The organism is Shewanella vesiculosa, from assembly GCF_009994065.1.
Taxonomy (GTDB): domain Bacteria; phylum Pseudomonadota; class Gammaproteobacteria; order Enterobacterales; family Shewanellaceae; genus Shewanella; species Shewanella vesiculosa.
Window position 1 is genome coordinate 115,344 of sequence record NZ_JAACSD010000008.1, and the last position, 98,699, is coordinate 214,042.

Below are 98,699 nucleotides of genomic sequence, written 5' to 3' on the forward strand. Positions count from 1 at the left end.
AATGAAAACCAGCCATGAAGCTTAAACCAAAATCGATTACTACGTTTTGCCATCTGTTTTCCAAATTTGTTCGCTGTCGTTATATACATGAATATCCCGCACATGCTAATACGATTGATAACCAATCTCAATAAATATTGAGTGATAATTATTATCAATTGTAAATTTTGGGTTAATCCTCGCATTTTTATCAATCTGACCTTAATTATATTTGCTAATGATAATCGTTAGCAATAACATTAGCATCTAATAAGCGCTATGGTTGGCCGTTAATATTATTCATCGTTTGAAAAAGATACAGGTAAAGCAAAACATGAAACCGAAACACATATTTGCACTTTCATCATTAGTTTTGGCGATGGGCTTTGTAGTACAGCCCTTCGCCCTAGCAGCCGAACAACAACAAAATGCTGACAACAATGATCAAAACATTGAAAAAATCCAAATCTTAGGTGTACGTTATAAACGCGTTAGCCAAGGTGCAACAGGCTTAACCATGGAGATTAATGAGACACCTCAATCAATCAGTGTGGTCACCAACGATCAAATAACTAATTTTGGCGCTAATAATCTTAACGACGTACTTCGTCTTGCTACTGGTATTAATGTTGAAGAATGGGAAACCAACCGCACACAATATACTTCTCGTGGTTTTGAAATTAAAAGTACCCAAATTGATGGCGTTGGATTGCCAAATGACTGGGGGATAGTCACTGGTGCAATGGAAGCTTATGGTTATGAAAAAATTGAAGTTATTCGTGGCGCTAACGGCCTACTAACCGGGATAGGTAATTCTGCTGGTACCATTAATTATGTGCGTAAACGCCCGACGAATGAAAATGAAGGTGAAGTAGGCATCTCATACGGTTCAGATGACTTTAAGCGCGTACAGGCTGATTACTCTGCCCTATTAACAGAAAGCGGTAGTTGGGCTGGTAGAGTTGTTGCGGTAGTAGAAGACAAAGGGTCATACCTAGATGGCCTAGAAAATGACCGTGGTTATCTTTACGCTGTCGTTGATGGTCAGCTAACAGATAACTCAACCTTAACGTTAGGGTTTTCTTACCAAGATGCCAACACAGACGGTAATACCTGGGGTGGATTAGTATTTAACTATACTGACGGTACCCAAGCTGAGTGGGATACTAGTGCGACTACGAGTCAAGACTGGACCATGTGGGACACCATTAATACAACCGCATTTGTTGAGTATACTTACATACTGCCTAACGATTGGGATCTTAAAGTTGCCTATAATCATCAAGGATTAGAAGATGAAAGTAAGCTATTTTATGCCTCTGGCACCATTGATAAAGAAACTGGTTTAGGATTAATGGGGTCGCCAGGTCGCTATGACACTGAATTTTCAGCCGATATATTAGATATCACCACAATTGGTCATTACGGCTTATTTGGTCAAGATCACGAACTGACCTTAGGCTTAAGCGGTTCAAAAAGTAAAAAATACATGTACCAACATCCATTTGATTATACTGCCACTCCGGCATATGGGCCCACGCCGGCCTTCCCGTACGATCTCGATGCTATTCCTGAGCCAGAATGGGCCGATAAAATCGAGTACTCTGACATAGATGTTAGCTTACTACGCGCTTATGGTTCGACTAAGTTCAATATCAATGACAGCCTATTTGTCGTTGCTGGTTTTAATGCGATTAAATATACCCGCGAAGGTATTAATAGCGGTGTTGATATTGACAACGATGAGAGTGAATTAAGCCCTTATGCAGGCGTGGTTTACAGCATCACAGAGGATATAAATACCTATTTCAGTTATTCAGATATTTACCAACCACAAGAGCAATATGATTACGATGGGTATTTTTTAGACCCAACTAAAGGCGTCAATTACGAACTGGGGCTAAAAACCCTGTGGCTTGATAATGATTTAATGGCTACCTTTGCACTATTTAGTGCTGAGCAAAATAACCTCGCTAGCTACGCCGGCCTGAATGCTAACGGAAACTATTTTTATAAAGGTGTAAACGTCGAATCGAAAGGATTTGAAGTTGAAGTAACGGGACGCATCACAGACAACCTCAATGCAGTATTCGCTTATACGCTGCTTGATATAGAAAATGACAACGGCGCTGAAGCAAATGAGTGGGCAGCCCGAAACGTTGTTAACTTTTCGATGGATTATACCATGCCACAATTGCCAGAAGTAAGCGTTGGATTAGGCGGCAGATGGCAATCAGAAACCAAAAACGTTGACTCTAATGTAGAGCAAGATGCCTATTTAGTGGTTAATGCTTTTGCAAGTTGGAACATTTCTGACGATCTAAACCTAAGAGCGAACATTAATAATCTCACCGATGAAAAGTACATTACTAGCTTGGCGACAATTGGCTATTACGGCGCACCTGTGAATGGTTCGGTGAACTTAACTTATCGCTTCTAAGTGGCATGAATACGCTACCGCGCAGCGACTGAATTTATGCCATCAATTTAAGTATTTGCGTTTAATGCGTTGGTTACCACATCGATATAATTGGTGCGGTAACCACGCTAACAGACAGTATATTGATTGATAAAAAACCTCTTTTTATAAACATAAAAAGAGGTTTTTACTTTTACAGCTGATACATGAAATTATTTTCAGGCCCAACACAAAGATAGCGTTGAGCTCGTCGTCTACAACTATATCGCCTTATTGACGATTCAATCTGCCGCTGGTTTTGGCGCTTATAAAAGAGTGATAATCGAAACAGGTATAGCCAAAACTTATAAATACCCTCACATCGTCAAGCGAGTAAATATGCCGCTGTTTATTATTTCGTTGAGCTTATTTAAGCTACTTAGCTTCGAAAATAAACCTAATTAGCTAAAATAGTATTAACTCTTACTTGCGCTGTATGGCTAAGGGTCTTTATCATAAGCATTACTTATTTAGGGCGAATCCAATCCAATCTAGCCCATTCTTTTTTGGTCTTTCAGGAGCAAACATGCCAAAGATTAATCTGCTGCTATTGTGCGGCGGTGGCGGTGCAGAACACGATATTTCATTAATGTCAGCACGTTTTTTTGAGTCATCACTGGCAAAGTCAGATAAATTTTCGGTACTTAAGCTAGTACTCGATAAACACGGTCATTATCACACTGAAGACGGAAAATTATGCGACCTGACTAATCGGCGTGAGATTCGTTTTGAGGATAACAATACGCCAGCATGGCCCGTTGATTATGTGATCCCGTGTATTCATGGTTTCCCGGGCGAAACCGGTGATATTCAATCTTACTTTAACTTAATTCAACTGCCCTACTTTGGCTGTGAGTCTGAAGCCTCAAGTAATTGTTTTAACAAAATCACCGCTAAAATGTGGTTTTCAGCTTTAGGTGTGCCAAACACGCCTTACATCTTTTTGCATCAACTAGATGATGATGCAATCAAGCAAACTGAAACAGCATTTGATCATTGGGGATCCGTTTTCGTTAAAGCTGCTTCACAAGGATCGTCTGTGGGTTGCTATAAGGTTGATGTGAAAGCCAATATCGCTAACGTACTTAAAGACGCATTCAGTTATGCCCCTTATGTGGTCGTTGAGCAAACTATCCATGCGCGTGAATTAGAAGTCGCCGTATACCAGTATCAAGGTGAAGTAGTTGCGACCTTACCGGGCGAGATTATTTGTGACAGCAATACCTTTTATTCATTTGATGAAAAGTACGCTAAAAATAGTAAGGCCCGAACCGACGTGGTTGCAGAGAACCTCAGCCCTGAGATCAGTCAACTGATCCGTGATTACGCAATAAAAGCCTTTAAAGGGATGAAATTACGTCACTTGTCGCGTATCGATTTCTTTTTAACTGATGATAATCAAATCCTTTTGAATGAAATCAATACCTTCCCTGGGTTAACGCCTATTTCAATGTTCCCGAAGATGTTGCAAAACCATGGCCATGATTTCACTGAATATTTAATTGATGTGATTGGGCAACAGCTTGATTTAACGTAAACAACTTTAGTTCGAAATGCATAAAACAAAAGGCCAGCAAATTTGCTGGCCTTTTCTATACGCTTACAATCTTAACCCGTTTAGAACCCTTCTACACCCGCCATATCAGGTAATTGATGTGCAATCCCTTTATGACAATCGATACAGGTTTTTTCGCCGCTAGCCAGAGACGTTGAATGCATTTGTGATGCACGCTTAGACTGACGAGTGAAATCCATATAATCAAAATTATGGCAGTTACGGCACTCTAATGAATCGTTAGCTTTAAGGCGTTGCCATTCATGTTCCGCCAGCTCTCGACGCTTTCCTTCAAACTTTTCTCGCGTGCTAATAGTACCGAATACTTTACCCCACACTTCTTTAGACGCTTGCATTTTACGGGCAATTTTGTCGGTCCAGTTATGTGGCACATGGCAATCCGGACAGGTTGCACGCACACCACTTCGGTTAGTGAAGTGAATGGTGGTTTGCAGCTCCTGATAAACGTTGTTTTCCATTTCATGGCAACCGATACAGAATTGCTCGCGGTTAGTCAGCTCTAAAGCGGTGTTAAATCCGCCCCAGAAGATCACTCCTGCGATAAATCCACCAATGGTTAAGAAGCCAAGACTGTAATGGACACTCGGACGACGCAGCACTTTCCACACCAGTTTTAGTTGCTCAAATAATTTTGCAAACATAGTCGCTCCTAGTGCTTAACTGCGGCTTTCGCCTTCATTAAGTGGTCTATATCGACAAAGTCATTTTCAACCAACAACTTGGCATCTAACTGCGGTGCATGACACTGAGTACAGAAATAACGACGGGGTGATAAATCAGCCAAGAAATTATTGTCACGGTCCATATAGTGAGTCACGCTCACCATTGGCGCCTGTGAATGACCGGTACTGGTTCGCGCATGACACTGGATACACTTGTTCACTTTAAGATCGATTTGATAACCATCAATCTTGTGCGGGATCACCGGTGGCTGCATAGGATAATTACGAACCTGCTTAACATCGGTATTGATCACCGCTTGCATTGCAGGCGGTGTCGGTTCGATATTAATTGGCGCTAAACGTAATGTGTCGATTTTGTCTTCAGGTATGCTGGTAGCCATTACACTGACAGAGAAACCTAATAACGCGATAATCGATAATAATTTACCTGTTTTCATGGTCTGTCTCCTTAAGCCTTAACAATCTTTACTGCACATTTCTTATAGTCAGTTTGTTTTGACAAAGGATCTGTCGCATCTAACGTCACTTTATTAATGAGCTGACTGGCATCAAACCAAGGCACAAACACTAAGCCCACAGGCGGCTTATTACGTCCACGGGTTTCAACACGGGTTTTAATTTCACCACGGCGAGACACAACTCTAATCTCATCACCACGGCGTAAACCGCGCTTTTTAGCATCTTCAGGGTGCATAAAACACACTGCATCAGGAAAAGCTTTATAAAGTTCAGGTACACGTTGGGTCATAGAACCAGAGTGCCAATGCTCAAGCACACGCCCTGTTGATAACCAAATATCAAACTCTTCATCTGGAGACTCTGCCGCAGGCTCGTAAGGCAAGGCGAAGATAACCGCGCGACCATCTGGCTTACCATAAAACTCATAGTCGGTACCGGCTTTAACGTAGGGATCTGATCCTTCACGGAAACGCCATTTGGTTTCTTTGCCATTCACCACAGGCCAACGTAAGCCGTGTTCTTTGTGGTACACATCAAAGTCAGCTAAATCATGACCATGACCGCGACCAAAGGTGGCATATTCTTCAAATAAACCTTTTTGAATATAAAAACCAAAATGCTTAGCTTCATCATTTAAGTATTTTGGATCAGCATCTGCCAATGGAAATTTATCGACATTGCCATTGAGATAAAGCACTTCATATAAGGTTTTACCTTTAAACGAAGGGTTAGCAGCTAACACTTCTGCAGGCCACACTTCGTCAGTGGTGAAACGCTTAGAGAATTCCATCAACTGCCATAAATCAGACTGTGACTCGCCGGGCGCTTTGACCATTTGATGCCAAAATTGAGTCCGACGTTCAGCATTACCATAAGCACCTTCTTTTTCGACCCACATTGCTGTTGGTAAAATCAAATCGGCGGCTTGAGTCGTCACGGTTGGGTAAGCATCAGACACTACGATAAAGTTTTCTGGATTACGATAGCCCGGTAAACCCTCTTCGTTAATATTGGCACCAGCTTGGATATTGTTGTTCACTTGAACCCAGTAGCAATTTAAATCGCCATCTTTTAAGCGACGGTTTTGCTCTACTGCATGGTAGCCAGGTTTAGGGGGAATAATACCACTGGGAATGTGCCAAATCTCTTCGGCGCGCTTTCTGTGCTCAGGGTTAGTCACCACCATGTCAGCTGGTAAACGATGTGAGAATGTGCCCACTTCACGAGCTGTACCACAAGCAGACGGTTGACCCGTTAATGAGAATGGACTGTTACCTGGAGTAGAAATTTTACCGACCAACAAGTGAATGTTATAAATCAGGTTGTTACACCACACACCACGAGTATGTTGATTAAAGCCCATGGTCCAGAATGACGTTACTTTACGATCAGGATCAGCATACAGCTCAGCTAATTCAATAAGCTTATGTTCTGGTACACCAGACAACTTACTCACAGATTCAACATCATAATCAGCCACAAATTTAGCAAATTCGTCAAAATCAATCGGTGTAGAATCACCCGCTGTGGCGACGTTTTTGGCTTTCATTTCCAGTGGATGCGTTGGCCGTAAACCATAGCCAATATCCGTTGTACCCTTGCGGAAATTAACATGCTTTTTGATAAAATCTTTATTCACTTTGCCATTTTGGATGATGTAATTGGCAATAAAGTTAAGCATCGCCAAATCGGTTTGTGGCGTGAATACAATTGGCAAATCAGCCAGGTCAAATGAACGATGTTCAAAGGTCGACAACACGGCAACTTTAACGTGTGGCGCACTTAAACGACGGTCGGTTATACGAGTCCACAAAATGGGGTGCATTTCTGCCATGTTTGAGCCCCAAAGCACAAACGCGTCAGCCGCTTCCATGTCGTCATAACAGCCCATTGGCTCATCAATACCGAAGGTACGCATAAAGCCACCTACCGCAGATGCCATACAATGACGCGCATTAGGGTCGATGTTATTTGAACCAAAGCCAGCTTTCATTAACTTAACCGCGGCATATCCTTCCCAGACGGTCCACTGACCAGAACCAAACATTCCCACCGCAGTTGGGCCTTTGGCTTTTATGGTAGCTTTCCAACGCTCCGCCATAGTGTCGAAGGCTTTTTCCCACGTAATAGGAGTGAATTCGCCATGCTTGTCATATTTACCATCAGTCATACGCAACATAGGCGTTTGCAGACGATCACGACCATACATAATTTTAGAAAGAAAATAGCCTTTAATGCAGTTTAAGCCGCGGTTAACTTCACTGTTGGCATCGCCATGTGTGGCAACAACTTTACCCTCACGGGTGGCAACCATCACAGAACAACCGGTACCGCAAAAACGACAAGGTGCTTTGTTCCATTCTAATTTGGTTTGTTCTGAGCTAGTGATCAGGTTGCTTGCACTGGTCGGTAGTGCTAATCCTGCAACACTTGCCGCTGCGATAGCGGCATTGGCTTTCATAAAATCGCGTCTATTCATGTTCATACTTCACCTTCTTCAAGCTCTTCACTTTGGTGATACACCATGGTGGCCGTCAACACACCGGGAATGGCATTAATGGTTGAGATATCATCCATCAACGATCGTTGGCTCGGACCTTCTACGACAACCACTAACTTAACGTCATTATTAGCTGACAATTCAGCATTCTTGATGGCCATAATTTTTTGTCTTACGTCAGCCATTTTATCGGGGTGTACTTGGACAATTAGGCTGGTTACGTGAAGTTCATTACTCATACATCGCTCTCGCATTGTTGATTATTTTTAGGATTAGCCTGCGCCTGGAGGCCCAGTTAAAATTTGGCTAAACCAGATAGTAAAACCTAGTGCGCTAACCAGTAATACAGATAAAATTGGGGCTAGAAAGACAGTTAAAAAGATAAAAATCTTTAACTCTAAACCTTTTTTACTTTTGATTTGATTACTCATGGGTCCTCCAAGAGTGGGGATATAAGCAATAATTCATCATTGCTTTATTGCTTGTTTATTCGGTCCATGGGGAATGTTAGCGTTAATGCAGCAGCGAACTATATACTCACAAATTGGTAAACACGGATTAACATGATCTAAATCAACATTTTAAATAGCTAAAACGCGTGAACTGAGTGATTAAGCATAAAAAAGTAGTCAATAAATGCGGGCTCGATCATGGTTGAGGCAGTCATTTCGACTATTGCATCCTATTACTCATATATGAAATAGTGCAAATAATGACCTCGCCCACGCTGAAGATGGGTAGACTGAGCCGAGTTTATAGACAAAAAAAACCGACAGCCAAATGGCTGTCGGTTTTTGTAACACACGAAGAGATTAGCTTAAGCGATAACGCAATACTTTTAATGATTTCTGTTCATCGATATCGGCAAAAATATGCGGATTAGCAATTCTTTCAATATAGGTAAGCTGTGGCGCCGTATTTGCCACTTGTTGCATCAAAAAATCACACCCTAGTTCTGGCGCATTTAAGCACAATAACACTTCGCCTTGAGGCGCCAGTAAGTCTGGCAGGCGTTTGAGTAGACGCTCATAATCTTTAGTGGCAACAAAACTGCCGCGTTGATTACTTGGAGGATCGGCCACAATCAAATCATAGGGTCCAAGCTTAGTTAATTTACCCCAAGACTTAAAAATATCGTGGCCTAAATAACGCGCCCCTGCAGGTAAGTCATTTAACACATGGTTTTGCTTACCTATGCTTAATGCACCTTTACTCATGTCCATGTTGACAACTTCATCTGCACCGCCTTGCAAAGCAACCACAGAAAAGCCGCAGGTATAGGCAAATAAATTAAGCACCTTTTTATGTTTTGCATGCTGTTTCACCCAGGCTCGACCATTGGCCATATCTAAAAATAAGCCGTGGTTTTGACCGCGTAATAAATGCACTAAGAAACGCGCACCGTTTTCAGTCACTATATGCTGCTCTGGTACTTCACCATGCAATAACTCACTCAATGTTTGGCCACCATGACGGTATTGGTAGACTAAATTAAGTGTTTCAGTTGGTCGTTGTTGCTGCCAAAGTGCCACTATGGCAGCAACTAATTCATCGAGTTGCTCACTTTCGAGCATCTTAAAACTGGTAAGCAATAATACCGGCTTGTACCAATCTAAACACAGGTGTTCATCGCCCGCGAATAACCCACCACGACCGTGAAATAAACGGCAAACATCATCGCCGAATGTCAAATTTGGAACCGCTTGTAAAAAACCTTTCATACACTCTCTTAACTCAATAAACTAAATACAATCAATAGGGTTATGCATCTTTCGTTGATGCCTTGGCAGCATTCTCCACGTCATGGTCATTTGCAACGTCATCAGTGACATCACTATCGGCATGATGGTTATCAGCGTCACTCGATACGGTTGCTGTTTCAGTTGCAGTTGCAGTTGCAGTTTCAACATTACGGCTTGATTCACTGGGCAATTCATCGACATTATCTGACAATAAAGTCGCTAGCCAACTGCCAGACTGGCTCGATTCAAGACCAATTTTAACAATCATGGTTAAGGGAACCGACAACAACATGCCGACAGAGCCAAGCAGCCAACCCCAAAAAATCAATGATAAAAAAACCACTAAGGTAGACAAGCCTAAACCACGGCCCATAAAACGCGGTTCAACCATATTACCCATCACCATATTGGTACCCACATACAATAAACCAGTAATACCTGCAGCCCCTGGGCCCATTTGGATAAAAGCCAATAACACAGCAGGAATAGCGGCAATAATAGAACCAATATTAGGAATATAATTAAACAGAAAAGCAATGACTGCCCATAACAAAGCATAATCAACGCCAATGATAGTCAAACCGATACCAACAACCACTGCTGTCGCTAAACTGACAAGGGTTTTAATCACCATATATTGATTAACCGACTGCAAAAATTTGTCGATTTGCTGTAAACGCTTATCTGGAGCATCGAGGGCTAAATGAAACTTTCTAGGCATTGATTGCGCTTCAAATAACATGAATACGATAGTCAAAATAATCAGGAATAAATTAGCCATCACATTACCAACACCAGACAACATATTTGTGGTCATGGATAACGCCATGCCAGGATCAAAGTAGTCGAGCACCTTTTGCTTTGAAATCTGAATATTAAAGTCTTTGAGTTTTTCAAGGATCCAGGCGAATTGTTCAATCAATTGCTCACGGTACTTGGGCATTTCCTTTGAAAACTCAGTCACTGAACTGCCCACTAAACTGGCCAGCCATAACCCCATTAACACTATAAAGCCCATTAATAAGATGATAGATAGCCATTTAGGAATATGATAACGCGTCATCAACACTATCGCAGGATTACAAATTACCGCTAAAAATGCGGATAATACAAAAGGTACGACTATCGGACTGGCCGTTTTTATCCCCGCTAAAATAATCACCACACAAGCCATTACCACAAAACTGCGCACAGCCATTGGAGATTGTTGTATTCCTTTCATAGGCCGAAAAATCCTTATTATTGCTTATTAAAATGATTCTATATGCTAAGCTGAACTCAGTAACATATTGCAAACTAAGTTAAAATTTGTTGTCGATTCGTATATCAGTTGATGGCAATATTGGCACATCACCACTTTCAGGGATCCACTGACATTATATGAAACCAGAAACCGCTATTATACGCATTAAAAACTTACGTTTACGTACTTATATCGGCATTAAAGATGACGAAATCAATAACCAACAAGATGTCATCATTAACGTAGTAATTCATTATTGTGCCGATAAAGCCCGAAATAGTCACAGTGTCGAAGATGCATTGAATTATCGCACTATCACCAAAAAAATTATTGCTTTAATTGAAAATAATCGCTTTTCATTACTGGAAAACTTAACCAACCAAACCCTAGCCATTGCCAGTGAACATGACTGGGTTGAATTTGCCAGCGTCGAAATCGATAAACCCCATGCACTGCGTTTTGCAGACTCAGTGTCGATGGAGTTATGCTATCAAAAGCCCCAGTAACCACCATGGTATGCGCACAATGTGATCACATTTTAAGTTTACCATCGTATATTGCAATATAGAGTAAAGGGGAGTTTAGATGAAAATATTAATCACTGGCGCAACAGGGTTTGTTGGCAAACAGTTAGTCAAATCACTGAGTGACCACCAGCTAGTAATATTGACGAGAAATATTAATAACAGCAAAAACATTCTTGGCAGCCATCATCAGTACTGGCAAACGCTGGCAGACAAATCAGACCTTAACGATATAGATGCTGTGATTAATCTTGCTGGCGAACCGATAGTCAATAAACGTTGGAGCAATAAGCAAAAGAAACTTATCTGTGACAGTCGTTGGGATATCACCACGGCGTTAACTCAGCTTATCCGCAAAAGTACCACCCCACCGCATACTTTTATTAGCGCTTCAGCTGTAGGGTATTATGGCAGACAGGGTGATACCCCTGTGGATGAAACCAGCGGATTTCATGCTGAATTTAGTCATGATATTTGTCAAGAGTGGGAAAACCTTGCGCTTCAAGCTCAATCGCAACAGACCCGAGTATGCATCACCCGCATTGGGATTGTGCTCGGTAAAAATGGCGGCGCATTGGCGAAAATGTTACCGCCCTTTAAGCTCGGTTTAGGCGGCCCAATAGGCAATGGCGAACAAGGTATGAGCTGGATCCACATTGATGATTTAATCAAACTATTTAGCTACTTACTCAATAATTCGAACTCACAAGGCATTTATAACGCAACGGCACCTCAGCCTGTGAGTAATGCCGTATTTGCTAAAGCGCTAGGTAGCGCACTAAGCCGTCCTGCCAAAATAACTACGCCACCATTAGCGCTAAGACTAGCCATGGGTGAAATGTCAGAGTTGCTCACTACAGGCCAATTTGTATTACCTAAACGAGCTTTGGCGGCAGGATTTGAGTTTCAATACACTGACATCAACAGCGCATTACAACAGGTGGTCAATTCAGCAAACTAGGGCCCCGTCCCTAAACTAGCTGTTTAATTTTATCGATAATTGGCCCATAGCGTCGAGCAAGTGGTCGATGCTGTTTATAAATAATGAATAATGGCTCTGCAACCACCACATTATCGCCATGCTCATTGGCAAACGATGCAATACGGATATCTTGTGCTTGAGTAAAATGGTCGACCGCAAATTGTGGTAGCACAGCAAATGCCAGTCCTTTAGCCACAGGTACCAGAATTTGGTTTAATTGGTTAACATAACTGCGGATAGGCACCTGCAATGCTAGAGCCTGTTTTTCACTGAAGTACTGACAGGCTATTTGCGACCAATAATGCATAGCATCAGGATGACTCACCATGCCAAGCGCCATGAGTTGTTCAAATGTAACAGAGTGATGAGGGTATGACTGAGGCAACACTAAGCACAATGATTGTGCGGCTAATGGGGTTACCACCAGCTCATCCATATTAATCGATTGGGTAATGATGCCCACATCAATAGTATTGGCCATAACACTATCAATAATACGTTTATTGGGCGCCGCTTCCAGATAGATTTGTAGTTGATTATATGGCAACTGATAGTCAATAAGGTGAGGATATAGTAGCAAGGCCATTGAACCTGAGCAGGCAATACGACACTCACCAATATGCTCATCATCAACCGCTAATTGTGATAATACTTGCTGTTGTTGTTGCTGCCAAACTAACGCTCGTTGATGTAAAATAATCCCCGCTGCCGTCAGTTCAAAGCTTTTACCTATTCGAATGAGTAAATCAACACCGACCTGCTGTTCAAGCTTTTTAATATGCTGACTGACACCCGGTTGCGTCATAAAAAGCTGTTCTGCTGTGTGAGTAAAATGCCCTATTTCAACCAGTTTAATAAATGTCGTTAACCATTGTTGATTTAACATGCTAAGCCTCTATTGCATCAGATACTAGATCGCAGCCATCTATGTACACTCTCATTAATGGCGATCAAGCAAGACACTAGCATAGCCATTTTTAGGCTGACGATCACACAGTAAATAATATAAATTTATCGTTATACTAATTTTTGATAAATTGAAAATCATCGCAGTGATATCTGAGGTGCTAGCTTATCTCCACAAACGGGGAGAATAACTGCAATTTAGGCTAACAAGGAATATGGAAACCAGCAGAACCACATTTGGCTTATGTCAATCAAACTGGTTATTGTTTGCTAGTTTGGCGCAGTCCCGTATTACAGACTTAATCAATAACGAGCCGTTTGCAGATTATTGAACTGCGGTAACGAACGATCTGCTCATGGTTATCACACCCACTTACATTTTCTAATTAAGCATTAAATGATTTAACTTCTGCATCGGTTAGATACCGCCACTGCCCGACTTCCACATCGGCGTTGACAGCACCAATGCTTTCACGATGAAGTGAGAGTACTTTATTACCGATTGCGGCAAACATGCGCTTAACTTGATGAAATTTGCCTTCAGTTAATGTCAGCAAGACTTCTTTGGCTGTGATGATTTGCAATACCGCCGGTAATGTAAGCCCTTGCTCACCATCAAGAGCAATGCCTTGTAAAAAACGTTCTGCTGCATCATCAACCAGCGGTTTGGCTAACTTAACCCGGTAGACTTTATGACACTCGCCTGAAGGAGAGGTAATCGCAAAAGTCCAACGACCATCATCGGTAATTAGAACTAACCCAGTAGTATCGGCATCTAAGCGCCCGGCAATATGGAGTTCAGATAACCGTTCAACATCCAATAATGAAAAAATCGACGGATAGACACCATCAACATTTGAACAAAGCATATTGGTGGGTTTATTGATTAACAGATAACGAAACGCTCGAGCAGTAAGGTTTTGACCCTTTAAGGTAATTTGATTATTTTCATGCACCTGAACAGCTTCATTCCTAACAGCCACACCATTTACGCACACCTCACCATTATGGATATGTTGGATAGCATCACACTTTAATAACTCAGTACTTTTACAAACAAATCGATCAAGACGCATAAATAACCTTAACTTGGGATAATCATTTTCTATTGGCTACTCAAGCGGATATTATGCCACAGACATAAATTGCTATTACTATTGGTATTGGTGTTGGTGTTGGTGTTGGTGTTGGTGTTAGGGGAAATAGCCAACACATTACTAAAGCAATAAAGAGCAAAGATATGTAACACCGACACTTAACGCAAACCCCACCAACATCATTGCAATAAAAAACCATTTGTGAGAAAAATTGCTTCCTTTAAATACCAGATACGATTTACTGATGCTGTTACCGAGTAAAATTAACAACAATAATTTTATTAAATCAATACCCTGCGGATTCATCGACCATTCGGTCATCACAGAGACTAGAATGGCATGAGCTTCAAAAAATGATACTAGCAAAGTACTGATCCCTCGAGATAGACCAAGTTCACTGCCGATAAAATTCATGCCATAAACAAGTGCGAGGATAAAAATAGATAGCTTAGCGACATTTTTCCAGCTTATTGGATGATCAATTAATAGCTCAATATCAACTGTAGATTGTCTTGATTGGTTGCTTAAAAAAAGCAAATTGGATGGGATCTGCACATATGTAATCACCGTAATAAAAAACATTAACTGTGTGACAAAGGGTATGTAAAAAATAAAGGATAATTGGTCGGCCAAAAAAAAGATAATAAATAGGCATTCCAGTAACATAGAGCATAAGGCAAACAGCAATGTCAGTAACAAGTCACGCTCACTTGTTGATGCAAATTTTTTATCATTTAGTATTTGTATAAAAACTGCCGTGCTGGAAATAAATCCCCCCAGAAAACCCTGTAACTGGAATCGGCGACGTTTTGCTAGCAAGTGAAAACTAAAAAAGCTGAATAACTCAAGACAGGCAACTAAAGGAACAATTTTTAAAAGAGGAACGTAGGCTGCCACCACGAACAAAGCCACCAGCATGGTCATGTCAAACCATATATGTTTGTCTTTAAAATGATATGAGAGTGGCGTCTTATGTTCCATCGACAATATTTTCCCCCAACAACGATTTATCAAGGTGGACTAAATCATACATGATTCAGAACTTACACTGTTTAATCACCAAATTAACCACTGTACTCCAAGAAATCGACACGGAACATTATTTAATATAACTGAATTATACTGTAAGCCAACTTAAATCGCCGCCTCCCGTACTCGTATTGATAAAACCTTATCTTAATTTATAGTATCAATGACTTGAGATTGAGTTGATAAAAATTTTTACACTCCAGTTGGTCAAGGCGCATCATATACTCACGCTAAATAAACATCACTCACTTATACTCGAGTTAACCATTAGGGTTAGTCAACTTAGGCCAATACTTTAACAAATTGATTAATCCTTAGCACAAATCATTCAAACACTAATCTAAACTCAGTTAACTAACGTACTGAAGTGCAAACCCAATAACATTATGATACTCAATGCTATCACCACAAGACACTTCAAGGATCATTGAAATGGCATGGGAAGACCGCACGCCATTTGAAGCCATTGAGCACCTTTATGGCTTAACCGAATCAAATGTGATTAAACTCATGCGCTCATCACTCAAACCCAATAGCTTTAAGTCGTGGAGAGCCCGTGTTAGTGGCCGTAAAACCAAACATCTTAAACTGCGCCCAGAAGGAATTGATAGAGCCTATTGCTCAACGCAATATAAAATGCCTCAAAAGTAATCACATCAGTGATTAACTAAGGTAAAAAAGCAGCATAAAAAAGGGAGATGACGATGCATCTCCCTTAAGATTTATAAGTACTTTAGCCCTCTTTTAACATGTCACTGCACGACTTATTAAGTAACTGACGACAACGCCATACCCCAAGAATCGCCACAATGATTGCTCCAGCAATTGGCGTTATCCCCCACCAAGGCCAATGCATATAAACGACCAACTCAAACACTTGGGTTTTAAGCATGTACAAAGCAAACTCAGCAACAATGACTGCCAATAAACCTGCGATGGCCCCAAGTAAAGCAAATTCAAATCCAGTAGCCGCTCTTAATAACCAACCTGATGCACCAAACGTTCGTAATACCGCCAATTCTCGCTGCCGAGTCGCCATACCTGCTTCAGTCTGGGCTATCAGTACTAAAGCACTGGCCAGTAACACTAGAACCAACACTAATGACAAGGATAATGACACTTGATCGATAATTTGTCGTAACTGTTCAACCATAGCGCCAACATCAATAATCGATACCGTCGGGAATTGTTGGATCAATTGCAGCACCACTTGATTCGCGCTCAGTAGGCTGCCGTCCGCGGCTAATTGCGCATCATTAAGATGAAAGCTCGCCATCGAGGTATAAGCAAATGGCGCCAATGCTTCTGGGGTAAAAATCATGAAAAAATTAGGCTGTAGAGTTTCCCATTGAACCTGCCTTATGCTGGTAACCTTAACCGAGAAGGCTTGATTATCTATGCTATAGGTTAGCTTATCGCCCAACACTATACCTAAGCGATCAGCAACACCAGATTCAACCGACACATCATTGCTAGCCTGATTAAACTCACCTTCAAGGAGCTTATTATTAGGTGGTAAGGTCTCTCGATACGTTAAGTTTAGTTCACGAGAAATACCTACTCGCCCTTCAACACCGTCCTCAGACTGCTTACCTGAAATCAACTCTTCATCATTAATGTGCGTCAAACGCCCACGAACCACAGGATAAATGTCAGTCGCATTAATATGATTAAGCGTCAAAAAGTCATTCAATGGTTTAGCATCTTCAGGCGCGATATTGACTAAAAAGTAGTTAGGGGCATTTTCAGGTAACTGCTTTTGCCATTCATTGAGTAAATCTTGGCGCAAAGCCAAAATCGTTAACAGTAATACTAACGCACTGCTAAAACCGACTAATTGCACCGCATTTTGGCGCGCACGTCGGCGAAGACCAGCCAAAGCTAATTGGAAAGGATTGGTGGTTTTCATGCCGATACCATGACCAAAACGGATCATCACAAATCCAAGCACGCTTAATAACAAACCTAATAGTAGTACTGCAAGCACCACTGTCATGGTCAAGGCTAAACTTCTAGAATATAAATAGCCTAACAAAGCCATGGCAGCCAAACTTAATAGCAGATGTAACCACATCCCCAGTTGCAAGCCTTCTAATTGACGCTGCAATACTCTTAAGGGGGGAATGGCTAACAAGCGCATTAATGGATAAGCCGAAAACATAAATGCACTAATCAAACCCGTGCTAACGCCCAGTAATACAGGGCGTAAGTATGGTGGTGAATAAGCGGCGATTTCTTTAGGCAGAAATGCCGTTATACCAAGATCAAGTAATACTCCGCCCAGCAGACCCAGTGCAATACCCAGTAATGTCACCAAAGACAGATGCAGTCCGAATAATACTCTAATTTGCTTACCCGAGGCGCCAAAGGTTTTGAGCATGGCAACAACATCATAATGGCGTTGGCAATAACGCTGCGCCGCAATACCAATCGCCGCACACGCAAGGGCTATACCGAGTAAACTGGCAAGCAGCAGGAATCGCTCAGCACGTTGCACCGCCGAAGCGATCGGAGAATCTCCCGACTGCACGTCTACCCATCTTTGGCTGTTATTGAGTAAAGGTTTAGCTTGCTGCTCAAATACGGTTAATTGATCAGCATTTCCGGTAAATTGGTATAAATAGGTCACCCTACTGCCAGGCTGAATAATACCTGTCGCCGCCACGTCATCTAGGCGGATCAGTAACACTGGCGAAGATGCAAACGGATTAAAACCAGCATCAGGTAAACGCTTAATCTCTTCGGTTAGTGATAGCTCACTATTGCCTAACTCAATGCTTTGCGGGAAACCAAGTAAACCACCTAGACGACTCTCAAACCATGCTTGACCTGTCTTTGGCATCGCCTGAGTGACACCACTACTGAGTTCGATATCGCCTTTTAATGGGTAACCATCACCTACAGCTTTGACCGTCACTAACTGAAATTTATCTCCGGAATATACCATCGAATTAAATTGCATATTGGTGACATGGGCGAGACCAAGCTTATCCGCTATGGTCAGCACTTGTGGGTCAAGCTCAACTGGCGAGTCAATAATACGGTCGGCAGCAATAAAGTTGGCCGCTTCACCGTTAATAGCAACTTGTAAACGCTCACTGACTCGCGCAAGCCCAGTTACTGATAACACTGCTAAGGTAATCGCCAATACAATAAGAATTAATTGCCCTTGAGCGAGTTCACGTTTAAACAAGCGCCACGCAATTTGCCATTCCATTAATTAACCTCCGCAGTAAACTCAGAGTGTTGTTGACTCGAGAGATTGACTACATTGGGTTCTGATAAGTGACCATTTTCCATCACTAACTGCCGGCCACAGCGCTTCGCAAGATGCAAATCATGAGTCACCAAGACCAGCGTGGTGTCACTTTCTTGGTTTAAAGCAAACAGCATATCGGCAATTTTGTCACCGTTTACACTGTCCAAGTTGCCTGTGGGTTCATCTGCAAACAATACTTTAGGCTCGCAAATAAAGGCTCTAGCAATGGCAACGCGTTGCTGCTCGCCACCAGATAATTGTTTAGGTAAGTGATTTAATCGATGAGATAAACCAACACGCTCGAGCATGGATTGAGCTTTTTGTTTGGCATCTTTAACACCAGAAAGCTCTGCTGGTAACATGACATTTTCTAAAGCCGTTAACGTGTCAACCAACATAAATGACTGAAAGATAAAACTGACTTTTTTCTTACGCAATGCGGCTTTTTGTTCTTCATTCAACCCAGATAGTGCTACACCATCTAACACAATTTCACCAGAGCTAGGAGTATCTAATGCAGCAAGCAAACCTAGCAGTGTCGACTTGCCTGAACCTGATGGTCCCAAAATGGCGATACTGTCTCCTTGCTTGACTTCTATATTAATGCCGTTGAGGATAGTCAACTCTCCCACTTGGGTCACGACAGTTTTATTGAGGTTAGTTACAGTAATGGCACTGATATTTCGATCGATATTATTAGACATACAATCCTTCTTCTATTCGTCACTTAAACGCGTGCTTAGTAGTGTGTTTTTACTGATAGTAATGAGTGTACCAACCTATGCTGCCACGATTTTGATATTGGGTGATAGCTTAAGTGCAGGCTATGGCATGTCAGAAGAGCAAGGATGGGTGCAATTACTCCGCAACGAACTGCCACAGCATCAAATTATAAATGGCTCTGTTAGTGGTGAGACCACGGCGGGAGGATTACGAAGACTCCCGGGTTTACTGACCTCAAGCCAACCTGACTTAGTTGTCATTGAGCTAGGCGGTAACGATGGATTGCGGGGTTTTCCGCCCAGCAAACTGAAATCAAATCTTACACAAATTATTACCTTATCACAGCAACATGGCGCCAATGTTTTATTAACCGAGATAATGGTACCACCTAACTACGGCCCTAGGTACGCCAAATCTTTTACTCAGATTTACCACCAATTGGCCGATGAATATAGCATTAAGCTAATACCCTTTTTCATGCAAGATATTGCGCCAGACAAATCTCTAATGCAACGTGATGGCATTCATCCAAATGAGCAGGCGCAAGCTACTATTACGCAATGGATGTTACCTTGGATCACCCAAGTATTATCCGAGTAAACACTTAAAATTAAATGAGTTTTGCTTAATATGTTAAAAAAAAATTAATATAGTGATCAAAAGTCATTTTAATTTAAGCATCTGTGTTTAAAATGGACACAGCAAGCAGATTAAATCACAATCAATAAATAACGATAAACTTTAGACAACAACAAAGGCAATAAGGAAATAATATGTCCGTCAGTCGTCAAAAAAAAGTATACTTGCCAACAGCAACACGTAAAAATCAATACATTACCATTGGTTTTCCATTAACCGATGAATACCTCAATACGTATGCTGACTTAGAAACTTGTTATGATGAGTTTAGTAAACTTGTCTATCAACTCGCCGAAAAACAAGAATTATATAACGTCCACGTTGTCACCACAGACAAACTGCCTATGGTTCGTTTCCATAGCGAAGCTTACTGCTTAAGTTCAAACGAACAATTACGTTTCTTTTATAATCCAGCCCACCATGAAGCTAACCGAATCCACAGCACACCTGGGTTTCGAGCACGCAAATTACGTATTGTGTTCCTAGCCACAGGCGATGATTTACGCAGTAATTCAGCGAGTTTCCACAGTAAAGTTCAGCATTTTATTTCTGAACTTGCGCCATTATTGCCCGTTAAGAATGTGCCGATTAAAATTCGTGACCATCAACATATTTCTTATGACTTTTTTGCCAAAGCCAAAGGCTTAAAAGAAACTTATGGGTATAAATTACGAGCGGTTGATAGTCGCTACCAACGTCGTCACTGTGAACTGCCTGAAAACGTCAGTACTCTAAACTACGTCACCATCAATATCCCAGTTGATCGCAGGATAAAAAAACAATTACTGGCTAATGATAATGTCGACTTTGGCAGTATTTATCAAAATGTTTATGACAAGTTTGTCCAAGCTACGCAAAGTAAACAATTAAGCCGTGTCGCTATGGTTGCTAATGGTAAGTTACCATTGGTTCGTAATAGTAAATATGAGCAACTTACTAGCACTGATGAATTCCAAATGATTGGTTTTGACCCAAATGTCCAATCACCAGCACCTATCGGTCACTGGGACAGCAATAAACTAGTCGATGTATTTCGTTTTGTTATTGTCGCTGGCAAGAGTGATGAAACAGATGAAGGCTATGGTCGCTTTATGAACCAAGTTGAAGATGCGTTACGAATATTTACGCAAGAATTTGATATCGACAAAGAACACGTTGATGTCATCTTACGCTTCCACCAGCATATTAGTTATAAAGCACAATAATCTGAATCATTCAGTTTGATGCTTAATATAAAAAACGACAGCAAAGGCTGTCGTTTTTTTATGATAAAACGTTTTACTTACCATAATCAGATTAAACCGATTGATTGCGCTCAATCAGTTTATTCATGACAGCATTAACTGATAACGAGGCACCATGGGCAATTTTATCAGCCAGTTTTTTCTTCATTTGATATCTAATTTTGATGACTTGATGAGTTTTTACAAAGTTTAGAATCACATCATCACTGGTAGACACTTCATCAATCAAGCCTAAATCGATTGCTTGTTGACCATACCAATGCTCTCCAGTGGCAACTTTGGCGATGTCCATACTTGGACGATAACGACCAACGAACGCCTTAAATAGCACGTGTGTCTCTTCTAACTCTTGTTGGAATTTAGCACGACCTTCATCTGTATTCTCACCAAATACCGTTAACGTTCGCTTAAAATCACCGGCAGTGTGTTGCTCATAGTCAATATCATGCTTTTTAAGTAAACGATTGAAGTTAGGCACCTGCGCTACAACCCCTATCGACCCAACAATAGCAAATGGTGCGGCATAGACTTTGTTAGCCACACACGCCATCATATAGCCACCGCTTGCTGCCACTTTATCAATACAAATCGACAAGGGGATATTGGCTTGGCGTAAACGGTCTAACTGACTTGATGCTAGGCCATAGCCATGAACCATACCGCCACCACTTTCAACATTTACCAGCACTTGATCATCTTTATCGGCAATAGTTAGAATAGCCGTCACCTCTTCACGTAATGAGGCTACCTCACTGGCATCAATACTGCCTTTAAAATCAATTACAAATACTTTCCCTTTGGTTAAATCTTGTTTCTCAGCGGCTTTCTCTTCTGCTTTTACTTGCTTTTCGTAGGCCTTAAATTGCTTTTTAGTCAGTAATTCTTCTTTCAACTCGTGTTTAAGTTGAATTAGCTCGTCTGAAATATCGGTCAGGCGTAATTCACCTTTATCAGCTTTATGCTTCATGCTGCTAGCGAGCACCAAGATCACCACGGCAGCTATCGCTAGCACTATTGTCACAGCTTTCGCTAAAAATAAGCCGTATTCATATAAAAATTCCAAATCTCGCTCCATACAAGGAAAACATTCTGGCGACATTTTAACAGTAATCACCAATAAATAGAGAATAAAAAACCCAGCAAATTGCTGGGTTTTAATTAAAAACGAACACTAATTAGTAAGTATTAGTTACAACTCTTAATAACATCGCTATTTGACACGACTATCGTTGCTTGTCCAGCACCTGCCGACTTAGCAAATCCAGCTACTTGAGATTGCATTTCAGCCGTTGCTGCAGCAGCCATACCGTCAGTGACACCTTCCACTTCACCAGGGCTCACAATAGAACTGTGATGACCTTTAGAGAAACGAACCGCACCTGAGCCTGGCATAGTTGAATCAACACAACCTAAACCAATTGCACTAATTAAAGGCTCAGTACCCGATAATGGGAAGCCTTCAACGCTGTTAGGCAATGTCTGGTCTGGTAAGTTTGTCGCATCGCCAGCAACTTCAATTAAGTGAACAGGTAAACCTGTTGCCGCTAACATTGCACCATGGTTTACAGGATCTGCAGAGTCCATCGCAGTTTGTACCGCTAATGCAAACGATGGAAGAAATCCAGCGTACACCGCTTGTACTAACGCAGCATATTCAGGAGTGCCTTCTTCGTAACCGGCAGTATTTGCCGAAGCTAATAGAGCAGCGAACGTGCTTGAAGCTGTGACATTATCAAATAATTGTGGACCAAAAGCAGCAGAGCCGGCAAATGCACCAGCCAAACCACCCGCAGGAGCCACTAACGATGCTGCGTTAATCGCATAAGCGTTAGGTAAAGTATCGCCCGTCATTGGGTTAACTAAACCTGTGCTGGCATAAGTAGCAAATGTTGTTCCTACAATGCCACCTAAGCTTAAGCCTTGCGCACTGATTTTAGACACATCAAACACTTGTGGTTGATTTGCCGCCGCTAATTGCTGCGCCATTCCGGTCAATAATAAGCGTAATGCTAAATGATCTAAGGTTGCCTGACGGAAGTTATCACGCACCGTTAATGTACTGGCAATGTTAACAAACACTAGCGGGTTACCATTTTCGAAAGCATCAGGAGTACCAATAACATTACCAAACGCAGGTGCTGTTGCTGAAATCTCATAGATACCATCTTTATCTAAATCAAACGAGCGAGCACCATGCAAAGGCATATCGATTGAAATAGTCGCTACACCAGCAGCTGCATAAGTTCCTGCATAAGCTAGCGCCATTTCTTTACCACCGCCTAAACCATGCATAGCAATTGTCACAGGCCAGCCATTGGTTGGTGCAACAAACGCATCACCTTGAAACGCTGCTAATTTAGCCGCGTTGGGTATGGTAATTTGCACTGGAATCGTTTCATAACCTTTGATAGCAGGGATTGGATTAAGACGAGTTAGGTGCTTAGTTTTATCAGCTGATGTGCCGTCGTCAAGCATCCATTGCTTACCAGCAAGTAATGCAGGATTAGCTAACGCAGCTTGTGGGTCAACACCTTGCTCAGACGCTTGAGCGAAGAAATTAGCTTGGCTTAATGTTCCCGCCTGAAGTGACAACAATACTGAAACTGGACTATCACCTTGAGCAAACCAGCGACCGTTTGGTGCAGTTGGCTTACCATCAACAACAGGAATCACACAGCTGGCAGAAGAACAGTCACCATAGAATGGCACTTTAATTTTTGCCGTATACACGTCGGCAATATTGGCTAGCGTGTAAGCTAAACCACTAGCTTCCGTTAAACCAACAGCCTGAGCAACCGTGTAACCTGCTGGTGTTGGCGCTTGGACAAATGAAGGTGTATAGGCAGGATTAGATGCCATTAATAACTTAGTGGTTTCATATACGTTAGCAACTGACTGAGTGGTAAATAAGCCAGAGTAAATAATATTGTCTGGATCAACACCATGGGCTGCTGCAGCCCCTTTTTCGTAGCTATTAACTAAACCTTGTAATTGTAACTGCGCTGCAGTTTCTAGCGGCTTAGTTTCAATATCTAATTTTAATAAGTTATACGTCGTCGATGCAGCAATACTTCGACCCAATGAGTCGTGGATTAAATCAGTTGCAACATATAAATAAGATTGGATCGGCTTAAGCGGCTTAAGTGGCACGATAACAACGTTGTTACCTGAGGCTTTAGTCACAAAATCAACACCAAATGTTAATTCTTCACCCACTTTACAAGCTGAAACTGAGGCCTGTGAAGTACACTCAGGATCGGTAGATAATGAACCGCCCACTGTGGCTTCAAAAACGCGCACCGCGCCTGGCTGGAATACTGAGTCAGCATCAATCGTTAATGCATTACCTTGAAGGTCTTTTGCTAACTCCATTGTTATTGATATTGGTGAGCTAGTTGACCATCCATCTAATGCACCCAGTGCAGTTTGAGGATTGGTATAATCGACACCGGTTTCACCCGGAATTGTCAACGTGCCATCCGTGGTGCCACTAAACAATAAATCGTTCGGTAAAGGTAGCTTGCCATTAGCAGGATCGAATTGAACGTGTGATAAAGGCACCAAAGGTTCAACATTATCTTTTGCTTCGTTAAAAGTATCACCACCACATGCCGTTAAGCCAAGAGCAGATGCAATTGCAACACCCAAAATGAGTCTTTTCATCTTTTTTTCCCCAAATCTTGTTTTAATAATTTTGTTTTCCCCAAGAATTGGTCACAATAGTCCTATCATGCGACCAAATAAGGACTTATGTTAGTCCTCAACTATTCTCAAGTTAACGTAAAATTATTGAGTTAGCTACAAGTTTGTTACATGCAAATGACCTATTCATACACAATTATCAATCATTTGTTTCAAACGGTCGTTTATTTTTTATCCGGTACTAGATTTGACGGGCGATTGCGCGTAGAGGAAATAATTAATCATGTTGGAATATCAAGCGACAAAAGATTTACTGAATAACAAAACAATCTTGGTTACTGGTGCTGGAGACGGTATTGGCCGTGCAGCATCAATCGAGTTCGCGAAACACGGCGCAACCGTTATCTTACTGGGTAAAACGGTCAAAAAACTTGAAAATGTATACGATGAAATAGTGAATGCTGGATATCCCAAACCAGCTATTGTGCCCTTAGATATGAAAGGTGCGACTGAACAGAATTATATTGATATGGCAGACACCATTGCTGAACAGTTTGGTTGTTTAGATGGCTTATTGCATAATGCGTCACAATTGGGGGCATTAGGGCCATTTGAGCATATTGATTTAACCTCTCTTGAAACCATTTTAAAAGTGAATGTCACCGCTCAAGCCATCATGACCAAATCGTTATTGCCGATTATGCGCAAAAGTGAACATGCCTCAATTATCTTTACCTCAAGCAGTGTGGGTCGTAAAGGGCGTGCTTATTGGGGACCTTATGCTTTTTCTAAATTTGCTACCGAAGGCATGATGCAAGTTTTAGCCGATGAATGTGATAACACTTCCGTAAGAGCCAATAGTATCAACCCAGGTGCGACTCGCACTGAAATGCGCGCAAAAGCTTATCCTGGTGAAGATCCACAGACATTGAAAACAGCACAAGAAATCATGCCTACGTATTTATTTTTGATGGGTAATGAATCTATTGGTACAAATGGCCAAGCATTCAACGCTCAATAATCAGCTGACATAAGGCTAGATTTTAGTTTTTACTGAGATGACTTTAGCTTTGCATAAAAAAACGGAAGCCATTGCTTCCGTTTTTAGTGTGAATGAGCATCTAGCCTAGAAGCTCATATTCTCGGCATTCTGGCTAACTAACTTATCACCAATACCAGTAACCAAAGTGAGCTGTTGCACATCGGTGAATTTACCGTTTTTGGTTCGATAATCCACAATCGCTTGTGCTTTGGCTTGCCCAATACCTTTAAGCGCTTGTAATTCTTCTGCGCTGGCTTTATTAATATTGATCTTTCGCATTTTGGTTGATGTTGCCTCAACCGTTTTAGTCACTTTTTTTGTGGGTTCGGCCATCGTCTTAGCCGTTTCTGCTGCATAGGTATGGCTACTGAGCAAACAGCAGGCCCCTAAAAACACTGCTGTTAAAGTCAATGATTTCATTCGATTCTCCTTTCTTTCCTTGATTTGCTGGTATGTTGTCCTTCTCCATTACCAAGCTCGAAAGATCCGCAACGCTTTACCGTTTACGGATCGGAGGCTAAATGTAGTCAATAAAATCGAATTGTTCAAAAAAAATACATATTTTTTTATTCACTCTTGTCGACTGTTTGAGTTTGTTTCGATTTACTTTTAGACATCATTGACAACGTAAACTGCTTTAATTCGCCCAGTAAATGCTGATGTACATGTGATAATTTAGGCTTATTGTGTTTATTAAAGGCAATGGGACGACACAAGGTCATCGCTTGATAACCTAGCCGTGCGGTAAGTAAACCACCACCAAGCCCTTGTGCAATTCGGGCAGATAACTTACCAGTCATTTCTACTGATAATAATTGGGTTCCTAAATCGGTAATCACCTCGGTACTGCCAGCATAAATAATATTAGTCACAATGCTACGGATCAGTTTTATACGGCTCCAGTACCCCAATTCCACCGCATAAATTGCAGCAACTTCATTAATCATTTTTTGATTTCGCCACAAAATAATAGCCATATCCAAAGCAGCTAATGGACTTGCGGCTAATAGTAATGCCGATTCAGCAGCAAAGCGGTTAACACGTTTTTTGGCCAGTAAATCACGTTCGGACAACACAATATCTTCAAATAATAATACAATCTCAGCATCATTATGTTCATGGCTACAGGCTTGTAAATATTGTTGTTTAGCCTGGTTATTAGGATATTTTGCCAATATTGGTGCCAAAAATGATTTGGCCTCGCCCATTTGCATACTTAGTGACAATCGTTCAGCTTTAGCTTGATGATCACTGACCTTTTTAAGATTAACTAATTTGCGCCATTCTTTGAGGGTAATCACACATGCCCACAAACTCACAATAGCCAGCACTGTGGCATAAAAACCAAATAACCATGGACTTTGCTGCAAAGAATCAATTAAGCCCATCACGGTTTGCACTACCACCAATAGCACCAAAGCAAATACTGACAGTTTGGCCAGTAGCGACCAACGCTTTGATTTTGGAGGTTGAATGCTTTCTTCCATTGATGCTGGTAATTCTGTTAGTGATTGCTCACAAATAAAATCAACTTCTTCAAACGATTTAGTTGGCTTAATCGTTTGTTCAGCAGAATGAGTTTCATCTGCCACAATAAGGTCTGACTCGGTAAATAATTGCGATTTCTTTATCGGCGAATTGCGTGTAGGTTCATTCATAACTAATGCTCACATTTATTCTCAAAATAAAAACTATTAAGATAATTTATCGCCTAATAGAAACTCCAACAGGTGGTCGAGACGAATGTGTTCGAATTGCGGATTATTATCATGCATATGGCTCAAGTTGGGCGGTAGAAAAGCACTAAAGCTAAAGCCTTGTTGTTGCCAAAACTGAGCATCGGGTAATGATGTAGGTACATCTCCTGGGTATACAGTGACTTGCTTACCATCAAGCCCAGTGCCTTTTACCACTTCTTGTTGACCCCCCGCTATATTAACCATCCCGTGCTGAGTGGCTTTAATGGCACTTATCGCCATGGTTTCAACTTCACTGCCTTCAAAGTTGGCATAATGCTGGCTTTGTTGCAGCATGGCGGTTAACAAACTAAGCACATGACTTTGCTGATCACGGGTCACTCGGTCTACTTGGCTGGCAGCAAATAACACTTTATCTATCCGTGGTGAAAATAAACGTTTAATTAAGCCCGATTGGCCAAACTGAAAACTTTCCATAATGCTGTTTAACGCACGCCCCATGTCATTAAATTGTGCCTGACCATGATTAAGTGCGTTTAAACAGTCAACCAATACTAGTTGACGATCAAATCGAGAAAAGTAGTCGCGGTAAAAAGGCTTAACCACTTGTGATACGTACTGATCATAACGGCGTTTAAGAACGTGGTAGTTTGAGTCACTTGAGCTTGCTGATAATTCTGTGTGCTCAATAGGACTTAAACTAAGCAAGGGAAAGAATGTCAATAATGGAGTATTTTCATACTCTCCTGGTAATAACATGCGCCCAGGCTGCGCGTGGTAAAAGCCCTGTTGTCGTACCAAATCAACCAATAAGATTTGATACAAATCGGCAATGTGTTTAAGTTGCTGCTCGTCAGCTAATTGACTTAAGTCTAACTGTTCTACAGCCTGATTAAATGCACTGAATAAAGGTGAGTGGCGTAAACATGACACATTAATTTGTTGTGATAAGCACCATTGGCTGAAATCTTGTTTAAGCATAGGTAAATCAAGTAACCACTCACCGGGATAATCAACAATATCAACATACAAGGTTGCTGTATCGGTCAATTTGGCTAACAAACCTTGTTGTGGCTGGTACTTAATCGCTAAACGTAATTCAGTAATATTTTTGGTCGAAGCAGGCCAATAAGGAGGTGATGAGCTTAATGCATTCATTGCGCCTTGATAATCAAAACTGGCAATGTCTAAATCAGGTTGCATAGCCCGATTAACGGCAATTAACCGACCTTCACGTGCGACTTGCCACAAGGGTAGCGGATTGTGCTTAGCACTTTTACCGGCATGCAATAACTGATTGACTAAACCACTGATAAAAGCTGTTTTGCCTGCTCCTGATAACCCAGTAACGGCTAATCTGACATGACGATCTGTACTGCGATGAACCAAAGATTGCGCGGTTTGAGTGACACGAAACAAAGAACGGTCTAAAAATCTCATGATGGCTGATGGCCCCCCTAAAGAACAAGGGCGGATAACCGCCCATTAGAAGAATTAAAGACTATTGATTTGGCGTTTAAGATCGAAATTGTCTGATGTGACATGTTCCTCGAGTCGTCTTAATCGGACTTCTAATCCATTAAATTGACGATTAACATCAAACAATGCTTGCTTTGCAGGCTCACCTGCTTGCCAAACTTTCTTTTTAATTTCAATATCTTTGTACTGTTCTTTGTGTTCTAGGTCTTGTGGTTTAATATCTAATATCATCCATAGTGCGATATAAATAACCAACACGACCCCTGTCCCACCCAGTAACAATATCGACACAGCAATCACTCTTACTAGCCATGTCTCAAAGTTAAAGTAATCAGCAAGACCTGAACACACCCCAGCCACTTTACCACTTTTTGGGTTGCGGTATAGGGTACGACCATTAGCTGAGCTCATGTTTTGCTCTCCATTCTGGTGATTCAGTATCTAAAATCGCTTCTAATGTTTCGATGCGACCGCTCATTTTTTCTGCTTTAGCGATTAGACCATTAAGCTGATTGAATTCTTCCTCGGTGAGCCCCTGGCTCACTTGTCGCTTACTGCGATAATGAAGAACCAACCAGATAGGTGCCACAACCACCATAAAGATGATAATTGGTGCAATAAGAAGATCCATATCCATAACTCACCTCTGAATAAATTTACGCTTTCGATTTAGGTTGTGCTTTTGCACTCATTTTTGCTTTCAATGCTGCTAATTCATCATTGACAGAATCTTCTGCCTCTAATGCTGCAAACTCGTCAGCAAGGACGTTCTTTTTACCTAAATCATATGATTCTACTTGTGCTTCAAGTCCTTCAACTCGACGCTCGTATTGTTCAAACTTCATCATGGCATCATCAATTTTGCTTGAATCAAGCTGCTTCTTTACTTCAAGACGTGAAGTAGCAGTTTGCTTACGCATAATGATGGTTTTTTGACGAGCTCGAGCATCGTTCAGTTTTTCTTGAAGTTGGGCTATTTCGTCTTTTAAACGGGCAACATGTTCTTCAACAACTTGTAGCTCGTTTTCAAGACTGGTTAATAAACCAACCGTTTTTTGTTTCTCACCTAAGGCTGCTTTTGCTAAGTCTTCACGATCTTTGGATAGTGCTAACTCAGCTTTATTTTGCCAATCTTGGACCTGCTCTTGAACGCGAGCAATTCGGCGAAGTAATTCTTTTTTCTCAGCTAATACTTTTGCAGAGGTTGAACGAACTTCAACAAGTGTGTCTTCCATTTCTTGAATGATAAGACGGACCATTTTTTCTGGATCTTCTGCTTTATCAAGTATTGCGCTAATATTTGAATTAACGATATCGGCGAAGCGAGAGAAAATTCCCATAATGTGTTCCTCAAAGTTAACATGGATGTCGCAATAGGTATTACACATTACGTGCCAACATTTCCAAATACAATAATATCAAGCATTTAAACAAAAAATTAACTTTTTCTTTCATTTATCACTTAAGCCATTTATCATGATTTTCACTAATTATTAGTCGAATTCACCAACAATTTTGCGAGTAAGCTAACTGTGAGCAAACAATTCCAGCAAGATAATCTCATCGGCCAATCTAATGCTTTGCTTGAAGTATTAGAACATGTGTCTAAAGTTGCGCCATTATCAAAGCCTATACTCATCATTGGTGAGCGCGGTACTGGCAAAGAATTGATTGCTGAACGATTACACTATTTATCGCCTCGTTGGGATCAAAACTTTATCAAATTGAACTGTTCTTCACTGAGTGAAAATTTACTAGAAAGTGAGCTGTTTGGCCATGAGTCTGGTGCATTTACTGGTGCAAAAGGACGACATGAAGGCCGTTTTGAGCGCGCTGACGGTGGCACACTGTTTTTAGATGAGTTAGCCAACACATCTGGATTAATCCAAGAAAAATTATTACGTGTTATCGAATATGGTGAATTTGAACGCGTCGGTGGCAGTAAAACGGTTCAATCTGATGTTCGGCTTATTTGTGCCGCCAATGAAGATTTACCCACCTTGGCTGACAATGGTGAGTTTAGAGCAGATTTACTCGATCGTTTAGCCTTTGATGTGATTACCTTGCCCCCATTAAGGCATAGAACCGAAGACATTATGCCGTTGGCAGAACATTTTGCGATTAGTATGGCAAGACAACTATCACTAGAGTATTTTGGTGGATTTAGTCCACTCGCGATAGAACAATTAATGATGCACCGCTGGCCTGGAAATATCCGCGAATTGAAAAACGTTGTTGAGCGAAGTGTGTATCGTGAAGGGGCTGATGGCCAAGAAATTGATCATATTATATTAGACCCGTTTGCATCGCCCTATCGTCCGGTTAATCGAATCAAAACCCGCGAGCGTCAATCGGCGCCAGTTGAACATGTTGCAGACATCATCACAGAACACCAAGCGCCAAGTACTGAAACAGATGCATCAGTGTTGCTCAATAGCATCGAATTTCCAATAGATTTTAAAGAATATACTGAAAAAAGCGAAATAGAATTATTACAACGCGCGTTAGCTGAAGGCCAGTATAATCAGAAAAAAACCGCAGATTTACTAGGTTTAAGCTATCATCAACTGCGCGGAATTTTGAAAAAGTACAACTTACTCGACAAGAGCTGATTCTAGGTGGGACATGCGCATTGCCCCAATGCAATGAACACTGTTAAAATGTACCTTCAAAATCGAAAAAATATGATCACACTATGCCTGTTATTGTAAAACGCTGGTATCAGCTGATGTCTTTATGCCTCGCCAGCATCATGTTGACTGCGTGCGGACAGGCTCAATTGCCTTCTGGCTTGGTATATTGCAGCGAAGGTAATCCAGAAAGCTTTAATCCTCAGCTTGTGACATCAGGAACCACTATTGATGCCACTTCTCACCAAATTTACAGCCGTTTAGTTAACTACAGCCAAGAAAAAGCCGTTATCACACCCGGTTTGGCGACATCATGGCAGGTGTCTGACGATGGCTTAAGTTATCAATTTACCTTGCGTGAACATGTGAGTTTTCATAAAACACGCCATTTTAGTCCCAGCAGAGACTTTAATGCAGATGATGTATTGTTTTCATTTAACCGTATTATCGATCCGCTCCACCCCTACCATTTAGTCAGTAGAACTGGTTATCCATTTTTTCAAAGCATTGGATTTGCAGAGTTAATCGACAATATTGAAAAAGTAAATGACTACCAAGTTATCTTTCATTTAGTGCGTAAAGATGCATCTTTTTTATCTAATCTCGCTACTGATTTTGCCGTTGTGTTATCGGCTGAATATGGCTATCAGCTTTTAGTCCAGGGCACCCCTGAAGATATTGATTATTATGCGGTCGGCACGGGTCCTTTTCAGCTAAGCCAATATGTGAAAAACGAATATATTCGTTATAAAAAGAATCCTGTTTATTGGGGCCCCACGGTTGAGATCGATCAATTAGTGTTTGATATCACTCCCAGAAGCACCGCACGTATTGCCAAATTAATTACCGGTGATTGCAGTGTGTCAGCACTACCCAAAGCCGGCGAGTTAGCCGTGCTTGATCAACATAAAGATATTATTGTTGATGCCAAACCTGGACTAAACGTCGCATTTTGGGCCTTCAATACTCAAAAACCTCCGTTGGATGATGTGCGAGTAAGACGAGCCCTTGCACATGCTATTGATAAAAAGAACATTCTAGACGTTGTGTACAATGATACCGCAGTAGAAGCGACTGGGGTGTTACCACCAGCATCTTGGGCTTACAGTAAAAATTTATCGCCCAATGAATATAATCCTGAAAAAGCCAAAGAATTACTTAAACAAGCAGGCGTGTCTAATCTATCGATTAATGTGTGGGCCATGCCTGTAGCGCGAATTTATAACCCGAGTGCACTGAAGACAGCTGAGCTCATCCAAGCAGATTTAGCCCGAGTTGGGGTAAAGCTGAATATCATTAGCTATGATTGGAGTGTGTTCACACAGAAGCTAGCCAGTTCCAATTATGATTCGGTTCTCATTGGTTGGAATGCCGATAATAGTGACCCTGATAATTTTTTCACTCCGCTACTGAGCTGTGCGGCGTTAGCATCAAACAATAATCGCTCTCGCTGGTGCCAAAAAGACTTCGAACATCTATTAACTCAAGCTCAGAGCGTGTCGACCCAACCTGAACGTAAAGCGTTTTATCAATCAGCGGAAGCCATTATTAGCGATCAAGTTCCAATGGTCACGCTCGCTCATGCTAAAAAAGTGGTGTTAAAAAAGAACAATATCACTACCATGCAAATTAGGCCTTATGGCGGTATATCTTTTGCTAAAACAACCCAAATAATAGAGGGAAGCGAATAAATGTGGCGATACCTTTTTAGTCGCATAACCCTGTTTATGGCTACATCATTGATAATGATAGCCGTATTATTTATGGCATCGGGGCAGTTTCCTGTAAGTAAAGCGTATTCACTTTCGGGCATCCAATATCCAACGATTGAACAACAACAGCAAATTCAAAAGGATTACCAATTACAAGATAACCAACTACTGCAATTTACCGCTTACTTGCGCCAACGCTTATCAGGTAACTTTGGTATTTCTAGTAACTCACAGCAAGAAGTATTAGAAGAGTTAGAAGCGGTATTGCCAGCCTCTTTTGAATTATCGTTATTTTCTGGTTTTATTGCGGTGTTCTTTGGTGTTCCTATCGGCATACTCGCCGCGTTAAGCACTAATAAAGCACTGCAGAATAGTATTTTAGCTGTTACTTTAACCGGCTATTCTATCCCAGTGTTCTGGCTTGGCTTAAGCTTATCCATGTGGTTTGGGGTCAATCTTGGCTGGTTGCCTATTTCAGGACAGATTAATTTACTGTACGAAATAGAACCCGTCACAGGGTTTATGTTGATAGACACCTTATTATCCGAGTCGACATATCGGATACCTGCATTTCATGATGCATTGCTGCACTTAATATTACCGGCAGTAACCTTAGCAGTATTGCCTTTTACCTTGGTCGTGAGGATCACTCGACAAGCCATTTTAAATGTGATGAATCAAACCTATATTCGCGCCGCTGAAGCACGAGGCTTACACACGGCTAAAATTCTGTTTCGTCATGTATTGCCCAACGCTTTAATTCCGGTAATAAAAAGTATTGGCTTAATGTTAGGCTCATTTGCCAGTTATGGCATTGTAGTTGAAGTGATATTTTCATGGCCAGGAGTCGGCAGTTGGCTAGTATCGGGCATTTATCAACGCGATTATACTGTGATTCAAGCGGGTATTTTATCTGTCTCATTATTAATTATTTTCTTAAGCATTTTAATTGATTTACTGCATACAGCAATCAATCCAATGAGCAGAAAGGAATTGTATGCCTCGAATTAAGATATACCAAGAAGACCATATAGCCTCTCCTATGTGGCGGATGTGGCAAACATTTTCGGCAAATCCTTTTGCCGTAATAGGTTTGTGGGCAGTGATTTTTTTATTAATACTCACCATTTTCGCGCCACTGCTTGCGCCATATTCACCCGAAATGCAGGACCAGCAAGTACTGCTGTTGCCGCCATCTTGGGATCCTGCCGGATCTGTAGAACACTTTCTCGGCACCGACGATCTAGGACGTGATATTTTTAGTCGTATTTTACACGGCGTACAATTAACCTTTGGCATGTCATTAATTATTGTTGCCGCGTCGCTATTTATTGGCTTTATTATCGGTTCGCTTTCAGGAATGATGCGCGGAATTAAATCGAGTATTTTAAGTCATTTATTTGATGCATTGCTGTCTATCCCTTCGTTGCTCATGGCTATTTTAGTGGTTGCCGTAATGGGACCTGGGCTTAATAACGTGTTTTGGGGCGTTGGAATTGCCATGGTTCCGCAGTTTGTACGCGCGATCCATCTCGCTGTGCATGAAGAACTACAAAAAGAATATGTTACTGCCGCCAAATTAGATGGTGCAAATTCATTGCAAATTTTTTGGTATGTCATTATGCCAAATGTGTGGGATGTAGTAATTATTCAGGTCACAATGGCCATATCAGCAGCAATATTAGATATCGCAGCATTGGGTTTTTTAAACCTTGGAGTTCAAGCACCGAGTCCAGAATGGGGGGCTATGGTCGCACAAGGGCTGGATAATTTGTTACTCGCCCCATGGACGGTTACTATACCGGGTGTCGCAATCTTGTTTACCGTATTATCGGTCAACTTAGTTGGCGATGGTTTACGTTCTGCGCTTGCACCGATAAGAAATTAACCTATGCCTTTACTTGATATTCGTAATCTCACCATTGAATTAGATACCCCTGAGGGCACAGTAAAAGTGCTTGAAAAAGTCAGTTTGACCATCAATCCCGGAGAGATCCATGGGCTGGTAGGTGAATCAGGCTCGGGACGCAGTTTATTAGCCAAAGCAATATTAGGCGTGCTCGGTCCTAATTGGCATATTATTGCCGATCGAATGATGTGGGATGGAAAAAATCTATTGGAAATGAGCGCCAAACAAAGACGTAACCTAATGGGTAGCGAAATGGCAATGATTTTCCAAGATCCGTCAGGCAGTTTGGACCCAGTTAAAACCATAGGTAGTCAATTAATCGAAGCTATGGTGCCCAACAAAAACATTCCTTTTTGGCGCCGTGGACATGATACCTATTTAAATGCCCAGAAATGGCTTCACAAAGTTGGCATAAAGAAGCCCAGAATGCTGATGAAATGTTATCCATGGGAATTGTCCGAAGGTGAATGTCAAAAAGTGATGATTGCGATGGCGGTAGCGAATCATCCTAAATTATTGATTGCCGATGAGCCGACCAACTCCATGGAGGTCAATACCCAAGCGCAAATTTTTAGATTGTTATCGCAACTCAACCAACTGCAAAATGTGTCGATTTTATTAGTAAGTCATGAACTTGAAACCATGGTGCATTGGTGTGATAACTTAACGATTTTGTACAGTGGTCAGGTGATGGAATCTGGACCTGTGAGCGAAATGGTCGCAATGCCCTATCACCCTTATACTCGGGCATTATTAAAAAACCTGCCTGACCACACTGAAAAAATGCGTCACAAGGCAACCTTACCCACATTACAAGGCTCGTCACCGTCTTTACAACATTTACCAGCCGGTTGTCGACTTGGTCCTCGCTGTCCAGAAGCGCAGAGAAAATGTGTAAAACAGCCTAATCTTGAACATATAAAAGACCGCTATTTCGCCTGCCATTTCCCTTATCAAAGTGAGCAAGAAGATGACGACGCCATTGCTTAAAGTTACCGACTTAAGTAAACAATACTTAACTGGTTACAAGCATTTTAAACCTCAATACTATCAGGCATTATCTCCAGTTTCATTTGAACTGGGTCGTGGTGAAACCTTAGCGATTGTAGGGACTGTTGGTTCAGGTAAAAGTACCCTAGCCAGAATTCTCGTGGGCGCAGAACAACGCAGTGGCGGCGAAATATTTTTTGAAGGTGAAGCCTTAGGTTCACGTAATTTAAAACAACGCTGTCGTTTGATCCGGATGATTTTCCAGGACCCAACGACCTCGCTAAACCCACGTTTATCGATTGGCAACTTGCTTAAAGAACCCTTACGGTTTAATACTCAGCTAAACTCACAAGAGCGTAAAACCTTGGTGATTGAAACCTTAAGAAAAGTGGGCTTATTACCAGAACACGCAGAGTTTTATCCACACATGATTTCAGAAGGGCAAAAACAGCGAGTCGCCGTTGCGCGGGCCTTAATGCTTAACCCTAAAATTATTATTGCAGATGAAGCACTAACAGCTTTAGATTTATCGGTTAGATCTCAAATTATTAATCTGCTATTAAAGCTGCAAAAAGAGATGGGGTTATCGTATATTTTTGTCTCGCATAATCTCAATATTATCCGACATGTGAGCGATAAAATCATGGTGTTGCAAAATGGTCATATGGTTGAAAAAACAACCACAGAAGCCTTATTTACTTCACCACAGCATGAATATACTCAGCGACTCATTCAAGAACAAAGTCAATTTATGCAAAAACGCTAAACTGCTCCAACCACTATGGTTTAGAGGCCGTTTTTGTAAAAATTAGTGCCATTTGGCCGTCGAACTATTTATCCTAGAGCCAATGTTAAAGGAAGAAGCTTAAATATGATTATTAAACCTAAAATTCGTGGCTTTATTTGTACCACAACTCATCCTGTTGGCTGTGAAGCTAACGTTAAAGAACAAATCGAACTCATTAAAGCCAAAGGCAAAATTGCTAATGGCCCTAAAAAAGTATTGGTTGTCGGCTCTTCAAGTGGCTATGGCCTTGCATCTCGTATCACGTCAGCATTTGGAAGCGACGCTGCAACCATCGGCGTATTTTTCGAAAAACCCAGCTCTGAAACTAAACCTGGTACAGCAGGTTGGTACAACACAGCGGCATTTGATAAGTTTGCTAAAGCAGAAGGCTTATATTCAAAAAGTATCAACTGCGATGCATTCAGCCATGAAGCGAAACAAAAAGTCATTGAATTGATCAAGCAAGATTTAGGTCAAATCGACATGGTGGTGTACTCGTTAGCCTCACCGGTTCGTAAAATGCCAGACACAGGTGAAGTTATCCGTTCATCACTGAAACCCATTGGCCAAACTTATACTGCCACGGCTGTTGATACCAACAAAAACACCATTATTGACACTTCTGTAGAGCCTGCAACTGAGCAAGAAATTACTGATACCGTCACGGTAATGGGCGGCCAAGATTGGGAATTATGGATGAGTGCGCTAAGCGACGCTGGCGTATTAGCTGACAACTGTAAGACAGTTGCATATAGCTACATTGGTACTGAATTAACTTGGCCTATTTATTGGCATGGCGCCTTAGGTAAAGCCAAAATGGATTTAGACCGTGCAGCCCACGCCCTTGACAGCAAATTATCTGCTACTGGCGGCTCAGCTAACGTTGCAGTGCTAAAAAGTGTCGTGACACAAGCAAGCTCAGCCATTCCAGTCATGCCTCTTTATATTTCTATGGTGTTTAAAAAGATGCGTCAAGAAGGCTTACATGAGGGCTGTATTGAGCAAATACAGCGTTTGTTTAGTGAGCGCCTGTATCGTGTTGATGGCCAAGCACCCGCAGTGGATAGTGAAAACCGTTTACGCCTTGATGACTGGGAACTTCGTGAAGAAATCCAGCAGCATTGTCGTGATTTATGGCCACAAGTCACTACTGAGAACTTGAGCGAATTAACAGACTACAATGAATACAAAGAAGAGTTTTTAAAACTGTTCGGTTTTGGTATTGATGGTATCGATTATGATGCAGAAGTCGATCCTAATGTTAGCTTTGATGTAATTGAATTATAAATAATATCGCTCTTAGCTAGTGTGAACAAAAAAGCCATAATGCCGTGCATTATGGCTTTTTTATTGTCTTAATCTTCAGCGATCACGCTGAGAATTAACACATGTTAGCATTGTGTCACTCACGCTGCATGTTGGATATATTCGCTGCAACACAAACTTAAACTATGGGTAAAAAGATAAGCAGTTGCGGTGAACCCGCTAACGATTTGGCTTGTTGCTCTTCGGTCATCTTGTCAGCAATCACATCTCGCTGCACAAACAATGGAAAATTCCTTAAGCTGACATCGTTCAAATTAAGCCAATTGCGATACAGGTAGTCTATTGCAGCACCTAAGCCACTATCATTGACCGCTTGCTCGCCACTTAAACGGATCATGGCACATCGTCCCTGTGGGATCGATTTAAGTTTAATCTGGCTCGATTCTAACGCCACTGGCTCTAAGCTTGTCAGTGTCTCGTTAGCTAACGAGACACCAATATCAATTCGATATTGCGCTTTAGCAGCTGACTCAGAGGTTGAATAAAACAGATTAAAGGTTTGACTGCCCATAGGAGATAAACCGTGCTGGCGACGCCATTCAATAAATCGCGCAATGGTTTGAGGTAATAACGAGGGATCACCATGATGTTCCATCACAGCTAATGTTTGCGCAGCAAACGATACAATCTCAACTGAATAAGATTGCTCATCTTGCTGATTAACTTCCGTTTGAAACGATTTTAGCGGTTGTTGCTTAGCAAAAAAATTGCCCCAATCAGGCGCTTGTTGGAACGATTCAGGGCTTTGACCAATACTGCGAGTGAACGATTCGATAAAGTGTTGTTGGTTACGATAAGCCAGTTTTGCCGCTATAGTGGCAAAAGGTACCTGCTTACCAAAACCTAATAAATGGGCGGCCTCTAAGCTTTTAAGCAGTTCGACATAAGCTTCAATTGATATGTGGTACAGCGCATAAAATAACGCTTCAAAGTGGCTTTGGGGAAGCTGGGCAATATTGGCCAACATGTTGAAGTCAACTGGCTCATTTAAGTGTTGATCTAAATAGGCAAGTGCCCGCTCAAATGCTTGATCTAGTCTGTGGCTCATGCCCTCTCCTTTTGAAGTAAATTATCGCAGCCTAATATTTATCATAACGAAAAAAATGTAAATTAACCTGTGGTTTCTGCGCGTCTAATCAGCGCATTTTGGGGTTAAAAAGGTGACGATGTAAACTAGTCGACTAATTGAATATCCAAACCCTCTAGCAAACTCAGTGCCTCAAATCGACTGAATATGGCTTGCTTAACGGTATTAGCCGTAATATCAATTTGATAATTCGACGCATCAGTAAAATTGGCGCCAGTTAAATTAGTATGACTAAATTGACTTAGATTAAGATCGGTTAACCGCAAATCGGCTTTAGTTAAATTAGCCTCTCTAAAGTCGACATCATGGGCACGACAATCAACAAGTGTAAGCTCGGGTAAATTAAGTGAGTAAAAATTACTGCCGTCGAGCAAACATCGTTCAAACTGAATCGTAGTTTGGGTCATAAATTGTGGCCAATGGGCTTTAGTCCAATCAATACCTATAGCTTTACAGTCGCGAAAAATAACGGCATCAAACTCAGTATCAATCACAGACAACACACTCAAGTTACACTGACTAAAAGTACAATCGATAAATTGGCAATGATAGAAATCGCTCTGGTTAAAATCACATTGCATGAAGTAACAGCGCTCAAACGTAATGTTGTTGAACTGTAAATCCACTCCTTTAAGGGACTCGAATGAATCATCATTATAGTGCGATAAGGCAAACAATTTACTCGTTTGTTCTCTAGTTACCTTGCTCATGGTTGATATCCCCTTATAAACAAAAAGACCTAGACGTGAGCCTAGGTCTTTAATATTTCATTGACTACAAAACGTAATTAGTCTGCTACAGGATACTCAATTTGAGCATCTGCCTTAAGTGAGGCAACTACAGCACGGTAATCAGCTTCGCTGTATTGAGGTGCAATACGCTGTTTAAGCGACTTAATCAGATTGTCATTAATGCCTTCGGCTTCATTGACCTTATCAACTACAATCACCGCATAACCAGTTGCTAACGCTGCGGTATCAATAGTGACACTATTCTCAGCAGGTGCAGCAATCTTAAAGGCTTTATTGGTGATAGCTTGATCGATATCCTGATTAAAACGACCTAACTTAGCTAACGTGGTTAATGATGCGCCCGTTAAGGTATCATTACCCGCTTTTAACTGAGCCATATACTCAGCAGCTTTATCACGAGCACCGTCATTGGCTTTATCTTGCTTCAAACGTTCAACAATACCCGATTTAACATCAGCAAAACTCATGATGCCAGCAGTCTGATGTTTTTTCATGCGCACAACCACAACATGGTTTGGCGCAAGCTCAATGACATCACTATTCAAACCGCTCGCTAATACTTGGTCAGAAAATGCTGCTTTGATGAACTCAGGGTTATTGAACTCAGCGGGTACATCATCACGAGAAAATAACGCCGTTGATTGCACTTTTGCATTAACTGCTTGGGCTGTTTCGGCTAAAGTATCCGGGATTTCGTAACTGGTATCAGCTAATTTGGTTTGTAAGCTATAAAACACATCAAGTGCTTTCTTTTCTTGAAGTTGAGCAACAATTTTCTCTTTAACATCTTCAAAAGCAGTAGCTTGACTTGCTTGAACATCTAATAGCTTGATGATGTGATAACCGAACTCACTTTTCACAATAGATGAAACTTGACCTTTTTGTAATCCAAAAAGCGCTTCATCAAATGCAGGATCCATCACACCTTGTTCAAACCAATCTAACTTACCGCCTTCTTGTGCGCTAAGGTTATCATCAGAATCCGTTTTAGCCACTTCGGCAAAATCTTCACCCGCGGTTAACTTAGCTTCAATTGCATCAGCTTTAGCTTTGTCGGCACTGTCATCATCTGTTGCGGCAACAAAAATATGCGCAGCAAGACGTTTTTCGGCTGTTTGATATTGTGCTTTGTTCTCGTCGTAATAAGTTTTCACTTCTTCGTCAGAGACGTCACTGTTTTTAGCCATGTCAGCAGCATTTAATTCAACATACTCTAGGCTAACTTTTTCAGGGCTCATGTATTGCGACACGTTAGCATCATAATAGCTTTGCGCTTCTTCATCAGACACAGAAACAGTTGATAAGAAAGGAGTTGAATCGACAACTAGATAACGTATATCACGAGTTTGACCTTGGACTTCAGCAAGTTGCTTAGCCTCACCGTCTAACACAAACTCACTGCCCACGAGTGCATTTAATAACTGACGACGGGTCATGTCGACGCGCATCATGTTTCTAAAACTTGTGGTTTGATAGCCTAACTGACGCAATACCGCTAGATAGCGCTCATTATCAAATTTACCGTCAGTTTGAAATGCAGGCTCTTCAATAATGGCTTTTTTAATTTGCTCATCAGATACACGCAAGCCTAGTTTATTGGCTGCTTGATCAATGAGTTTGTCAGCAATTAAACGATCCAGTACGTTTTGTTTAATGCCATTCATATAACTTTCGTCAGCGGCTAATGCTGTAAACATTTCACCGAGCTGTTGCTCTATACGAGAGCGTTCATTTTGAAAAGCCTGCTCTAGCTCGTTGGCACTAATTTCGTCACCATTAACAACAGCAGCAGGTACACCCGTGTTTGAGCCTAAATAACTGCTCACACCGGCAAAAGCAAAAGAAAGTATCACAAGTACTAGAATTGTTTTTGCAACAATCCCCTGTGATCCTTCACGAATTTTTTCTAACATCTGAATTCTCGCTTGTTGCGATTAATAAAATAAAAAGGCGCATCACCTTGTGGATGCGCCTTATTGTAAATTATATGGAGTTATCAGACGCTACCACGGGTATGACCCAATACTCCCAATATTGATTATGCAGAACATAACAATATTGCTTTTCGTAAAAAGCACCGCCTAAGCAGTGCTTGTATTACGAATGCCTTACAAAGGCAACGTTATTAACTATGAGTTAACCGCGTCTTTTAGCGCTTTGCCAGCTTTGAACGCAGGAATGTTCGCAGCAGCAATTTTAATTTCATTACCCGTTTGTGGGTTACGGCCAGTACGTTCAGCACGTTGACGTACTTCAAATGTACCAAAACCAACTAGAGAAATCTTATCGCCATCTTTAAGACCTTCCGTTACAGCAGCGATAAAAGAATCCAGTGCGCGGCCAGCAGCAGCTTTAGAAATATCAGCACCAGATGCGATTTTCTCGATTAGTTCAGATTTGTTCATGTCATCCCCTTGAATGTTATTGTCGCGCCGCAACCAAATCTATGTTTAGAGCGGTCTGCGGAGGCTTTATTTTATAAGCTTGATAACACACCAAACTTAGTACGAAAACCAAAAAATGAAATTGGATACAGCTCAACGTCAGATGCCCCAAGGGCTTGGTGCGTCTGACTCTCCACCAACCTAGGCTACCACAGGTCAGCGTTTTGTTAAGCCCCTTTTTTGATTTTTTTTATGCTCTATAGCAATTTTTTGACTAACAAGCTATTTTTTGACCACTTCGAAGCCTTCAACTGGTCGCTCAAGCGCCAATTTCAGGACTTCATCAATCCAACGTACTGGATGAATGGTTAAATCTGCAATCACATTCGCTGGAATTTCTTCCAAATCGCGTTCGTTTTCTTGAGGGATCAATACATGCTTGATTCCGCCACGATGTGCAGCCAATAACTTTTCTTTTAAACCACCAATTGGCAGAACTTCACCGCGAAGGGTTATTTCACCTGTCATGGCAACATCACTACGAACTGGATTGCCCGTTAAGCTCGACACTAACGCAGTACACATAGCCGCGCCTGCTGAAGGGCCATCTTTTGGTGTTGCCCCTTCAGGTACATGGACATGAATATCACGTTTTTCATAAAAGTCGTTATTAATACCCAAATTTTCCGCGCGGGCACGAACGACTGTCATCGCAGCTTGAATAGACTCTTTCATGACATCACCGAGTGAACCGGTATAGGTTAATTTACCTTTACCTGCTACAGATGTTGCTTCGATGGTTAATAAATCACCACCCACTTGAGTCCATGCAAGTCCGGTCACTTGGCCTATTTGGTTATTCGATTCAGCTTTACCAAAATCAAAACGTTGTACGCCAAGGAATGACTTTAAATTATCCTGGTTAACTTCAACCACTTTGACCGTTTTATCAAGCAGAATATGCTTAACTACTTTACGGCAAATTTTTGATAATTCACGCTCTAATGAACGCACACCCGCTTCACGAGTGTAATAACGAATAATCCCTAAAATAGCACTGTCATCGACAATGATTTCTTTTTCTTTAAGGCCATTACGTTCAATTTGCTTGGTCAGTAAATGCTTCTTCGCGATATTAAGCTTTTCATCTTCGGTATAACCCGATAAGCGAATCACTTCCATACGGTCAAGTAAAGGACCCGGTATATCCATAGAGTTTGACGTAGCCACAAACATTACATCAGATAAGTCGTAATCAACTTCAAGATAATGATCGTTAAACGTTGCGTTCTGCTCTGGATCAAGTACTTCTAACAAGGCTGACGATGGATCGCCACGCATGTCTGAACTCATTTTGTCGATTTCATCGAGCAAGAACAATGGGTTTTTAACGCCCACTTTGGCCATTTTTTGAATGACTTTACCTGGCATTGAACCTATGTACGTACGGCGATGACCACGAATTTCTGCTTCATCACGCACGCCACCTAGTGCAACACGGACATATTTACGTCCAGTGGCTTTAGCAATTGACTGCCCCAGTGAGGTTTTACCTACGCCCGGTGGTCCAACTAAACACAAGATAGGTCCTTTAAGCTGTTTAACACGACTTTGAACCGCTAAATACTCAAGAATACGTTCTTTAACTTTTTCAAGTCCGTGGTGATCGGTATCAAGTACTTCTTGTGCTTTGGCTAAGTCACGCTTAATTTTTGAGCGTTGTTTCCAAGGCACAGCTGTCATCCAGTCAACATAGCTGCGCACAACCGTGGCTTCAGCAGACATAGGCGACATCATTTTAAGCTTGTTTAATTCAGCAATGGCTTTTTCTTTCGCGTCGGTTGGCATACCAGCGTCTTCAATCTTACGCGCCAATACTTCAAATTCGTCGTGGCTTTCGTCAATATCGCCTAATTCTTTTTGAATGGCTTTCATTTGCTCATTCAAATAGTATTCGCGCTGACTTTTTTCCATCTGCTTTTTAACGCGGGTACGGATGCGTTTTTCAACTTGCAGCAAGTCAATTTCTGATTCCATCATCGCCATCAGATATTCAAGACGCTCACCGACATTGATCATCTCAAGCACGGATTGCTTATCTTCAAGCTTCAATGGCATATGTGCAGCCATGGTATCAGCTAAGCGAGCCGCTTCATCAATACCCGATAATGAGGTTAATACTTCAGGTGGGATCTTTTTATTTAGCTTGATGTAGCCTTCGAACTGGCCAATAGCACTGCGTACTAAGACTTCTTCTTCTTTATCACTTAACTGCTCAGACTCTAAGTATTCAGCCGTTGCAGCAAAAAACTCTTCTTCTTGAGTGTATTTCTTGATTTTGGCACGTTGGCCACCTTCAACTAATACTTTTACCGTGCCGTCAGGAAGTTTAAGAAGCTGTAAAATAGAGGCAACGGTACCAATATCAAAAATGTCGTCTTTGGTCGGTTCGTCAAGATCTGCATCTCGCTGAGCAACTAATAAAATTTGCTTGTCTTGTTCCATTGCCGATTCCAGGCAACGAATTGATTTTTCCCGTCCTACGAATAGCGGAATTACCATATGCGGGTAAACCACCACATCTCGCAGTGGTAATACGGGGAGTTCGATATGCGCTTCACGCTCTTTAGTCATGGCTCGATTCCGTTTAATGAAATAGACTTAATACTGATTATATTGGGGTGATGTTATCAGTTTCAATGGTCAATACGAAAAAAGGAGTCCAATGGACTCCTTATTTTTCAACTTACTAGTTATCAGTACAATTATTGCTCGCCTGAAGCGGCCAGAGTCTCTGTATTTTCGTAAATCAAAATTGGAGCTGATTCACCTTTAACAACGGATTCATCAACAACCGCTTTAATCACTCCCTGAGTCGATGGAATATCGTACATGGTATCAAGCAAAATGCTTTCTACAATTGAACGTAATCCACGTGCACCCGTTTTACGTGACATCGCTTTTTGAGCAATCGCTTGTAATGCATCATCACGGAACTCAAGTTCGACATTTTCCATCTCAAATAACGCGCTATATTGCTTGGTTAACGCATTTTTAGGCTCAGATAGAATTTGAACCAGTGCAGCTTCGTCTAACTCAGTTAGCGTAGCAACAACAGGTAAACGACCAATAAACTCAGGGATCAAACCAAATTTCACTAAATCACCAGGCTCTACTTGGCTTAGTATTTGTGAAATGGTGGCTTTATCCGCCTCGCCTTTTACTTCTGCACCAAAGCCAATCCCGGTTCCTGTGTGAGCTCGTTGTTCAATGACTTTTTCAAGTCCAGCGAACGCACCACCACAGATAAACAGAATTTTAGAGGTATCCACTTGCAAAAATTCTTGCTGTGGGTGCTTACGTCCGCCTTGTGGAGGAACAGAAGCTACCGTGCCTTCAATTAGCTTCAGTAGCGCCTGCTGAACACCTTCACCCGACACATCGCGAGTAATTGAAGGATTGTCAGATTTGCGACTGATTTTATCAATTTCATCGATATAGACGATACCGCGTTCAGCTTTTTCAACGTCGTAATCACACTTTTGCAGTAACTTTTGAATGATGTTTTCAACATCTTCGCCCACATAACCTGCTTCGGTTAGCGTGGTTGCATCTGCCATAGCAAAAGGAACATTGAGTGAGCGTGCCAGTGTTTCAGCTAATAATGTTTTACCACTACCAGTTGGACCTAATAGCAGGATATTACTTTTACCAAGCTCAACACCGTCTTTTATTGCGCCATTACGTAAACGCTTGTAATGATTGTATACCGCAACAGAAAGCACTTTTTTGGCTTGATCCTGACCGATTACATAGTCATCAAGATGTTTGCGTAGCTCATGCGGTGTCGGCAACTTGTCTTCATCACGCTTAGGTGAAATCTCTTTGATTTCTTCACGGATGATGTCATTACATAAATCAACACACTCATCACATACATAAACTGATGGGCCAGCAATCAGTTTTCTGACTTCATGCTGACTTTTTCCGCAAAAAGAGCAGTACAGCAATTTGCCGCTGTCACCGTTATTTTTGTTATCGCCCATTATTCTACCTCTGTTTCCAACTTAGGTTAACCCTAAGCGCTGCTTGTAGATACTTATCATAACCACATAGATGACTTAACGTCTTTCAGTACAGAATACCTGAAAGATTAGAGAAAATCAGCTATCGGTTTTAGCCGCGACTTGTTAGTAATGAATCGACAATACCATAATCAACAGCTTGAGTAGCACTCATGAAGTTATCACGGTCAGTATCGCGTTCAATGATTTCCAACGGTTGGCCAGTATGATCAGCCAACATTTGGTTTAATTTATTCTTGATGCCTAGGATTTCCTGAGCATGAATGGCGATATCTGATGCTTGACCTTGGAAGCCACCTAATGGCTGATGGATCATCACACGAGAGTTAGGTAAGCAATGACGTTTACCTTTAGCGCCGCCGGCAAGTAAGAATGCACCCATACTAGCAGCTTGCCCCATACACACTGTACTGACATTAGGCTTAATAAACTGCATGGTGTCGTAGATCGCCATACCCGCTGTAACTGAACCGCCAGGAGAGTTAATGTACAAATAAATATCTTTATCTGGGCTTTCTGACTCTAGGAATAATAACTGAGCAACAATAAGGTTAGCCATGTGTTCTTCTACTTGGCCAACTAAGAAGATGACTCGCTCTTTTAATAGACGAGAGTAAATATCATAAGAACGTTCACCTTTAGCTGTTTGTTCAACAACCATAGGTACAAGAGCATTGAGTACTGATTCTGGTGCTTTATGCATTATTCATTTCCCTAAAAATAAAAATGGCCCGCATGAGGAACCTCATACGAGCCATTATAAATGGCGAACCACTTGTTAAGTCAAGCTTAGCTTACGCTCGTCCAGTAGCCTTGTTCATAAATTCTTCAAAAGCAACGTCTTTAACGGTTACTTTTGCTGATTTTAACAATGCTTCAACAGCTTGCTCTTCAAGCGCTACGTTGCGCATGTTTTGCATGAGTTCTTTATTTGAGTTGTAGTATGAAACAACTTCAGATGGATCTTCATACGCTGAAGCCATAGATTCGATCAATGCATTAACACGATCATCTTCAGCTTTTAGCTCGTTAGTCTTAATCACTTCGCCTAATAGCAAACCGATTTTAACACGACGCTCTGCTTGCTCAGTGAAAAGTTCAGCCGGAAGTTCAGGCATATTTTCAGTTTGGCCACCAAAACGCTGCATTGCTTGTTGACGAAGTACATTCACTTCACCTTCAACAAGTGCTTTAGGGATAGAGATGTCATTTGCTGCTAATAAACCAGTAATAACTTGCTCTTTCACATTCGCTTTCAGCGCTTGCTCTAGTTCACGAGTCATGTTTTTACGGATTTCAGCTTTAAGTGCATCTAAGCCACCTTCAGCAATACCAAACAAAGAAGCAAACTCATCATTCACTTCAGGTAAGTTAGCTGCTTGAACTTCAGTTAAGGTAATAACGAACTTAGCCGCCTTACCTTTTAAGTTTTCAGCGTGGTAATCTTCAGGGAAAGTCACTTCGATTTCGAATTCATCACCCGTTTTATGACCAATGATACCGGTTTCAAAACCAGGGATCATACGATTGCTGCCTAATTGAAGTTCAAAATCATCAGCTTTTCCGCCTTCAAATTCTTCACCATCAATAGAACCAATAAAGTTCATTTTAACTTTGTCGTCAGCTGTAGCTTCACGTTCAACAGCAGCAAAAGTAGCATGTTGCTTACGTAACGTTTCAATCATTACATCAACGTCTGCATCATTAACTTCAGCTTTAGGCTGTTCAACTGCAATGCTATCTAAACCCGTTAAAACAACTTCTGGGTAGATTTCAAATGTTGCAACGAATTCGAAAGAATCACCTTCAGTTGAACCAGGAGTAAATACTGGTGCGCCTGCTGGGTTTAACTTCTCAGCTACAATAGCTTCTATAAAGTTGCGTTGCATCACTTCACCAGTGATGTCTTGACGAATGGCTTTACCATAACGCTTGTTGATTTCGCCGATAGGCACTTTACCTGGGCGGAAACCTGGAAGACGAGCACGCTTAGCTTCACGCAATACGTTGTCTTTAACCAATTTCTCGATTTGCTCAGCAGGTACAGAAATAGTTAGGCGACGCTCTAGGCCTTGAGTTGTTTCAACAGAAACTTGCATTTTTTTACCTCGAAATATGTCTAACGTTCTTTGAATGGTCGACAACTCAACCATTAGATATTCGTTTCTTGACTACGGGTTTAGCTCTGATACCCAGCACAGCGATAATATCGATGCTGAAGACGCTGTTGGTATAGGTAGCTTATTTTTGATATTTATCAAGACGCGACATTATAGCTACCGTTTTTAACAGAGTCGAGCCTGAAAAGGTCGATTTACGTGATAAAAGGGCTAACTGATGGTCAATTTTGATGTGTTTGCACGTTTAATGCGCGAAATGAGTTTTTATCAGATTGGATATGCATTGCAGTAAATCAACTATGGTAAACAAATACATTTTTCAGCAACACAATGAGTGTCTCGAAATACACGTTGATTTGAACAGAAAAAAATGGGGTGACTGATGGGGCTCGAACCCACGACAACCGGAATCACAATCCGGGACTCTACCAACTGAGCTACAATCACCATTGAAATGGTACGCCCGGCAGGATTCGAACCTGCGACCACCCGCTTAGAAGGCGGGTGCTCTATCCAACTGAGCTACGGGCGCATGGTTACAGCAATAAGCTGTTTCCTGTCTGGCTGAACAAGTTTACTTGTTCTATTATTCGCTAATAATAGCAAATAACATTTAATTTGGTCGGTGATAGAGGATTCGAACCTCTGACCCTCTCGTCCCAAACGAGATGCGCTACCGGGCTGCGCTAATCACCGAAATCTTACTTTGTTTTCGAAATGTTTATTACTGCTATACAGCAACCTTGTTGTCTCGAGAACGGAGCGCATCTTAACTAGTCACCTTGATATCGTCAACGATTTTTTTAACTCTGGATGCTATATGACGAATTTAGCAGCAAAAACCATGATTAGCATCATAGCGCGAATAGTTTATTCACTGTATTTTCATCGTCTAGCAAATGACACTCTTCATTGCGCCTGCTAGAATAACCGCCGTTCGACCATCGACTTCAACACCTGCGTCACTCAAAGGAAACTCTACAGCCATGACTGCTCAACTTATTGACGGTAAAGCCATTGCACAATCTATCCGCACCACACTAAAACAAAAAGTAGCACTTCGAAGACAAGCTGGATTCCGCGCGCCAGGTCTTGCGGTTATTTTAGTGGGCAGTGATGCCGCATCTCAAGTCTATGTCGGCAGTAAACGCAGAGCTTGTGAAGAAGTCGGTTTTGAATCTCAATCTTTTGACCTGGACACAAGTACAACCCAAGCTGAACTATTAGCGTTAATCGATGAGTGTAATGCTAATCCCAATATTGACGGAATTTTAGTACAACTTCCTTTACCTGATCATATTGATGATTCAAAAGTCATTGAACATATTCGTCCAGATAAAGATGTTGATGGTTTTCATCCATACAATGTTGGCCGTTTAGCTCAACGTATCCCGGTTCTGCGCTCTTGTACGCCGATGGGGATTATGACGTTAATCAAATCTACCGGTATTGATACTTACGGTTTGGATGCTACTGTTGTCGGAGCGTCGAACATTGTCGGCCGTCCAATGACACTGGAACTCTTATTAGCTGGTTGTACTACAACCACCTGTCATCGTTTTACCAAAAACTTAGAGCAAAAAGTGCGTCAAGCCGATTTATTGGTTGTTGCTGTGGGTAAGCCTGGTTTCATTCCTGGTGAGTGGATAAAACCTGGCGCTATTGTGATTGATGTCGGTATTAATCGCTTGGAAAACGGCAGTTTAGTCGGTGATGTGGAATTTAATATTGCCGCCGAAAAAGCCGCATTTATAACTCCGGTTCCTGGCGGCGTTGGTCCAATGACCATTGCGAGCTTATTAGAGAATACTCTTTATGCTTGCGAGCAGTATCATAGCTAGTCCAGCTGGCTGCGGATGAATAACAAAAAAGCCTGCTATTGCAGGCTTTTTTGTTTTATGGGCAAACTAAATTACTTTTTACGCCATGTCGTTCCGCTAGGGCCGTCTTCTAACACAACGCCTAACTCATTTAAGCGATCACGCGCGATATCGGCTGCAGGCCAATCTTTTTCAGTTCGGGCACGGTTACGCTCAACAATTAGTGCTTCAACTTCTGCCACTTCATCGTCACTGCCCTCACCCTTAAAGAAAGCCTCAGGCGTTTGGCTGATAAGACCAAGTACATCGGCTAATTGCTTCAAGCTGACACCTAATGCCGACGCAGCTGCCATATCGGTTATTTTAAGACGATTAATTTCACGGACCATATCAAATAAAACCGAATAGGCTTCAGGCGTATTAAAATCATCATCCATAGCAGATTTGAATTTGGCAACAAACGCTTCAGCAGGCGCAGCGTCGACAGTCAAATCTAAATCTTTAATGGCTGTGTATAAACGCTCTAATGCTGCACGTGCTTGCTTTAAATTATCTTCAGAATAATTTAACTGGCTACGGTAATGACCTGACAATAAGAAATAACGTACAGTTTCAGCGTCATAATGCTTAAGCACGTCACGAATAGTAAAAAAGTTGTCTAATGATTTAGACATCTTTTCACGGTCAACCATCACCATTCCGGTGTGCATCCAGTAATTCACATAAGGCGTGTCATGGGCACAGCAAGACTGCGCAATTTCATTTTCATGATGTGGAAACTGCAAATCAGATCCGCCACCATGAATATCAAAATGTAAACCTAAATGCTTACTGTTCATGGCAGAACATTCAATATGCCAACCCGGGCGACCAGGACCCCAAGGTGATTCCCATGTAGGCTCACCCGGTTTAGACATTTTCCATAGCACAAAATCCATAGGATTGCGTTTAGCATTATCAATTTCAACCCGAGCACCAGCTTGAAGTTGGTCAAGGTTTTGCCCAGAAAGCTGGCCATATTGAGGGAACGACGCAACACTAAATAATACATCACCATTACTGGCAACATAAGCATGGTCGCGATCAAGCAAACGCTGAACCATATCGATAATTTCTTCAATATGTAACGTAGCTCGCGGCTCAAAATCAGGTCGTTTCATGTTCAGCGCATCAAAATCTTGATGCATTTCGCCAATTAAACGCTCAGTAAGTGACTCACACGACTCATTATTTTCAGCAGCACGTTTGATAATTTTATCATCAACGTCAGTAATATTGCGCTGAAAGTTCACCTCATAACCTATGTAACGTAAATAACGTACTATCATGTCAAACGAAACAAAGGTACGCCCGTGACCAATATGACATAAATCGTAAATGGTCACGCCACAGACGTACATTCCGATTTTACCTGGATTTATTGGTTTAAATTCTTGTTTATCACGGCTAATACTATTGTAAATCTTCAACATCGATTGTTCTCTTTTACACTAATTTATAACGGTAAATGTTAATGCAGATTCTAACATGATGTCACCTGTTTTGAACACTGCACTTTAAGCGGCAGTTAAGATAAGTTAGAATCGCGCAAATTAATATTTTCAAGTGAGATAACATGATTACTTTACATACCAATATGGGCGATATTACTTTACAACTAAATGAAGAAAAGGCGCCTATTACTGCCGCTAACTTTATGCAGTATGTTGAAGATGGCTTTTTCGAAGGTACTATTTTTCACCGTGTTATTGACGGTTTTATGATCCAAGGTGGTGGTTTCACTGAAGACATGAGCCAAAAAAGTGTTAAAGCATCAATCAAAAACGAAGCTAGCAACGGTTTATCTAACCGCAAAGGCACTGTTGCAATGGCGCGAACCTCTGATCCTCATTCAGCAACTGCACAGTTTTTCATTAACGTCAAAGACAATACGTTCCTTGATTTTAAATCAGAAACCTCGCAAGGCTGGGGTTACTGTGTGTTTGGTGAAGTCGTTGAAGGGTTAGACATCATTGAGCAAATCAAAAATGTCCCAACAGGAAATAATGGTATGCATCAAGATGTACCATTAGAAGCTATTGTGATCAAAAGCGTTAGCGTTAAAGCGTAATTTTGAAAACAACAATCTTTGTGGGCGATTTGCACTTAAGTGCTGATCGTCCCGATATTACTCAAGCCTTCGTGTATTTTCTAAATCATGGTTTAGACGATGCTGAAGCGCTTTATATCATTGGCGATCTATTCGAAGTGTGGATGGGTGATGATATTGCTGAGTCATTTAGTGTTGCTATCGCTGATGCAATCAAAATGGTATCAAACACGCTACCTGTGTACTTTATTCATGGTAATCGTGACTTTATGGTAGGCAAACAATTTTGCCAACGAGCAGGCATGCAAGTATTACCTGAAGTGTATTGTATCGACTTGTACGGTGTGAATACTGTTATCTTGCATGGTGATAGCCTTTGCACACTTGATGTTGACTATCAGCGATTCAGACGCTTTAGAAGCTTTAGAGTCGTGCGCTGGTTATATGCTCGCTTACCTAAAAAGACACGCTTAAACATTGCTGCAAAAATTCGTCAAAAAAGTGTCCAAGGTAATCAACAAAAACACTACGAAATTATGGATGTTGAACCAAGCGCAGTGACTGCTCTGCTGGCGAGTACTGGCTGCCAACGCATGATCCATGGTCATACGCATCGTCCGGCGATTCATCAATTATCTGCAACGCATCAACGCGTAGTAGTGGGCGACTGGTATACTCAAGGTAGCGTCTTAAATGTGAATGAACATGGGTGCGAGTTAGTTACACTGCCCTTCTCAGACACCAAATAGGCTCACTTGTGATAATGATGACACATTATCTGTGAGCCTTAATGAGACGCGCTCAACCATTGAGCTATTGACTCGGTACACCACTGTGAAAACGAAATTCGCTGTCCTCAGCCAAAATCAATCTCTTCTCAATTTGTCGAAAGTAATCAATTCGTTCGCTGATATCAACGCCTGCTATATCTTGAGCAAGGGCTAAATAATCTTGAAAATGCCGAGCTTCAGAGCGTAGTAATGAGGTGTAAAACTTAGCCAGCTCATCATCTAAGTGTGGCGCAATTTTAGCAAATCGCTCACACGAACGCGCTTCAATAAACGCCCCAATAATTAATTTATCAATAATGGTCAGTGGCTCATGGGTTCGCACATGAATGATCAATTGCCTGGCATAACCCCCTGCGCGAATATTACTGTAATCAATACCTCGTGCCGTCATAATCTGTAGTACTTGTTCAAAATGATGGAACTCTTCTTTGATCAGGCGCACCATTTTACTCATGACATCAGCACTATAAGCTAAGTGCTCATTGGCGACTAATTCACTAGTGATATCATTCTTTTTACTATCGCGAGCCAAAAAGGCATGTGCGTCACGGTCTTGTTGGTAAACAAAATCCTCGTAGGGCTTTGCCCAAGCCTTTAATAGATGAGCGCTACTTTTATCAATCGCATATTTGCGGATCATTAAAATAGCTGTTTGCGCAGCTTTGAGCTCGCAGTTGCAATGGTCAATAAGCAATGGGATTAATTGCGACGGTTGTTTTGCTTTTTCAACCCAAAGGTCTGGGGTCTCACAACCTAAAAAGTCATGAATTGGCGCAAGTAATTGCTGCATAGAATGAATAACTCAGTCAAGAATCTACGCTCAGTTTACCTGTAGAGTGATCATTTCTGAAGCCAAAAACGTAATACTCCTTGACGAAAGTCTATTTATGTTCAATAAATAAGCTAAGCATCTAATTTAACGCTTTTATAACAGATGCAATCGATCACCTTAAATGATGATTCTAGTGTGGGATAGGGTCATAACTGAACAACATAGATATTGGCAACGATGGAATGAGTTTACTGCCAATACAAAATAGGTTGTTAAGTTGATGTGGACTGATTAAGGCGATGGATAAAAAGCTGTAGTCAGTTCGTCGTTGTTTGGCGAGCTAGGTCAAAAATGCTAAACAAGGATAACGATAATGGTATTGAATCACTTAATGGGGCTTTACACTCATCCGAAAAAAGAGTGGCAAACAATTGAAAAAAATCATGAAGCATTGAAAAGCAGCTTGAGTCATATATTGCTTATTGCGCTCATTCCTGCCGTTTGTGCTTATTTTGCAACGGCTCATATTGGGTGGCATCCAGGCGTCGGAGAACCACTATTTCTGACATCACAAAGCGCACTATTAATGTCAATTGCGATGTACTTTGGCTTAATTATTGGCGTTCTGGCTCTCGCCTACTTAGCTTTTTGGATGGGTAGAACATTTGATGCAGATCCAACCTATACTCAAGCGCTCGAATTGGCTTCCTATACTGCAACCCCCTTATTCATGGTCGGTCTTGCAGCACTCTATCCTGTATTATGGTTCATAATGGTCATTGGATTAATCGGATTATCCTATTCGGTGTATCTGCTCTATGCAGGAGTGCCCATCATTATGAATATACCTGAAGAAAAAGGTTTTATTTATGCCAGCTCAGTTGTTACAGCAGGCTTAGTATTGCTGGTTGCACTGATGGCAAGTAGTGTCATTTTATGGAGTATTGGTTTAGGCCCAATGATGCAATAATCATTTAGTTAAAAGATAACAAAAAGGCGCTTAAGGCGCCTTTTTTGTATCATTCATCACTCATTAAGCAAAGGTATCTCTTAACGGTACCGTTAAGTTAAATACTAAGTGATCAGCGCTGGAGTCTTTGCTGTCTGCGCAGAAATAGCCTTCTCGTTCAAACTGATAAGATTTCTCAGCAGGAGCATTGACTAAACTAGGTTCCACTAGGCCATTTAACACCACCAAAGACTGTGGATTAATGACCTCATCGACAGTTTCAAACGTCGCAGGATTTTCTTTGGTAAATAGACGATCATAGATACGAAACTCAGCTGGTTTCGCCGTTGCCGCGTCAACCCAATGAATCACGCCTTTAACTTTACGGCCATCGGCAGGGTTTTTACCTAAAGTATCTGCATCGTAACTACAATAAACGGTAGTGATATTGCCATCAGCATCTTTATCACAACGTTCAGCTTTGATGATGTAAGCATTACGTAGGCGGACTTCTTTACCGAGTACAAGACGTTTGAAATGCTTATTAGCCTCTTCTTTAAAATCTTCTACATCAATAAAAAGTTCTTTGCCAAAAAATAACTCACGAGTGCCCATAGCCTCATTATTAGGATGAGCAGGCGCCTTAATGGCCTCTGGTTGTGCATTAGGATAGTTTTCAATCACGATTTTAATCGGTCTTAAAACAGCCATTGCACGAGGGGCATGTTCGTTAAGCTCTTCACGGATACACGCATCTAGCATGCCTACTTCGACTAAGTTTTCTTGTTTAGTAACGCCTATACGCAAGCAAAACTCTCGAATTGATGCAGGAGTATAGCCACGACGACGAAGGCCAGCGATAGTTGGCATACGCGGATCATCCCAACCGTCGACTAAGTTACGGGTAACTAAATCGTTTAATTTACGTTTAGACATCAGAGTATATTCAAGATTTAAACGCGAAAACTCATATTGACGAGTACGGTTTGGTGCTTGAAAATCATCTAAATGATCCAGTACCCAGTCATATAAGCGGCGGTTATCTTGGAACTCTAACGTACAAATCGAATGGGTGATATTTTCGATCGCATCAGAAATACAATGGGTGAAGTCATACATTGGATAAATGCACCACTTATCACCTGTTTGATGATGGTGAGCAAAACGGATACGGTAAATAATAGGATCGCGCATGCACATAAATGGCGATGCCATGTCTATTTTTGCGCGCAGAGCACATTCACCTTCTTTGAATTCGCCTAGACGCATTTTTTCAAATAATGCGAGGTTCTCTTCAACACTAGTATCACGATAAGGGCTATTTTTACCCGGCTCTTTTAAGGTACCACGATGTTCTCTGGTTTGTTCCCCATTTAAGAAACAAACATAAGCGAGACCTTTGGTGATTAACTCAACGGCATACTGATGTAATTGGTCAAAATAATTTGATGAATAACGGATATCGCCAGACCATTCAAACCCTAACCAACGCACATCTTCCTGAATAGACTTAACATAGTTAATATCTTCTTTTTCAGGGTTAGTATCATCGAAACGTAAGTTACATTGACCTTGGTAATCTTTTGCGATACCAAAATTCAAGCAAATAGATTTAGCATGGCCAATATGTAAATACCCGTTTGGTTCCGGTGGAAAGCGTGTATGTACTTGGCTGTGCTTACCGCTTTTTAGGTCTTCGTCTATGATATTACGAATGAAGTTACTTGGACGTACTTCAGTGTCCATATGACTCATGGAATTCCTCTTGGCGCACAATGGCAATATGAATAAAAATAGATGATCCTACAGATCTTATGTAGTTACAACTCCTAGGCTTGAAAAAGTTAACCCGATAAAGCAAATAAACCCAGCTTTGCTGGGTTTATCGAGTAAATCAAAACGTTTTAGCTTAACTACTCAGTGATAATGCGTATTCCAGGAATAATTTGTTGAGCCTTTCTGCCCTTTTTGTTTAACCAAAAATAAAAACCAATCAAAGCCATAACGAAAAAGCCGATCCAACTGGCAGATTGCAGAGGATGCTGAGTAAAGGTAGCCCCTTGATATACAACTGTAGCTGAGCCGTAGGCTAATGAGAATGTCCAAATAGCAGCAAAACGCGCCCATTTGGTACCAAACTCATGCACCAAAGCTCCCATAGCCGCCACACACGGGGTATAAAGCAAAATAAATAACAAGTATGAGAACGCCGCTATCTGACTTTTAAAGCCCGTTTGCAGCGCACTGAAGGTCGTAGAGTCAACAGATAATGCGATGGCAGCTTCATCTAAATCACTAATACCCGCGATAGCAATCGATAATGGATCACCAGCCTCAATACCAAGTAAATTTGCAGGAATAGTGGCTAAACCTATTTTGACGCTATCCCAAATTGAAACCAGTTCAACTTGTTCGCCTTCATCATTGCTATATAAACTATTCAATGTACCGACGACAGCTTCTTTAGCAAAAATACCGGTGATAATACCTACAGTTGCCGCCCAGTTATCTTGCTCTATTCCCATAGGCCTAAACAATGGGGTAATTTGTTGACTGGCAACACTGAGCATAGATTCTTTACTATCTTCATGTCCAAAGGAGCCGTCAGTACCGATAGCATTGATAAAGTTAAGCAGTGTGACGACGATAATGATAGTTTTACCTGCGCCCATAATAAAGCTTTTAGTGCGTTTCGTGGTGCGAGAGAAAACCGCTTTAGATTTAGGCATTTCATAACTTGGCAATTCCATGACAACAGCGCTACTGGTTCCAGGCAAAACTGTTTTTCGTAATAATAACCCAGTACCAATCGCGGCAAAAATACCAATAATGTACAGTAAAAATACTAAATTTTGACCAGACTGCGGGAAAAATGCCGCGGCAAATAATGCATAAACCGGTAGCCGAGCACTGCAAGACATGAATGGCGCCATCATTCCAGTAACGATACGTTCACGCTCACTGCCTAAGGTTCTCGTTGCCATAATGGCAGGCACCGAGCAACCAAAACCAACAATCATAGGCACAAAAGCTTTACCCGGTAAACCAATGCGACGCATTAGACCATCAACAACAAAAGCTGCTCGAGCCATATAGCCTGAGCCTTCAAGTACCGAGAGAGCCAAAAATAGTGCCGCAACAACAGGAATAAAGGTCGCAACAGTTTGAATACCTTGGCCAACGCCGCCAGCCAAAATGGTTACAATCCAATCTGGCGAGCCTATTGACGACAACAAGGCACCAAAATGATCCACAAAAATAGCGCCAGCAGTAATATCAAAGAAATCAATAAATGCATTACCAACATTAATACTAAATAAAAACATTAGGTACATGATAAACAAGAAGATAGGGATACCCAGCAGTGGATGTAACACGACTTTATCAAGCCTATCGGTGACACTAACATGTGTGCCGGTACTTACTGATGCCTCAAACACCTGTTGAACAAAATCATAACGGGTGGTGGCGATCATAATATCGATGTCTTGACCGGCTTGTTCAACCCGTTGAGTACATTGTCTTACCGTGTCATGTAATTGGGTTTCACTGGAACCACAGTCATTACCATGGCTGTTAGCTAAAATAGCCAGTGCTTGTCCACGACTTAGCTCTGCAAGTCCTTGTGCATCATTTTGTATCTGTAAAGCAATAACACTTGCTTCTATATCAGCATGATACTGCAATAATAAAGATGCTGCGGTATTACCTTTTTTCAATAATGACAATAGTTCAGTTTGTAGATGCTTAACATCGGCTTGATTTCGAGAGCAAATTGCAATGACAGGACAACCGAGGCGGACCGACATGTCGTCAACATTAATGTTAATCCCCAGCTTTTTCGCTGCGTCAATTTTATTAATGACAACGATAATAGGAATGCCTAACTCACGTAATTGGGTAGTCAAATACAGATGACGCTCAACATTGGTTGCATCAACTAAGTTGATGATAGCGTCCACTTGTTGGTTTGAAAGATACGCTTGCGCAATTTGTTCATCGAGTGAACAATCACAACTATTTCCGGCTGGTAATAAATCATAAATACCGGGTAAATCGGTGAGAAAAATATCTATACCAGAGTCACTAAACTTCCCAGTCTTCTTTTCTACGGTAACACCGGACCAATTACCCACCTGCTGGCTAGCGCCAGTAAGGGCATTAAAAAGAGTCGATTTACCCGCGTTTGGATTGCCCACAGTGACACAATGAAATTGTTTAGTCATTTTTTAGAACTACCTCGATAATATCGGCTAAATCACAACGCATACATAGTTTACTGCCACGTAAATCTAACTCAACACCCGAGCCCATAGGGGCACGGCGAATAAAATGAAAACGAGTGTTGGGAGTAATGCCCATGGATAACAATTTACGTTTAACCGTTTGCGGTAAAGTTAATTGACCGATTTCAGAGATAATTGCCTGATCACCTGGCTTAAGTTCACTCAGCTTCATGTAACACTACCTTCAACAACATTAATAACGCTAAAAATTTTATCTGAACTGAACCAGTCAAACTCAAATCTAGATCAAAGTTTCACTTGTTAACGAGAATAGTTTTCAGTTGTATTACGTATTATGTGACAAATGCACGCTAGAATATAGTACCAAGAAGATTTAATTTTATTTAAAGACGCGATGAGTAAAAGCGTTACTCTCTTTGCGCTGTCAACAATCCCATGTAGCAATCATCTGACCATATTTGATCAATACAGTTATTATGTCTTAACGTTCCTTCAAGAATGAAACCGACTTTCTCAAGGACTCTACGTGAAGCGGTATTGTGTTGGTCACAAATACCGATGTATTTATGCATATTAAATTGCAAAGCTCCCCAGTCGGTTACGGCTCGCAAGCTTTCAGTAGCGAATCCAAAACCGTGCTTTTCTGGCGCAATAAGGTAACCCACCTCAGCTCTGTTTAATTGAGCATCATCACATCGAAAGCCAATAAGGCCGACAAACTCATTCGTGTCGATCTGCTCAATGACCAGAGATAACCATTCACCAGATTCAAATTGCCAAGCGGCTTTACGTTGCTCAAATTTAGCAACGATATCTGACTCAGATTCAATAAGGCGAATATATTGATTTATATCTTTATCGAGGTGCAAGCGAAGAAAGTTCGGCCAATCCTTCGTTTGTAAATTTCGTAATATCAACCGATCGCTAAAAAGATTTATGTCCATACACCCTCTATTTCTTATCAAGAAAAATGGCAGCCTAGGCTGCCATTTTTGATACTTAATTAATACACACTAGGCGCGACTAGTCACTTCAAGTAAATGATAACCAAATTGAGTTTTTACAGGTCCTTGAACAACATTTAACGGCGCACTGAACACTACTTCGTCAAATTCTTTGACCATCATGCCAGGACCGAAAGAACCTAAATCACCACCCTGTGCTCCAGACGGGCAAGAAGAGTTTGCCTTAGCAATCTCAGCAAAATCGGCGCCGGCTTCGATCTGTTGCTTAAGTGTTTCACATTGTTCCTGATTACTCACAAGTAAGTGTCTAGCTGTTGCTTGTACCATGATATGGCTCCTATAAATGTAATATCTACTAAAAAATAACACTAACATAATGACAAAATGATGACACCATTTAGTCACCAAACTTGTGCAACATTATTTGGTTGATTCAGATTCAATCCAATCAGCAATCTTGTTTTCCATCACCGCCATAGGTAAAGAACCTGACGTTAACAACTGGTCATGAAAAGCTTTAAGGTCAAACTTGTCGCCAAGCGCTTTTTCGGCATCAGCACGCAATCTTAAAATTGTCAGTTGCCCCACTTTGTATGATAAGGCTTGACCAGGAATTGCCATATAACGCTCTACTTCAGCAATGATATCGGACTCTGCCATTGGTGAGTTGTCCATCATGTATTGAATAGCTTGCTCACGACTCCAACCTTTGGCATGAAGACCTGTATCAACCACTAATCGCATAGCTCGAAGCATTTCATCTGATAACTTACCGAAATACTGATAAGGGTCGTTAAAGAGGCCCATTTCAACACCTAAATACTCTGAATACAGTGCCCAACCTTCTTCAAACGCAGTATAACCTTGGAAGCGTTGAAATTGCGGCACCTCGGTCAACTCTTGCTTAATTGAAATCTGAAAGTGGTGACCAGGTGAAGCTTCATGCAAAGAAAGGGTTGTCATTCCCCATTTCGGCTGCGCTTTTAAGTTATAAGTATTGATATAAAAGATCCCCGGACGAGAGCCATCCACAGCAGGAGATTCATATGATGCACCTGCTGCCGACTGTTCACGGAAACTTTCTACTGGTTTAACAATATAATCGGCCTTTGGCATCACATTAAAATACTGCGGTAACACCTGATTAATTCTATTTTTAATGGTCATATAACCATCAATTAAATCTTGTCTATCTGTAAAGAAATACTGAGGTTCTGAAGATAAAGAGGCAAAAAATGCCTTTAGATCACCGCTGAAACCAACTTGTACTCTAACTTTGTCCATTTCGGATAAAATACGCGCAACTTCAGATAATCCAATTTGATGTATCTCATCGACAGGCAAAGTGGTAGTTGTGTGACTATTGGCTAAATGCTGATACCAGTCTTTACCATTAGGTAATCCCCACCAACCATCAGAAGCACGGGAGTTTGGTAAATAATCATTCTTTACGTAATCACGCAACTGAGTTAAAGCAGGTAATAATTCGGCATTGATGAGTTGAGTATACTCAGTAGTAAGTTGTGATTTTTGTTCCGCAGTAAAATCATCTGGTAGCAAGTTTATCGGTGAATAAAATATACTACTCTGTGCATCCGTAACAAGTTGAGCATCTAACTGAGGAATGATGCGCTCCACAAGTACTCGTGGTAATACGACTTTGCTAGCGATGCCCTCGTCCATTCGTTGTTGGGCAAGCTTGGTCCAGTTAATAAATCCACGTAAACGAGCCAACCAATTTTGATAATCTTTTACCGTCTTAAATGGTTGAGCACTTTCACCACTTCCTAACTGAACCATAGTAAATACTGTGCTATAAAACTGGTTAATTGGTAAGAAATATTCAGGATAAGTTTCGCCAATAAGCTCCATATTTCGATCGTAGATAAACATGTCGTAACTGAGTTTAAGTGAAGCAGGAAGCTTATCAACATCAATAGTTTTGGCTTGACTGAAATATTGACTATTCAACTCATGACGAGCCTTTAAGTATTCATCAGTTAATGCACCACCAAATTGATCGTTATAATCATTTACGCCTACAAAAGTGGCATAAATTGGTTCAAGCTTAAGTTGATCATTAAAAAAATTATCTACCATAGCTAAATACTGCTCAGAGACAGATTGAGGCATAACGGCTGCGCTAGGCTCTGAAGTGGTTTTAGATACAGACGTAACCGTTGAATTGTCAGAACAACCTTGAGTAGCTAGGAGTAAGGACACAGTTAACGCCAACAATGTTTTATTCATTTTTATTATTCCTTAAACACAAATTAACTCACGCCTTGTTATCCTTAAAAGGTCAAAGGCTTAATATAAAGATGACGATGTATCACAGTACAGTTTTTAATCTAAACAACATTATTAACCTTGTACAATAATGTCATTGTAACTTTGGCTTGCTCGACAAGAAACTAAACTTCACTAAAAACACACAAACTAACAATTAATCGGTAGTGAATATGTACTGATATGCATTTACAACTATGATAACAGACCGCTAAACATCGGAATAAAAACCATTTCAAATACATAACCAATTGATTTAATATTTTTTAATAGCTAATAAAAAAGCCCCTAGAAGGGGCTTTTTTTGCGAGCTTAAATTAAAGCGCTACGTTGTGAATCCGAGCTTTTTCTTTGATGTAAGAAATATAGCTCTTAGCACTACGTTCGGTCTTCTTATCATTCGCGGCAAGCACCGCACGATTATAAGCAGACTTGTACTTTTTCAGGCTTAAGTATGCTAAAGCTAGCTCAAACTGAGCTTCACCCGGATTATCGATGCCTGCATCAAGTGCTTTTTTAAACACAGGAATAGCGTCATCGAACTTTTGATCTAAAGCAAGAATGCGACCTTGTTTTAAATACAAATCACCCTTATTACTAACGGCAGCGGCTTTTCCATAATAGAAAGCGGCTTCTTTTAGCTCTTTAGCATTATGATAAAAACCAGCAAGAGTTGATAAGCTCTTCTCGTTTTCAACAATAAGACCAGACTTTAAATGCTTTTCGAAAATGGTAGCAGCTTTGTAAGGCGAACCTTTTTGTGCTAACAACTGAGACAAACGGGTAATGTTACTGTCTGTCTCTAAAAAGCCATTCTTATAGGCTAAATCATATGTTGCAAGTGACTTATCATAATCTTCAGTCATTAAGTAAAACTGAGCTAACTGTACCCAGAGACGTTTATCGTCTTGGAACAAAGGCACCATAGTTTCTAATACTTTTACGGCTTCTTTGTATTTTTTCTGGTTAAAGTAAGCGGTTAACTTCATCTGATATAGGCCCTTGTCAGGCGATTCAGCTAAAGATAAACCTTTGTCAGATACTTGAAGAACTTTATTCCAATCTTTTAACTCAGTGTAGGCAATACCAATACGGCGATACATTTGCGAATCAGCCTTACAGGTAAAATCCATCCACTTGTAGTAGTAAGGAATAGCCTCTTTAAACATTTTTTCCTGGAGTAATAAATCAGCATACAAACGCATTGTTGCAGCATGATCGGTACCACCAAGAATATCAGCGTCAACAGCAGTCTTTAAATATTTGATTGCTGTCTTCATCTGGCCTTTTTCGGCATAGAAGTTACCTAACATACGATCGACATAAGCTTTATCGAAATCGTTTTTAGCATTAGCCTCAAGCAAAATTGAAATAGCTTGGTCTAAATTTCCTTCAGTGTATGCTTCAAAAGATTTTTGAACTTTTTTTGCAGCGCTTTCGCCAACAGCACGAGATTGACGTTTATCAATTTCACACTTTTCAGCAGCCACTACAGAGTTTGACAATAGTGCACTTCCACAGACTGAAAGTAATAACGCTGTAGCGATACTAGTAACTTTACGCATTATCTACCTCCCTTTCTCTAGTGTGAAGTCAAGCTGAACTGTCATACCGGTTTGTTTTAATGGCTTGCCATCAACGATCTTTGGCTTATATTTCCATTTCTTCAATGCGCGAATCGCTTCGCGATCGAATAAACGTTTAGGTTCAGCCTGGATGACAGAAACATCATCAACACCACCAAGTTCGTTAATCGTAAATGAAAGTTGAACATAACCTTCTTTACCATCACGAGCAGCAGCAATTGGATACTGTGGCTCAATACGAACGATAGGGGTAGCATCACCATCACGGGTCATCATATTGCCAAGTTTAAAACCTGTACTTGGTCCACCAGCTTCGATACCACCCATATTGAACGCCATATTAGTGTCAATATTAGTTGATGAATCTGGCGGAGTAGTATCCGGCTTCGGTGGCTGCTCCGGTGGTGGAGGTGGCTTAGGTGTAACCCTTGGTTTTTTCTGTGCCTTCGAATCCTGTTTATCCATCGTAATTTCAATAACAGGGGATTCCACTGAGTCGCCGTTGCGTTGTGCGCCACCGCCGACTAGGAAAGCCATGAAAGCAAACAGCCCAAAAGTCACTGCAGCACCAATGATTATTGATACGAGTGCTCTTAGCATATTACTCATTCCCCGCTGATACTGAAATTTTGTCAATACCGGCAGCTTTAACATTATCAAGCACTTTAACGACTAAACCATGTAAAGCGTCTTTGTCTGCTTGAATCAATACAGCTGCTTCTGGTGCTTCCGCTAACATACGCTCTACGTTTGCAGTTACACGCTCGATATCAACCTGACGGTTTTCCATCATAATGACGCCAGTTTTGCTGATGCCAATAAAGATGTTTGCCGATGGTTTAGACGTAGCCTGTGACGCTTTAGGCTTGTTGTAGTCTAAGCCTGATGGCTTAACAAACGATGTTGTTACAATGAAGAAGATCAGCATGATAAACACGATGTCTAGCATCGGGGTCATATCAATCTGCGCTTCCTCTTCCATACTGGAATGCTTCTTACGTGCCATGTTCAATCTCTCTCTAGTGGTGAGGCATGCTGTCTTTTAGCTTTTCTAAACTGATTCTCATTTTTGAGTCTAAACGAGTGCTAAAGAATACACCCGATAGAGCTGCAACCATTCCTGCCATAGTTGGCATAGTGGCCATAGAGATACCAGCGGCCATTAAACGAGCATTACTCGTCCCCTGAACTGCCATCACATCGAATACTGAAATCATACCGGTTACAGTACCTAATAAACCAATCATTGGACAAATGGCTACTAAGGTTTTGATTAACAGCATACGTGCATTCAAATCTTGCTTCGCTTGGGATAACCAAGCTTCACGGATACGGTGAGCATGCCAAGAAGTCGTTTCTTCTCTTGCTTCCCATGACGCGATAACGGCTTGATGTTGTTTTGGTGATATCCAGTTGAGATACCAGTAACGCTCAAGCATTAACACCCACATTAGGAATAGCACAGCTGCAACCAGCCAGAGGACATCGCCTCCGGAGGCCATGAAGCCCCTGACGGAATCCCATACGTCCATCAGGATTAGCATCATTAGTCAGCCCTCTTCTCAGCATGTTCTGCAATGATACCAGCACTTTGTTCTTCAAGAACTTGAACAATAGACTTGCTACGAGCCACTACGATTGCATGTAATAACATTAGAGGCAATGCAGCGATAAGACCTTGAACAGTCGTAATAAGCGCCATTGAAATACCACCAGCCATCAATTTAGGGTCACCAGTACCGAATAATTGAATTGATTGGAAGGTTGCGATCATACCGGTAACAGTACCCAATAGACCCATCATAGGAGCAATAGCTGCGATAACTTTGATGATAGAAATACGCGCTTCTAAAGCAGGTGTTTCTTTTAATATCGCTTCATCAAGTTTCAGCTCAAGTGTTTCAACATCAACATCTTTGTTTGATTGATACACTTTTAAGATGCGACCTAAAGCGTTATTACCAGGCTTCTCGATGTTCTTACGTTGGCTGTTAACTTTTCCGCCAATGATAGTAAGAGTCACTAGACGCTCAATAGCAATTAATGCACCCAATGCTAATAAAGCAAGAATGATATAACCAATAGTTCCACCGGCTTCTAAACGATCTTCTAAGCTAGCTTTGTTAGTGAAAATATTCAATAACACGCCACGAGCAGGATCGATATAGAAAGGAGCTACACCTGAAGTGGTGTCTTCCCATGTACCAACTGCGCTAACTTGGTAACCTTCTGGCTGTTGTGATAGCTGTTGAATTAAACCAAGTTCTGGCTTGTAAACAACATATTTACCATCAGCAGTTAAGTTGAAAGGACCTACACGGTGAATAGAAGTGGTCTCAACATTGCCATCGATCGCGGTAACGTCACCTTGGAATTTAACAACTTTACCAGATTGAACCATTTCAAAAAGCTGAGCTTCCCAAAACTGCTCTAACTCTTCAATTTTAGGTAGTGACTTACGCGCACCAAGTTCAGCAATAAAAGCATCGCGACCTGGATACTGAGCACTAATGTTAGATGCTGCTAGCTTACCAGCGAAATCACCGGCTTCACCTTTAACAACACCAAACATCTCACCTAAGTCACCTTGTGCGGTTTTTAAGTCTTCTTCTAACTGAGCAATTTTACGCTCGTTATCTAAAAATGCTTGGTTTAAATCTTTACCACGTTGCTTTTCAGCAGCAAGGGCATTTTTCTCGCGCTTAAGTAATTCAGCTTTATCACCACGTTCAGCTTGAAACTCTTGTTCACGCTTAGCGTTTGTTTTGCCTTCATTAGCGCGATCAACTTTAACTTGTTGTAATAGTTGATCAATGGTTTTTGGTGCATCTGCAGCAGAAACCATACCAGCCGTTAAAGAGAAAGTTGCAGCCACTAGCACTGATGTAATTAACTTCTTCATTATTGTGCAGTCTCCGCAGCAGGAATTGGTAATGCGAATAGGTCTAATGCGCCTTGCTTACGAGCAATACGGATACCTTTAGTAATGTCGCGTAGATAGCTGTCGTCTAACTTGTTCCAAGACTTAGCATCAGCATCGTACATCCATGCTATTTTTTGATCTAAGCTTTGTGCGTAAAGTGCAACGCGGCCTAAATTAAAGAAATCAACTAGCACTTCTTTGCCGTCAAGGCTTAGCTTACCGGTATGTACAGCAACGAAATTACCATACTCACGCTCAATGCTATAAGCATCAAGGATTAGACGATATTTCTCTGCCAATGTAACTTCTGCAGTATTAAGAATATCTTTTAGATTTTTAACACGGTTCTGACGAACTTCCGTATTAAAAGGTAAATCTAAATTAACAAACTGTTCTAGAGCATCGACCATTTTAAACATTAATGGCACAACACCTTGACGAAGTTTATCAACGCCATTGATATCAGTTTGAATTAAATCAAGTGAATTTTGTTGATCAGCTACCAAGCCTGCAACGTAATCATTGTATGCTTTCAATGATTCACGCTCATCAGCTACGCTGCCATACTCAAAAAGCATGTCTTGTGCTTGGTCAAAATATTTGTCGACTTTCTGTTGTGACGCAGCAGAAGCAGCATTAAGGCTACTATCCGCTTTTTGAACGTCAGCTAGAGGATCTGCAACAACGAAGTTGCTACTAGCTAAAGCCAGAGCGCCAACAAGTGCAGTAGCGATTTTTGTTCTATTGCTTACCTTGGACATAGTTCCCAACCAATTTGAAGTGAATTAAAAAGTTCAACTTTGTGAAATAGCGATGATCTAAAATTGTGATCAATGTTACTTCAACTAAGTACGTCTTTTTCTTGTGATTGTTAGTTTTTCTTCCTTTTTCTGCACCTATTAAGGCGCAGACCCATTAGCATCATTCCACAAAATGTTGACCTATGTCAACATTTGAAAAGTTTAAAAACTAGTAGAAAGAGCCGTTATAGGAGCGAATGTTGATGAAAGGTTAATAATTAAACATGTGCAAGATGATTATGTAGTAATTAAGTGTTAAGGGATAATTTTTATTTGTTTTTATTCAATAGCTTACAAAGTAATGGCCAAGTTACTTTATTGTAACCTCACCTTTTTTCTAATTATGAAAATAATTTTGAAGCATGCAAATACCAAGCTAATACTTCATCTTGATCATTCTTAAGTATTTTAAGTTCATTTAACGTCATATTATTGAGCTGTAGTTTTTCCAAAAAAATAGCTAACTTTGATTCATCAAAAGATGCATCAACCAATTCAGTTAAACGTAATTTTAACGTATCCATTTGTATTGTAATAAATTCAATAAACTCTAACTTTTTTGTAACAGGCCAGAATAATCCATTTTTAAAAAATTGAGCCACAAAGCGCATCAACTCGCAATCTTGAGCTGCCGCGTCATCAAACATTACTAGCGATTTAATCAATTGATTGATTTCTGTTCTAACGCTCTCACATTGTGGATCTTTTTTAATACGATCAACATCTTTCGAATTATTGACATTGCCCATTGCATTAGCCATTTTGACTAAACAGTCTATAAGCAAATTGACTTCTTTTTTCTGTATTAAATTCAAAATTCTTCGGTTTCGATTGAGGATCATCGAACGTTTATGGTGAAACACAATAACAAACTGACCATCACTTTTTATGACTCTATTTGCTTCTTGAAGAGATTTTTCGACATTTGAATACTCAAAACCAAATTGGGATATATAAAGGTCTACGGAGTTTGCCTCAAATGGGAGCTGTTCACAGCGAGTATTAGACATCAAGGCGATATCAATATTATGATTATTTTGGTTTTCAGAGCTAGCTAAACTAACTTCTGCTAAATCGACACCAACAACCTTACCGGTTAATTCACTGGTTAATAATTCATCGCGAAGTAACAGAGGTAATGAGCCATTACCAGTACCAACATCGACAACTAAAAATTTTTCAGTTAAACCATTAAAAATCGGTTTCCACACACTTTTCAATATGCCGTCATAATTACCAGATAAAGCCTCACCGAATGACGTGGTGTGTCCTTGCTGCCAATATTCACTCCAGTGATTATTCATTGATTCTCCTTAATTAATGACAATGTATTGCTTAATTATCTCAACTCAGGATGAGATAAATTGATAAAAATGAGTTTAACTCAAGCCAACGATACCTAACCTTCACATAAATATACTCACAAGGAATAATATTGATATCTGAATTATTTTCCATTATGAGTTAAACAGCTAAGCCAAAAATACCATGGGTAAATATAAACTAAATAAAAAGGCTCCCGAAGGAGCCTCTCTTGTCTTATGTCTAATTAAATATTAGAACTTAAGAGTATAACTTGCACGGTATTCACGACCGTAGTTGTTATATAGATCAGGGTTTTCGTATATTCCAACAGAACTCAGTACTGGATCTTCATCTGTTAGGTTGTTAACACCTAATAACAATGAACCATAGTTACCTGCATCATACACGTAGCTGATATTGTGGATTAACCAAGAATCTAAATGGCCAGTATCATCATCTTCATAAGTAGATGCTGTGTAGCTCATGTTCCATGAGAATCTGTGATCGCCCATGCTGTAGTTAGTGGTAAAGTTAGACTTGTAGTCAGGTGAACCATTCCAACCAGCGATGTCAACGGCTTCAGAACCACCTTCAACTTCTTGGATATAATCTAGCACGAAACTGTTGTTCCAGTTGAAGCCGATATCACCAATTGCCGTTTCAAACTTAGCGTTAAGCGCGACGTCAATACCAGTAATTTCTAATTTGTCACCGTTACCATAACCAGTACCAACTTCTAAAGCACGTCCTAATGAACCATCAACGCCATTTGGAGCACGTTTAACATAGAAAGTGTCATTTTCTGCTAGAGTACCAGCACCAATACCACGCATAACGTTGGTAATTGTACGACGACTGATTACGTCATCAATTTTTAAGTTAAAGTAATCGACCTTAACACCGATATCATCAACGATATCCCATGCAACACCTAGGTTAGTATACTTAGATGTTTCAGGACCTAGGCTATCGTTAGCACGAATATAAGTATCATACTGTTTTGAACTACAATCTGCATCAGAGATACCTGCAGATTCACAGAACGGATAATCGGTACCTGTATCAGCACTGAATGTTGTTGCTGCATACAACTGATCTAATGAAGGCGCACGGAACGCTTCAGAGTAAGATGCACGTACTACAACGTTATCAAGAGCTTGCCAGCGAACAGAAGCTTTTGGTGCTACGTTATCACCAAAATCACTGTAATCATCGTAACGAGCTGCAAGGTTTAATTCAATGTCATCTGTTAACGGTAATACCGCTTCATAGAACATTGCCCATACTTGACGATCGCCACCAGCAGAGTTACCAGCACTACCACCAACTAAGCCAGCTTCTGACTGAGCGTCATACACTTCGCTATATTGTTGGTCGAAATATTCCATACCAACGTAATGTGCAACAGCACCACCTGGTAATTCGAACGCGTCAAAACCAATACCAGCACTGTATTGATCAAATGTAGCACGACCTTGTGTTAAGGTTGTGGTTTTCATGTTATTGATACCAGCTTCAGAGCCTAAATCAATATCATTTGCTTGGTTATAAGCTAGACCAGCATAGCTTAAGTAGTACTCACCGATAGACTTGTTATCGGCGATGTTGTGGTGGTAGTAAAATTCCCACTCAGCATCGTTTAGTGCACTAATCGTACCACGCAAACCAGTTAAATAATCTTGGTTGTAATCGTCAACGTTACCGTCACGAGTACCGATACCAACCCAACGGAAATAGCCAGTAGTTTCTTCACCATATGGATTATGTGGGTTATCTGCTGCCATGCTATTCCAAGCTGCTGCTGGAGGCGCATAGCGACCAAATGAGTTACCAGCAGTAACCATAACACGGCCAAACCATTCAATGTCTTCTGCAATTTCATAGTTAGCATCAACATAAACAGTATTACGCTCTGTAGATGCTTTGTTATAAGAAACGTTAGCAAAAGCATACATACAATAAGTAGAGCCAGCTCCACCCCAATCATTGTCAGCTTTAACAGTTTGGAATACATCTGAACCATACTGTGCTTCTAAGTCATTACATAATAATGATGCTTGTGCAGTAGAGAAATCTGGAGCAGCTACAGTTGCACCATAAATACTCCAACCTGAAGTTTCTTCATAAGCTTGGATTTCACCGTCGCCGTTGAAATCTGTCATGCTCGCTGCAGTGTATGGACGGTCAGCGTCAGAAATACCTTTACGATCCTGGTGGTCAAACGAGAAAGTAATGTTACCTTTGTCCATTTGATAACCAGCAACAACAGAGAATTCTTTACTTGTTAATCCGCCGTCTTGGTCACGAGAACCACCGCCAACGTTGAATTCGATACCTTGATAATTCTTCTTCATGATGATGTTAACAACACCAGCAATCGCGTCAGAACCATAAGTAGAAGATGCACCGTCAGTCAGAATGTCAATACGTTCTACTGCGGCCATTGGAATAGCGTTCAAGTTAGCAGATGCACCGCCTAGAGTAGGTGAACCTGGGAAACGCTTACCATCGATAAGTACTAGAGTACGGCTTGAACCTGCACCACGTAAATCGATCGTTGCTTGAGATTGTGCAGAACTACCTGAACGCTCAGAGAATGAACCGAAAGAGTTCAAGTTACTGTTACGAAGTGCGTCAGCAACTGTAAAGTTACCTTCCATCTTCATATCTTCAGTTGTAATAGTCGTAATTGGTGAAGCGCCTTCAAGGTCAGAACGCTTAATGCGCGATCCAGTAACCTCAATACGTTCTACTTTTGCGCCATCTTCATCAGCAGCAAAAACTGCTGGTGAAGCGAATGCAGCTGCTGCTGCACCACTGATCAGTGCTAAGCGCACTGATTTAGCTAATACGTTCTTATGCATTGTCTATCTCCCTGGACTTTTTTATGTCTTTCTTATAATGCTAACAACTTTTTAGTTGTTAGTTCAATGAGAGGATGCAACAGAAAACAATCACAACCGCCCAATTACAGATGCAATAAAATCACATTTGAAACAACTAATCAACAACTGATGAACCGTAAGCACAAAAGTTAATCAAATGTAACAAAAGCAACTGTTAACAATTATGAACAGGGTGTTTTTTTTACTATAAAAAACAATAGACTAGGTTTGACAGCTTTTTAAGTAAGGCTTTACTAAATCTAAATGGAGAAAGTTAACATTATGTTTTAATTTATCATTTGTTCGAAGTAAGCTTTTTTCATCACTTGGAGCAAATATAAAAATCTTATCGACTAATAAAAAGAGATATGTGGATAATAATTTAACATTTCATCAACTGGATTACTTTTGATAAATGTAAAAAGCCTAATCTCTCTTATGGAAGAGTACTTAACCATTCCAGCTAAAAGCATGCTGTTGTCTTGTGGCGACAAGCTAATATTTGAGATGAATAGATTAAAGTAATAGCAGTTGATTATTTACCAGTGAGTCAAAAGAATGCCCACAAAGTTGTAGGATGGGTTCTGCGATGGGTTGAATTTGTTTACTGATGTAATATTCATAATCAATATTAGTCGGTTTGGCTTCAATGGCCTGTGCTCCCGTTAGGGTCATGACATAGCGGATTTTTTGGCCTTTTCGGGTAACGTTTTTGTCTCCTAGAATATCGGCAAGCTGTTTAGCTGCTCTCACATGAGGTGATGATTTTGCGGTATAGTCTTCGACATTACGTCTTAAGCGCTTTGTAAAAATCAGTTCATTGTCTCTGGCTCCATGATTAATTGCTGCCAGCTCATTGGTTAAGTAATCAATCACATCTTCGCCTTTAAAAAACAGTTCGTACAAATGGTATTGCATCCTACGGGCAATGGGACTCCAATCGCTTCTTACCTGCTCCATACCTTTAAAGGTTAATAGCAATTGTTGAGCCTCATTTAATACAGCACCAACATAGCGTTTTTTACTGCCTTCATCTGAGCCTCTTAGTGTGGGCATAATAAATTGTTCGAAATGTGTTTCAAATTCAAGTTCGAGATAACTGTCTAATTGATATTCTTGCGTGCACCATTGAAGCCAACGCTGAGTAATCGATACCGACAGGTGCTTACCCACAGCTTGAATATCGGTAATGCCATGATTATCGCCTAACCACACAAAAGTGGAATCGGTGTCACCATAAATCACCTGATAACCGCATTCTTCTATCCACTGTTTAGTCAGTTTCATAATTTGGTGACCGCGCATGGTAATTGAACTGGCTAATTTTGCATCATGAAAAACACAACCTCGAGAGCCGAGCACTCCATATAAGGAGTTCATAATAATTTTTATTGCTTGCGATAAAGGCGCATTTTTATCACTTTTGGCTAACTCTCTTTGTTCTGCAAGACTAGCAACCAGTGCCGGTAAAATAGGCGAGTTACGACTAAAATGAGCCCCTAAATACCCTGCTACTGTGTTTGTGTCACCTGTGACATCATTTATATACATGCCTTCGACTAATCCTTTAGGATCAATCAGAAATGTTCTGATTATCGATGGGTATAGACTTTTAAAATCTAATACTAAAACATCTTTATAGTAGCCAGGGATAGAGGACATAACATAGCCACCAGGACTCTCTAAACCATTACTGGCAGGATGTGCTGGTGCCACAAACCCACTTCGATGTAAGTGAGGAAGATACAAGTGATAAAATGCCGCAATTGATGCGCCAACGCGGCCAAATTCCAAACCAGTTAACTTGGCACGTTCAAGTGCGAAGTCTAATAACTGGGTTTTTTCAAAAATATCCCAGACTAAGCGACAATCGGTAATATTATAAAAAGCCAGCGCATTTTTATCTTGTTCAAATAAATGGGTAATTTCCTGACCACGATTTTCAACATGGTCAATGGCTTTTCCTTCTGCCAATAATTGTCGCGATACAGACTCTAACGAAAAGCTATCAAATTGATAAAAAGCCGCTTTAAGCCAATCAATGCCATCCAACACCACTCGCCCTGGGAGCGATAAGGTTTCTGGTCGATATTTTTCGGCTACTTTCCAGCTTAACTCGCTATTTCCACGGCCAATGATTAAAGGGATGTTATGTAATACGCAACGTTTATATAATAAAGCTAAATCGAAGGTGACCACTGCCCAACCGATAATAATATCGGGGTCATATTCACTAAACCACGCAATTAATCGCTGTATCAGCTCAACTTCATCTTTAACCCAAGTAATAAATTGATGACAATCCGCTTGCGGCTCGCCAACCATAAATACACATTGATATTCGCGGCCATACAAACCAACAGAATATAACTCTCCTGCAAAGCTGCACTCAAAATCTAACGAAATCATCTTAAGCGGTATGCTAACCACTTGGTCTGCAGGTATTTTTCTGGCACGATTAATCGATAACACTGGCATTGATGAAGCGGAATACATATCTTGATAACGACCAACACACTCAATGTCTAAAGCGATAAAGCGCTCAATAAGAAAGCGTTGTTCTGGCCTGATATCGGTTTCAAATAAGGTAATACCGATATCTTGAGCAATGCGACTGACTAATTTTAGCTGGGTATTAGACTTTAGATACAATGCACTAATCGGTTCATGGGCAAAACTCATCAGTGATATTGATTCCGCTTTAAGGACGAAACCGACTTTTGGGCTCAATAGATCAACATCTTGCTGACGACAGAAACATATCACCTCACTGTGATAAAGCTCTGCTAGCACAGGCCCCTGAGCGGTTTTAATATAATATTGCAAGACTAATTGCCCATGTCGATAAATCGCATGGCGCGTTAATACTTGTCCCTGAACATTATGATCAGTAGCCGGGTTATTTGTTGGCTTTACTTCGGGTTTGAATTCCTGCACCAGTTTACTCAATTTGATTTATTACTTCGTGGCATGCTAATTGACTGTTATTATGTACAGCATAATTCAGTCTATGTAGAAATCATACTTCCTATGCTACCGGATAAGATAAAAAGTCAAATTCGTACCATTTATAAAGAAATTGCCACATCAATGCCGCAATTTCGCTCGCGTCGCGAGCAAAACTATATGGTAGCGGAAATATCTAAAACGTTAGCAGGTGAATATGACAAAGACCGTCGGATTATTGTGGTTGAAGCGGGTACGGGTATTGGTAAATCCTTGTCCTACATTTTAGGCGCTATTCCTTTAGCCGTTGCCACGAAAAAGAAAGTCTGCATTGCCACTGCAACCGTAGCACTTCAAGAACAATTACTGCATAAAGACTTGCCATATTTTTTACAGCAATCCGGTATTGATTTTAAATTTGGTCTGGTAAAAGGCCGTCAACGCTATGTCTGTTTAGCCAAGCTTGAAGCTATGATCGGCGCACAAGACAGCTCGCAAATTGCTATGTGGCAAACTAAGCCCGATCAAAGTCAAATTAATGAATTACAAAAGCTTCATCAAGATTTCCACCAAAAACGTTGGAATGGTGAAATCGATACTTTAAAACACCCTATCCCTGATTTTTTATGGCAACAAATTTGTTGTGACAAACACAGCTGCCACCGTCAAGTATCTGCGCACCATAATTGTCCATTTCATAAAGCCCGTGAAGACGTCGACACATGGGATGTGTTAATTGTAAACCACAGTCTATTATTTGCCGATTTAGAGCTTGGTGGTGGCGTCATTTTACCTGAACCGGAAGACATGTTTTATGTCATCGACGAAGCTCACCATCTCCCCATTGTCGCAAGAGACTTTTCCAGTGCTCAAGCAACATTGCGAGGAGCATGTGATTGGTTAGAAAAGGCCTCAAAGACCTGTTCTAAGCTGCAGAATCAGCTCAAAACCACCCATATTATTGCCCCAGTGCAAGCGATGCTTGATCACACCACAGATTTAACTAATTTACTCACCCAAGTGGCTCATTATTGTGATACTCAGCCGCAGCTATTTGCCAATCCTGAATCTCGGCTTCGGTTTGAACATGGCAAATTACCGCCATCATTATTAATACAGGCAGAAAACCTGGCCACGGCATCGGGTTCTGCAGTAAAGCAGTTTAATAAAGTCGTTTCTGTGTTAAATGAAGCCATCAAGGATGGAGAAGTCCCTAAGCATCAATCTGAAGGTTTGCTGTCTGAAACAGGCTTCATCTTACAAAGACTAGATAACTTACATAAGTTATGGAAAATGATGGCCAAAGAGGACAGCAAAAAAGGCGCACCAATGGCACGTTGGGCTGAATTAATAACAGGCAAACAGCAAGATTATCTATTTTGTTCGTCGCCTATAGAAGTCGGCTTTATGCTTGAGTCCATGCTGTGGCAAAAAGCCGCTGGAGTCGTATTGTGCAGTGCCACCCTGCGGGCATTAAATAGCTTTAACCATTTTGCTCACCAAATTGGATTATCAATCAACGATGGCAGTCGTTTTTTAGCTTTACTGTCTCCTTTTGATTATGAAAATAATGCCACCTTATTTATTCCTCAAATGGTTAATGAACCTACCGACGATAATTACACTGCAGAACTGGCACAGCATATTGTGACATTAATTGATGGTGAAATGGCCACCTTAGTGCTGTTTGCTTCCTACTGGCAAATGGACAAAGTGGTTGAATTAGTTGAAGGAAAAATTTCTAAAGAGCAACTTTTTGTGCAAGGCGCTATTCCACGTCAACAAATATTAGAACAGCATAAAAAGCGCTGTGATGAAGGCTTACCGAGTATTATTTTTGGCACGGGCAGTTTTTCTGAAGGTCTTGATTTACCCGGTGATTATTTAACAAATCTCATCATTACAAAGTTGCCATTCGCAGTGCCGACATCACCGGTTGAACAAGCTCACGCGGAATACTTAAAAGTAAAAGGCGGTAATCCATTTTTACAGCTGACAATTCCTGATGCTTCACGTAAATTAGTCCAAAGTTGTGGCCGACTGCTACGCAAAGAACAAGATTATGGTCGTGTGACCATTTTAGATCGTCGTTTAGTCACTAAACGTTATGGCAAATCATTAATTGATGCCCTTCCTCCTTTTAGACGTGTCATTGAATAGGTATTGAGTTGGATTTATTATTAGACCCTAGCCACTGGGCTGTATTAGCGGTCATCGGTATTATTGCTGGTTTTATTGATGCTATTGTTGGTGGTGGTGGGCTGCTTTCTATTCCTGCATTACTGACTGTAGGTATTCCGCCTCATCTAGCATTAGGAACTAATAAGCTGGCAGCTTGTTTTGGCTCCTTTACCTCAAGTTACACCTTCTACAAAAAACAATTGTTTACCCCCGCATTATGGAAAACGTGCTTTTTTGCTACCCTTATTGGATCGATAGCGGGTTGTGGCTTAGTGTTTTTGATTGACCCACAATGGTTAGATAAAATATTGCCACTGCTCATTATTAGTATCGCGATATATACTTTATTTAGCCCCAAAGCGATGGGCCAAGAAAATATACCCGCGCCAAAATTTAGCTCATCTAAGTACAAACAAATTAGCCAAGGATTTATTTTAGGTGGCTATGATGGTTTTGCCGGCCCAGGTATTGGTGCTTTTTGGAAGGTATCGTCTATTTCGCTGTATAAGCTGCCTCTTCTACAGAGTTGTGGATTAGCACGAGTCATGACAGCCGTGAGTAACATCACCGCATTAATCATTTTTGCATCGATGGGTCAAGTGCAATGGATGCTGGGCTTATGGATGGGGATATGCATGATGGCAGGTTCGTTTATCGGCGCAAGAAGTGCGATTCGATTTGGAATACCTTTTATTAAACCAATATTTATTATTATGGTATTGTCGATAGCGGTCCATCTTACGTGGAGTGCCTGGGCATGAACACCCAACAATTGGTCTCAATGTTAAAACAGCAGCTTGCACAACTTGAGCAAGATGCGTTGATCCACGACCAAAATTTAGCACCGTCACAACGACAATCATTAATCGACATTGAACGTTTTAACAGTCAACTGTTTGCTCAACAAGGCGCTCAATTAAGCCCTTGCATCATCCAGTTGCGCCAAGACATTAAACAACTTGAAAAACAACTATTTCTTAAGTTGGGTGGTAATGTTATTCAACTCAGTTGTAATCGTATTCAAGACAGATTTAGTGCCTTGCGCAGAGCATTGCTCACCACAGATATCAATCTTAAATCCGAACAACAGCGCAAAGCCAGTAATCGGGCTCGATATGCCAAAAAACAACAACAAGCTATTCAAGACAGTGGTTTTGGCTGGATAGCCAGTAATGTGATGCAAAACAGCCATCAACTCTATGCCGAACTCAATAAACATTTAAATTGGGCGAAAAAAATAGAGCAAAAAATACAACAAATGGAAGCAACGCTTGAATTCTGTCATAGTAATGACAAAATAAAATTGCAAAATGATATCCTTTCAATGCATCGTCGCTTAGGGAAATGCAAACAAGCAACCAGTTATATTGAAGAGCGTATTCAACTTTTTGAAAGACCTCGCCAAAGTTACCCACGTTAAGGAGAAACAATGAAATCTTTATTTACAACAAGTGCGCTTTTGGCATGTTTAACATCATCATCGGTATTAGCTGCTAATTTAACCATCCCAATGTCTTTTGAGTACCTTGCACTTGATGGTACAGAAGTTGAAACGAGCATGTTCAATCACCAATCGGATTTAGCCTTAACCAATGGCACCCATAAGATTGCGATTCGTTATCATGATGTGGTCGATGATTCCTTTAGCGATAGTCAAACGTTTATAAAATCGACCCCGTTAATTGTTACCTTAACGGTGGATGGCGATCATCAGTACTTATTGCAACCCGCTCAAGGTGACGTGATTAAGAATCCAAAAGCATTTGCAAAAAAACCACAAATCAACATTAAGCGTCAAGATAATATGGCTGTAACTTACAGCGTTGAACAAACTAATTTTACTGAAGACTCATTTATTACCAGCCTATTTAACAAAAAAAACCAAAATGATATTGAAACCCTATCGGCTTCGGCAACGGGTAGCGGTATTCAACCTACACAAACAGTAACAGTTCAATCAGATGTTGCATCGGCTACAACAATCAGTGCACCAGTTATCGCAACAGTGCCTGCAGCAGCGGCTCAAAAAACCACCCCAGCCCAAGCAGAACAAATGCTCCAGTATTGGTGGTTACAGGCCGATGATAAAACCCGTAAAGAGTTTATGGGCTGGGCCATCAAGCAACTCTAGTCTTGAAGTATATTCCCTTTGTATATCACGCCAGCTATTCACAGCTGGCGTTGCCTAGCACTCATCGTTTTCCAACCAGCAAATATCATAATTTGTACCAGCATGCACTCAAGCATCAATTGTTATTTGAGCAGTATCGCCAAACTCCTTCGCCCATTGATAAAGAAATACTGTATGGCATTCATTGTCCTCTGTACGTAGAACAATTTATTAATGGCACCTTAGATCACAAAGCCCAGAGACGTATCGGCTTCCCATGGAGCAATGAGTTAGTCAGGCGAACTTTACACGCCGTAAATGGAACTCGTTTGTGTGCTGAGCTAGCGCTTGAGCATGGTATAGCGGTTCATTTAACTGGTGGCTATCACCATGCACATTACGATTTTGGCAGTGGTTTTTGCATCTTTAATGACTTAGTCATCGCGGCCAGATCGGCCATTGATGCTAAAAAAGCAGATAAAGTACTTATTTTTGATTGCGACGTGCATCAAGGTGATGGCACCGCCACATTGACTCAAGATCACTCGGACATCATTAGTTGTTCGATACACTGCGCGCAAAATTTCCCATCAAGAAAACAGCAATCTGATCACGACATCGATCTCGATAAAGGCTGTACTGATAGTGATTATCTTGACCACATAAGACAAATATTGCCTTACCTCATTCGTCTGCATCAGCCTGACCTGATCATTTATGATGCTGGAGTCGATATTCATCAGCATGATGACCTTGGCTACTTTGCTATTTCGACTCAAGGTATTCTCGATAGAGATAAACAAGTCATATCGATCGCAAAAATGCACAACATCCCACTTGCAGCGGTTATAGGTGGAGGCTATAGTCGTAATGAAGATGAATTAACACTCAGACATAGCCAATTGTTAATTGCAGCAAATCAATTATGGCTGTAGCAGAGTAAAAAAATACTCTCGACATCGAAGTGAATGTCGATAAATCGAACCGTCTCAATGGAGCGTAATAATGCAATTAGAGATCCGAAACTATTATGAAGTTCTATTAATGGAAATGCTGAGAGATGAAGGCTTAATGGACGAGTTGCCAGAAGAATACTTAGCCGATTTATGTTGCGTCACATTGAATCAGTTACCGGTTAGGTACATTCGTCATTTAGTCGACACCTATTTTTTTGAAAATTATCAAGAACTCAAACAGATGAAAACTGAGATAAGTGAAGCACTGGAACGTTCAAGAAAATTTCTAAAAATGAATTTGCAAAAACGCTTACAAGAAGAAGCTGAACTTACTGGCGAAAAGTAAGGTATGGCGAAACCATGTTTAACTGGCAACTAATAAGTTAAGTTGGTGCTTTAGGTATGAGTTGAAATAGACTAATAGGGATTTATTATTCAATAGTCGCCTTATTAAGGTATTTATTAAGCGCATTGATTGATGCTGTTGAGTAAGTCATTGGGGGGAATATTGGAGGTTCCCCTAGAGCCACACCCCGGCACACGAGTCACTTGCTGCGGTTGCTCCCTTCCAGGCCTGGCCGAGTTCACAAGTTATCATTGCGGGGGGACCCTAGGGTCACCATTGACTTCTGAAACATGAAATATAACGTTTATGTGTCAGAACGGGGCGATTATCCCCTAACCTATTGCCTTGATCAAGCCTTTATCTTAATAAGTTCTCAATCACTTACCTAACTGCGCAATACTTAACCTTAACGCGAAATTCAACATGTAATAACTGCAGGGTTAACCGACAAAAATTTATCCATGTTTAGATCATCTATATCAAACTCCCCCATTCATTAGCTAACAAGACTCATTTACGCAGCATATCTCAGCAGCTGGCAGTCCATTTAAGCAGAAGATATCGACAAAGAGTAATTGCATAGGCCTTAACTTCATCGACGAGATTAAACAAGAACCATATTACTGCTTAATGGATCCATTAATACCTGTACTCACGTCTTAAGCTAATGCGATATATCCTATCAACATAGGCCAATCTTCATCAAGTATTGTTACCCACAAAGGAATAGTCAGATCTTAGTCACAACTCTAGACTTAATTCAATGAGTAAGTCGCCAAGGTTAGCTAACATAAGAATTGAATAAAATCCGCATACGTTTAACCAACAGTGAATGCGAGATAACAAAAAATGCAGGGAATACATGATGAAGACAATAACAGTTAGTCCCGCTACAAAGGCGGTATTGAGTGCAGGGCTTATTGCTTTTGCGCTTACAGGGTGTGGAGGCAGCGATGGAACTAATGGCGAGGACGGACCTGACGGCATTATTGGTGTCAATATTGATGCAACATCGACCTTAAAAGCAACTTTTACTGACGCAAGCATCGTCGATGGGAAAGTCAGTGTTGCCTTTAACCTTAAAAATGCCAATGGCGTTGCGGTATTGGGACTAACAAAAGATCATGATCTCCGTTTTGGTATTGCCCAATTAACCCCAGTGACCGAAATGGTTGGTGCTGAGGGGGCTAAAGTTGAAGTTGACCGTGGTTATCAATGGCAGTCTTATATCAACTCGGCCAAACAACCTAATGCTAGCTGGATAGCTGATGGTGAAACCAACATATCTCCTTCAGCACAATATCAAGCTGAGGTCGAAGCTGCATCAAAGTGTGTTGACTGCTTAGTGGATAATCTCGATGGTTCATACTCATACACTTTTCAAACTAATATTGCTCAAGTAACAGACCCAATAAGTATTACTTACCAAGCTGATGACACTCAGCGTATTACCTTAGAATTAAAGCAGCCACTAATCACTGCAAATGCCCATTATGATTTCCAACCTTCAACCGGCTTAACCGAAGGTATTGTGTCACGGGATGTAGTATCGATAACGGCTTGTTATACCTGTCATCAACCGGAAAGCTTAGCATTACACGGTGGTCGTCGAATCGATCTTGAAAACTGTGCTTCTTGTCATACCGCAACATCAGGCGATCCTGAAACCGGCAACAGTGTTGATTTTACCTATATGATCCATGCGATTCATAAAGGTCAAGATCGCGTCACCAGTACCGCAGACGGCGAAGTAGCTGCCCCTTACAAAGTCATTGGTTATGGAGGCGGATTGCACGATTACGGTAAGGTTATGTACCCACAAAAGCCTGCTGCAGATTGTAGTGCATGTCATGTTGAAGGGACTAATGCTCCCAAAGATGCCGCGCTGTTTAATGCCAATAAAAGTGATACCGCTTGTATTGCATGCCATACAGAGTTGGCGTCTCAACAACATGTTGGTGTCGGTACAAATTGTACTTCTTGCCATGTGGAAGAAGGCTATGGTCGCAGTGCAAAAGAAGCTCATGGCGATGTCATGAAAGCCTATAATGAAACCCAAACCATGAAGGTAGTCTTTAGCGATGTTACCGTGACAGCTGATAACAAGTTCAGTACTAATGTGAGCTTTACTGATGCCAGTGGTCAGATATTACCCGCTGAGTATATTGATGATGGTAGTCGTATTGTCATGGCATGGGACAGTGACAAAAACTACCCTACGTATCAAGATGCCAGTTACAGCAATCGTCGTATTAAATTAAGTGAAGGTACTGCCAACACAGATAATAGCTGGACGTTAGTTTGGGATAAGGTCACCTTACCAACAGATTATGTGGGTAAAACATTTGAACTATGGTCAGCAGTCACAGCCTGCTTTAATCATGGTGGCTACGGTAGACCGGAAGTTAAACTCACGGCTTGCAGTGCTGATGATATCCAAACAGTGGAAATCAAAAGTGAGCCTTATCATTTTGTTATGGCTGCAAGTGTAATAGACGATAGCCAAACCGCTGCCGTACGTAGAAATATTATCAATACCCAAAGCTGCCAAGGTTGTCACAACCAAGAAGTGTATCACTATGATAATGGTGTAAATTGCCAAACATGTCATACCGCAGATAAGACTCTTAAGACTGACAACACTTATCCTGGTGGCAAAAAATCAACCAGCTTTGCCTTTAAAGCTCACAGTGCTGAAGGCCATTACCTCAAGCATGCCGGTGTAGAATCTGGCACTGTGTTAAAAACCGACTGTAAAACCTGCCACACGGCTGATGGGATACAACTTGGTAGAGCCGCTGACAGAGTATGGCGTTATGGCGACATAGAAACGGGTGCAGATGTGTGGATGTCATCAGATACTGGAGCCTGTTTAAGTTGTCATCAAAAGTATCGTACCGATGCCACCGTGTCTCATATTGAGTCCAATGGCGGTATTGTTGATGGTATGAGTGAAGACGATGTTCATACTCGTGCATCTGAAATATGTTCAACCTGTCATACGGTTGAACGAGTCACTAAAACCCATGGTTTCTAAGCTTAATATATAAATACTTAAATTGTTTTACCCATCAAAGACCTTAGCATATTGCTAAGGTCTTTTTTCTAGCGAGAACAATCATTCCCCTACAACCCCTGTATTTTATGTACCCCTTAATTAATAGGCAGATCGCCATCACACAATTACGTTCGCTTTACAGACGAGTTGCCGTTTGTAAAGTAATCTTAGTGTTGGGAAAATTAATTCCAACATCAACTTAACTGAAAAAGATAATTGCAGAAGATACTGCCAGTAAGTTAGATGGATGACCTTTGCAGGGAAAAATATGATGAATACAAAATACACAAAAATGGCATTGTTACTTGCTATGTCAGCGTCAATGACACTAGTAGGGTGTGGCGGAGGCGATGATGGTGAACCTGGCAATCCTGGCAACCCTGGCGGCGAGCCTGCTGAAGCGATCAAAACACTAAACTTAGATATCACCAAAGTCACTTATCAAGACAACAAACCGACTATTGAAGTTTTTGCAACCAATGAAAAAGACCTTCCGATTGCAGGCCTTAAAGACTTGGAAGTGAAAAAAGTGGTTCAATTGATTCCAGTTGGCGCTAGCGGACCGGGTAATTCAGCGCAATGGCAATTTATTGGATCCGAAAAAACCTTTACCGACCATGGTAACGGAAATTACAGTTTTACCGTCAATGTTGAAGGTTTTAATCCAGAGCTGACACAACGTTACAACGTCATAGCAAGTGCTTCTACTTTGCAAGACGGGGTTACCAGTGTTCCGCGTACCGAAATCACCGAAGATTTTGACGGCGAAGGGTTTCAAGCTAAATACACCAAAAACATAGTAAGCGGAGCCACTTGTAATACCTGCCATGCAAAGGGTGAAAGCATTTATCACAGCTACACTGACTTAGAAACCTGTACATCTTGCCATACCAACGAAATGGCCATTGAAAAAGACAAGGTTCAAGTTGAATTTAGCCATTTGATCCATAATGTTCATAACAATGCCAAAATGTATGGCCGCAACTTAGACAAGAGTGCAGAAGCAGCATATGCGATAGTCCAAGACAATTGCACCACTTGTCATGTCGATTCAGAACAACTAAGCGAATCGAACAACTGGTCTCGAATTCCAACCATGGAAACCTGTTCAAGCTGCCATACCAATATTGACTTTAAAACAGGTCAAGGCCATCCACAACAAGTGGACAATTCAAATTGTATTGCATGCCATAATGCAAGCTGGACAGAAGAAATACACACCACTTCATATACTCAGAAAAAAGCATTTATCGACTCATATGGCATGACCGCCACATTGACTGCGAATAAATCTAGCCCTGAAGACAAATCAGCAACGCTATCGGTAACGATTTTAGATGCTAAAGGCGTAGCCATTGATGCTGCAAGCTTAGTCAGCAAAATTCAACGTATTGAAACGCTAACTAACGTTGGTCCTAACTTCCCGATTATGGGATATAACCCTAGCCCAGGCAGTGGTTTAGCTAAGATCAGCAAAGACTTTATCAAAGCGGGTCTATTACAAGCGGATGTGGTCATTGAATCAGGTAACTTGGTATATGCCATTCCATCATTACCATTTGGTGCCGGCGACACAGATACAGCCTTTAGCTTTATCGGTCTTGAAATGTGTAATGATGGTATCCAAGCCATTGATTGTGCAGACGGCGTAGCAACCACCAGCATGAAAGCTGAACTTACCGTTGGCACTTTCTCTGGTAATGCCCCTAGCTATCGTCACACTGACTCGGTCAATTTTGATTCATGTGATAATTGTCATGGCGACACGTTTGAGCTCCACAAAGGTCACCATGCTGGTTTTGTCATGTCAGAACAATTAGGCCGTGAGCTTAATGGCGAACTTACCGTAGGTTTAGACGGTTGTGTGGCTTGTCATACACCCGATGGCACTTATGCATCTGGCGCTAATCAAGGCGCGATTGAAATGAAACTTCACAGTGTTCATGGTGAACAAGGCATTATCAAAGACTGTACCCAGTGTCATAACGACTTTAATCTTGATGCATTCAAAGTTAAAGGTGCACTCGCCACTTCTGCTGGCCTATATACCACGCCTATCACAGCGACATGTGCTTCTTGTCATGGTTTTGACACGATTAAACAACATGCTGAAAGTCAGGGCGCAATTGTGAATGGTAGCTATCAAGAAGCCAATGATGCTGCGCAGTTAGAAACCTGTTTATTCTGCCATGCACCTACCATTGAAAATCACACACAAGTGAAATTTTAATTTGTTCATTGAGAGAGAAGCACAGCTTCTCTCTCATGCTATGACTTACTTCATCAAATGTTGATCATCAAAATGGACAAATTAGGAAGTCTACTTATGAAGACCACAAACTCAATCAATACCTTATTTTTCGCTCTACTGTGTCTAACAGCTTCGACTGTTTTTGTGTCGACTCACGTACAGGCGGCAAAGTGGGATGCCAGCATGACGCCGGCAGAAGTTGAAGCCACGTTAGATAAAAAATTCGCCGAAGGAAAATACTCGCCTAAAGGCGCCGACTCATGCCTGATGTGCCATAAAAAGTCTGAAAAAGTGATGGACTTATTTAAAGGCGTTCATGGCGCTATCGACTCTTCAAAAAGCCCAATGGCAGGCTTGCAGTGCGAAGCATGTCACGGCCCGCTAGGTTCACATAATCGTGGTGGCAAAGAACCCATGATCACCTTTGGCCCAACCTCTACACTCGCTGCAGATAAGCAAAATAGTGTGTGTATGAGCTGTCACCAAGATGATAAGCGGGTGGCATGGGACAGCAGCCATCATGCCAATGCTGATGTAGCTTGTGCATCTTGTCATAGCGTGCATGCCGCTCACGACCCTGTATTGTCAAAGCAAACTGAAATGGAAGTGTGTACCAGCTGCCATACCAAACAAAAAGCCGATATGAACAAGCGCTCAAGTCATCCTATGAAATGGAACCAAATGACCTGTAGTGATTGCCATAATCCACATGGCAGTTTGAGTGACTCAGATCTGGTTCAACCAACGGTTAATGAAACCTGTTACTCATGCCATGCTGAAAAACGGGGACCAAAGCTTTGGGAACATGCACCCGTTACCGAAAATTGCATCAATTGCCACAACCCACACGGTTCGGTCAACGACGCTATGCTTAAAACTCGCGCGCCACAGTTATGCCAGCAATGTCATGCAAGTGACAACCATACCAGCAACGCTTATCTCGGTAACACGGATATGGGTTCAACTGTCAATGGCAATACCTTTACGGGTGGTCGCAGCTGCTTAAATTGTCATACTCAGATACATGGTTCAAACCATCCTTCTGGTAAATTACTGCAGCGCTAAGGAGATAATATTATGAATACTAAATTAAACCTCATTACCTTAGCGTTACTCACTAGCACCAGCTTTAGTCTTATGGCTGATGGGTATGGCCTAGCAAACGCTAAAACTGACAACATCAAATATGATGCCTGGAAATGTAAAGGCTGTGTTATCGCAACCGGTACCACTGGCACTGTTGGTGTGGGTATTGGTTACAACAGTGAAGATGATGTTCAATCCGCGAATGCATTTCATAGCAGCAATCAAACTGCTGGCAAAGTAGATGCTGATATTCGCTATCGCGGGAGTGAGGGCTATCAAGCAAACGTGGCAGCCAATAACTTAGGTATGGACAACGGCCGCATGGAAATTGATGTTGGTAAACTAGGGTTGTATCGAATTAACCTTGACTATCGATCCATTGCAACCTATCAAAGTAACAATGCATTAAGCCCTTACCAAAATATCGGTAGCGATAACCTAACTTTAGCCAGTAACTGGATTACCGCAGGTGCAAGTTCAGACATGCCAATGTTGTATAGCAGTTTAAACCCATTTGAATTGTCGCTTAAACGTGAACGTGCTGGACTTGGGTTTGAATATCAAACTGAATCAATGTTCACCACTTATGTTAATTTTCAGCGCGAAGAAAAAACGGGCACTAAGATCACCTCAGGCAGTTTCTTCACTCAATCGATGATGTTGCCAGAGCCTGTTGATTACACTACAGACATTTTAAACGCTGGGATTAAACTCCGCGGTGACAACTGGTTTACTAGTATTAACTACAATGGTTCAGTGTTTAGTAATAATAACCAGCAACTCGGCTTTGACAGTGCTTTTAATCCAACCTTTGGCGCACAAAATAGAGGTTACATTGCATTAGACCCCGATAACGAAGCTCATACCATTTCGTTGTTAGGTCAATATAACGATTCTATTACCAGTCTAAGTGGTCGTTTACTCTTAGGCCAAATGACGCAAGATCAGCAATTGACCCAATTAGGGTATAGCTACTCATTACCTGCAGACAGTATTGATGCCAAAGTCGATATCACTGGCATGACACTTAAAGCGGTAACTAAACTCAGTCGTGCATGGCGCCTCACTGGTAGCTATGATTATAACGACCGTGAAAATAATACCCAAATTGAACAATGGACCCAAATTAGCATTAGCGATGTTACCGGCAAAGTAAGGGATAACACCCCATACGATCTCACCACTCATAGAGCTAAATTATCAACTGACTACCGTATCAGCCATGGTATCAAACTCGATGCTGGTTATGATTTCAGGCGCGATGAGCGCAGTAATCAAGGTCGAGAAACCACTGACGACAATAACGTTTGGGCTCGTTTACGCCTTAATAATTTTGATATGTGGGACATGTGGCTTAAAGGCAGTTTCAGCAAAAGAGATGGTTCTGAATATAAAGCATCAGAATCATCATCAGCGGAGCAAAATCCATTATTGCGCCGCTACTACTTAGCTGATCGCGACCGCACTCAAATTGAGGCCCGCGTTAATCATAGTCCTATGGATAATTTGAATGTCGATTTTGGAGTTCGTTATGCTCTTGATGACTATACCAACACCCAGATAGGCTTGACTGAGTCCAAAGACACTAACTACGATATCAATATTAACTACATGATTAATGACGATATCAATGCGAGCACATTTTATAACCATCAAATCATAACATCCGCTCAATCTGGCAGTGCTAATTTGAATATTGCAACTTGGCAAGCCGATATAGAAGATACTGTTGATGTGGTTGGTGCTGGCCTAAGTTATAACAACTTAATGGACAGTCGTTTACGCTTAGGCGTAGATTATACTTACTCAGACTCAGACAGCACGACCCAAGTCAGACAAGGTATTAGTGGTGATTACGGCGACTATTTTGCCAAAGTACATAACATTAATGTTTATGCACAGTATCAAGCAACCGAAAAAGTAGCCTTGCGAATAGACTACAAAATAGAAAAGTATCTTGATAATGACGACGCCAATGATATCGAACCCGATACCATTTGGAATGTGATGAGTTTCGGCAATTTACAGCATGACTACACAGCACACATGATTATGCTCAACGTCAGTTATAAACTGTAAGTAAAATAATAATGATGTGACAAAGTCAGTCATATTACAGAAAACGCCAACCTCTTTAGGTTGGCGTTTTGCTATCTGTCGGTTTGACATTAGCAATCGCGTAAATAGCTTTCTCGTCTAACGCTTAAGCTCATCGATTAATTTTAGAGCTTCACTGTATAAAAAACTTGCAACTCACACGCATTTAACATTATATTAACAAAGTGAATTGCTTGTGATTGAAAATTGGGCAAAAGGATTTTGCCCCCCATTTTATTTTTAATTGTTTTATGTCTCGCCTTCCCCGTCAAAATTAGCACTGCTAATCTTTATTATCTTATCGGTTATGATCAGGTGCTTTATAGGCGTATTGTTTAGGGTTAACAGTAACGGACTTTTTACTCATCAAGTCCACATTCACATCAACCAACTCCCACTACTTAAGCAACATCAGGTATCATTCAATACCGATATTGATGACTCAGAGAAATTCATGTTTCAGATTGATACCCAAATTGCCGCTAAAATTGTCAACCGGACCATGAAAATTATTGGCCATAATATCAATGTCATGAATGCGCAAGCCGTCATACTCGGTTCAGGCGAAGTCGAGCGAATTGGCACCATACATGAGGGCGCATTATTGGCTATTAGCCAAAATCGCAATGTTGAGATCAATCAAACCATCGCTTCAAATTTACAAGGGGTGAAGCCCGGGCTTAATTTGCCATTACATTATCAAGGTCAAGTTGTTGGTGTGATTGGCATCACGGGTGAACCAGACACATTGAGCCACTATGGTGAGCTGCTTAAAATGACTGCCGAAATGATTGTTGAACAAGCTAACCTACAAGAACAATTACAATGGCAAAACCGTCAAAAAGAAGAGTTTATTGCTCAGTTGATTCATGCAAATGAGCAAGACTTACCCTCATTAAAACAATGGGCACTGCAATTAGGTATCGATTTTAGCGTACCTAGAGTGGCGGCGATTATTGAACTCGACAGTCATAACCCTTTGTATCAGCAAGACAACCAGGCATTGAAACAAGTTCTGTATTTATTACAAAACCCGGTACGAGATAACTTAATTGCTATGACGTCGCTCACTCAGCTGGTTATTTTGAAACCCGCTTTTTTAGACGGTAAACAATTTGATCCTGAACTTGAAAATCAACGCATCAATAAATTACTCAAACGCTTGCCCGCAAACATGCAACTTAGCTTGCACATTTCCTTAGGCCATTATTTCAGTGGTGATTTAGGCATCAGTTACTCTTACCGTACGGCCAAAGAAACCATGGACATTGGCAAGAAACTGCATCCGCAAAAAAGCAAATATTTATACCAAGATTACAGCTTACAGGTGCTGTTATCCGGCTTACGTCATCACTGGCGCGGTAACGCACTGGCAAGTCCCTATATGAAACTGATTGAAGTAGATAAAAACCAACAATTACAAAAAACACTCGCCGCGTATCTTGAACATATGGGTGATATACAAACCTGTGCTAACAGCCTATTTATTCATAGAAACACATTACGTTATCGATTAGATAAAATTCAAACCATCACCAATATTGATTTGCACAGCTTTAATGGATTACTGAGTTTGTATTTAGGTCAGCTCATCCACCAGCCCAGCGCTTAGTTGTGCATTAGTACAAAAATAGTCTATTTGAGCATTGTTATTAGTGCGGATGAACAAAGTAATTTATCACTAAAGGTTTACTATGATGAATAACTAAACCACTCCAATAACAATAAATAACGAGTACTCTATGGGACTAATCTTGATCTTACTCAGCGTGATCGCCTTCATCGTCATCGCCACCTCCAGATTCAAACTTCACCCTTTTTTAACCCTTATCTTAGCGTCGTTTCTCACCGCATTTGCTTATGGCTTACCCAGTAACGAAATCGCTAAAACCATCACAGGTGGTTTTGGTGGAATTTTAGGTTATATAGGCCTAGTCATTGTATTAGGAACAATTATTGGCACTATCCTTGAAAAAAGCGGCGCAGCAATCACCATGGCAGATGTTGTCATTAAATTGTTTGGTCAACGCTTTCCAACCTTAACCATGTCAATGATTGGCTATTTGGTGTCTATCCCTGTGTTTTGTGATTCAGGGTTTGTGATTTTAAACTCATTAAAGCAATCAATGGCTAACCGCATGAAAGTGTCTCAGGTTGCCATGAGTGTCGCCTTAGCAACTGGGTTATATGCTACTCATACCTTTGTACCGCCAACGCCAGGCCCAATTGCAGCTGCAGGTAACTTAGGCCTTGAATCACAACTGGGGTTAGTTATTGCCGTCGGTGTGTTTGTTGCCGCGATTGCCGCTTTTGCAGGTATGTTATGGGCCAACCGTTTTGCCAACGAACAACCTGACGGCGAAGGGGCTGAAGAACTTAATGCACAACTACCAGACTTTGACGATCTGAAAAAGGCATACGGCGAATTACCTAGCCCGCTAAAAGCCTTTGCGCCAATTTTTGTGCCTATTATCTTCATTTGTTTAGGTTCTATTGCCAATTTCCCTTCAAAACCGCTTGGTGAACAAGGTTTATTCGATTTATTAGTCTTTTTAGGCCAACCGGTAAACGCCTTAATGATTGGCTTATTTTTATCATTATTTTTACTTAAAGGGACTGAAAAAGTTAAAGAGTTTAGTGAACGTATTAGCCAAGGCTTAGTGGTTTCGGCGCCAATTCTATTGATCACCGGTGCTGGTGGAGCCTTCGGTGCGGTGTTAAAAGCCACTGAAATTGGTGCATTTTTGGGTAGCAGTTTATCGGCATTGGGCGTGGGTATTTTTATGCCATTTATCGTCGCGGCCGCGCTCAAATCGGCACAAGGATCATCAACCGTTGCCTTAGTCGCCACCTCGGCCTTAGTGGCACCATTGTTAGGCGATATAGGCTTAGCCTCAGAAATGGGCCGCGTTCTTACCGTTATGGCCATTGGCGCAGGGGCAATGACAGTGTCACATGCCAACGACAGTTTTTTCTGGGTTGTGACTCAGTTTAGCCGCATGAGCGTCAAACAAGCTTACCGCGCGCAAACCATGGCGACATTAATTCAAGGTATCACGGCGATGATCACCGTTTATCTACTGAGCTTAATTTTACTGTAATTTATTATTCAGAGTCTTATATGAAAATCGTTATTGCTCCAGATTCATTTAAAGAAAGCTTAAGTGCCCTTGAAGTGGCTAATGCCATTGAAGATGGCTTTAAACAGGTGTTTCCTGATGCACAATATTGCAAAGTGCCGATGGCTGACGGCGGTGAAGGTACAGTACAAGCCATGGTTGATGCTACTCAAGGGCAAATCATTAATCTTACTGTTACTGGCCCGCTGGGGTTACCTGTTGACGCTTTTTACGGTGTGTTGGGGCAACTCGATGAAGACGGCAAGCAAACTGCAGTGATTGAAATGGCAGCGGCATCAGGGCTACATCTGGTGCCCGTCAATCAACGCAATCCGTTATTGACCACCAGCTTTGGCACAGGTGAATTAATTGCCGATGCGTTAAATCGCGGCATCCGTCATATTATCTTAGGTTTAGGCGGCAGTGCCACCAATGATGCAGGCGCAGGAATGATGCAAGCATTAGGGGTAACACTGAGCAATATAGCTAATGAGCCACTGCCTTTTGGTGGCGCAGCCCTTGCCGCATTGCATCATATTGATGTTCAGTCGTGCCATCCTGCCATAAAAGAGTGTGTTATTGAGGTCGCTTGCGATGTCGATAACCCATTGTGTGGTCCTCGCGGTGCCAGTGCGATTTTTGGTCCACAAAAAGGGGCCACAACCGAGATGATTGAACAGCTCGATCATGCTCTAGGCCATTTTGCTCACACGGTTAATCAACAACTTTATCAATCTGTTGATACTCACTGCCAACTGCACCCTGGGGCTGGCGCGGCTGGAGGTATGGGGTTTGGGGTGATGACAATATTAAATGCCTCCTTAAAACCTGGAGTCGATATTGTCACCAACAGTGTAAAATTAGCAGAGTATTGCCACAATGCCGATTTAGTCATCACAGGTGAAGGTCGTATTGATGGTCAAACTGTGTTTGGTAAAACCCCCATGGGCGTATTACATGTCGCTAAACAGCTCAATATCCCAGTGATTGGCATTTCTGGATGCCTAGGCCCAAATGCAGATGCTATTTTAGCCGAAGGCATGCACGCTATTTTCGCTATTATTCCGGCACTACAGCCATTAGAACAAGTGTTGTCTGAAGCACAGGTGAATCTCACCAATACCGCCCGTAATATTGCGGCAATGTTGTCATTATCATTAGTGAAAAAGTAATCCTGTCAGCATAAATATCAATTGATATTTATGCTGACTTTACAATGCTAATGAAATTTATCGCAATAGGGCTCCCCTATTGATATCCGTTTTAGATGAATAACCTAGTATTGATCTCGAGTCATACATGCGCCGACCAATAACCACAATGTCATCTGCATTATCACCAAGAGTATTCTGACCACAACAGATAAGCAGTCATCAGTATTTTTTCTACCCTAACCATCAGCATTAACACGATAAATACTTGAAGCCTAACCAGCCATACAGTAAAGTTAGCACCCTCATTTCGTCCTGAAGGTGCAGCGTTAATCGTAATGCATCAGTCAATGCTAACAGGATGGAGTTTTCATCATTACGGCAAGCAAAATGACCTCGAAAATCACCCGTCAAGCATACGCTTCAGAAGACAGCTTACTGCGTATTTTTACCGCACCTGAAGATTCGACCTCGACGTTGAGCATTATTGAACAGAAGTTGTCACAAGACCTTGCAGGGTTTTTAGGTAACAGCATCGCCGCACTGGAAAAGCCGCTATCAGAAATAGAAACCGATTTTAACGCTTATCAGATCCCCACCGATCCTAAGTTCGTTTCTGATTATGCCGACGAAATCATGCAAAATTTAGTGGCGCACTCAGTTCATACCGCTGCACCGAGTTTTATTGGTCATATGACATCAGCATTGCCTTATTTTGTGTTACCGCTGTCGAAGATGATGGTGGGACTGAACCAAAACTTGGTTAAAATCGAAACATCAAAAGCCTTTACGCCTCTTGAGCGCCAAGTATTAGGCATGATGCACCACTTGGTTTATCAACAATCAAACGACTTTTATGACCAATGGATGCACAGCGCAAATCATTCGCTAGGCGCATTTTGTTCAGGTGGCACGGTAGCCAACATTACCGCCCTGTGGATAGCCCGAAACCGATTATTGCAACCTAGCGGCGAATTTAAAGGTATTACTCGTGAAGGCATGACCAAAGCATTACGATTTTATGGTTATGATGACCTTGCCATATTAGTGTCTGATCGGGGTCATTACTCATTAGGGAAAACGGCCGATTTATTAGGTATTGGCCGAGATAACATCATTAGTATCCCTACGGATGAACATCATAAAGTCGATGTTGCTACCATGCGTGCAACCGCGGCTAAACTGGCACAACAAAATATCAAAGTGATGGCGATTGTCGGCGTGGCTGGCACAACCGAAACCGGTAATGTCGATCCATTAACTGAGTTAGCCGCTTTAGCCTGCGAGTTAAATTGTCACTTTCATGTCGATGCAGCTTGGGGCGGCGCCAGTTTATTATCCAACAAATATCGCCACTTACTAAAAGGCATCGAGCTAGCTGACTCAGTCACGATCGACGCCCATAAGCAAATGTACGTGCCAATGGGCGCCGGTATGGTGCTATTTAAAGACCCAGAACTGGCCAAAGCCATTGTGCATCATGCTGAATATATTTTACGCGTGGGTTCAAAAGATTTAGGCAGTCAAACGCTGGAAGGTTCGCGCCCAGGCATGGCGATGTTAGTGCACGCTTGCCTACAGATAATTGGTCGCGATGGCTATGAAATACTCATTAATAACAGCCTAGAAAAAGCCCGTTATTTTGCAACGATTATTGAGCAACATAAGGATTTTGAATTAGTCACTGCGCCTGAGTTATGTTTACTAACCTATCGCTACGTCCCCGCATCGGTACAAGCAATACTAACAACAGCCATATCGAATCAAGACACAGAGTTAGTTGCAACAATCAACGAACTACTGGATGGATTAACTCAATTCATTCAAAAACATCAACGTGAACAAGGCAAATCATTTGTGTCACGAACACGGATCAAACCGGCAAAATACTTGCGCCAACAAACCACAGTATTTCGTGTGGTACTCGCTAATCCGTTGACCAGTCATCAAATATTACATGATGTCCTGAGCGAGCAAGTTGAGATTGCCGCATTAGACAATGAATATTTACCACAACTGTTGGCGTTGTAGAGCACCGACTCATAATAACTTCGATGTTTATAGCTTATTAGCGACCTTCTCGTCATCCCGGCAGTGTTTTTAAGCCGGGATCCCGGTGTTTTTTTGTACTTTTGTACTTTTGTACTCATGGCCTACGGCCACTAACGTCGTGGCGCTTCGCCCACACCAGACTAAGAGGAAACCAACGGCGGTTCCCTCTTGGAACTCCCAGCCGCCCCGCAACATTTTCTGAAAAACGAAAAGTCGCCATGGGGTCAGATTTAACTTTGACCTACATTTGCAGACTGCTTCGGCCTTATTCGAAAATGCTATCGCTTCCGATAGGCCATCCATGGCCAACGAAAGCTAGCCTGACGTCCTGTCAGGCTCACGCTATTTTCTTCAACGGCCTCAAGTGCAGAGTTGAATTTATAAATCTTTAAGCAAAGCTAACTGATTTTTGGACAGAAATGCGTCAGTGGTTTTATTAAATTAGCAATCAATGGATTTCTTCTGGTATAGTAAAACCACTTAACTCGATGACTGAGATGTTATCAAGTCTAATTGAGCGAGGTAATGAGGATACTCAGTAAAGTATCGTCCTACTCTGTGGTTTGGGTTATATGGTTTACGCCAATCGTCAATCTTCCAACCACACTCTATTAAATCTGAAACAACAAAAATAAACTCTAAAGTATCAATGAAGAAACTGACCATATCGAAATGTAAATCATAATCAAATTTTTTGTTACCACCATGAACAAAATAATTTCTACAGTCTACGGCTTGATGAGCTACAAATTTTAAATCTTGGAATTCAAAATCACTATTTAATAAAATAATATCTATACGATTATTAATTTTGTGCTTAAGTGTTTTTGTACCCAGCCTGCCAAGAGCTTGTAGGAAAGATGTTTTTTCTAAACTATCAGGTAATGCCTTAAAAATTTTACGAGCTTGAATCTTCGCCTCTTTAATATCTTCAGGTAAGTTAACCTTGGACTTATCTAGAATTAAATCAAAAATATTAGCGCATTTAACTACTCTGTCAACATTATAATTATTGGAAGAGTATGTATGGCATAATTGATTTCTTGCATCCTTCCAATCCTCATGCCTATCAAACCATTTTTGAAATATTCCATTTAAATAGCCTTTCTCCATTTTAGCATTAAGTAATGAATCAAAATGCTCATCTGAGTATTCTACAGCATCAGTTGATACATAAATCTCGAAATAACCACCTTTCTCATCTCCTTTTATGTGAATGCTTATTTTTGATAAATAGTCTTCTTTGCCGCTGAGAAGCTTAATAAAATTATGAACCTTCCAACATTCATAAATTATTTTTTGCACACTAGCAGACTCATTTAAAGATATATGAAATTGCGTCGATATATCAGATTTTATCCCGCTACCACCATATGAAGTTTGGCCTTCAATATGGTATAAAGAAAATTCACCAAGACCGGTTTTAAATGAGAGTATTTCTTTACTCCCAGTGTATATATAGACAGAAGGAGGAGTACCTATATCGTGATATTTATTAACAATATGATCATTAATATTAGCTTGAAAACCGTATTTACTCTCTGAATATTCTAGGTCTCGTTTAATCAAATTATTAACTAAACTTTCATCAACGTGAATCACAGGTCTATATGCGTGATGGTCATGAAATATCTTCTCAAGTTTATCAGTAGAAAACCATACGTCTTCTACACTAGTCGTATTTTCAAGCCACTCAGAACCTATAGCAACAAACCTTGGGTGTATAATACTATTATATCTTCGAACATATTTATCACTCTGTCTAGCAGTAGATACGCCATTTTTGGATAAAAATATAGAGTCCATAAGTGTAATATATTTCATTCCATCATATATAAGGCCATATATATTGTCACTTACACGATTAATTACAATTGGTTCACTAGACCATATCTCTGCTTTTGTATTTATGCCATCGAATGTTATTTCGCCAAAGAATTTACAATCATCAATTACAAACTCACACGAAAATTTATTACCATTATATTTTTTCATATCAGGCCGTATTCTTATCTATCAATAGAAATAAAGGAGTAACAGGAACCACAATAGCAATATCACATCCACTAAACTTATATAACCCTAACTCAATAGACAAGTTAGTGTAATTATAAAAAGTAAGTCAAACAACACTTTTGTGTCGTAAGTGTTTACTAGTATGTAAGAAGGAATGGGGCATAAATGAGTTTGCCTACTTAATTGAAAATGGACAAATTGAACTCTGAACTTGAGGCCGTTGAAGAAAATAGCGTGAGCTGGCCATGGATGGCCCGCTAGCTTTCGCGGTACAGGATGTACCATCGGAAGCGTTAGCATTTTCGAATAAGGCTGAGGCAGAAGTCAAGTGCGGTCAAAAGCTGGATCAATCCCCATGGCGACCTTTTCGCAGCTGTTGTTTTGTAAATCGCGAAAATGTTGCGGGGCGGCTGGGAGCTCCAAGAGGGAATAGCCGTTGATTTCCTCTTGGTCTGGTGTGGGCGAAGCGCCACGACGTTGGTGGCCGCAGGTCATAGCCTAACCAACTTTGGGGCAAAACCAAGTTCGCTGTTAACTTAACATTCGTACCAAATGAAGCTAAATCGAAGAAATAGAATGATCCAGTGTAGATACGACTGAGGGTATCGAAAACAGGGACGTTTTCGTTAAGCGGCCACGGATGGCGTAAAGCATCCCGAAGCAGTATCTGCACATGAGCCCACTGCAAGTGATTGACGACAATGAAGGTACAAGCTTCAAACCCATTTAACCAATACCCACTCAGCTAAACACGACTCAACCAAACATAAAAAATGCCAAACCTTCATTCGAAGGCCAAAAAACTTCGGGCACAAATGTGTTACATACCTTGCTTGTAAAAAGTGAGATTCAATTCTGAACTTGAGGACGTTGAAGAAAATGACATGTAACTAACATTCTATGGTCACATCATACATAAATATCACTGTGCTAATTGTGAAATCAAAGAACCTACCAACTTTCCGAATCACCCGCGCTTATAGCCGCGTAGCGAACTAGCAGGACGAAGTCCGCTCTAGTATCTAGGTTCTCGACACACCAGTCTCTATTGCTAGAGATTATAATGGTACCCGAAGCCGGACTTGAACCGGCACGCCTGATGTTCAACCAGAGCGCGAGGGATTTTATCTTCTCTGCTTGTATCTTCTTACCTTTGAATATATAAGCCAAATTGCAGACGTAAAAAAGCCCCAACTAATGTTGAGGCTTCTTTACACCACTCTC

80 protein-coding genes, 3 tRNA genes and 1 other RNA gene (1 of these 84 only partly in view) are annotated in these 98,699 nt (G+C 41.1%); 33 read left to right on the forward strand and 51 right to left on the reverse strand.

The window, feature by feature from the left end:
• Positions 1-53 carry the 5' portion of a PepSY-associated TM helix domain-containing protein gene (locus tag GW828_RS10345; protein ID WP_273057464.1) on the reverse strand. It extends 1,120 nt beyond the left edge of the window, so only the first 53 of its 1,173 coding nucleotides appear in the window; its start codon is at positions 51-53; its stop codon lies beyond the left edge, outside the window.
• 260 nt (positions 54-313) lie between these two features.
• On the opposite strand from GW828_RS10345, the gene GW828_RS10350 reads away from it, so the two are divergent.
• On the forward strand, positions 314-2,419 hold the full coding sequence (locus GW828_RS10350) for a TonB-dependent siderophore receptor (protein ID WP_273057466.1): 2,106 nt from the start codon (positions 314-316) through the stop codon (positions 2,417-2,419).
• A gap of 544 nt (positions 2,420-2,963) precedes the next feature.
• Positions 2,964-3,974, forward strand: coding sequence for a D-alanine--D-alanine ligase (locus GW828_RS10355; protein ID WP_124016444.1), 1,011 nt, complete (start codon positions 2,964-2,966; stop codon positions 3,972-3,974).
• A gap of 80 nt (positions 3,975-4,054) precedes the next feature.
• Here GW828_RS10355 and GW828_RS10360 read toward each other — a convergent pair whose 3' ends face one another.
• From GW828_RS10360 to GW828_RS10390, 7 genes are all read right to left on the reverse strand, one after another.
• Positions 4,055-4,654, reverse strand: coding sequence for a cytochrome c3 family protein (locus tag GW828_RS10360; protein WP_124016443.1), 600 nt, complete (start codon positions 4,652-4,654; stop codon positions 4,055-4,057).
• 8 nt (positions 4,655-4,662) lie between these two features.
• On the reverse strand, positions 4,663-5,133 hold the full coding sequence (locus GW828_RS10365) for a nitrate reductase cytochrome c-type subunit (RefSeq protein WP_124016442.1): 471 nt from the start codon (positions 5,131-5,133) through the stop codon (positions 4,663-4,665).
• An 11-nt stretch (positions 5,134-5,144) separates the two neighbouring features.
• Positions 5,145-7,634, reverse strand: coding sequence for a nitrate reductase catalytic subunit NapA (napA, locus tag GW828_RS10370; RefSeq protein ID WP_273057469.1), 2,490 nt, complete (start codon positions 7,632-7,634; stop codon positions 5,145-5,147).
• A 2-nt stretch (positions 7,635-7,636) separates the two neighbouring features.
• Positions 7,637-7,894, reverse strand: a complete 258-nt coding sequence (locus tag GW828_RS10375) for a chaperone NapD (RefSeq protein ID WP_182697012.1) — start codon at positions 7,892-7,894, stop codon at positions 7,637-7,639.
• A gap of 33 nt (positions 7,895-7,927) precedes the next feature.
• Positions 7,928-8,086, reverse strand: a complete 159-nt coding sequence (locus tag GW828_RS10380; protein ID WP_124016440.1) for a periplasmic nitrate reductase, NapE protein — start codon at positions 8,084-8,086, stop codon at positions 7,928-7,930.
• A 381-nt stretch (positions 8,087-8,467) separates the two neighbouring features.
• Entirely contained in the window at positions 8,468-9,376 is a 909-nt protein-coding gene (locus GW828_RS10385; protein WP_124016439.1) for a class I SAM-dependent methyltransferase, read from the reverse strand.
• A 40-nt stretch (positions 9,377-9,416) separates the two neighbouring features.
• Positions 9,417-10,619, reverse strand: coding sequence for an AI-2E family transporter (locus GW828_RS10390; protein WP_273057473.1), 1,203 nt, complete (start codon positions 10,617-10,619; stop codon positions 9,417-9,419).
• Between the two features lie 158 nt (positions 10,620-10,777).
• Between GW828_RS10390 and folX the strand changes: the two genes are divergently transcribed.
• Together folX and GW828_RS10400 are read left to right on the forward strand one after the other, a co-directional pair.
• A complete protein-coding gene (folX, locus tag GW828_RS10395) occupies positions 10,778-11,146 on the forward strand; it encodes a dihydroneopterin triphosphate 2'-epimerase (RefSeq protein ID WP_124016437.1) in 369 nt (122 codons plus the stop codon).
• Positions 11,147-11,225: 79 nt separating this feature from the next.
• A complete protein-coding gene (locus GW828_RS10400) occupies positions 11,226-12,125 on the forward strand; it encodes a TIGR01777 family oxidoreductase (RefSeq protein ID WP_124016436.1) in 900 nt (299 codons plus the stop codon).
• 10 nt (positions 12,126-12,135) lie between these two features.
• On the opposite strand, the gene GW828_RS10405 is transcribed toward GW828_RS10400, so the two are convergent.
• From GW828_RS10405 to GW828_RS10415, 3 genes are all read right to left on the reverse strand, one after another.
• The gene (locus GW828_RS10405; protein WP_182754700.1) at positions 12,136-13,032 is read right to left on the reverse strand and encodes a LysR family transcriptional regulator; all 897 of its coding nucleotides are present in this window, start codon (positions 13,030-13,032) and stop codon (positions 12,136-12,138) included.
• A gap of 406 nt (positions 13,033-13,438) precedes the next feature.
• A complete protein-coding gene (locus tag GW828_RS10410; protein ID WP_182754698.1) occupies positions 13,439-14,128 on the reverse strand; it encodes a pseudouridine synthase in 690 nt (229 codons plus the stop codon).
• A 141-nt stretch (positions 14,129-14,269) separates the two neighbouring features.
• A complete protein-coding gene (locus tag GW828_RS10415) occupies positions 14,270-15,130 on the reverse strand; it encodes a DUF4010 domain-containing protein (protein WP_273057477.1) in 861 nt (286 codons plus the stop codon).
• A gap of 444 nt (positions 15,131-15,574) precedes the next feature.
• On the opposite strand from GW828_RS10415, the gene GW828_RS10420 reads away from it, so the two are divergent.
• Complete coding sequence (locus GW828_RS10420; RefSeq protein ID WP_124016432.1) at positions 15,575-15,829, forward strand: TIGR03643 family protein; 255 nt, start codon at positions 15,575-15,577, stop codon at positions 15,827-15,829.
• An 82-nt stretch (positions 15,830-15,911) separates the two neighbouring features.
• Here the strand turns inward: GW828_RS10420 and GW828_RS10425 are convergent, their stop codons facing one another.
• Both GW828_RS10425 and GW828_RS10430 read right to left on the reverse strand, forming a co-directional pair.
• A complete protein-coding gene (locus tag GW828_RS10425; RefSeq protein WP_182743034.1) occupies positions 15,912-18,395 on the reverse strand; it encodes an ABC transporter permease in 2,484 nt (827 codons plus the stop codon).
• Positions 18,395-19,141 (reverse strand): ABC transporter ATP-binding protein, encoded by a 747-nt coding sequence (locus tag GW828_RS10430; RefSeq protein ID WP_273057479.1) that lies wholly within the window; start codon positions 19,139-19,141, stop codon positions 18,395-18,397. The genes GW828_RS10425 and GW828_RS10430 overlap by 1 nt, the downstream gene beginning before the upstream one ends.
• A 61-nt stretch (positions 19,142-19,202) precedes the next feature.
• Here GW828_RS10430 and GW828_RS10435 point away from each other — a divergent pair, with 61 nt between their 5' ends.
• The gene (locus tag GW828_RS10435) at positions 19,203-19,760 is read left to right on the forward strand and encodes an arylesterase (protein ID WP_165870089.1); all 558 of its coding nucleotides are present in this window, start codon (positions 19,203-19,205) and stop codon (positions 19,758-19,760) included.
• A gap of 173 nt (positions 19,761-19,933) precedes the next feature.
• A complete protein-coding gene (locus tag GW828_RS10440; protein ID WP_182697019.1) occupies positions 19,934-21,004 on the forward strand; it encodes a DUF3083 family protein in 1,071 nt (356 codons plus the stop codon).
• Positions 21,005-21,095: 91 nt separating this feature from the next.
• Here GW828_RS10440 and sohB read toward each other — a convergent pair whose 3' ends face one another.
• Both sohB and GW828_RS10450 read right to left on the reverse strand, forming a co-directional pair.
• Positions 21,096-22,106, reverse strand: a complete 1,011-nt coding sequence (gene sohB / locus GW828_RS10445; RefSeq protein ID WP_165870088.1) for a protease SohB — start codon at positions 22,104-22,106, stop codon at positions 21,096-21,098.
• 122 nt (positions 22,107-22,228) lie between these two features.
• The gene (locus tag GW828_RS10450) at positions 22,229-24,706 is read right to left on the reverse strand and encodes a VolA/Pla-1 family phospholipase (RefSeq protein WP_273057482.1); all 2,478 of its coding nucleotides are present in this window, start codon (positions 24,704-24,706) and stop codon (positions 22,229-22,231) included.
• A 262-nt stretch (positions 24,707-24,968) separates the two neighbouring features.
• On the opposite strand from GW828_RS10450, the gene GW828_RS10455 reads away from it, so the two are divergent.
• On the forward strand, positions 24,969-25,706 hold the full coding sequence (locus GW828_RS10455; protein ID WP_124016425.1) for a YciK family oxidoreductase: 738 nt from the start codon (positions 24,969-24,971) through the stop codon (positions 25,704-25,706).
• Positions 25,707-25,811: 105 nt separating this feature from the next.
• Here the strand turns inward: GW828_RS10455 and GW828_RS10460 are convergent, their stop codons facing one another.
• The 6 genes from GW828_RS10460 to pspA form a co-directional block, all read right to left on the reverse strand.
• Positions 25,812-26,147, reverse strand: a complete 336-nt coding sequence (locus GW828_RS10460; protein ID WP_182743009.1) for a ComEA family DNA-binding protein — start codon at positions 26,145-26,147, stop codon at positions 25,812-25,814.
• Between the two features lie 146 nt (positions 26,148-26,293).
• The gene (locus tag GW828_RS10465; protein WP_273057484.1) at positions 26,294-27,385 is read right to left on the reverse strand and encodes a TIGR01620 family protein; all 1,092 of its coding nucleotides are present in this window, start codon (positions 27,383-27,385) and stop codon (positions 26,294-26,296) included.
• A 36-nt stretch (positions 27,386-27,421) separates the two neighbouring features.
• Complete coding sequence (locus GW828_RS10470; RefSeq protein ID WP_182743007.1) at positions 27,422-28,864, reverse strand: YcjX family GTP-binding protein; 1,443 nt, start codon at positions 28,862-28,864, stop codon at positions 27,422-27,424.
• 54 nt (positions 28,865-28,918) lie between these two features.
• Complete coding sequence (gene pspC, locus GW828_RS10475) at positions 28,919-29,314, reverse strand: envelope stress response membrane protein PspC (protein WP_124016421.1); 396 nt, start codon at positions 29,312-29,314, stop codon at positions 28,919-28,921.
• Positions 29,301-29,540 (reverse strand): envelope stress response membrane protein PspB, encoded by a 240-nt coding sequence (gene pspB, locus GW828_RS10480; protein WP_124016420.1) that lies wholly within the window; start codon positions 29,538-29,540, stop codon positions 29,301-29,303. Before pspB ends, pspC begins: the two co-directional genes overlap by 14 nt.
• A gap of 19 nt (positions 29,541-29,559) precedes the next feature.
• A complete protein-coding gene (gene pspA / locus GW828_RS10485; protein ID WP_124016419.1) occupies positions 29,560-30,243 on the reverse strand; it encodes a phage shock protein PspA in 684 nt (227 codons plus the stop codon).
• 192 nt (positions 30,244-30,435) lie between these two features.
• Here pspA and pspF point away from each other — a divergent pair, with 192 nt between their 5' ends.
• The 7 genes from pspF to fabV all read left to right on the forward strand — a co-directional run bounded on the left by pspF (position 30,436) and on the right by fabV (position 38,218).
• On the forward strand, positions 30,436-31,515 hold the full coding sequence (pspF, locus tag GW828_RS10490) for a phage shock protein operon transcriptional activator (RefSeq protein ID WP_182722132.1): 1,080 nt from the start codon (positions 30,436-30,438) through the stop codon (positions 31,513-31,515).
• Between the two features lie 83 nt (positions 31,516-31,598).
• The gene (locus GW828_RS10495; RefSeq protein ID WP_182722131.1) at positions 31,599-33,224 is read left to right on the forward strand and encodes an ABC transporter substrate-binding protein; all 1,626 of its coding nucleotides are present in this window, start codon (positions 31,599-31,601) and stop codon (positions 33,222-33,224) included.
• The gene (locus GW828_RS10500; protein WP_182742091.1) at positions 33,225-34,256 is read left to right on the forward strand and encodes an ABC transporter permease subunit; all 1,032 of its coding nucleotides are present in this window, start codon (positions 33,225-33,227) and stop codon (positions 34,254-34,256) included.
• A complete protein-coding gene (locus GW828_RS10505; protein ID WP_273057489.1) occupies positions 34,243-35,133 on the forward strand; it encodes an ABC transporter permease subunit in 891 nt (296 codons plus the stop codon). Before GW828_RS10500 ends, GW828_RS10505 begins: the two co-directional genes overlap by 14 nt.
• 3 nt (positions 35,134-35,136) lie before the next feature.
• The gene (locus GW828_RS10510) at positions 35,137-36,144 is read left to right on the forward strand and encodes an oligopeptide/dipeptide ABC transporter ATP-binding protein (protein ID WP_124016414.1); all 1,008 of its coding nucleotides are present in this window, start codon (positions 35,137-35,139) and stop codon (positions 36,142-36,144) included.
• Positions 36,125-36,910, forward strand: a complete 786-nt coding sequence (locus GW828_RS10515) for a peptide ABC transporter ATP-binding protein (RefSeq protein ID WP_124016413.1) — start codon at positions 36,125-36,127, stop codon at positions 36,908-36,910. Before GW828_RS10510 ends, GW828_RS10515 begins: the two co-directional genes overlap by 20 nt.
• Positions 36,911-37,015: 105 nt before the next feature.
• The gene (fabV, locus tag GW828_RS10520) at positions 37,016-38,218 is read left to right on the forward strand and encodes an enoyl-ACP reductase FabV (RefSeq protein WP_273057491.1); all 1,203 of its coding nucleotides are present in this window, start codon (positions 37,016-37,018) and stop codon (positions 38,216-38,218) included.
• Between the two features lie 157 nt (positions 38,219-38,375).
• Here the strand turns inward: fabV and GW828_RS10525 are convergent, their stop codons facing one another.
• The 11 genes from GW828_RS10525 to GW828_RS10575 all read right to left on the reverse strand — a co-directional run bounded on the left by GW828_RS10525 (position 38,376) and on the right by GW828_RS10575 (position 49,381).
• Complete coding sequence (locus GW828_RS10525; RefSeq protein WP_182697027.1) at positions 38,376-39,305, reverse strand: AraC family transcriptional regulator; 930 nt, start codon at positions 39,303-39,305, stop codon at positions 38,376-38,378.
• 125 nt (positions 39,306-39,430) lie between these two features.
• Complete coding sequence (locus GW828_RS10530; RefSeq protein WP_182697028.1) at positions 39,431-40,054, reverse strand: pentapeptide repeat-containing protein; 624 nt, start codon at positions 40,052-40,054, stop codon at positions 39,431-39,433.
• A gap of 77 nt (positions 40,055-40,131) precedes the next feature.
• Positions 40,132-42,009 (reverse strand): SurA N-terminal domain-containing protein, encoded by a 1,878-nt coding sequence (locus GW828_RS10535; protein WP_182722128.1) that lies wholly within the window; start codon positions 42,007-42,009, stop codon positions 40,132-40,134.
• Between the two features lie 216 nt (positions 42,010-42,225).
• A complete protein-coding gene (locus tag GW828_RS10540) occupies positions 42,226-42,501 on the reverse strand; it encodes an HU family DNA-binding protein (protein ID WP_124016408.1) in 276 nt (91 codons plus the stop codon).
• Between the two features lie 261 nt (positions 42,502-42,762).
• A complete protein-coding gene (gene lon, locus GW828_RS10545) occupies positions 42,763-45,114 on the reverse strand; it encodes an endopeptidase La (RefSeq protein WP_124016407.1) in 2,352 nt (783 codons plus the stop codon).
• Between the two features lie 131 nt (positions 45,115-45,245).
• Entirely contained in the window at positions 45,246-46,526 is a 1,281-nt protein-coding gene (gene clpX, locus GW828_RS10550) for an ATP-dependent protease ATP-binding subunit ClpX (RefSeq protein WP_124016406.1), read from the reverse strand.
• A gap of 130 nt (positions 46,527-46,656) precedes the next feature.
• On the reverse strand, positions 46,657-47,268 hold the full coding sequence (gene clpP / locus GW828_RS10555; protein ID WP_124016405.1) for an ATP-dependent Clp endopeptidase proteolytic subunit ClpP: 612 nt from the start codon (positions 47,266-47,268) through the stop codon (positions 46,657-46,659).
• 91 nt (positions 47,269-47,359) lie between these two features.
• The gene (gene tig, locus GW828_RS10560) at positions 47,360-48,664 is read right to left on the reverse strand and encodes a trigger factor (RefSeq protein ID WP_124016531.1); all 1,305 of its coding nucleotides are present in this window, start codon (positions 48,662-48,664) and stop codon (positions 47,360-47,362) included.
• Between the two features lie 392 nt (positions 48,665-49,056).
• A tRNA-His gene (locus tag GW828_RS10565) sits at positions 49,057-49,132 on the reverse strand.
• Between the two features lie 8 nt (positions 49,133-49,140).
• Positions 49,141-49,217: transfer RNA gene (locus GW828_RS10570), tRNA-Arg, on the reverse strand.
• 87 nt (positions 49,218-49,304) lie between these two features.
• Positions 49,305-49,381, reverse strand: a tRNA-Pro gene (locus tag GW828_RS10575).
• 290 nt (positions 49,382-49,671) lie between these two features.
• On the opposite strand from GW828_RS10575, the gene folD reads away from it, so the two are divergent.
• On the forward strand, positions 49,672-50,526 hold the full coding sequence (gene folD / locus GW828_RS10580; RefSeq protein WP_182697030.1) for a bifunctional methylenetetrahydrofolate dehydrogenase/methenyltetrahydrofolate cyclohydrolase FolD: 855 nt from the start codon (positions 49,672-49,674) through the stop codon (positions 50,524-50,526).
• A 71-nt stretch (positions 50,527-50,597) separates the two neighbouring features.
• Here the strand turns inward: folD and cysS are convergent, their stop codons facing one another.
• Entirely contained in the window at positions 50,598-51,977 is a 1,380-nt protein-coding gene (gene cysS / locus GW828_RS10585; RefSeq protein WP_124016403.1) for a cysteine--tRNA ligase, read from the reverse strand.
• Positions 51,978-52,120: 143 nt separating this feature from the next.
• Between cysS and GW828_RS10590 the strand changes: the two genes are divergently transcribed.
• Together GW828_RS10590 and GW828_RS10595 are read left to right on the forward strand one after the other, a co-directional pair.
• Positions 52,121-52,615 carry a peptidylprolyl isomerase gene (locus GW828_RS10590; protein WP_124016402.1) on the forward strand — a complete coding sequence of 165 codons (495 nt, stop codon included), beginning with the start codon at positions 52,121-52,123 and terminating at the stop codon, positions 52,613-52,615.
• 2 nt (positions 52,616-52,617) lie between these two features.
• Positions 52,618-53,343: a UDP-2,3-diacylglucosamine diphosphatase gene (locus GW828_RS10595; RefSeq protein WP_182742092.1), complete on the forward strand. Its 726-nt coding sequence runs from the start codon at positions 52,618-52,620 to the stop codon at positions 53,341-53,343.
• Positions 53,344-53,407: 64 nt separating this feature from the next.
• Here the strand turns inward: GW828_RS10595 and miaE are convergent, their stop codons facing one another.
• Positions 53,408-54,175, reverse strand: coding sequence for a tRNA isopentenyl-2-thiomethyl-A-37 hydroxylase MiaE (gene miaE / locus GW828_RS10600; RefSeq protein WP_182697032.1), 768 nt, complete (start codon positions 54,173-54,175; stop codon positions 53,408-53,410).
• A 355-nt stretch (positions 54,176-54,530) separates the two neighbouring features.
• On the opposite strand from miaE, the gene GW828_RS10605 reads away from it, so the two are divergent.
• Positions 54,531-55,127 (forward strand): Yip1 family protein, encoded by a 597-nt coding sequence (locus GW828_RS10605; protein WP_124016399.1) that lies wholly within the window; start codon positions 54,531-54,533, stop codon positions 55,125-55,127.
• Positions 55,128-55,190: 63 nt separating this feature from the next.
• Here the strand turns inward: GW828_RS10605 and glnS are convergent, their stop codons facing one another.
• From glnS to GW828_RS10680, 15 genes are all read right to left on the reverse strand, one after another.
• Entirely contained in the window at positions 55,191-56,861 is a 1,671-nt protein-coding gene (glnS, locus tag GW828_RS10610) for a glutamine--tRNA ligase (protein WP_182697033.1), read from the reverse strand.
• A gap of 158 nt (positions 56,862-57,019) precedes the next feature.
• On the reverse strand, positions 57,020-59,332 hold the full coding sequence (gene feoB / locus GW828_RS10615; protein WP_182742093.1) for a Fe(2+) transporter permease subunit FeoB: 2,313 nt from the start codon (positions 59,330-59,332) through the stop codon (positions 57,020-57,022).
• Complete coding sequence (locus tag GW828_RS10620) at positions 59,325-59,564, reverse strand: FeoA family protein (RefSeq protein ID WP_011638067.1); 240 nt, start codon at positions 59,562-59,564, stop codon at positions 59,325-59,327. The genes feoB and GW828_RS10620 overlap by 8 nt, the downstream gene beginning before the upstream one ends.
• Positions 59,565-59,760: 196 nt before the next feature.
• The gene (locus GW828_RS10625) at positions 59,761-60,297 is read right to left on the reverse strand and encodes a GNAT family N-acetyltransferase (protein ID WP_182697035.1); all 537 of its coding nucleotides are present in this window, start codon (positions 60,295-60,297) and stop codon (positions 59,761-59,763) included.
• A gap of 69 nt (positions 60,298-60,366) precedes the next feature.
• A complete protein-coding gene (locus GW828_RS10630) occupies positions 60,367-60,645 on the reverse strand; it encodes a peptidylprolyl isomerase (RefSeq protein ID WP_124016395.1) in 279 nt (92 codons plus the stop codon).
• A gap of 93 nt (positions 60,646-60,738) precedes the next feature.
• Positions 60,739-62,568, reverse strand: a complete 1,830-nt coding sequence (locus GW828_RS10635; protein ID WP_182697036.1) for a DUF885 domain-containing protein — start codon at positions 62,566-62,568, stop codon at positions 60,739-60,741.
• A 356-nt stretch (positions 62,569-62,924) separates the two neighbouring features.
• Positions 62,925-64,172 carry a tetratricopeptide repeat protein gene (locus GW828_RS10640; protein WP_124016393.1) on the reverse strand — a complete coding sequence of 416 codons (1,248 nt, stop codon included), beginning with the start codon at positions 64,170-64,172 and terminating at the stop codon, positions 62,925-62,927.
• A 3-nt stretch (positions 64,173-64,175) separates the two neighbouring features.
• The gene (locus GW828_RS10645; protein ID WP_124016530.1) at positions 64,176-64,793 is read right to left on the reverse strand and encodes an energy transducer TonB; all 618 of its coding nucleotides are present in this window, start codon (positions 64,791-64,793) and stop codon (positions 64,176-64,178) included.
• Position 64,794: 1 nt separating this feature from the next.
• Complete coding sequence (locus GW828_RS10650) at positions 64,795-65,199, reverse strand: ExbD/TolR family protein (protein WP_124016392.1); 405 nt, start codon at positions 65,197-65,199, stop codon at positions 64,795-64,797.
• A 13-nt stretch (positions 65,200-65,212) separates the two neighbouring features.
• Positions 65,213-65,740, reverse strand: a complete 528-nt coding sequence (locus GW828_RS10655) for a MotA/TolQ/ExbB proton channel family protein (RefSeq protein WP_124016391.1) — start codon at positions 65,738-65,740, stop codon at positions 65,213-65,215.
• The gene (locus GW828_RS10660) at positions 65,740-67,095 is read right to left on the reverse strand and encodes a MotA/TolQ/ExbB proton channel family protein (RefSeq protein ID WP_124016390.1); all 1,356 of its coding nucleotides are present in this window, start codon (positions 67,093-67,095) and stop codon (positions 65,740-65,742) included. The genes GW828_RS10655 and GW828_RS10660 overlap by 1 nt, the downstream gene beginning before the upstream one ends.
• The gene (locus tag GW828_RS10665) at positions 67,095-67,877 is read right to left on the reverse strand and encodes a DUF3450 domain-containing protein (RefSeq protein ID WP_124016389.1); all 783 of its coding nucleotides are present in this window, start codon (positions 67,875-67,877) and stop codon (positions 67,095-67,097) included. The genes GW828_RS10660 and GW828_RS10665 overlap by 1 nt, the downstream gene beginning before the upstream one ends.
• A gap of 380 nt (positions 67,878-68,257) precedes the next feature.
• On the reverse strand, positions 68,258-69,220 hold the full coding sequence (locus tag GW828_RS10670) for a class I SAM-dependent methyltransferase (RefSeq protein WP_273057507.1): 963 nt from the start codon (positions 69,218-69,220) through the stop codon (positions 68,258-68,260).
• 252 nt (positions 69,221-69,472) lie between these two features.
• Positions 69,473-72,085: a TonB-dependent receptor domain-containing protein gene (locus tag GW828_RS10675; protein ID WP_182697038.1), complete on the reverse strand. Its 2,613-nt coding sequence runs from the start codon at positions 72,083-72,085 to the stop codon at positions 69,473-69,475.
• Positions 72,086-72,622: 537 nt separating this feature from the next.
• On the reverse strand, positions 72,623-75,043 hold the full coding sequence (locus tag GW828_RS10680; protein ID WP_273057510.1) for a DNA polymerase II: 2,421 nt from the start codon (positions 75,041-75,043) through the stop codon (positions 72,623-72,625).
• Between the two features lie 93 nt (positions 75,044-75,136).
• On the opposite strand from GW828_RS10680, the gene dinG reads away from it, so the two are divergent.
• From dinG to GW828_RS10710, 6 genes are all read left to right on the forward strand, one after another.
• On the forward strand, positions 75,137-77,212 hold the full coding sequence (gene dinG / locus GW828_RS10685) for an ATP-dependent DNA helicase DinG (protein ID WP_182697040.1): 2,076 nt from the start codon (positions 75,137-75,139) through the stop codon (positions 77,210-77,212).
• Between the two features lie 8 nt (positions 77,213-77,220).
• Positions 77,221-77,994: a TSUP family transporter gene (locus GW828_RS10690; RefSeq protein WP_273057512.1), complete on the forward strand. Its 774-nt coding sequence runs from the start codon at positions 77,221-77,223 to the stop codon at positions 77,992-77,994.
• Positions 77,991-78,653 carry a primosomal replication protein gene (locus GW828_RS10695; protein ID WP_124016383.1) on the forward strand — a complete coding sequence of 221 codons (663 nt, stop codon included), beginning with the start codon at positions 77,991-77,993 and terminating at the stop codon, positions 78,651-78,653. The genes GW828_RS10690 and GW828_RS10695 overlap by 4 nt, the downstream gene beginning before the upstream one ends.
• Positions 78,654-78,662: 9 nt before the next feature.
• The gene (locus GW828_RS10700) at positions 78,663-79,364 is read left to right on the forward strand and encodes a DUF2057 domain-containing protein (protein ID WP_182697042.1); all 702 of its coding nucleotides are present in this window, start codon (positions 78,663-78,665) and stop codon (positions 79,362-79,364) included.
• Positions 79,365-79,366: 2 nt separating this feature from the next.
• Positions 79,367-80,278, forward strand: coding sequence for a histone deacetylase family protein (locus GW828_RS10705; RefSeq protein WP_273057514.1), 912 nt, complete (start codon positions 79,367-79,369; stop codon positions 80,276-80,278).
• 70 nt (positions 80,279-80,348) lie between these two features.
• On the forward strand, positions 80,349-80,645 hold the full coding sequence (locus tag GW828_RS10710; RefSeq protein WP_273057516.1) for a late competence development ComFB family protein: 297 nt from the start codon (positions 80,349-80,351) through the stop codon (positions 80,643-80,645).
• Between the two features lie 171 nt (positions 80,646-80,816).
• Here GW828_RS10710 and ffs read toward each other — a convergent pair.
• Positions 80,817-80,913, reverse strand: an RNA gene (gene ffs / locus GW828_RS10715) — signal recognition particle sRNA small type.
• A gap of 594 nt (positions 80,914-81,507) precedes the next feature.
• Here ffs and GW828_RS10720 point away from each other — a divergent pair.
• The 8 genes from GW828_RS10720 to panP all read left to right on the forward strand — a co-directional run bounded on the left by GW828_RS10720 (position 81,508) and on the right by panP (position 95,438).
• On the forward strand, positions 81,508-83,682 hold the full coding sequence (locus GW828_RS10720; protein WP_273057518.1) for an OmcA/MtrC family decaheme c-type cytochrome: 2,175 nt from the start codon (positions 81,508-81,510) through the stop codon (positions 83,680-83,682).
• A gap of 289 nt (positions 83,683-83,971) precedes the next feature.
• Positions 83,972-85,933 (forward strand): OmcA/MtrC family decaheme c-type cytochrome, encoded by a 1,962-nt coding sequence (locus tag GW828_RS10725; protein ID WP_273057520.1) that lies wholly within the window; start codon positions 83,972-83,974, stop codon positions 85,931-85,933.
• Positions 85,934-86,029: 96 nt separating this feature from the next.
• The gene (locus GW828_RS10730; protein WP_273057522.1) at positions 86,030-87,019 is read left to right on the forward strand and encodes a DmsE family decaheme c-type cytochrome; all 990 of its coding nucleotides are present in this window, start codon (positions 86,030-86,032) and stop codon (positions 87,017-87,019) included.
• A gap of 12 nt (positions 87,020-87,031) precedes the next feature.
• The gene (locus tag GW828_RS10735; RefSeq protein WP_273057524.1) at positions 87,032-89,119 is read left to right on the forward strand and encodes an MtrB/PioB family decaheme-associated outer membrane protein; all 2,088 of its coding nucleotides are present in this window, start codon (positions 87,032-87,034) and stop codon (positions 89,117-89,119) included.
• A 472-nt stretch (positions 89,120-89,591) separates the two neighbouring features.
• Entirely contained in the window at positions 89,592-90,749 is a 1,158-nt protein-coding gene (locus GW828_RS10740) for a sugar diacid recognition domain-containing protein (protein ID WP_124016375.1), read from the forward strand.
• Between the two features lie 130 nt (positions 90,750-90,879).
• Entirely contained in the window at positions 90,880-92,238 is a 1,359-nt protein-coding gene (locus tag GW828_RS10745; protein WP_273057526.1) for a GntP family permease, read from the forward strand.
• Positions 92,239-92,258: 20 nt separating this feature from the next.
• Positions 92,259-93,428 (forward strand): glycerate kinase, encoded by a 1,170-nt coding sequence (locus GW828_RS10750; protein ID WP_273057528.1) that lies wholly within the window; start codon positions 92,259-92,261, stop codon positions 93,426-93,428.
• Between the two features lie 369 nt (positions 93,429-93,797).
• Positions 93,798-95,438 carry a pyridoxal-dependent aspartate 1-decarboxylase PanP gene (panP, locus tag GW828_RS10755; RefSeq protein ID WP_273057530.1) on the forward strand — a complete coding sequence of 547 codons (1,641 nt, stop codon included), beginning with the start codon at positions 93,798-93,800 and terminating at the stop codon, positions 95,436-95,438.
• Between the two features lie 501 nt (positions 95,439-95,939).
• On the opposite strand, the gene GW828_RS10760 is transcribed toward panP, so the two are convergent.
• On the reverse strand, positions 95,940-97,454 hold the full coding sequence (locus GW828_RS10760; RefSeq protein ID WP_273057532.1) for a HEPN domain-containing protein: 1,515 nt from the start codon (positions 97,452-97,454) through the stop codon (positions 95,940-95,942).
• Positions 97,455-98,699: the final 1,245 nt, after the last annotated feature.

Coding starts and splice junctions, on each gene's coding strand:
- GW828_RS10515 (WP_124016413.1), top strand. CDS start 36,125: ATGACGACGCCATTGCTTAAAGTTACCGACTTAAGTAAACAATACTTA.
- GW828_RS10630 (WP_124016395.1), bottom strand. CDS start 60,645: ATGGTACAAGCAACAGCTAGACACTTACTTGTGAGTAATCAGGAACAA.
- GW828_RS10725 (WP_273057520.1), top strand. CDS start 83,972: ATGATGAATACAAAATACACAAAAATGGCATTGTTACTTGCTATGTCA.
- GW828_RS10385 (WP_124016439.1), bottom strand. CDS start 9,376: ATGAAAGGTTTTTTACAAGCGGTTCCAAATTTGACATTCGGCGATGAT.
- GW828_RS10635 (WP_182697036.1), bottom strand. CDS start 62,568: ATGAATAAAACATTGTTGGCGTTAACTGTGTCCTTACTCCTAGCTACT.
- GW828_RS10700 (WP_182697042.1), top strand. CDS start 78,663: ATGAAATCTTTATTTACAACAAGTGCGCTTTTGGCATGTTTAACATCA.
- GW828_RS10530 (WP_182697028.1), bottom strand. CDS start 40,054: ATGAGCAAGGTAACTAGAGAACAAACGAGTAAATTGTTTGCCTTATCG.
- folD (WP_182697030.1), top strand. CDS start 49,672: ATGACTGCTCAACTTATTGACGGTAAAGCCATTGCACAATCTATCCGC.
- miaE (WP_182697032.1), bottom strand. CDS start 54,175: ATGCAGCAATTACTTGCGCCAATTCATGACTTTTTAGGTTGTGAGACC.
- GW828_RS10505 (WP_273057489.1), top strand. CDS start 34,243: ATGCCTCGAATTAAGATATACCAAGAAGACCATATAGCCTCTCCTATG.
- GW828_RS10420 (WP_124016432.1), top strand. CDS start 15,575: ATGCTATCACCACAAGACACTTCAAGGATCATTGAAATGGCATGGGAA.
- pspC (WP_124016421.1), bottom strand. CDS start 29,314: ATGAGCTCAGCTAATGGTCGTACCCTATACCGCAACCCAAAAAGTGGT.
- GW828_RS10535 (WP_182722128.1), bottom strand. CDS start 42,009: ATGTTAGAAAAAATTCGTGAAGGATCACAGGGGATTGTTGCAAAAACA.
- GW828_RS10620 (WP_011638067.1), bottom strand. CDS start 59,564: ATGAAGCTGAGTGAACTTAAGCCAGGTGATCAGGCAATTATCTCTGAA.
- GW828_RS10695 (WP_124016383.1), top strand. CDS start 77,991: ATGAACACCCAACAATTGGTCTCAATGTTAAAACAGCAGCTTGCACAA.
- GW828_RS10650 (WP_124016392.1), bottom strand. CDS start 65,199: ATGGCACGTAAGAAGCATTCCAGTATGGAAGAGGAAGCGCAGATTGAT.
- GW828_RS10350 (WP_273057466.1), top strand. CDS start 314: ATGAAACCGAAACACATATTTGCACTTTCATCATTAGTTTTGGCGATG.
- GW828_RS10760 (WP_273057532.1), bottom strand. CDS start 97,454: ATGAAAAAATATAATGGTAATAAATTTTCGTGTGAGTTTGTAATTGAT.
- GW828_RS10365 (WP_124016442.1), bottom strand. CDS start 5,133: ATGAAAACAGGTAAATTATTATCGATTATCGCGTTATTAGGTTTCTCT.
- panP (WP_273057530.1), top strand. CDS start 93,798: ATGACCTCGAAAATCACCCGTCAAGCATACGCTTCAGAAGACAGCTTA.
- GW828_RS10710 (WP_273057516.1), top strand. CDS start 80,349: ATGCAATTAGAGATCCGAAACTATTATGAAGTTCTATTAATGGAAATG.
- folX (WP_124016437.1), top strand. CDS start 10,778: ATGAAACCAGAAACCGCTATTATACGCATTAAAAACTTACGTTTACGT.
- GW828_RS10735 (WP_273057524.1), top strand. CDS start 87,032: ATGAATACTAAATTAAACCTCATTACCTTAGCGTTACTCACTAGCACC.
- GW828_RS10360 (WP_124016443.1), bottom strand. CDS start 4,654: ATGTTTGCAAAATTATTTGAGCAACTAAAACTGGTGTGGAAAGTGCTG.
- GW828_RS10655 (WP_124016391.1), bottom strand. CDS start 65,740: ATGATGCTAATCCTGATGGACGTATGGGATTCCGTCAGGGGCTTCATG.
- fabV (WP_273057491.1), top strand. CDS start 37,016: ATGATTATTAAACCTAAAATTCGTGGCTTTATTTGTACCACAACTCAT.
- GW828_RS10355 (WP_124016444.1), top strand. CDS start 2,964: ATGCCAAAGATTAATCTGCTGCTATTGTGCGGCGGTGGCGGTGCAGAA.
- pspB (WP_124016420.1), bottom strand. CDS start 29,540: ATGGATATGGATCTTCTTATTGCACCAATTATCATCTTTATGGTGGTT.
- feoB (WP_182742093.1), bottom strand. CDS start 59,332: ATGACTAAACAATTTCATTGTGTCACTGTGGGCAATCCAAACGCGGGT.
- dinG (WP_182697040.1), top strand. CDS start 75,137: ATGCTACCGGATAAGATAAAAAGTCAAATTCGTACCATTTATAAAGAA.
- GW828_RS10500 (WP_182742091.1), top strand. CDS start 33,225: ATGTGGCGATACCTTTTTAGTCGCATAACCCTGTTTATGGCTACATCA.
- GW828_RS10430 (WP_273057479.1), bottom strand. CDS start 19,141: ATGTCTAATAATATCGATCGAAATATCAGTGCCATTACTGTAACTAAC.
- GW828_RS10745 (WP_273057526.1), top strand. CDS start 90,880: ATGGGACTAATCTTGATCTTACTCAGCGTGATCGCCTTCATCGTCATC.
- GW828_RS10400 (WP_124016436.1), top strand. CDS start 11,226: ATGAAAATATTAATCACTGGCGCAACAGGGTTTGTTGGCAAACAGTTA.
- GW828_RS10640 (WP_124016393.1), bottom strand. CDS start 64,172: ATGCGTAAAGTTACTAGTATCGCTACAGCGTTATTACTTTCAGTCTGT.
- GW828_RS10540 (WP_124016408.1), bottom strand. CDS start 42,501: ATGAACAAATCTGAACTAATCGAGAAAATCGCATCTGGTGCTGATATT.
- GW828_RS10510 (WP_124016414.1), top strand. CDS start 35,137: ATGCCTTTACTTGATATTCGTAATCTCACCATTGAATTAGATACCCCT.
- GW828_RS10450 (WP_273057482.1), bottom strand. CDS start 24,706: ATGAAAAGACTCATTTTGGGTGTTGCAATTGCATCTGCTCTTGGCTTA.
- GW828_RS10410 (WP_182754698.1), bottom strand. CDS start 14,128: ATGCGTCTTGATCGATTTGTTTGTAAAAGTACTGAGTTATTAAAGTGT.
- GW828_RS10645 (WP_124016530.1), bottom strand. CDS start 64,793: ATGCTAAGAGCACTCGTATCAATAATCATTGGTGCTGCAGTGACTTTT.
- GW828_RS10525 (WP_182697027.1), bottom strand. CDS start 39,305: ATGAGCCACAGACTAGATCAAGCATTTGAGCGGGCACTTGCCTATTTA.
- tig (WP_124016531.1), bottom strand. CDS start 48,664: ATGCAAGTTTCTGTTGAAACAACTCAAGGCCTAGAGCGTCGCCTAACT.
- GW828_RS10455 (WP_124016425.1), top strand. CDS start 24,969: ATGTTGGAATATCAAGCGACAAAAGATTTACTGAATAACAAAACAATC.
- GW828_RS10460 (WP_182743009.1), bottom strand. CDS start 26,147: ATGAAATCATTGACTTTAACAGCAGTGTTTTTAGGGGCCTGCTGTTTG.
- GW828_RS10660 (WP_124016390.1), bottom strand. CDS start 67,095: ATGAAGAAGTTAATTACATCAGTGCTAGTGGCTGCAACTTTCTCTTTA.
- GW828_RS10740 (WP_124016375.1), top strand. CDS start 89,592: ATGTTTCAGATTGATACCCAAATTGCCGCTAAAATTGTCAACCGGACC.
- GW828_RS10380 (WP_124016440.1), bottom strand. CDS start 8,086: ATGAGTAATCAAATCAAAAGTAAAAAAGGTTTAGAGTTAAAGATTTTT.
- glnS (WP_182697033.1), bottom strand. CDS start 56,861: ATGAGTCATATGGACACTGAAGTACGTCCAAGTAACTTCATTCGTAAT.
- clpX (WP_124016406.1), bottom strand. CDS start 46,526: ATGGGCGATAACAAAAATAACGGTGACAGCGGCAAATTGCTGTACTGC.
- cysS (WP_124016403.1), bottom strand. CDS start 51,977: ATGTTGAAGATTTACAATAGTATTAGCCGTGATAAACAAGAATTTAAA.
- GW828_RS10720 (WP_273057518.1), top strand. CDS start 81,508: ATGATGAAGACAATAACAGTTAGTCCCGCTACAAAGGCGGTATTGAGT.
- GW828_RS10750 (WP_273057528.1), top strand. CDS start 92,259: ATGAAAATCGTTATTGCTCCAGATTCATTTAAAGAAAGCTTAAGTGCC.
- napA (WP_273057469.1), bottom strand. CDS start 7,634: ATGAATAGACGCGATTTTATGAAAGCCAATGCCGCTATCGCAGCGGCA.
- GW828_RS10730 (WP_273057522.1), top strand. CDS start 86,030: ATGAAGACCACAAACTCAATCAATACCTTATTTTTCGCTCTACTGTGT.
- lon (WP_124016407.1), bottom strand. CDS start 45,114: ATGACTAAAGAGCGTGAAGCGCATATCGAACTCCCCGTATTACCACTG.
- GW828_RS10390 (WP_273057473.1), bottom strand. CDS start 10,619: ATGAAAGGAATACAACAATCTCCAATGGCTGTGCGCAGTTTTGTGGTA.
- GW828_RS10465 (WP_273057484.1), bottom strand. CDS start 27,385: ATGAATGAACCTACACGCAATTCGCCGATAAAGAAATCGCAATTATTT.
- GW828_RS10605 (WP_124016399.1), top strand. CDS start 54,531: ATGGTATTGAATCACTTAATGGGGCTTTACACTCATCCGAAAAAAGAG.
- GW828_RS10665 (WP_124016389.1), bottom strand. CDS start 67,877: ATGTCCAAGGTAAGCAATAGAACAAAAATCGCTACTGCACTTGTTGGC.
- GW828_RS10375 (WP_182697012.1), bottom strand. CDS start 7,894: ATGAGTAATGAACTTCACGTAACCAGCCTAATTGTCCAAGTACACCCC.
- GW828_RS10405 (WP_182754700.1), bottom strand. CDS start 13,032: ATGTTAAATCAACAATGGTTAACGACATTTATTAAACTGGTTGAAATA.
- GW828_RS10470 (WP_182743007.1), bottom strand. CDS start 28,864: ATGAGATTTTTAGACCGTTCTTTGTTTCGTGTCACTCAAACCGCGCAA.
- GW828_RS10440 (WP_182697019.1), top strand. CDS start 19,934: ATGTCCGTCAGTCGTCAAAAAAAAGTATACTTGCCAACAGCAACACGT.
- GW828_RS10590 (WP_124016402.1), top strand. CDS start 52,121: ATGATTACTTTACATACCAATATGGGCGATATTACTTTACAACTAAAT.
- GW828_RS10495 (WP_182722131.1), top strand. CDS start 31,599: ATGCCTGTTATTGTAAAACGCTGGTATCAGCTGATGTCTTTATGCCTC.
- GW828_RS10675 (WP_182697038.1), bottom strand. CDS start 72,085: ATGCATAAGAACGTATTAGCTAAATCAGTGCGCTTAGCACTGATCAGT.
- clpP (WP_124016405.1), bottom strand. CDS start 47,268: ATGCATAAAGCACCAGAATCAGTACTCAATGCTCTTGTACCTATGGTT.
- GW828_RS10435 (WP_165870089.1), top strand. CDS start 19,203: ATGAGTGTACCAACCTATGCTGCCACGATTTTGATATTGGGTGATAGC.
- GW828_RS10670 (WP_273057507.1), bottom strand. CDS start 69,220: ATGAATAATCACTGGAGTGAATATTGGCAGCAAGGACACACCACGTCA.
- GW828_RS10625 (WP_182697035.1), bottom strand. CDS start 60,297: ATGGACATAAATCTTTTTAGCGATCGGTTGATATTACGAAATTTACAA.
- pspA (WP_124016419.1), bottom strand. CDS start 30,243: ATGGGAATTTTCTCTCGCTTCGCCGATATCGTTAATTCAAATATTAGC.
- GW828_RS10425 (WP_182743034.1), bottom strand. CDS start 18,395: ATGGAATGGCAAATTGCGTGGCGCTTGTTTAAACGTGAACTCGCTCAA.
- GW828_RS10415 (WP_273057477.1), bottom strand. CDS start 15,130: ATGGAACATAAGACGCCACTCTCATATCATTTTAAAGACAAACATATA.